Origin of the sequence: Pseudoduganella plicata, from assembly GCF_004421005.1 — a bacterium.
Lineage (GTDB): Bacteria > Pseudomonadota > Gammaproteobacteria > Burkholderiales > Burkholderiaceae_D > Rugamonas > Rugamonas plicata.
Genome location: NZ_CP038026.1, coordinates 230,687 through 346,029 on the forward strand (window position 1 = coordinate 230,687; position 115,343 = coordinate 346,029).

The 115,343-nt window shown below is 67.5% G+C and carries 90 protein-coding genes, 1 tRNA gene, 1 pseudogene and 1 riboswitch (2 of these 93 running past the window's edge); of the genes and pseudogenes, 52 read left to right on the plus strand and 40 right to left on the minus strand.

All coding sequences use genetic code 11. The annotated features are described in order from the left end of the window. Nucleotides 1–1,143, plus strand: partial view of an enterobactin transporter EntS gene (entS, locus tag E1742_RS00990; protein WP_134382920.1) — the 3' portion only. The gene continues 114 nt to the left of window position 1, outside the view; 1,143 of the gene's 1,257 nt are visible here — the last part of the coding sequence; the start codon falls outside the window, past its left edge; its stop codon occupies nt 1,141–1,143. 14 nt (nt 1,144–1,157) lie between these two features. On the opposite strand, the gene E1742_RS00995 is transcribed toward entS, so the two are convergent. From E1742_RS00995 to E1742_RS26015, 4 genes are all read right to left on the minus strand, one after another. Continuing rightward, nucleotides 1,158–2,069: a DUF72 domain-containing protein gene (locus E1742_RS00995; protein WP_134382922.1), complete on the minus strand. Its 912-nt coding sequence runs from the start codon at nt 2,067–2,069 to the stop codon at nt 1,158–1,160. A 108-nt stretch (nt 2,070–2,177) separates the two neighbouring features. Next, nucleotides 2,178–4,451 carry a sugar nucleotide-binding protein gene (locus tag E1742_RS01000; protein WP_229466410.1) on the minus strand — a complete coding sequence of 758 codons (2,274 nt, stop codon included), beginning with the start codon at nt 4,449–4,451 and terminating at the stop codon, nt 2,178–2,180. 114 nt (nt 4,452–4,565) lie between these two features. Further along, nucleotides 4,566–4,916, minus strand: a complete 351-nt coding sequence (locus E1742_RS01005; protein ID WP_134382924.1) for a hypothetical protein — start codon at nt 4,914–4,916, stop codon at nt 4,566–4,568. A 313-nt stretch (nt 4,917–5,229) separates the two neighbouring features. Then, entirely contained in the window at nt 5,230–5,370 is a 141-nt protein-coding gene (locus tag E1742_RS26015) for a hypothetical protein (RefSeq protein WP_166793375.1), read from the minus strand. Nucleotides 5,371–5,757: 387 nt separating this feature from the next. Between E1742_RS26015 and E1742_RS01010 the strand changes: the two genes are divergently transcribed. From E1742_RS01010 to E1742_RS01020, 3 genes are all read left to right on the plus strand, one after another. After that, nucleotides 5,758–8,037 (plus strand): TonB-dependent receptor, encoded by a 2,280-nt coding sequence (locus E1742_RS01010; RefSeq protein ID WP_134382926.1) that lies wholly within the window; start codon nt 5,758–5,760, stop codon nt 8,035–8,037. 230 nt (nt 8,038–8,267) lie between these two features. Next, the gene (locus tag E1742_RS01015; RefSeq protein ID WP_134382928.1) at nt 8,268–8,516 is read left to right on the plus strand and encodes a hypothetical protein; all 249 of its coding nucleotides are present in this window, start codon (nt 8,268–8,270) and stop codon (nt 8,514–8,516) included. A gap of 45 nt (nt 8,517–8,561) precedes the next feature. Then, nucleotides 8,562–8,936, plus strand: a complete 375-nt coding sequence (locus E1742_RS01020) for a helix-turn-helix domain-containing protein (RefSeq protein ID WP_229466411.1) — start codon at nt 8,562–8,564, stop codon at nt 8,934–8,936. 88 nt (nt 8,937–9,024) lie between these two features. Here E1742_RS01020 and E1742_RS01025 read toward each other — a convergent pair whose 3' ends face one another. Both E1742_RS01025 and E1742_RS01030 read right to left on the minus strand, forming a co-directional pair. Continuing rightward, nucleotides 9,025–10,602, minus strand: a complete 1,578-nt coding sequence (locus E1742_RS01025; RefSeq protein ID WP_134382930.1) for an MHYT domain-containing protein — start codon at nt 10,600–10,602, stop codon at nt 9,025–9,027. Nucleotides 10,603–10,710: 108 nt separating this feature from the next. Beyond that, nucleotides 10,711–14,619, minus strand: coding sequence for a CHASE domain-containing protein (locus E1742_RS01030; protein ID WP_166793376.1), 3,909 nt, complete (start codon nt 14,617–14,619; stop codon nt 10,711–10,713). A gap of 238 nt (nt 14,620–14,857) precedes the next feature. Here E1742_RS01030 and E1742_RS01035 point away from each other — a divergent pair, with 238 nt between their 5' ends. Then, complete coding sequence (locus E1742_RS01035; protein ID WP_166793377.1) at nt 14,858–15,688, plus strand: cyanophycinase; 831 nt, start codon at nt 14,858–14,860, stop codon at nt 15,686–15,688. A 119-nt stretch (nt 15,689–15,807) separates the two neighbouring features. On the opposite strand, the gene E1742_RS01040 is transcribed toward E1742_RS01035, so the two are convergent. Further along, nucleotides 15,808–16,464 (minus strand): zinc ribbon domain-containing protein, encoded by a 657-nt coding sequence (locus tag E1742_RS01040; RefSeq protein WP_134382936.1) that lies wholly within the window; start codon nt 16,462–16,464, stop codon nt 15,808–15,810. Between the two features lie 120 nt (nt 16,465–16,584). On the opposite strand from E1742_RS01040, the gene E1742_RS01045 reads away from it, so the two are divergent. The 8 genes from E1742_RS01045 to E1742_RS01080 all read left to right on the plus strand — a co-directional run bounded on the left by E1742_RS01045 (nt 16,585) and on the right by E1742_RS01080 (nt 25,900). Then, entirely contained in the window at nt 16,585–16,797 is a 213-nt protein-coding gene (locus tag E1742_RS01045) for a DUF7661 family protein (protein WP_134382938.1), read from the plus strand. 183 nt (nt 16,798–16,980) lie between these two features. Next, complete coding sequence (locus tag E1742_RS01050; RefSeq protein ID WP_134382940.1) at nt 16,981–19,863, plus strand: TonB-dependent receptor; 2,883 nt, start codon at nt 16,981–16,983, stop codon at nt 19,861–19,863. Nucleotides 19,864–20,076: 213 nt separating this feature from the next. Further along, on the plus strand, nt 20,077–20,415 hold the full coding sequence (locus E1742_RS01055) for a hypothetical protein (protein ID WP_229466412.1): 339 nt from the start codon (nt 20,077–20,079) through the stop codon (nt 20,413–20,415). A gap of 176 nt (nt 20,416–20,591) precedes the next feature. After that, nucleotides 20,592–20,936, plus strand: coding sequence for a hypothetical protein (locus tag E1742_RS01060; protein WP_134382942.1), 345 nt, complete (start codon nt 20,592–20,594; stop codon nt 20,934–20,936). Between the two features lie 12 nt (nt 20,937–20,948). Continuing rightward, on the plus strand, nt 20,949–21,704 hold the full coding sequence (locus E1742_RS01065) for an ABC transporter ATP-binding protein (RefSeq protein ID WP_134382944.1): 756 nt from the start codon (nt 20,949–20,951) through the stop codon (nt 21,702–21,704). Further along, complete coding sequence (locus E1742_RS01070; RefSeq protein WP_134382946.1) at nt 21,701–23,173, plus strand: DUF3526 domain-containing protein; 1,473 nt, start codon at nt 21,701–21,703, stop codon at nt 23,171–23,173. The genes E1742_RS01065 and E1742_RS01070 overlap by 4 nt, the downstream gene beginning before the upstream one ends. A 14-nt stretch (nt 23,174–23,187) precedes the next feature. Next, nucleotides 23,188–24,546 (plus strand): DUF3526 domain-containing protein, encoded by a 1,359-nt coding sequence (locus E1742_RS01075; protein WP_134382948.1) that lies wholly within the window; start codon nt 23,188–23,190, stop codon nt 24,544–24,546. Between the two features lie 142 nt (nt 24,547–24,688). Beyond that, nucleotides 24,689–25,900 carry an ISL3 family transposase gene (locus E1742_RS01080; protein WP_134382950.1) on the plus strand — a complete coding sequence of 404 codons (1,212 nt, stop codon included), beginning with the start codon at nt 24,689–24,691 and terminating at the stop codon, nt 25,898–25,900. A 53-nt stretch (nt 25,901–25,953) separates the two neighbouring features. Here E1742_RS01080 and E1742_RS26020 read toward each other — a convergent pair whose 3' ends face one another. The 4 genes from E1742_RS26020 to E1742_RS01095 form a co-directional block, all read right to left on the minus strand. Beyond that, nucleotides 25,954–26,106, minus strand: coding sequence for a hypothetical protein (locus E1742_RS26020; protein ID WP_166793378.1), 153 nt, complete (start codon nt 26,104–26,106; stop codon nt 25,954–25,956). Nucleotides 26,107–26,492: 386 nt separating this feature from the next. Beyond that, nucleotides 26,493–28,829 (minus strand): chitinase C-terminal domain-containing protein, encoded by a 2,337-nt coding sequence (locus E1742_RS01085; protein ID WP_276528544.1) that lies wholly within the window; start codon nt 28,827–28,829, stop codon nt 26,493–26,495. Nucleotides 28,830–28,845: 16 nt separating this feature from the next. Continuing rightward, on the minus strand, nt 28,846–29,871 hold the full coding sequence (locus tag E1742_RS01090; RefSeq protein ID WP_134382952.1) for a cupin-like domain-containing protein: 1,026 nt from the start codon (nt 29,869–29,871) through the stop codon (nt 28,846–28,848). 99 nt (nt 29,872–29,970) lie between these two features. Next, entirely contained in the window at nt 29,971–31,578 is a 1,608-nt protein-coding gene (locus E1742_RS01095; protein WP_134382954.1) for a glycosyl hydrolase family 18 protein, read from the minus strand. A gap of 566 nt (nt 31,579–32,144) precedes the next feature. Between E1742_RS01095 and E1742_RS01100 the strand changes: the two genes are divergently transcribed. Together E1742_RS01100 and E1742_RS26540 are read left to right on the plus strand one after the other, a co-directional pair. Then, nucleotides 32,145–33,605: a calcium-binding protein gene (locus tag E1742_RS01100; RefSeq protein WP_134382956.1), complete on the plus strand. Its 1,461-nt coding sequence runs from the start codon at nt 32,145–32,147 to the stop codon at nt 33,603–33,605. Beyond that, on the plus strand, nt 33,524–34,864 hold the full coding sequence (locus E1742_RS26540; protein WP_371860247.1) for a calcium-binding protein: 1,341 nt from the start codon (nt 33,524–33,526) through the stop codon (nt 34,862–34,864). Before E1742_RS01100 ends, E1742_RS26540 begins: the two co-directional genes overlap by 82 nt. A 12-nt stretch (nt 34,865–34,876) precedes the next feature. Here E1742_RS26540 and E1742_RS01110 read toward each other — a convergent pair whose 3' ends face one another. Beyond that, complete coding sequence (locus E1742_RS01110; RefSeq protein ID WP_134382960.1) at nt 34,877–35,248, minus strand: DUF4406 domain-containing protein; 372 nt, start codon at nt 35,246–35,248, stop codon at nt 34,877–34,879. 269 nt (nt 35,249–35,517) lie between these two features. Further along, entirely contained in the window at nt 35,518–38,571 is a 3,054-nt protein-coding gene (locus tag E1742_RS01115; protein WP_134387906.1) for a TonB-dependent receptor, read from the minus strand. 545 nt (nt 38,572–39,116) lie between these two features. Here E1742_RS01115 and E1742_RS01120 point away from each other — a divergent pair. The 3 genes from E1742_RS01120 (at nt 39,117) to E1742_RS01130 (ending at nt 43,940) form a co-directional block, all read left to right on the plus strand. Next, nucleotides 39,117–40,352: an ROK family transcriptional regulator gene (locus tag E1742_RS01120; protein WP_134382962.1), complete on the plus strand. Its 1,236-nt coding sequence runs from the start codon at nt 39,117–39,119 to the stop codon at nt 40,350–40,352. Between the two features lie 114 nt (nt 40,353–40,466). Beyond that, nucleotides 40,467–41,591: an endo-1,4-beta-xylanase gene (locus E1742_RS01125; RefSeq protein WP_134382964.1), complete on the plus strand. Its 1,125-nt coding sequence runs from the start codon at nt 40,467–40,469 to the stop codon at nt 41,589–41,591. A 150-nt stretch (nt 41,592–41,741) separates the two neighbouring features. Beyond that, complete coding sequence (locus tag E1742_RS01130; protein WP_134382966.1) at nt 41,742–43,940, plus strand: endonuclease; 2,199 nt, start codon at nt 41,742–41,744, stop codon at nt 43,938–43,940. Here the strand turns inward: E1742_RS01130 and E1742_RS01135 are convergent. Continuing rightward, nucleotides 43,918–44,121, minus strand: coding sequence for a hypothetical protein (locus E1742_RS01135; RefSeq protein ID WP_134382968.1), 204 nt, complete (start codon nt 44,119–44,121; stop codon nt 43,918–43,920). The two genes, E1742_RS01130 and E1742_RS01135, sit on opposite strands and share 23 nt — an antisense overlap. A gap of 167 nt (nt 44,122–44,288) precedes the next feature. Here E1742_RS01135 and E1742_RS01140 point away from each other — a divergent pair, with 167 nt between their 5' ends. Further along, complete coding sequence (locus E1742_RS01140; RefSeq protein ID WP_189569258.1) at nt 44,289–44,897, plus strand: histidine phosphatase family protein; 609 nt, start codon at nt 44,289–44,291, stop codon at nt 44,895–44,897. Between the two features lie 13 nt (nt 44,898–44,910). Here the strand turns inward: E1742_RS01140 and E1742_RS01145 are convergent, their stop codons facing one another. The 7 genes from E1742_RS01145 to E1742_RS01175 all read right to left on the minus strand — a co-directional run bounded on the left by E1742_RS01145 (nt 44,911) and on the right by E1742_RS01175 (nt 54,806). Then, nucleotides 44,911–47,280: a bifunctional diguanylate cyclase/phosphodiesterase gene (locus E1742_RS01145; protein WP_166793379.1), complete on the minus strand. Its 2,370-nt coding sequence runs from the start codon at nt 47,278–47,280 to the stop codon at nt 44,911–44,913. A gap of 225 nt (nt 47,281–47,505) precedes the next feature. Continuing rightward, on the minus strand, nt 47,506–49,053 hold the full coding sequence (locus tag E1742_RS01150) for a GGDEF domain-containing protein (protein WP_134382972.1): 1,548 nt from the start codon (nt 49,051–49,053) through the stop codon (nt 47,506–47,508). 114 nt (nt 49,054–49,167) lie between these two features. After that, nucleotides 49,168–49,497, minus strand: a complete 330-nt coding sequence (locus E1742_RS01155; protein ID WP_134382974.1) for a hypothetical protein — start codon at nt 49,495–49,497, stop codon at nt 49,168–49,170. A 17-nt stretch (nt 49,498–49,514) separates the two neighbouring features. Next, entirely contained in the window at nt 49,515–52,307 is a 2,793-nt protein-coding gene (locus E1742_RS01160) for a response regulator (RefSeq protein WP_166793380.1), read from the minus strand. A gap of 95 nt (nt 52,308–52,402) precedes the next feature. Further along, the gene (locus E1742_RS01165; RefSeq protein ID WP_134382978.1) at nt 52,403–53,563 is read right to left on the minus strand and encodes an acyl-CoA dehydrogenase family protein; all 1,161 of its coding nucleotides are present in this window, start codon (nt 53,561–53,563) and stop codon (nt 52,403–52,405) included. A gap of 72 nt (nt 53,564–53,635) precedes the next feature. Continuing rightward, nucleotides 53,636–54,163, minus strand: coding sequence for a hypothetical protein (locus E1742_RS01170; RefSeq protein WP_134382980.1), 528 nt, complete (start codon nt 54,161–54,163; stop codon nt 53,636–53,638). A 289-nt stretch (nt 54,164–54,452) separates the two neighbouring features. Then, nucleotides 54,453–54,806, minus strand: coding sequence for a hypothetical protein (locus tag E1742_RS01175; protein ID WP_134382982.1), 354 nt, complete (start codon nt 54,804–54,806; stop codon nt 54,453–54,455). A gap of 762 nt (nt 54,807–55,568) precedes the next feature. Here E1742_RS01175 and E1742_RS01180 point away from each other — a divergent pair. The 3 genes from E1742_RS01180 to E1742_RS01190 all read left to right on the plus strand — a co-directional run bounded on the left by E1742_RS01180 (nt 55,569) and on the right by E1742_RS01190 (nt 59,953). Next, on the plus strand, nt 55,569–57,086 hold the full coding sequence (locus tag E1742_RS01180) for an ATPase domain-containing protein (RefSeq protein ID WP_134382984.1): 1,518 nt from the start codon (nt 55,569–55,571) through the stop codon (nt 57,084–57,086). After that, nucleotides 57,073–58,767, plus strand: a complete 1,695-nt coding sequence (locus E1742_RS01185) for a response regulator (RefSeq protein WP_134382986.1) — start codon at nt 57,073–57,075, stop codon at nt 58,765–58,767. The genes E1742_RS01180 and E1742_RS01185 overlap by 14 nt, the downstream gene beginning before the upstream one ends. Before the next feature lie 115 nt (nt 58,768–58,882). Further along, nucleotides 58,883–59,953 (plus strand): ankyrin repeat domain-containing protein, encoded by a 1,071-nt coding sequence (locus E1742_RS01190; RefSeq protein WP_134382988.1) that lies wholly within the window; start codon nt 58,883–58,885, stop codon nt 59,951–59,953. A gap of 111 nt (nt 59,954–60,064) precedes the next feature. Here the strand turns inward: E1742_RS01190 and E1742_RS01195 are convergent, their stop codons facing one another. Continuing rightward, entirely contained in the window at nt 60,065–60,379 is a 315-nt protein-coding gene (locus E1742_RS01195) for a Dabb family protein (protein ID WP_134382990.1), read from the minus strand. Between the two features lie 73 nt (nt 60,380–60,452). Then, nucleotides 60,453–60,539 (minus strand) — tRNA-Leu (locus tag E1742_RS01200). A gap of 183 nt (nt 60,540–60,722) precedes the next feature. Here E1742_RS01200 and E1742_RS01205 point away from each other — a divergent pair. The 3 genes from E1742_RS01205 (at nt 60,723) to E1742_RS01215 (ending at nt 65,471) form a co-directional block, all read left to right on the plus strand. After that, nucleotides 60,723–61,571, plus strand: coding sequence for a hypothetical protein (locus E1742_RS01205; protein WP_134382992.1), 849 nt, complete (start codon nt 60,723–60,725; stop codon nt 61,569–61,571). A 51-nt stretch (nt 61,572–61,622) separates the two neighbouring features. Further along, the gene (locus tag E1742_RS01210) at nt 61,623–63,842 is read left to right on the plus strand and encodes a penicillin acylase family protein (protein ID WP_134382994.1); all 2,220 of its coding nucleotides are present in this window, start codon (nt 61,623–61,625) and stop codon (nt 63,840–63,842) included. A gap of 111 nt (nt 63,843–63,953) precedes the next feature. After that, on the plus strand, nt 63,954–65,471 hold the full coding sequence (locus E1742_RS01215; protein ID WP_134382996.1) for a hypothetical protein: 1,518 nt from the start codon (nt 63,954–63,956) through the stop codon (nt 65,469–65,471). 112 nt (nt 65,472–65,583) lie between these two features. Here E1742_RS01215 and E1742_RS01220 read toward each other — a convergent pair whose 3' ends face one another. Together E1742_RS01220 and E1742_RS01225 are read right to left on the minus strand one after the other, a co-directional pair. Next, nucleotides 65,584–66,759, minus strand: a complete 1,176-nt coding sequence (locus E1742_RS01220) for a trans-sulfuration enzyme family protein (protein WP_134382998.1) — start codon at nt 66,757–66,759, stop codon at nt 65,584–65,586. Then, nucleotides 66,759–68,144, minus strand: a complete 1,386-nt coding sequence (locus tag E1742_RS01225) for a pyridoxal-phosphate dependent enzyme (protein ID WP_134383000.1) — start codon at nt 68,142–68,144, stop codon at nt 66,759–66,761. The genes E1742_RS01220 and E1742_RS01225 overlap by 1 nt, the downstream gene beginning before the upstream one ends. A gap of 226 nt (nt 68,145–68,370) precedes the next feature. Here E1742_RS01225 and E1742_RS01230 point away from each other — a divergent pair, with 226 nt between their 5' ends. Next, the gene (locus E1742_RS01230) at nt 68,371–68,919 is read left to right on the plus strand and encodes a thymidine kinase (RefSeq protein WP_134383002.1); all 549 of its coding nucleotides are present in this window, start codon (nt 68,371–68,373) and stop codon (nt 68,917–68,919) included. 60 nt (nt 68,920–68,979) lie between these two features. Here E1742_RS01230 and E1742_RS01235 read toward each other — a convergent pair whose 3' ends face one another. Next, nucleotides 68,980–70,950 carry a DUF4214 domain-containing protein gene (locus tag E1742_RS01235; protein WP_166793381.1) on the minus strand — a complete coding sequence of 657 codons (1,971 nt, stop codon included), beginning with the start codon at nt 70,948–70,950 and terminating at the stop codon, nt 68,980–68,982. Nucleotides 70,951–71,257: 307 nt separating this feature from the next. Between E1742_RS01235 and E1742_RS01240 the strand changes: the two genes are divergently transcribed. The 5 genes from E1742_RS01240 (at nt 71,258) to E1742_RS01260 (ending at nt 78,622) form a co-directional block, all read left to right on the plus strand. Beyond that, nucleotides 71,258–73,501 (plus strand): carboxy terminal-processing peptidase, encoded by a 2,244-nt coding sequence (locus tag E1742_RS01240; protein WP_134383006.1) that lies wholly within the window; start codon nt 71,258–71,260, stop codon nt 73,499–73,501. A 453-nt stretch (nt 73,502–73,954) separates the two neighbouring features. Continuing rightward, nucleotides 73,955–74,563: a (2Fe-2S)-binding protein gene (locus E1742_RS01245; protein WP_134383008.1), complete on the plus strand. Its 609-nt coding sequence runs from the start codon at nt 73,955–73,957 to the stop codon at nt 74,561–74,563. After that, nucleotides 74,560–75,570, plus strand: a complete 1,011-nt coding sequence (locus tag E1742_RS01250; RefSeq protein ID WP_134383010.1) for an FAD binding domain-containing protein — start codon at nt 74,560–74,562, stop codon at nt 75,568–75,570. Before E1742_RS01245 ends, E1742_RS01250 begins: the two co-directional genes overlap by 4 nt. Next, nucleotides 75,567–77,792, plus strand: coding sequence for a xanthine dehydrogenase family protein molybdopterin-binding subunit (locus E1742_RS01255; protein WP_134383012.1), 2,226 nt, complete (start codon nt 75,567–75,569; stop codon nt 77,790–77,792). The genes E1742_RS01250 and E1742_RS01255 overlap by 4 nt, the downstream gene beginning before the upstream one ends. Next, a complete protein-coding gene (locus E1742_RS01260; RefSeq protein WP_166793382.1) occupies nt 77,789–78,622 on the plus strand; it encodes an aldo/keto reductase in 834 nt (277 codons plus the stop codon). Before E1742_RS01255 ends, E1742_RS01260 begins: the two co-directional genes overlap by 4 nt. 58 nt (nt 78,623–78,680) lie before the next feature. On the opposite strand, the gene E1742_RS01265 is transcribed toward E1742_RS01260, so the two are convergent. Further along, nucleotides 78,681–80,261, minus strand: a complete 1,581-nt coding sequence (locus E1742_RS01265; protein ID WP_134383014.1) for a catalase — start codon at nt 80,259–80,261, stop codon at nt 78,681–78,683. Nucleotides 80,262–80,484: 223 nt separating this feature from the next. Here E1742_RS01265 and E1742_RS01270 point away from each other — a divergent pair, with 223 nt between their 5' ends. Together E1742_RS01270 and E1742_RS01275 are read left to right on the plus strand one after the other, a co-directional pair. Then, nucleotides 80,485–81,204 (plus strand): PEP-CTERM sorting domain-containing protein, encoded by a 720-nt coding sequence (locus E1742_RS01270; RefSeq protein ID WP_229466413.1) that lies wholly within the window; start codon nt 80,485–80,487, stop codon nt 81,202–81,204. Between the two features lie 56 nt (nt 81,205–81,260). Further along, nucleotides 81,261–83,480, plus strand: coding sequence for an NHL repeat-containing protein (locus tag E1742_RS01275; RefSeq protein ID WP_134383016.1), 2,220 nt, complete (start codon nt 81,261–81,263; stop codon nt 83,478–83,480). 16 nt (nt 83,481–83,496) lie between these two features. Here the strand turns inward: E1742_RS01275 and E1742_RS01280 are convergent, their stop codons facing one another. Together E1742_RS01280 and E1742_RS01285 are read right to left on the minus strand one after the other, a co-directional pair. Then, complete coding sequence (locus E1742_RS01280; protein ID WP_134383018.1) at nt 83,497–84,435, minus strand: GIN domain-containing protein; 939 nt, start codon at nt 84,433–84,435, stop codon at nt 83,497–83,499. A gap of 108 nt (nt 84,436–84,543) precedes the next feature. Next, on the minus strand, nt 84,544–85,512 hold the full coding sequence (locus E1742_RS01285; protein ID WP_134383020.1) for a diacylglycerol/lipid kinase family protein: 969 nt from the start codon (nt 85,510–85,512) through the stop codon (nt 84,544–84,546). Between the two features lie 72 nt (nt 85,513–85,584). On the opposite strand from E1742_RS01285, the gene E1742_RS01290 reads away from it, so the two are divergent. The 19 genes and pseudogenes from E1742_RS01290 (at nt 85,585) to E1742_RS01380 (ending at nt 105,952) form a co-directional block, all read left to right on the plus strand. Then, nucleotides 85,585–85,794, plus strand: coding sequence for a hypothetical protein (locus E1742_RS01290; protein ID WP_134383022.1), 210 nt, complete (start codon nt 85,585–85,587; stop codon nt 85,792–85,794). 109 nt (nt 85,795–85,903) lie between these two features. Further along, a pseudogene (locus E1742_RS01295) lies at nt 85,904–87,093 on the plus strand (acyl-CoA dehydrogenase family protein). Between the two features lie 9 nt (nt 87,094–87,102). Then, nucleotides 87,103–88,227 (plus strand): acyl-CoA dehydrogenase family protein, encoded by a 1,125-nt coding sequence (locus E1742_RS01300; RefSeq protein WP_134383024.1) that lies wholly within the window; start codon nt 87,103–87,105, stop codon nt 88,225–88,227. Next, on the plus strand, nt 88,224–88,694 hold the full coding sequence (locus E1742_RS01305; protein WP_134383026.1) for a MaoC family dehydratase: 471 nt from the start codon (nt 88,224–88,226) through the stop codon (nt 88,692–88,694). Before E1742_RS01300 ends, E1742_RS01305 begins: the two co-directional genes overlap by 4 nt. 31 nt (nt 88,695–88,725) lie before the next feature. Further along, on the plus strand, nt 88,726–89,373 hold the full coding sequence (gene bluB / locus E1742_RS01310; RefSeq protein ID WP_134383028.1) for a 5,6-dimethylbenzimidazole synthase: 648 nt from the start codon (nt 88,726–88,728) through the stop codon (nt 89,371–89,373). A gap of 70 nt (nt 89,374–89,443) precedes the next feature. Beyond that, nucleotides 89,444–89,672: riboswitch (cobalamin riboswitch) on the plus strand. Nucleotides 89,673–89,815: 143 nt separating this feature from the next. Continuing rightward, nucleotides 89,816–90,007 carry a CbtB domain-containing protein gene (locus E1742_RS01315; protein ID WP_134383030.1) on the plus strand — a complete coding sequence of 64 codons (192 nt, stop codon included), beginning with the start codon at nt 89,816–89,818 and terminating at the stop codon, nt 90,005–90,007. Beyond that, nucleotides 89,998–90,789, plus strand: coding sequence for a CbtA family protein (locus E1742_RS01320; RefSeq protein WP_371860192.1), 792 nt, complete (start codon nt 89,998–90,000; stop codon nt 90,787–90,789). Before E1742_RS01315 ends, E1742_RS01320 begins: the two co-directional genes overlap by 10 nt. A gap of 3 nt (nt 90,790–90,792) precedes the next feature. Continuing rightward, nucleotides 90,793–91,131 carry a (2Fe-2S) ferredoxin domain-containing protein gene (locus E1742_RS01325; protein ID WP_189569264.1) on the plus strand — a complete coding sequence of 113 codons (339 nt, stop codon included), beginning with the start codon at nt 90,793–90,795 and terminating at the stop codon, nt 91,129–91,131. Beyond that, nucleotides 91,124–95,167 (plus strand): cobaltochelatase subunit CobN, encoded by a 4,044-nt coding sequence (locus tag E1742_RS01330; RefSeq protein WP_134383032.1) that lies wholly within the window; start codon nt 91,124–91,126, stop codon nt 95,165–95,167. Before E1742_RS01325 ends, E1742_RS01330 begins: the two co-directional genes overlap by 8 nt. Beyond that, entirely contained in the window at nt 95,164–97,059 is a 1,896-nt protein-coding gene (locus tag E1742_RS01335) for a putative cobaltochelatase (RefSeq protein WP_134383034.1), read from the plus strand. The genes E1742_RS01330 and E1742_RS01335 overlap by 4 nt, the downstream gene beginning before the upstream one ends. Before the next feature lie 18 nt (nt 97,060–97,077). After that, the gene (locus tag E1742_RS01340; RefSeq protein ID WP_134383036.1) at nt 97,078–97,776 is read left to right on the plus strand and encodes a cobalt-precorrin-7 (C(5))-methyltransferase; all 699 of its coding nucleotides are present in this window, start codon (nt 97,078–97,080) and stop codon (nt 97,774–97,776) included. Further along, entirely contained in the window at nt 97,773–99,344 is a 1,572-nt protein-coding gene (locus tag E1742_RS01345) for a precorrin-8X methylmutase (RefSeq protein ID WP_229466414.1), read from the plus strand. Before E1742_RS01340 ends, E1742_RS01345 begins: the two co-directional genes overlap by 4 nt. Then, nucleotides 99,331–100,461 (plus strand): cobalt-precorrin-5B (C(1))-methyltransferase CbiD, encoded by a 1,131-nt coding sequence (gene cbiD, locus E1742_RS01350; protein WP_134383038.1) that lies wholly within the window; start codon nt 99,331–99,333, stop codon nt 100,459–100,461. Before E1742_RS01345 ends, cbiD begins: the two co-directional genes overlap by 14 nt. Beyond that, nucleotides 100,458–101,210 carry a precorrin-2 C(20)-methyltransferase gene (gene cobI, locus E1742_RS01355; protein WP_134383040.1) on the plus strand — a complete coding sequence of 251 codons (753 nt, stop codon included), beginning with the start codon at nt 100,458–100,460 and terminating at the stop codon, nt 101,208–101,210. Before cbiD ends, cobI begins: the two co-directional genes overlap by 4 nt. After that, complete coding sequence (gene cobM / locus E1742_RS01360) at nt 101,207–101,983, plus strand: precorrin-4 C(11)-methyltransferase (protein WP_134383042.1); 777 nt, start codon at nt 101,207–101,209, stop codon at nt 101,981–101,983. Before cobI ends, cobM begins: the two co-directional genes overlap by 4 nt. A 2-nt stretch (nt 101,984–101,985) precedes the next feature. Then, nucleotides 101,986–102,747: a cobalamin biosynthesis protein gene (locus tag E1742_RS01365; protein ID WP_134387913.1), complete on the plus strand. Its 762-nt coding sequence runs from the start codon at nt 101,986–101,988 to the stop codon at nt 102,745–102,747. Next, on the plus strand, nt 102,744–104,282 hold the full coding sequence (gene cobJ / locus E1742_RS01370) for a precorrin-3B C(17)-methyltransferase (protein WP_134383044.1): 1,539 nt from the start codon (nt 102,744–102,746) through the stop codon (nt 104,280–104,282). Before E1742_RS01365 ends, cobJ begins: the two co-directional genes overlap by 4 nt. Beyond that, on the plus strand, nt 104,279–105,358 hold the full coding sequence (locus tag E1742_RS01375; protein ID WP_134383046.1) for a CobW family GTP-binding protein: 1,080 nt from the start codon (nt 104,279–104,281) through the stop codon (nt 105,356–105,358). The genes cobJ and E1742_RS01375 overlap by 4 nt, the downstream gene beginning before the upstream one ends. 33 nt (nt 105,359–105,391) lie before the next feature. After that, nucleotides 105,392–105,952, plus strand: coding sequence for a HupE/UreJ family protein (locus E1742_RS01380; protein ID WP_134383048.1), 561 nt, complete (start codon nt 105,392–105,394; stop codon nt 105,950–105,952). Nucleotides 105,953–106,020: 68 nt separating this feature from the next. Here E1742_RS01380 and E1742_RS01385 read toward each other — a convergent pair whose 3' ends face one another. The 11 genes from E1742_RS01385 to E1742_RS01435 all read right to left on the minus strand — a co-directional run. Then, nucleotides 106,021–107,286, minus strand: a complete 1,266-nt coding sequence (locus tag E1742_RS01385; protein WP_134383050.1) for an acyl-CoA dehydrogenase family protein — start codon at nt 107,284–107,286, stop codon at nt 106,021–106,023. Nucleotides 107,287–107,295: 9 nt separating this feature from the next. Then, the gene (locus E1742_RS01390; protein ID WP_134383052.1) at nt 107,296–108,369 is read right to left on the minus strand and encodes a phosphotransferase; all 1,074 of its coding nucleotides are present in this window, start codon (nt 108,367–108,369) and stop codon (nt 107,296–107,298) included. A gap of 147 nt (nt 108,370–108,516) precedes the next feature. Next, on the minus strand, nt 108,517–109,224 hold the full coding sequence (locus E1742_RS01395) for a histidine phosphatase family protein (RefSeq protein ID WP_229466417.1): 708 nt from the start codon (nt 109,222–109,224) through the stop codon (nt 108,517–108,519). Continuing rightward, nucleotides 109,224–109,796, minus strand: a complete 573-nt coding sequence (locus E1742_RS01400) for a prepilin-type N-terminal cleavage/methylation domain-containing protein (RefSeq protein WP_134383054.1) — start codon at nt 109,794–109,796, stop codon at nt 109,224–109,226. Before E1742_RS01400 ends, E1742_RS01395 begins: the two co-directional genes overlap by 1 nt. A 31-nt stretch (nt 109,797–109,827) precedes the next feature. Then, complete coding sequence (locus E1742_RS01405; RefSeq protein WP_229466419.1) at nt 109,828–110,568, minus strand: hypothetical protein; 741 nt, start codon at nt 110,566–110,568, stop codon at nt 109,828–109,830. Then, nucleotides 110,568–111,353: an ABC transporter permease gene (locus E1742_RS01410; RefSeq protein ID WP_134383056.1), complete on the minus strand. Its 786-nt coding sequence runs from the start codon at nt 111,351–111,353 to the stop codon at nt 110,568–110,570. The genes E1742_RS01405 and E1742_RS01410 overlap by 1 nt, the downstream gene beginning before the upstream one ends. Beyond that, entirely contained in the window at nt 111,350–112,075 is a 726-nt protein-coding gene (locus E1742_RS01415; protein WP_134383058.1) for a prepilin-type N-terminal cleavage/methylation domain-containing protein, read from the minus strand. The genes E1742_RS01410 and E1742_RS01415 overlap by 4 nt, the downstream gene beginning before the upstream one ends. 4 nt (nt 112,076–112,079) lie before the next feature. Further along, nucleotides 112,080–112,721 (minus strand): hypothetical protein, encoded by a 642-nt coding sequence (locus E1742_RS01420; protein ID WP_229466421.1) that lies wholly within the window; start codon nt 112,719–112,721, stop codon nt 112,080–112,082. A 139-nt stretch (nt 112,722–112,860) separates the two neighbouring features. Further along, on the minus strand, nt 112,861–113,346 hold the full coding sequence (locus tag E1742_RS01425; RefSeq protein WP_134383060.1) for a hypothetical protein: 486 nt from the start codon (nt 113,344–113,346) through the stop codon (nt 112,861–112,863). Next, nucleotides 113,346–114,026 carry a hypothetical protein gene (locus tag E1742_RS01430; RefSeq protein WP_134383062.1) on the minus strand — a complete coding sequence of 227 codons (681 nt, stop codon included), beginning with the start codon at nt 114,024–114,026 and terminating at the stop codon, nt 113,346–113,348. The genes E1742_RS01425 and E1742_RS01430 overlap by 1 nt, the downstream gene beginning before the upstream one ends. Further along, nucleotides 114,014–115,343 carry the 3' portion of a hypothetical protein gene (locus E1742_RS01435; protein ID WP_229466423.1) on the minus strand. Its footprint extends 260 nt past the window's final position, so the window shows 1,330 of its 1,590 coding nt (coding positions 261–1,590); its start codon lies beyond the right edge, outside the window; the stop codon is at nt 114,014–114,016. The genes E1742_RS01430 and E1742_RS01435 overlap by 13 nt, the downstream gene beginning before the upstream one ends.

Consider the following 115,343-nt stretch of genomic DNA (forward strand, 5'->3'; position numbering starts at 1 on the left):
GTGCCGATGCAGATCCACGCGCTGACGGGCGATCCGCTCAAGGTCGGTACGGCAATGGCCGTCGAAGGCGCCGGCATGTTCATCGGCCTGCTGCTGGGCGGCGTGCTGGCCGATCGGTGGGACCGGCGCCGGCTGATTCTGGCGGCGCGCTTCATCTGCGGCCTGGGATTCCTGGGCCTGGCCGCCAACGCCTGGCTGCCCGAGCCATCGCTGCCTGCGATCTACGTGCTGGCGGCCTGGGACGGCTTTTTCGGCGCGCTGGGCGTTACGGCGCTGATGGCCTGCATGCCCGTCATCGTCGGGCGCGAAAACCTGATGCAGGCGCGCGCCATCAGCATGGTGACGATGCGCCTGGCCACCGTGATCTCGCCCGCCATCGGCGGCGCGCTGATCGCGCTGGCCGGTGTCGGGTGGTGCTACCTGATTGCCGCCCTCGGCACGGGCCTGACGCTGCTTCCGCTGCTGCGGCTGCCCGCGATGCTGCCGCACGGTGGCGACGACGAGCATCCGCTGCGCGCACTGGCGCAGGGTTTCCGCTTCCTCGTCACGAATGCGGTGGTGGCGGGAACCGCGGTGGCCGGTACCATCGTCACCCTGGCCACTGCCGTGCGGGTGCTGTTCCCCGCGCTGGCGGAGTCGCAGTCCGGCGTGTCGGAGGCGGTGGCCGCGGGACTCATGTATTCGGCGGTGCCGCTGGGCGCCACCTTGGGTGCCCTGGTCAGCGGCTGGACGGAACATCTGCGCCGCCCGGGCCGCGCCATGATGCTGGCCGGCGTGGGTGCCTGTGCCTGCGTCATGCTGCTGGGGCTTGCGCCGGGACTGCCGGCGTCGCTCGTGCTGCTGGTGGGGTTCGGTTATCTCGTCTCGGTGGCGTCGCTGCTGCAGTATGCGCTGGTGCAGGGGCATACGCCCGACCACTACCTGGGCCGGGTCAACGGCCTGTGGACGGCGCAGGAGGCGGGCGGCGACGCGCTGGGCTCCGTCGGCATCGGCATGGTCGGCAAGTTCGCATCGGCGCTGACCGGGGTGTTCGTGTTCGGGGCGACTGCCGCGGCACTCGGGCTGCTCATGCTGGGACTGTGCCGGCGCCTGCGCGAGGCGCCTTTGCATGCGCCGGAGCTGATGGAGCGCGAGGCGGCGTAGCACTGCCCTGCGATTTACCCCTGCGGCCGGGGGCCGAGCGTCGTCAGGTCCTGGCCCAGTCCCAGCCGCGCCAGCAGGGCGCGCGCATCGAACGGCGCGTGCACCTTGATGTCGTTGTCGAAGTAGCAGAAGATGTCGCGGCTGGCGCGCTTGGGCGCGGCGACCGACGAGATCAGCTTCGCGTCGACCGGCTGGCCGCCCTTGCTCCAGGCGGCGATTTTCGCACTCCAGCGATCCAGCGCTTCGTCCGTGTAGCCGCTGGCGTACAGTTCTTTCTCGCCGTGCAGCCGCAGGTACATGAAGTCCGCCGTCACGTCCTCGTAGTCGGGCCACTTGCCGGCCGTGTCGGCCACGACGAGCGCCACCTTGTACTTGCGCAGCAGCGTGACGAAGCGTTTGTCGTTGAAGCTTTCGTGACGGATTTCCATGGCGTGGCGTACCTTGCGCTTCGCGTCGATCTCCAGCGCCGCGCGGCCATTCATGCGCGGCTCGTGCCGGCGCGCCATCTCCAGCGCGGCCTCGGTATCGTGCGGCAGCAGGCTGAGAAAGTGTTCGACCAGCGCCGCGTCGAACTGGAAGTTGGGCGGGAACTGCCACAGGAAGGGGCCGAGTTTTTCGCGCAGGTTCAACACGCCCGAAGCGAATACATTGGCCAGCGGCTTTTCCGGCTCGCGCAGGCGCTTCGTATGCGTGATGAAGCGGTTGCCCTTGTGGCTGAAAACGAAGCCCTCGGGCGTGGCGTCGTACCATTCCTGGTAGCTTTTGGGCCGCTGCAGCGAGTAAAAGGAGCCGTTGATTTCAATGGTGGGCAGGGCGCGCGACGCATATTCCAGTTCGCGTGCCTGGGCCAGGTCGTCGGGATAGAACACGCCGCGCCACGGTTCGTAGCGCCAGCCGGAGATGCCGATGCGGATGTCGGAAGCCATGGCGCTAGTATAGGCAAGCCCGGCCGTAGTAGGCGCACGGCAGGCCGGAAAAAGCCGTGTGACGGGCACCTGGCAGGTGGCCGTCCCATGAAGATTACAACCCGTGCGTCACACGCGCAAGCTGCTGCGGCGCTCCTCCACACCCTCCGGCAACGCCTGCCGTTGCACGGTCACGGTGCGGGCGTAGCGCTGCAACGCGTCCTCCAGCGACGGCAGCAGTGCACCCCGTCCGGTGCCCAGCAGCGCGGGCGACTGGTGATTCGGCTCGCGCACTTCGCGCAGGCCACCGGCGTCGATGTCGAGCAGCGCGGCCGTCCGGCTGACCAGCGCGGCAGCGTCCATCGTGCCCTTGCTGGTCAGGTGCCAGATGCCCCGTTCGCCGTCGATGGCCAGGTCGAGGCAGACGTTGACCAGGTCGGGCAGGTACGTCAGGGTCAGCGGCCGCTCGCCGTCCAGCGCCACTGTGCGGCCTTCGGCCAGGTCGTTCAGGCTGCGCGCCAGCAGGTGCTCTTCGTCCCATGGACTGAAGAAGCCGCTGCTGCGCACGATCAGCGCACCCGGGTGGGCCAGCAGCACGCGCTGCTCCGCCTGCACCTTGTGGCGGCCGAACGACGTGCGTGGCGAGACCGGGTCGCTTTCGCTGTAGGCCCGTTCCAGCTGGCCGTCGAACACTTCGGCGCTGGAGAACATCAGGTATTGTATGTCGTGCTTGAGCGCCGCCAGTGCCAGCACCGTGGCGCCCAGGCAGTTCTCGCGATAGCATTGTTCGAGTTCCGTGTCGCCGTCCTCGGCACCGCCCACGCGCGGCGGCGAGCCGGCGGCGTTGACGATGGCCCACGGCCGGTATTTTCGGATCGCCGCTTCCACGGCAGCCGGATCGGTGACGTCCATCTCGGCGCGGCTCGTCACGCGGCACGGAATATTGCGCGCTTCGCACAGCCGCGCGAACACGGTGCCCAGCGCGCCGCTGGCGCCGGCGATCAGGATCGGCTGCACCTGGCCCCGCACCTTGTCCTTGGCCTGCTGCCGTTCGGCCAGCGAGGCGGGAATGCTGCTGGTGGCGACAGGCGGGCAGAGGAAACGGCCTGGCCGGTGCCACCAGCCGGCACCTTGCAGCACGGGATGCGGCAGTGGGCCGCCGGTTGCCAGCGCGCGCATCATTTTCGCGAGCGCGGTGGGGCGGGGTTCGGGGCCGCGCACGTCGAACGGGCCCGGTTCGTAGTAGCCGTTGCAGGCAGTGACGAGGCAGTTCCAGTCGTACGAGCCAAGCAGCGCCCAGACGGTGACGGCACGCACGTCGGCGCCGCTGGCGCGCGCCGCCTGAGCGGCCTTCCATACTTCCAGCAGCCAGCGAAGCTGGTCTTCGCGATTGGCGTCGATGTGCGCCTCGGTGATGGCGACGGGCAGGCGATAGCGCTCCCATACTTCCATCAGCAACGGCTCGATGCCGGGGGTCGGGTTGGCAAGCACACGGGCCGTTTCGATATCGGCGTGGGGGATGCCGCGGTAGGTGTGCACACGGTTGTCCGGGTAGCGCTCGACCCTGTGATCGAGCCAGCGCTCGCTGGTGATGTAGTAATTGACGCCGATGACGTCCGGCGGGCACGGGTTATCGCGGAACCACATCAGCTCCTCGGGGCTGGCGCCGGAGTCGAGCAGGTAGTTCCACAGGGCGTGCATTGGTTCGACCTTGCCGCACAACAGATCCCAGGAGAGCCAGCGGCGCTCATTGAAGAATTCGACGATCTCGCCCATCTCCGGCGTGCCGTAGGTGCGACTCAGGTCGTCGGTCTGTACCAGCTTCGCCTCCGGATTGACGGCGCGGATGGCACGCATCGACAGCACCACGGCGCGGCACTGGTTGATCAGCGCGCGCACGAACGTGCTTTCGTCGGAGCCGTGCGGATACCATACGCCGGCCAGGCCCGAGAAGCGCGCCGTCGTCAAGGGTTCATTGACCGGCGTGTAATACGTCAGCCACGGATAGCGCTGCGCCACGGCGCCGGCATAGGCGGCCAGCTTCTCGGGGAAGTCGGTGGCGATGAGACTAGTGTGCGCGGGGCCGCTGCCATGGTGGATCAGGCCGGCGATGGGTTCCACGCCCAGTTCGCGCAGTCGCGGCAGGCGTGCGTCCGCCCAGCTCCAGTCGGCATCCTCGATGGCATCGGGCGCGGTGCACTCCCACAGGACCGGATAGCGGATGGCGGTGATGCCCAGTGAGGCAAAGCGGTCGATGTCTTCCAGGCGGTCCCGGTGGCCGTTGCGGTCCATCTGGCTGAAATAGGTGTCAGTCACCCGGTTGATCGTGCATTCGAGACCGCCCCACAGTTCCAGCGCGGTGTTGATGGTCTCGGATACCTCGGTACGGTTCTGTTCTGTCATGCCTGCACTCCTGTAATGATCGCGGTTCAAGCTTAGCGGCCCGACCCGCTGTTCCGTATAGGTCTGGACCTACATGGGTGTCGGACAAGCCGCCGTTGTCATGGCAGGTATGTCCTATCGGGTGACGGCACGCGTGGCTGCCACCGGCACGCGAGGCGCATCGTTACTGGCTTTGCGGGCCGAAAGGGCCAGCCGCATACGCCGGCGGCGGTCGCCCAGGACGCGCTGGAGTTCGGCCACGGCGATGCCGCTGGCATCCTGGATGCGCAACAGCAGCGAGCCGCTGACGGGCAGTACGCGCTGGCGCAGATGGGCCAACAGGGGCGGGGCGATCTGCAGCGCTTTCGCCAGCGCCTTGTCGCTGTGCAGTTGCAGGCGCTGGCGTACCGTGTCGAACAGGCGCGCCGGATCGTACGAGGATTGGTCGATATCGGTCATCTGCGAGGGATGGATGGTTGCAGTCATCTTAATAGCCTGTCCTTGTATTGAAGGGCAGAAGTTTGCCACCTGATGAGTTAGACCGGTGTAGGACGATGTCCAATGTGCCGGTCGGACCTTGCCGGGCTGAGCTCGGTTCGTGACTGGTGGCGGGGCACGGCGGCCAGCGCATTGCCGGCGCGCGACTGTACGAAGGCATACGGGCGGGCGTTCACCGGCACCTCTTGATTGCGCGGCCGGGCCGGTGGGCGCATCGACACCGCGCCGTGCCGGCATGCAGCGGCCGCCGCGGTGCGGCAGCGTTATCGCCTCTACCCGCAATCCCGGTTATCCGCCCGACTCACCCAGCCGGCCTTCGAGCATCGACTGCAGACGTGTACTGCGCCAACTCTGCTTTCGTCTCCTCGACCTGGCCACCGGACAGCCTGGCAAGCCAGGGAGCGAACAGCGCTTTGCCGGCGATGAATGCCTGCGCGTCCATTTCTCCCTCCGTCGCTACTACGGGGGTATGACAAATGTCGAGTCAGGAAGTTCCTTGTGACCGGGGCACAGCGCCTCTTCAATCAATGTCGCCTTGACTTCCCTTCTGCTGCTTATGACGCTCCTTCAACGTTGTCCATGGGGCCATCCTGGCAGCGTTCGGTTCGCCGCGGCGCCCGATACTGTCGGGTTGTGCCGACATTGTCCAACGGTTCGATAGACGGAGAGCAACTGTCATGTCATAATACGAATGATTCGCATTATGACTCGCATCTCGATCGTGTCGATGCGGCATATTTCCCGACGGCCGGGCCCAATTCCCGCGAAGCGTCGGTGCCAGCCATGGGCCGTACCAGCGCATGCCAGCCACAACCAGAATGGATACAGAATGACCAACCCGTATATCAAGACCGTGAAACACCCGGCTGCGCTGGCACTCGCCGCGCTGGCGATGCCGCTGGCGCTGCATGCGCAGACCACCGACGAAAAGCTGCCGGAAGTGCGCGTCGAAGGACGCGCCACCAGCGATTTCCAGGTGCGCAGCTCCGCTTCCGACAAGTTCACCGCGCCGCTGCTGGATACGCCCAAGTCCGTGACCGTGGTGCCGGCCGCCGTGATCGCGCAGTCGGGCGCCACGTCGCTGACGGACGCATTGCGCACGGTTCCCGGCATCACCATCGGTGCAGGCGAGGGCGGCAATCCGGTGGGCGATAACCTCTTCATCCGCGGCTACAACGCCCAGACCGACACCTACGTCGATGGCATCCGCGACACAGGTTCCGCCTCGCGCGAGATCTTCGCGCTGGAGCAGGTGGAAGTGGTCAAGGGTCCGAACTCGGCATATGGCGGCCGTTCGTCGGCGGGCGGCGGCGTCAACCTGGTCAGCAAGACTGCCAAGGCGGAAAACTTCAATAACGCGACGGTCGGTCTCGGCAGCGCCAAATACCGTCGCGTGACGGCCGACCTGAACCGCACGATCGGCGACAACGCGGCCGTACGCCTGAACGTAATGGGCCACGACGCGCACGTCGCCGGGCGCAACGAAATCAACGGCGACCGCTGGGGCATCGCGCCGACCGTGACGTTCGGCCTGACGGGCCCGACCAAGGTGGCGCTGAGCTACTACCACATGGAGTCGAGCGAGCTCCCGGACACGGGCATTCCGTTCAACAACCCGTTCAGCACGGGCCCGAACGTGGCGAAAAACGGCAATGGCACGCCCATCGACGTGGCCCGCGACACGTTCTACGGTCTGGTCAACCGCGATTTCCGCGACACGCAGACCGACATCGGCACCGTCGACGTCAAGCATGATTTCGGCAACGGCCTGACGTTCCGAAACGTCATGCGCTACGGGCGCAACACCAACGATTACGTGTGGACGCAGCCGGATGACTCGAAGGGCAACGTCCTGCTGTACGGCACCGTCTGGCGCCGCGCCAACACCCGCGTGACGGAGACGGAATCGCTGGCCAACACGTCCAGCCTGACCGGCACGCGCGAGTTCGGCGGCATCAAGCATTCGTTCACGGCCGGCCTGGAGTTCGGCCGCGAAGAGACGGACCGCAGCAGTTACATCTTCACGCCGGGCACGAATAACCCGCTGACGAAAACGTTCACGTGCCCTACCTCCGGCATCGAGACGCTGTACAACTGCGCCCCGCTGGTCAATCCGAACGCCAACGACCCTTGGGAGTACACCCGTTCCGTGTCGCCGGCGCGCACCAACGTGCAGACCAACACGCGTTCTGCCTACCTCTTCGACACGCTGGAATTCTCGCCGCAGTGGCTGCTGAACCTGGGCGTGCGCTGGGACGATTTCCGCTCCGTACTGGACGTGCCGCAGTACACACTGGGCGGCGCCACGCCGACGCCGGCGCAGCATGCGGAAGTGAACAGCACGTTCGCGAACTACCAGGCCGGCCTGGTCTACAAGCCGTCCGTCAACAGCAGCGTCTACGTGTCGTACGGCACGTCGTCCACGCCGCCGGGCAATGACGGCGGCGACGGCTCCGACGGCCTGACGACGGTCATCCGCAACCTGAAACCGCAGGACAGCAAGAACTTCGAGCTGGGCACCAAGTGGGAAGTACTGGCACGCCGCCTGTCGGTCAGCGCCGCGCTGTTCAAGAGCGAAATGAACAACGCCCGCGTGACAGCACCGGACGGCACCACGCAGAACGTCGGCAAGAAGTCCGTCAAGGGCGTCGAGCTGGGCGTGTCGGGCAATATCACGCCAAACTGGCTGGTCTTCGGCGGCTACACGTGGCTGGACGGTCGCCTGGACGACAACGGCTACGTCAACACGGCCGCCAGCGGCGCGCCGGCGCAATGGGAACCGTCGCCATACAACGGCAACGTCTTCCCGACCACGCCGAAGAACAGCGCTTCGCTGTGGACGGCCTACACGGTGCTGCCGGGCGTTACCGTCGGCGGCGGCGTGAACTACGTGTCGAAGGTCTACGCCAACATCAACAACACGAAATACGCGCCGGGCTACACGCGCTTCGACGCGATGGCCAGCTACGAGGTGAACAAGAACGTCACCCTGCAGCTGAACGTGCAGAACCTGACGGACAAGCTGTACTTCGACAAGGTCAGCTCGCCGCACTACGCCGGCGTGGCCCCGGGCCGCAGCGCCATGCTGACGGCTTCTTTCAAGTTCTGATGTGAACCGTTACAAGCTGTGAGTTGACGCCGCCTTCGGGCGGCGTTTTTTTTGCCCTGCTGCCGGGGCCGGCACCTTTCGGGGAGAACGGCCTTGAAGAGCCAGCCCTGCCGAGTGCCCCCATCAGCCGCGTTCGGACACCCCAACGGCATGCATTCCGACAAAACGCCGGCTCGCATGCCGATGCAGCTCCCATCCGCAAAGGAGTCCAATGGATGTGGAGACCAGACATGGAAAACGAAACGTTGACGGGCGCGGAGCCCCATTACACGCTTGGGCTGCGGCAGGTCGAGATCGACGCAGTGCTGGACGCGTGCGACCTTGTGGGCCGCGTGCTCCAGGCCGCCCCGGAAAATAATGCGCGCGCAGCGGCGCGGCTGTTGGCCGAGGCCTCGCGGACGGAACACCGCGATGCGCCGCTGACGCGCTCCATCCTGGTCCAGGTGGCACGCGCGCTGCAACGGCGCGCGCTGCAGTAGGCCCGCCTGCATAACATCATATGGTGTGAACAAGGGGAGGTAGCGATGGACTACGAAGCGAACGACGGCCTGCAACAAGGTGGACAGGACGAACAGGGCGGGGAGTACAGCCCCGGCCGGCTGCTGGATACGCTGGCGGCCAAACTGAATGCACGCAACGATGCGGCGCTGGCACGGGCGATCGAAGTCGCCCCTGCCATTGTCAGCAAGATCCGGCACGGCCGGCTGCCGGTGGGGGCGTCGATCCTGCTGCGCATGCACGAGGCGTCCGGTATCGGCATCCGCGAACTGCGCGATCTGATGGGCGACCGGCGCGGGCGTCACCGAATGAGCCCGACCGAGTTCCGTCCGGGCGGCCAGCCCCCGGCGCCGCAGGCGCATCAACCGCGCCAGGCTTCGGGTACGTCCAACGAAGGCTGACGGGCAGCGCCCCGCAAGACCGCCCCGCGCCCACGGCGCCGGGCGGCTTTCGCGCGTCCGGCGCCGGCGTCCGCTGCGCCGGCTGCGATCAGCCGCCGCAGCCCGCGTGGCGGTCCTGCTGCGCCGGCGGCATCCGATGCTGCCCCGCCGTCGACACGTACAGAGGCAGCCGCACGGTAAAGGCGGCGCCCCGGCCCGGGCCGGCGCTTTCGGCGCCGATGGCGCCGCCCTGCAGTTCCACCAGCTGACGCGCGATCGACAGGCCCAGGCCCAGCCCGCCGTGCTGCCGCGTTGTCGACGTGTCGCTCTGGCGGAAGCGGTCGAACACGTGCGGCAGGAAGTCCGGATCGATGCCTACGCCCGTGTCGGCCACGCGGATAGCCACGCCCTCGGCGGTGCGACTCAGGGTAACGACGACATGCCCGCCTGGCGGCGTGAACTTGATCGCGTTGGCCAGCACATTGCCCATGACCTGCTGCATCCTGGCCGAGTCGGCCCAGACGGGGCCCGCGCTGCGGTCCAGCTGTGTCGTCAGTTCGACCCTGCCGGCCAGCGCGACAGGGCGGATGGCTTCCACGGCCGCAGCCACGAACTCGCCCGGCCACGCCCGGCCCGCCATCACCTGCACTTCGCCGGCGGCAATGGCACTCATGTCCAGCAGTTCATCGATCATGCGGGCCTGGGCCCGCGCATTGCGCTCGATGGCAGCCAGGCCGCGCTGCAGCGCGATGGCCTCTTTCGGGCTTTGCTGCTGCAGCAACTGCGACCAGCCCAGCACGGAATTGAGCGGCGTACGCAGCTCGTGCGACAGCGTCGACAGGAACTGGTCCTTCTGTTCGTTCAGGATGGACAGCGCCATGCGTGCTTCGTGTTCGTTGACGTATTGCGTGCGCCGCTCTTCGGCTGTGGCGATGGACGCGGCCAGAATGTGGGTGCGGGCCTCCAGCCGGGCGTCATAGACGGAGACGATCAGAGCGATCGTGAGGATGCCGGCCGTTGCCAGCGTGACGAACATGGCCAGCGTCGTATAGTCGACGCCCGAGCTGGCCGCGCGGCATACGCTGCCGATCGGGAAGTGCGCGGCGGCCATGCCCGTGTAGTGCATGCCGGCGATGGCCAAGCCCATGACGACGGCGGCCGCGCCCTGGATCAGGCTGGCCTTCGGCGTATGCTGGCGCAGCCGGTAGGCGATCCACAATGCGCCCGCCGCCGCCGCGATGGCGATCAGCACGGAAGCGCTGAACGCCACCGGTTCGTATTCGATACCGGGCTCGAAGCGCATTGCCGCCATGCCCGTATAGTGCATGCCGTTGATACCCAGGCCGAGGAGCAACGCGCTGGCGGCCAGCCGGCCGCCGTCCACGGTACGGTGCCGCAGCTGCCACAGCGCCAGGCCCGATACGCCGATGGGCAGAAGCAGCGACAGCAGCGTGATGCCCACGTCATACCCGAGCGGGATCTGCAGCCGGAACGCGAGCATGCCGATGAAGTGCATGGCCCAGATGCCGGTGCCCATGGCGACGGCCCCGCCGGCCGTCCACATCATCGCCGCGGTGCCATGCGTGCTGCGAACGCGGTCGGCCAGACTCAGGCTGGTGTAGGACGCAAAAATGGCGACGAAGATGGAGACAACGACAAGTATGGGATCGTAATAACCGTTGTACATGATCTACTCTGGACATCGAAACAGGCAGGATCCACTATACCGGACTGTACCGTGGGAAGGCGCAATTTGGCGAACCGAGTTCACAAAAATGCGCAATTGCAACACCAATTAAACCGCAGGCAAGGCCCGACCGCGCCAGTGCAGCACTGTCGCCACCATCGATTCTTCTTCGACGGGCTTGGCGATGAAATCGTTCATGCCCGCCTCGGTGCACGCGGCCCGTTCGCCTTCCGTCACGCCGGCCGTCATGGCGATGATGGGCACCGCCAGGCCCAGCGTATCGCGCACAATGCGCGCCGCCTGCAGGCCGTCCAGTTCCGGCATCTGCACGTCCATCAGCACAACGGCATAGCGCCCAGGGTCGCGCCGCAGCGCATCGACGGCGGCGCGGCCATTGTCCGCGACCGTCACCTCCGCGCCAGCATAGCGCAGCATCGTCACGGCGACCGTCTGGTTGATCGGGTTGTCCTCGGCCAGCAGCACGTGCATGCCGGCCATCGGTGTCGGCACCGCTGCCATGGTATCGGCCGGTGCCGTATGGCCGCTCAGCTGGGCGATCGCGGCGTGCAACGTGGCGCGGGTAGCCGGCGCATGCACCAGTGCGTATGCGAACGCCTGGGCGGCACCCAGCGGCGTTGCGGCAAAGCCGGCACTGATCTGGATCACCGCGAAGCCGGCGGGCAGCCGCGCCTTGCGCGGCGTCAGCAGGGCCAGTGGCGTGGTGCCCTGGCTGCCGGGGCCGACGAGCGCGAGGCGGTGCGGCAGCGGGCCGGTGCCGCCAAGCGTGACCCTGGCCTGGTCGAAATCGTTGACGGGGTGCAGGCGCCAGCCCCAGCGTGCCGTCGCGTTGGCAAGCACGGCAGCCACTTCCTCGCCGGATTCGAACAGCAGCACGTCGATGTCGACCCATGGCGGCGCCAGGCGGTAGCGGTCGGTCGCATCGGGAACGGGCGCCACCGGCACCGTCAGGACGAACGTGCTGCCGTGTCCCGGCGCGCTCGTCACGTCGATGCGGCCATCCATGCGCTCGGCCAGCCCGCGCGCGATGGTCAGGCCCAGGCCGGTGCCGCCGAAGCGCCGGCTCGTCGAGGCATCGGCCTGCACGAACGGCGAGAACAGGCGTTGTTGCTGCGCCGGGTCCATGCCGATGCCCGTGTCGCTCACCTCCACCCGCAGCAGCAAGCGGCCGTCCGCTGCCAGGCCACCGGCACGGAATGCGCAGTTCACGCTGCCCCGCTCCGTGAACTTGAGCGCGTTGCCGATCAGGTTCGTCAGAATCTGTTCCAGCCGCAGCGGATCGACGACCACCTCGTCCGGCAGCGCCGGATCGACGTCCACGACCAGCCGCAGCCGGCCGCCGCCGCTGACGGCCATCAGCGCAGCCGCCGTCTGCGCCACCGCCTCAAGCGGCGTGGGCACGGGACTGAGCTCGATCCGGCCCGCTTCGATCCGCGAAAAATCCAGCACGTCGTTCAGCACCGCCAGCAACGTCTGGCCGGAGCTGCGGATCATGTTGACAAAATTGAGCTGCTCGTTGTCCAGGCGCGTGCGGCTCAGCAAGGTCGCCAGTCCCAGCACGGCATTCATCGGCGTGCGCAGTTCATGGCTCATGTTGGCGACAAAGCTGGACTTGGCCTGGCTGGCGCTTTCGGCGTGCTCCTTGGCGCGCCGCATCTGTTCGCCGGCGGCCTCCGCCTCCGTCACGTCGCGTACGATGAACGCGTAGCCGGTGGGAGTGCCGTCCGCGTCCGGCCGTACGGCCGATAGCTGCATTTCGCCCAGGAACGTGCTGCCATCCTTGCGCACGAACGTGCGCAGGCCTGCGCTGGTACCCGTGCTGGCGGCATGCGCCAGCGCGACGGCGCCGCCGCCGGCGTCGTGCCAGACGGGCAGCGGCCGGCCCGCCGTTTCCTCGTCGCTGTAGCCGAACAGGTTGGCCGCGCCTTCGTTCCATGCTTCCACGTTGCCGGCGCCGTCCAGGAAGATGATGGCGTGGCTGCGCACGCTGGCGGTAAACAGACGCAGGCGCGCCTCGGAGCGCTCCACGGCGCGGCCCTGTTCCTGCACCTCCTGCGTCATGTCGCGCGCCAGGCGCAGCGCGCGTTGGCGGGTCGTCGCCAGGCTCTTGATCACCTCGAATACCAGCACGCTGATCAGCGTGCCCAGGGCCAGGATGATCAGGCTGTTGTGGCGGTCGATCGCCGTTTCGAACGCTTCCGTCGCCGTCAGCTCGATCGTCCAGTAGCGGCCCGTCTCGTCGATGGCCACCGCTTGCGACAGGGCCAGCGGATGGGCATAGCGGCCGGCGCGCGGCCTGTCCGCGTCGTTGCGGAAGATTTCGCGGCCCGGTACCTTGGGTCCGTCCCAGATGCGCAGTGTAAACGGCGCGTCGCGGCTGATCATGCTGGCGACCATGTCGCCGAGCCGGAACGGACTGAAGACGAAGCCGCGCAGCGCGGCCATGCGCTGTGCCGGCGTCGCATGGGGGGCGCCACGGGCGTACACGGGTTCGTACATCAGGAAGCCCAGCTGCCTGGCGTTGCCGATCTCCTGCACCAGGACCACCGTGCCAGTGCTGCCGATGCGCTCCAGCCGCGCCGCCGCCGCCATCGTGGCGCGCCGGTTCGGCTCCGAATACATATTGAAACCCATTGCCCGGTCGTTGCGCACGCCGTGCGGCTCGATAAAGGTAATGACGGCGCAATGCGCGTTGCCGATGGACGGCCAGATGCGAAAGGCCGGCCAGTGATCCTGCTGCGCCTGTTCGAATGCCGCCGCGTCTCCGGCCGCCACCCAGCTGGCGAAGCCCAGTCCCTGTATGCCGGGAAAGGCCGTCTCGATATCGAAGCTGCTGGCAAAGCTGTGCCATTCGGCGGCGGTGACGTTGTCCGAGGCGTCGAACAACGCCTTGCCGGCCCGCAGCAGCCGGCGGTAATTGGTCAGGCGGTAATCGATCTGGCGCCATGCCGCATCGGCCACGGCCTCGAACTGATCGTGGATGCGCCGTTCGGTGGTGCGTGCCGCCGCGTGCCACGCACCGACCGTCACCGTCAGGCACAGCGCCAGCATCAGCACGGGCCAGCGGCTGCGGGCCGGCGCAACGGCCGGCGTGCGGTGCCCCGCGCTGGTATTGGTCAGCACCATCCCGGTAACGGCAACGATGGCGAGATACAGGTCCATGCCCAGCAGCGAATGCAGCTGGCTGCGCGTGACGAACGGACTGGCGCCGCCCAGCGTCGTCAGCACGGCGCCGGCGGCGACGATGGCGACTGCCGTCGTCGTGACGCCGGCCCCCAGGCGCACGGCAGCCCACATCACGGGTGCCAGCAGCAGGAAGGCGGAGGCGAACTGCAGGCTGTCCTCCTGCCAGTCGAGGTGGAACACGGTCGCAGCCAGCGCGGCGGTCACGGCCAGCACGGCGGCTGTCTCGGCGGCGTGCCGGCGCAGCCGGCGCCGCTCGGCGGGATCGGCCCAGGCGCAGATCAGCGGTGTCACCACCAGCATTGCCGTGACGCTGCCCAGCCACCACACCAGCGCCGCGGCACCCCGTTCGGCAACAGGCAGCGCGCCGCTGGACGTCAGCGCCAGCGTTCCCACCGCCGCGTCCAGCGCCGCGCAGATGGCGGCGGTCGCCAGGTAGCCGTGCACCACCGCCCCGCTGTCGCGCGCGACGGTCACGTGCAGGGCGCTGATGACGCGCTGGGCCAGCAGCAGTACGGCGACATTGCTGGTTCCGATCAGCACCGCGACCCCGGCGCGCGCGCCGTTCAGGCCATCCTCGGCGCCCATCAGGTACAGGTTGAACAGCACGTTGGCCAGCCAGACAGCCGGGGCCACCGCGCGACCCTGGATCAGCAGCGCGGCCAGCGCCACACCGGCCGGCAGCCACATCGGGCTGCCATTGGCGCGGGGAATGGCGAGCGCCAGGCACAGCGCGGCCGCCCCGAGGCAGGCGGCCAGGCAGAGCAGGTTGGCCCCGACGGTGGCGGCGGGGGCAGGGCGGCTTCGGGTAAGCATGGGACGCGTCGGTTCCAGTTCTGTCGATGGAAACATCATGCCCGAGTCGGCCGGAACGCGACGCCATCGTGCGGATGCGTCGAACCGGTAATGTTTACTTGCATAATTACCGGAAGTATCTCCGCGTAGGCGGGCGCTGACAGCGCGGCAAGGGGTGCGCTCATGGCGCAGCGGGAGAGCAGCCCAGATACTCGGTTGCCAACACTGGAAGTGCTTAGAGGCGTACAAAGGAGAAACATTGACTCGACCTGCCAAGCGCGGTCCGCTGCTCATCGTCGGCGGCACCGAAGCACCCTGCGAAGGGTCGGACATACTGGGCCGCTTCGTCGAGCTGGCGGGCGGCCCGGACGCGCCGATCGCCGTCCTGACCGCCGCCAGCACGATCCCGCAACAGGTCTGGCGCGACTACCGTGCCGGTTTCGAGAAGGCCGGCGCACGGCACTGTGTCCATGTCCGGGTCGACGACCGCGCGAACGCGGCGGACGAGACGACCGTGGCGGCCGTGGGCGCGGCCCGCGGCATCTTCATTTCCGGCGGAGATCAGAAGCGGCTGATGGCCCATGTCGGCGGCACCCCGCTGCACGAGGCACTGCGGACGGCGGTGCTGGAGCGGGGCGCCTGCCTGGCCGGCACCAGCGCCGGCGCGTCGGCCCTGGGCGTGCACATGGTCACCGACGGCCGCGCCGAATTCAGCCCGGAAAAGGGCGCCGTCGGCATGGCCGCGGGACTTGGCGTGGTTCCCCACTGCGTGCTGGACCAGCATTTTTCGCAGCGTCACCGCATCAACCGGCTGCTGACGCTCGTCGCGGCCGACCCCGGGCTGACGGGAATCGGCATCGACGAAGACACGGGCCTGCTGCTGGCGCCCGACGGGGCCGTGGAAGTCATCGGCGCCGGCGCCGTGACGATCGTGGACGGCCGCCACATGCAGTCGAACCTGGCCGAAATCGACGAGGGCGGCATGCCGACCATGCTGGACGTGCGCGTGCACGTGCTGCAGTCCGGCACCACCTACGAGACGCTGCCCCCGGTGCTGATGCCTGTTCTGCAACCCATCTTCCCGCGTTAGAAGGCGCTGCAGCAGCAGGCCGGGATCCCGGTACCGGCAGGGAGCGTCGTGCCCAGGGGCCGATGGGGTCATCACCGGCACCTGCCGACCGGTCTCGGCGTGCCTGTCCCGGATTCGTTCTAGCCCTGCCGCTCGCCGCACTCGGTACAGAATTTCGTCCCCGGTTCCAGGCTCGTCGAACAGCTGCGGCACTGGATCTGCTGCGCCATCTTGAAGCCGCACTCGGGGCAGAACTTGGCGCCGTGCGTCTCGGCGCGGCAGTGCGGACAGACCAGCTGCATCTCCTGGCGCACGTCGTGGCGCACGCCACGCGAGCGGCCCTCATCGTGCGCGACCTCGGAAGCGCTCTGCACCTCGCCCTGGGCGCGCGAGCGCGTGATCGCCACCCTGACGTTCGGCGCGCAGTTGAAGCACAGGCCCCGTTCCGAGTCGAAGCAGGTACCGCAGACGTAATCGTGGCACGCACTGCAGCGGTTGAAGTGCTGCTTGCCTTCCGCGATGGCGTCCTTGAATGCCCCGTCGCGGGCCGAGTGCCAGCCGGCCTCGGCCAGCCCGTTCAGCACCGAGCTGGCATTGCCCAGCAGGCCGACGAAGATGCCGCCCCCCTTCGACAGCCAGCCCGATGCCTGCGCACTGCGGTAAGGCTTGAACGTGGTGCGCCAGCGGTCGCTGCAGCGCTCGCAGTAAAACTCGAACTGGAAGCCCGCATCGACGCCGGAAGAATTGCTCAGGTCGGTGTAGTTATTGGAAAACTTGTAGGCAGAATCGTCCGACATGTGGCGAGCCCCGGGTCAGAATGTAAAGCGCCCGATTATAGCGAAATGACAACGACATGTGGTTGCCATACGGTTGCGTGTAGTACATTTGCAGCATGTTCTTTTCCTGGGGAGCATGCGATGATCCTGCGCTTTTCCGTATTCGGCACGCCCATCGGCGTTGAGCGGCGCAACGGCGTCTGGCTGGCGTGGCACCCTGGCACCGATGGCAAGCGACGGCCGTGCGAGTTCATCATCCCGGCTGACGTCGAGGAAGCCGAACTGGTCCAGTACCTGGGCGACCTGTTCCATGAAGACGCACGATCCGGCCACGACGACGTCGTCGCACGCTGATCCGCCTTCAATAACGTTGCAAAAAGCACACAGCGCGGCTGGCAAATGCCGCCTTTGCGCGTCAATCCCGTGCTCAACGGCTCAACCCGATGAGTGATTGCCCCTTCCGCGTCCCGGCACAAACGTCCCGTCCTAAGATCGGATCGCTCAGGAGACGAGCATCCCTATCGAGAAGGATGAGGCATGAAAAACAGCAAACAAGCATGGGTGAAACAGGCGCTGCCGGCAGCGGTCGCGCTGGCGCTGGCGGGCGTGGCGGCGGCACAGGACGGGGCGGCGGCGAAGGCGAACGATCCCAGCGTTGTCGTCGTGACGGGCTTCCGCGCCAGCCTGAACAGCGCTCTGAACACGAAAAGGAATTCGGACGGCATCGTCGACGTCATCAAGGCCGAAGACATCGCGAAGTTCCCCGACGCGAACCTGGCCGAGTCGCTGCAGCGCGTGCCCGGCGTGGCGCTGGCGCGCGGCGACGGCGGCGAGGGCAAGCAGATCACCGTGCGCGGCCTGAACGCCGGCTTTACGCGCGTGCGCATCAACGGCATCGAGGGCGTCGCGGCCACGGGTTCGTCCGACATCAACGGCAGTACCAACCGCTCGCGCGGCTTCGACTTTTCCGTCTTCGCCTCCGAATTGTTCAACAGCCTGGAAGTGCGCAAGACCTCCCAGGCGGACGTGGAGGAGGGCTCGCTGGGCGCAACCGTCGACCTGCGCACGGCGCGCCCGTTCGACTTCAAGGGCCGCACTTTCAGCCTGGGCGCGCAGGAGTTCCACAACACGCTGACGGACAAGACGCAGCCGCGCATGACGGCGCTGCTGTCGGACCGGTGGGAAACGGCCTACGGCAAATTCGGCGCGCTGATCTCCGGCGCTTACGCCAGACGGCGCGCGACGGAAGAGGGCTACGAAGGCGCCGAACTGCTGTCGGCCAGCGCCGACGGCGGCTTCTGCTCGCCGCTGGGTGCAAGCGTGCAGAACCCCGCCAGCAATGCCGTCAAAGGGATCGATGCCGCCAGCTGCGGCTTCGGCGTACCGCGCAGCGGCACGGGCGCGGCCTGGAGCGACGTGATGGGGCGCCTCGACACCTATGGCGGCACCATCGCTGCGCCAGCGGGCGGCTCGGGCGCCTACCACCCGCGCATCCCGCGTTACCGCCGCTCGCAGACCGATTACGAGCGCACCGGGATCACGAGCGCGTTCCAGTGGCGCCCCAGCCCCGCGACGGACGTCAACCTGGATCTCATGTATGGCAAGTTCTCCAACAAGCGCTACGACAACTACATCTCCGCCATCTCCTTCGGCCGTACGCTGGCGCAGGCCAACGGCAAGCCGCAGACGTCCATCGTCGACGCCCACTTCGACGAGAACGGCAGCTGGGACTACGGCAAATTCAATGGCGTCGACATCCGCACCGAAGGGCTGATGGACGTCTATACGACGAACTTCAGACAGCACGTGCTCTCGGGCGGCCACAAGTTCAGCGACCGCCTGAAGGTGAACTTCCTGCACGGGACGTCCGATTCCGAGCTCGATGAGCCGATGCGCGCCACCGTGCAACTGGACGCGCCAAACGTGAACGGCTTCGAGTTCGACTTCCGCAACAACCGCAACGTGCCGCGGCTGAACTTCGGCATCGACGTGGCCAATCCGGACAACTTCACGTTCGCGCCGCAGGAAGCCGACGGCACCCTGCACGGCCAGTTCGTCGGCCGCTACCTGAACACGCGCAACAAGCTCAAGACCACGGAACTCAATGGCAGCTGGGAAGTGAACGATCGCCTGACGGTAAAGGCGGGCGCATCGCGGCGCACCAACACGTGGGACAACCACGAGATCGGCTCGGGCGGCAACGGCCTGCCGCTGCCAGCCGGTGTCACGCTGGCCAGCCTGACGCGCCAGATTGGCGGCTTCGGCTCGGGGCTTGGCGGCGCCGGCGTGCCCTCGTCGTGGGCCGCCGTGGACCTGGACAAGCTGCGCGCCGTCTACGACATCGAATGTCACTGTTCCGCCGTGCCGGGCTCCGAGTACAACGTCCTAGGACAATCGACCCGCCGGGTGGAGGAGAAGATCGACGCGCTGTTCGGCATGGTCGACTTCAACTACGACCTGGCCGGCATCGTGTGGCGCGGCAATGTGGGCGTGCGCGGCGCCGAGACGGAAGCGACGTCGATGGCGCTGATCAATGCGGCCGGCGCCATGGTGCCGAACGTCGTCACGAAAAAATATCGCGACTGGCTCCCCGCGCTGAACCTGACGGCGCAGCTGCCGCGCGACGTGTTCCTGCGCTTCTCGGCCGGCAAGACGCTGTCGCGGCCCGAGTACGTGGACCTGGCGCCATCGGCCACCGTGGCCCCGTTCGCCCAGACGGTCACGATCGGCAATGCGGAGCTGGACCCGATCCGGGCGAAGACGTATGACCTGCAGGCCGAGTGGTACTACGACAGGAACGCGATGGTGTCCGTGGGCGTGTTCCGCAAGGAGATCGACTCGTTCATCCAGACCGTCTCGGAGCGCGCCGTGTATTCGTCGCTGGGCCTGCCCGATGCGCTGCTGCTCAGTGGCGGCTGCTCGCTGACGGGCACGCCGGGATGCCCGACGCTGCCGTCGACCAACGTCGTCGTCAGCCGCAAGGTCAATACGCCAGGCGGGCCGCTGAACGGGCTGGAATTGAACCTGCAGGCGCCGTTCAATTTCCTGCCGGGGAAATGGAGCAACTTCGGCCTGCTGGCGAACTACACCTACGTCAAGTCGAAGATCACCTACATCACGCGCGTGGACAACCCGACGACAGCAGCGAACGAGCAGCTGACGGTGACGGACAACTTCACGGGCCTGTCGCCGCGCGCGGCCAACCTCACCTTGTATTACGAGGATCCGAAGTTCAGCGCGCGCGTGTCCGCAGCGCACCGCTCCAGCTATCTGCTGGCCGTGCTGGGCGACGTGCTGGGGCACGACAACACGACGGTCGACGCCTCGACCAACGTCGACTTTTCGCTGTCGTACAACCTGAGCCCGCAACTGCGCGTCAGCTTCGAGGGCCAGAACGTGACGGACGAGCCGCTGCGCTAAGGGCGCGACACGGGGCGCAACGACACGCTGCTGTACGTGCATTCGGGACGTTCGTTCGTGCTGGGGCTGAACTACAAGTTCTGACGCCGTCCCGACCTGGGCTTTGCCGGGGACCGGCACCCGATATGCCAGTCCCCGGGCATTGCCACTAACGGTTGGTTTTACGGCCCACCCGGTGCTATACTCCCCAGCGATACAACCCCGACACCGGCAATGCACGTCACCACCGAACAATCCACCGCCAAAGCCCGCCAGCTGCCACGCGCCTTCCGCGCGCTGGTCTGGCTGTGCATGGCCGTGTTTACGGTCGGTGTGCTGCTGTCGTCGCTGCACCATCACGACCTGGCCGACGTCAAGACCGATTGCGTCAGCTGCCACGTTGCCGGCAACCTGCTGGCCGATCTGCCGCCCGTCAATCCTGTGCTGATGGCGGTCCTGCTGGCCGTGGCCTACGTGCTGGCCCGGCTGCCCGTTTACTGCTTTACTCCTGCTCCAAGTTATCTCATTCCGGCGCGCCAGGCGCCACCCGCCGTCTTCCCTCAATTTCGCTGATCTGCGCCGCCACGCGCGGCCTGCCTGCGCCTGATGCCGCGTCGCTGAGCATCGCCTTTGCGCGCTGGCCGGAACTGGCTCGTCCCTTTCAACGTCACCATCACGCCCCGGCGCGCGCACGCACGTTCTCCTGTCGAGAGGCGGCGCAACGCGCATGCCAACCAGAATAAAGCATCATGAGATTCAATCCGCCCGTTACTGTTGCCAGTGCATTGCTGGCAGCCCCCACCGCGCCCGCATGGGCCGGGGATGCATCGGTCGATGTCGTCGAAGTCGTCGACCGGCGTGCCGCCGGCGCCTGCCACGCCAATGAAGCCGCCGGGGCAAAGACCGATCTGCCGCTGCGCGAGCTGCGGCAGGCCGTGCGCGTCATGTCGCGCCAGAACACTTTCGGCGGCAGGCTGTCGCTCGACATCGACAGCGCTTTCAACCGCACTTTCTACACCAGTTCCTGCCAGTCCAACCGGGTGGCGCCCGGCGCGCGCCGAAGCGCCGTGCCGGGACTGCAGGCCAAATTCTAAAAGGAGCAAATCATGACAAATATACTTGATACCGGCGTCAATACCAGCGCGCTCGAAGTGAGCGACGTTACCGTGCGCTATAAAAGCGCTGCCGTGCTGCAGGGCCTGTCCCTGCGGGTGCGGCGCGGCGAAATCTACGCGCTGCTGGGCGGGAACGGTGCAGGCAAATCGACCACCATCAATGCATTGCTCGGCTTCGTCCCGTTGGCGTCGGGCCGTGTGCGGGTGTGCGGCATCGATGTCGCCGCCGACGTGCTGGCGGCACGCGCCGCGCTGGCCTACGTGCCGGAAAACGTGGCACTGTACGAACACCTGTCGGCGCTGGAAAACCTCGAGTACTTCCTGCGCCTGGCCGGCAACGGCGGCGCGCCGGATCGCGCCGCCATCGAGGCGGCGCTGACGACGGTTGGCCTGGCGTCCGAGGCGTGGCCGCGCCGGCTGGCCGGCTATTCCAAGGGCATGCGCCAGAAAGTGGCCATCGCGCTGGCGCTGGCGCGCGCCGTGCCGGTGCTGCTGCTGGACGAGCCGACGACGGGCCTGGACCCGCAGGCCACCAGCGAATTCAACCGCATGCTGCAGGATCTGCGCTCGCAGGGCGTAACCGTGTTCATGGTCACGCACGACCTGCTGGGCGCGGCCGAAGTGGCGGACCGCATCGGCTTCCTGGACGCGGGACGCATTGTCCAGGAGCTGGCCGCCGACGGTCCGGGGCGCTTCGACGTGAAAGCGCTGTATGCGCGCTACGCCGGCACGCGGAGGGCGGCATGAGCGCGACGTTTCAGCCGGCGCTGCGCCAACGCGGCGATTTTCTGCGGGTGGCCTGGGCCGTCTGCCGCGAGGAGTGGCGCGCCCTGCGGCGCAGCGCCGTCGCCGTCACGGCCGGCACGCTGCTGCTGGTGCTGACGGTAGCGGCCACGCTGGTCAGCTGGGAGAGCATGCGCGCCGTCGAGGCGGAGCGCGCCCATCTGCAGCACGAAGCGGACGAGCAATGGAACTCCCAGCCGGACCGGCATCCGCACCGCGTGGTCCACTACGGCCACTATATCTTTCGTCCGCTCAGCCCCCTGGCGTTCTTCGACTTCGGCGTCGACCCGTACACGGGCCACACGCTGTTCCTGGAAGGGCACCGCCAGAACAGCGCCAACTTCAGCGATGCGGGCCAGTCGTCCGTACTGCTGCGCTTCGGCCAGCTGACGCCGGCGTTTGTGGTGCAGACGTTGACGCCGCTCGTCATCGTCTTCCTGGCGTTCGGCAGCGTGGCCAGGGAACGGGAGCGCGGGCAGGTGCGCCTGCTGATTGCGCAGGGCCTGCCGGGCAGCGCGCTGCTGGCGGGGAAGCTGGCCAGCCATGCCGCCGTCGCGCTGCTGCTGGTCGCTCCCGCGCTGGCGGCGCTGGCGCTGATCGGCATTGCCGACCCGTCGGTGCGGCCGCACGCGGCGTGGATGGCGGGCGGTTATGTCGTCTACGTCGTCGTCTGGGCGCTCGCCGCCGTGCTGGTGTCGGCCGCGACGCCGCGCGCCCGCGATGCGCTGCTGGTGCTGGTCGGCGCCTGGATCGTCACGGTGATCCTGCTGCCGCGCGTGATGCCGGACGTGGCGACGGCGCAGGTGCCGCGGCCCACGCGCATCGAGACCGAGGTGGCGATCCACAAGGAGCTGGCGGCCTTCGGCGACAGCCATAACCCGGACGATCCGCACTACAAGGAGTTTCGCCGCAAGGTGCTGGCCAAATATGGCGTCAGCCGCATCGAGGATCTGCCGGTCAACTACGGTGGCCTGGTGATCGAGGAGGGCGAGCGGCTCACGAGCGCACTGTTCGTGCGCCATATGCACGAGGAGTTTGAACGCCAGCAGGAGCAGGCGGCCATTGTCGCGGCCGCGCAGTTTGTCAGCCCCGTGCTGGCGCTGCGCCGCTTGTCGAACGCGCTGGCCGGGACCGACCGCGCCAGCCACGAGCGCTTCCTGCTGGAGGGCGAAGCCTACCGCTACCGCATGGTGCAGGCGCTCAATGCCCTGCATGTCAACGAAGTGCGCTACCAGAACGACCGCGACCAGCGCATCAGCAAGTCGTTCTTCCAGCGCCTGCCGCGTTTCGTCCATGAGCCGGTCGGCCTGCCGACGGTCGTCGAACAGCACGTGCGGCCTGCGCTGGCCGTGTTCGCCCTGTGGCTGGCGCTGCTGGCCGGCGGTGCGTGGTGGCTGGCGCGCCGGCTGGAGCAGGGCGCGTCCGCTCGATAACGAAAGAGGAATCCATGAAGACATTACAACTTGAACTGCGCCTGGCGCTGCACTCGCGGCTGGCGGCCGGCGCCCTGGTCCTGCTGCTGCTCCTGGCGGCACTGGCGGTGTGGAGCGGCCTGCATGCCGTCTCGATCCAGCGCGACGCGCTGGCGCGCATCGCGGCCGTGCAGCGCGACGACGTGGACGCCGTGGCGCAGAAATACCGCGACGGCGGCGAAGCCGGTTACGCGGCCTATTCGACGCCGCATCTGACGGCCAATCCGCCGGCGCCGCTGGCCTTTGCCGCGTTCGGCCAGCGCGACGTGCAGCCGTACGCACTGCGCGTGCGGCTGCTGGGACTGCACTCGCAGCTGTACGAATCGGAATCGATCAACCCCGAGCTGGCCGCGGCCGGCCGCTTCGATTTCGCATTCGTGCTGGTGTATCTGGCTCCGCTGTTCGTCATCGCGCTGATGCACGACCTGGTGGCCGGCGAACGCGAGGCAGGGCGGCTGCGCCTCGTCAACTCGCTGCCGGCGCCGGGCGCACGGCTGTGGCGTCGCCGCATCGCGCTGCGCTTCGGTCTTGTCCTGGCGGCGCTGCTGCTGCCGTTCCTGGCCGGCGCGGTCAGTGCCGGCGCAGGACTGGCCGCGACGGCGCTCGTGGCCCTGGGCGCCGCGTTGTATCTGGCGTTCTGGTTCGGCATTGCCGCCGCGGTGGCGGCGCTGGTGCGTACGTCCGCCGCCGGCGCCGCCGTGCTGCTGGCCGTGTTTGTGGTGCTGACGCTGGTGCTGCCGACATTTGTCAATGGCGCCATCGGCCGCGCGGTGCCCGTTTCGAAAGGGGCCGAACTGTCGCTGGCGCAGCGCCAGGAAGTGCATAACGGCTGGGACCTGCCGAAGGATGAGACGATGGCGAAGTTCTTCCGCACCAATCCGGAATGGCGCGAGACGACGCCCGTGACGGGCCGCTTCCACTGGAAATGGTATTACGCGATGCACCAGGCGGGCGACGACGCGGTGGCGGGCAAGGCGGGGGACTATCGGGCGGCGCTGACGGCGCGGGAAGACTGGACCGCGCATAGCGGCTGGCTGCTCCCGTCGGTCGCCGTGCAGGTACTGCTGCACCGCCTGGCCGATACCGACCTGCAGGGGCAACTGGCCTACCAGGACCGCATCGCCGCGTTCCACACGGTGCTGCGGCGCTTCTACTACCCGTACATCTTCAACGACCGGCCGTTCGGCCCGGCGGAGTTTGCCCGCATGCCGGTCTACAGCGCCGTTGCGCCGGGTGGCGGTGTAGCGGTGCCCGCGTTGGCGGCGCTGGCCATCCTCGCGGCCGCAGGCCTGGCGGCCGGCGCCATCCGGCTGCGGCGTGTGCAGGCACTGTAGACGGGGAAAAGCGGCAAAAAAAATGGTTCTACGCGGAATACGGGGAAAGACGGGCTTGACGATCTAAGCAGGAGGTGGCGGCGGAGGTTTGAAGTTGGTAGATTGATAGTCGCCAAACAAGTCAATCTTTCAAACCACCGCCATGCTCAATGCTATGTCGTCTCTCCCGTTTTGGGAAGGCCATATTGTTCGTTCCGTCGAAGACCTTGAGGACGGGGCCCTGCTGATCATTCTCGATACGTGCCCTGCAAGCGAGCCCCAGTGCGGGGCATGTCGGCGGCCCTGCTCGCTGGTCCATGAGCGGCGCAGACGCAAGGTGCGCGACCGCGACTGCCTGGACAGACGGGTATGGCTTGATTTGCCGATCCGGCGGCTGGACTGCCATCACTGCAATGCCCGCGTCACTGAGCATATCTCGTGGCTTGACCGGCGCGCACGCATCACACATCGTGTTCGCGTGTGGGTTGAGGCCTTGGCGCAGCTACTGCCCATAGCGCATGTGGCTCGGCTGACGGGACTGCACTGGCATACCATCAAGGACATTGATCATCAGCGGCTGCAGCGCTTGCATGGCGACTTCTCGGCGAACGATGTTCGGCGCCTGGTCATGGACGAATTCGCCTTGCACAAGGGCCATCGCTATGCCACCGTCGCACTCGATGCCGAACGCATGAAAGTGCTATGGGTCGGGGAAGGCAACAGCCGGGAAGCAATACGGCCGTTCTTCGAGAAGCTAGGGCCCGAAGGCTGCCAGCGGGTTGAAGCCGTCGCGATGGATATGAATAGCGCTATGGATCTCGAGGTGCGGGCGCAATGCCCGAATGCCGAGGTGGTCTACGACTTGTTTCATGTTGTGGCGCGCTTTGGCCGGGAAGTCGTTGATCGAGTCCGGGTCGATCAGGCCAATACGCTGCGGGCAGAGCCTAAGGCCCGACAGGTCATCAAACGCAGTCGCTGGCTTTTGCTGCGTAACCGTGACAACCTCAAAAGTGAACAGGCGATCAAGCTCGAAGAACTGCTTGCTGCCAATAAGCCATTGTCAACGGTCTATCTGCTGAAGACCGAGCTGAAGGAAATCTGGTACGCGCCAACAGTCAGGGAAGGTGCCCGCCGCTGGAAATCCTGGCTGAGGCTTGCCCTGGACAGCCAGATCGCCCCCTTGATCCAATTTGCCAAACGCCTGGCTAAATACCGACGGGGCATCCTCGCTTCAGCCATCTACCCGATGAGTTCATCTACCCTCGAAGGCGTCAACAACCGCATCAAAGTGATCAAGCGTATGGCCTATGGGTTCCGCGACTCCGCGTACTTCTTCCTGAAAATCAAGGACGCGTTCCCCGGTAAAGTGCGATGAACCAAAAAAATGGGCGGCCATCGTGGCCGCCCATTTTTACGACGAGGTCACGCTTATGCCGGCGGGAAGCGGCCGTCGACGTAAGGCGCGCCCCACACTTCGAACAGGCGGCGCAGGCGCGCCTTCAGCACAGGGACAAGACGTTTCCAGGCATCGGCGATAACGATCGCGGGGGCGTCTTCGACGCGGAATGGTGTGGCGGACATGATGGACTCTCTCAATGGTTTTCTCTTGCGATGGTGGTAGTTTACGAGCGAGGGAGTTATAAGTCCAATGAGGAGTTTCGATGTCGGGTATGCTCCGTGTGAATGAGCGAAGAACCGCCGCAGATAATCTTATAGTTGATGCACGGAAACGGAATGAGCCACCCGCCAAGTTATTCGGCGCCGTGATGTCCGGTATTCCGGCGCCTGCATTACGTACCGGCGACGGATGGCGAACCCGGTGCTGCTGGGACCGGCTGCCTGACGGCGGCGGCAGCCCGGCGGATACATGCCCGTTGGAACAGGCGCCTGTCACAGGGCGCTCGCCCTGTGACACGCGCCAGTCCCGGCACATCGTCGGCCGCGGACGATGTGCCTGACGCCGTGCCTTACTTCAACGCCACCGGCAGATCCGGATACTCGTCGCTCAGCGCATACTTCACGCCGTTGACGGTAATCGTGTAGGCGGACGGACCCGTGACAGGCAGCTGGTAGTTCAGCGTCAGCGCCACCGATGCGCCCGGGGCGACCGATTGCCACGCGGGGATCGTGAAGCGCGCACGGTTGAAGTTCGCCTTGAAGCCGCCGACATTGTTCGGCCCCGTGTAGCCGGCCTTGATGACGGTCAGGCCATAGCCCGACTGGTCGCTCATATTGGCCGGCGCAGAGACGGGATAGTCGAACTCCACCACAGAGCCGCCCGGAATCGTCACGCTGCTGTGGTTCGTGACCGTCATGACCGGATTGATCGGGTAGTTGCTATCGCCCAGCTTCCATCCGCCCAGCTCGATCGACACCTTCGCGCTCGTTGCCGGCATCGGTGTCTCGGCCCGTACCGCGCCGTACGGCGAGGCCGACTTGAACGCATTGGCGATATTGGTCGTCAGCGTGTAGCCCATGAAGTATTCGCCCTTGCCGCCGTTCTTCGCCGCATCCCATGCGTAGTCGCCGGCCAGCTCCCAGATCATGATGCCGCCGATGCCGTTGGCGATGACGTACTGCGTCTTGGCCGCGATCGACTGCGCCGTTTCCGTGGACAGGAACACCTTGCGCGTGGCGTTCCAGAGCCACGGCGCCGCCATGGTGGCGCTGTAGTGGGCCGTGTAAGTGCCCGTCAGCGTCTTCTCGGTGATGCCGTAGGCGTCCAGGTAATCCGGCACGATGGCGTTCTGCAGGTTCAGTGCGTGCCACAACGGATTGCCGCCGCCCGGCACCGGCTTGCCATTGACGTCCAGGTCGTGCCAGACATTGTCGATGCCGGTCGCGCCCGTGCCGCACGTTTTCACGCCCGCACAGGCGACGGGATCGTTGACGGTCGGGCTGGTGCCCCACAGGCCATTGGTGCCGCCGGTAACGTCCTTCCAGCCGCGCGTGTAGTACGGCACGCCGATATTGATGCGTCCCGCCTGCAGCGCGCCGCGGTAGTAGCGGTAGGCCCAGTCCACGTTCAGGTAGCCGATGCCGCCGTACTGGTAGGCGTTGCCGGCTTTCAGTTCGGCGTCGTTGCCGTCGTCGAACAGGGCGGCGTTCGGGCCCACGTACTGGTTCCAGCCGCCGTGCAGGTCATACGACATCAGGCTGGCATAGTCCAGATACTTCAGGCCTGAGAGATTTTCCTCGCCGCGCAGGATCCAGCCCGAGGCAGAGCCGGCGATCGTCAGCAGGTAGTAGCGCTTGTCTGCCACCGCGGCAGTGTCGAGCTTCTGGCGCACGACCTTCAGCAGCTCGTTATAGCTCTTCATCAGCCCCGCCAGGCGCGGCTTCGAGACGCCGAAGTCGAGCGGGTTGCCGGCCTCGTTGTTCGTGGTCGGGTGTTCGTAGTCGATGTCGATGCCGTCGAAGAACGTGTACTGGCGCAGGAAGGCCACCATCGAATCGGCCAGCGTGTCGATGCCGGCCGCGTTCAGCGAGCCGTCCGCATTGGTAGTGGCTGTATAGAAGCCGCCGCTGCCGGCCCAGCCGCCGACCGACAGCATGACCTTTACGCCGGGATGCTTTTTCTTGTACTGGGCCAGCAGATTGAAGTGGCCCTTGTACGGCAGGCTCGGGTCCATTGCCGCGGCCGGATTGCCGGGCCACGTCAGGCCCGTGTCCGGGTTGTTCGCGCCCGTGCCGATGGCGACCTTGTTGGCGCTGTCGACGGTGGCGAACGCATAGTTGATGTGCGTGACCTTGTCCCACGGGATGTTGTTCACGAGGTAGGAAGGCGCGCCATTCGTGCCGGTGCGCCAGCTGGTAAAGTAGCCGACGATACGCCGCTGCAGCCCGTTGGCCAGCTTCTCGCGGCCGGCCGCATCGTAGACGGTGCAGTACGGGACATCGGGCACGGGCGACGTCAGGCCGTCCGGGCGGCACGGGACGTTCGGTACCGGCGTTGGCGTGGGTGTCGGGGTGGGCGTCGGTGTCGGGGTCGGTGTCGGGGTCGGGGTCGGCGTCGGCGTCGGCGTCGGCGTAGCGGCGTCGAGGCGCCATGGGCCCCATTGCTCGGCGCCGGGCACATTGTTCTGGGTCCACCACTGCGCGACATACGTCTTGCCCTGATACGTCACGCACGCGCCCTGCGTGTAGACGGCGCTGGCGCTCCACTCGGCGCATTCGGCGGCCACCGTGGCGCCGGCCAGCAATTGCGTGGCTTGCGGGCCGGCGTCGCCGCCCGTGCCGCCGCCGCAGCCGGCCACGGCGCCGCCCACCAGGGCAAGCAGCAGGAAGTTCGTTTTCAGGGTCATGCGTGTCTCCGTTTTCTTAGAAGTCGTGATGGGTCGGGTAATGGCTGTAGAAGTCGTTATCCCAGCGGAAGTGCGTGCTTGATACGGTGATGGAAATGTCCAGCGCCTCGACGAAATGCCACCAGCCGACAGGCAGGAACAGGATCTCGCCGGGGGCCAGTTCGCACTCGGCGACCGGCACGCCGGCCATTGCCGGGAAGCGCTGCACGTCGATGGCGCGGCCGTCCACGGGCGTGAAGCAGTGCCGTTCGTTGTACAGGCGCGGCGTCTGGCACGGCGCAATCAGGCGCACCCGTTTGCGGCCCATCACCTGCATCATGAAATTGTTGGTGAGGTCGTGGTGGAACGGCGTGACGGTGCCCGCGGGCCCCAGCCAGAAGAAGCCCTTGCGCTCGTCTGTCAGGTAATCGGGCAGGGCAGGCATCTCGTCCCACAGCTCGTCCAGTGCGGCGCGGTTGCTGCCGTCGTTATTGGCCGTCATGTAGAAATCGTTGGTGCGGCCGGCGCTGCGCACCATGTCGACGTAGGCGCCGAACGGCATGCGCGCCTTGTGGGCGATGCTGTTCATTTCGTACGCCGGATCGGCCTCGCGGCCGCGCTGCACTTCCACCTCGCGTGCGCCGAAACGGTCGGCCAGCCCGGCCAGCGTCCAGCGCCGCGCCGCGCAGTCGTCGAGCATGCCGGTGACGATGACGGGGCGGTTGACAAGGTAGTGCTCGCGCAGAAACGCGTCGCCGGACAGCCGCTCGCGCCGCGGCACGACGGTCGTCATGTCGGCGGGTGCCATCCGGTCCAGGCGGCCCTGGATGTCCAGCAGCCAGTCGCGCTTGGCCAGCCGGTTGTGCAGCCGCTGCGCGCCGTGCAGGTAAGGGCTGGCAAGGGCCGCCGCGATCTCGGCCCGGGCCACCGCAGGCGGCACGCCAGAGCCGCGGAGGATGCCGGCCAGCGTATCGGGATGGCTGCCCAGCACAAGGTTTTCCGCGATCCAGCGGCGCCAGTCGTCGTTGATGCCGATCGATTGCACCGGTGCACGTCGTTTCATGGGAGTCTCCAGATACGTGGTGGCAAAGCCCGGGGTCAGGCCCGGCATCCGGACATCTGGCGTTGCCGATGCCCGATTGCCGGACCGACCCCGGGTGGATCAGCGTCCCTTCCAGACGGCGCTGGTCAGGGCGCCGCTGGCGTCACCGTCCAGCTCCCACGAGAACGCGCCGCGCAGCCCCTGGTCGCGCACGTACTGCATTTTTGTCGCGATCACGGTCGGGTCGTCGTAGCTCCACCATTCACCCGTGGTCGTGTACAGGTACAGCTGCTTCGTTTGCGGGTGGTACCAGCGCTGGCCGGCCTTGTTGGCAAGGACCTTGTAGTCGTCGATGCCCGCTTCGTACGCGCCTGGCGCGGGACCGGTGGCCGACTGGTACAGGCCGTTGTTCGTGGCCGGCACGCCTTTCCAGCCGCGCCCGTAGAACGGCACGCCCAGCAGGATCTTGTTCTTCGGCATGCCCGCCGCGACGAGCGCCGTGATGGCGTCGTTGGCGTTGTACTTGGCGACGGCGCCGGTCGATGGATCGGCCGGATCGTGGTACAGCGCCGCGTGGAAGTTGGTCGTGCTTTCCCACCCGCCGTGGAAGTCATAGGTCATCACGTTGACCCAGTCCATGTACGGCGCGTACTTGGCCGGTTCCGTGTTGGCGATCTTGTCGGTCCCGGCGCCGATGGCCGCCGTCAGCGCATAGCGCTTGCCGTCGATGGCGCCCTGGGCGTCCAGCTGCGCGCGGAACTCCGCCATCAGCAGCGTGAAGTTCTGCTTGTCGGCCGGGTCCACCGTGTTGTAAGCCATGCCGCCGCCGCCCGGGTATTCCCAGTCGATGTCGATGCCGTCGAACACCCCCTTGGCCGCACCGGGCCCGCCGCGGCCGTCCTGCACGGGCAGGTCGCCGGCGATGAACATCTTGATGCAGGATCTGGCGAGCTGCTTGCGGCCCGCATCGGTCTTTGCCGCCGCCGAGAAATACTTCGACCAGCTCCAGCCGCCCAGCGAGATGAACACCTTCAGGTTCGGATGCTGTTGCTTCAACAGCTTGAGTTGCAGGAAGTTGCCCGACAGGGGCGCGTCCCACGGCACGGCCTGGCCGTTGACGGTGCGCGCCGGCGAGCGCTGATAGTCGGCATAGGCGTCCCCGCCGGTGCCGTCGCCCGATTCGGCGCGGGTGACCATGTCGCATTCATAGCCGCCGTTTTTCTGGTAGACGTTACCGAACGCGTAGTTGATGAACGTGAGCTGGTCGGCGATGCTGGTCTGCACGCCGTTGACGGGCGTTTTCGTCGTGTGGATGTCCGCGACCTCGTAGGCGCGGCCGTAGACGCCCCATTGGGCAAAGTAGGAGCCGATTTCGCGGCCGTTCGGGGTTGGGGTCGGCGTCGGCGTCGGCGTCGGCGTCGGAGTCGGGGTTGGCGTCGGGGTAGGCGTTCCGGCCTGCAGCTCCCACGGGCCCCACTGTTCGGCGCCCGGCACGTTATTCTGCGTCCACCACTTGGCTTTATAGACGGCCCCGTTATAACTGACGCACATGTCCTTGGTATAAACGGCGCTGCTGCTCCAGGCGGGACATTCTTCCGCCACCACTGCCGCGCCCAGCAGGCGGGTGGCCTGTGGCGACGGAGAGTCGCCACTGCCGCCGCCGCAAGCGCTCAGCATGCTGCCGACAAGGCCGGCCACCAGAGCACTTCTCGTTATTGCATGTTCCATCTTTTCCTCCATCGTCATTGGTCGCGGGTGTTCGCATATTCAGCATGTGCCTGCAAAAATTGGTAGTCAAGTGGTTTTAATATATGCCGCCGCGCTAATACCAGTTGCGTATTAGAAATCGGCTCACACGGCGCCTCGAGGCGCTTGACGGAAGGTGGACCGCGGCCCGGTGGCCCCGGCATGGGGCATGTCAGCCGATCCGGGCGCGGGTGTCTCAAATCGGACATTTTGTTATATCGTTAGTACCAGTTCGCATGAGGCCAGCAAGTGGTACGCTTGCGGTCATGCATCGGGCCGGTCTGCCGGCGCGGAAAACTGGCCGCCGCACTCATGGCAAAACGATTTGTTGTTGGAGAAACAGACCGACCATGCCACTTGCAGACAGCCGCCGGCGAGCGAATGCACCGCCCAGGCAGCCGAAAAAATAATTCCTTGATGTTTATTGATAGTGCCACGTGGAAATGGACCCACAATCGGCCATGTTTATTTATCCGCATATCCGTCTGTATCGAATGCGATTGAAACCGGCCGCGACACCGACGGGCACAGAAACGTAAAGGAAAGATATGGCATACAGCAAAAGGTTGGGCCCCGAAACCCCGTGGATCAGTATGGAACCGGACGGCAGCCCGGACGAACCGGGTATCGGCATGCGGGCGGGCATGGCGGCGCCGGGCACAACGCAGATTGTTCTGCAGGGACAAGGCAACCTGACCGTCGCGGCCTGGGGTGCGGACAAGCTGTTGTTCCCGGATACGGCGGTGCGGAACGTGTTCCTGACGCGCAGCGGCGATGATCTGTGCATCCTCTATGGAACGGACGAGGTAGTAACGGTGACGGGCCAGTTCGCCGGCGCAGGCGTGCGCGATATCGGCTTCGGCGGGGGCATCGTGCTGGCTGCCGCCGATCTCGCGCAGCTCACGCTGCAAGGGTCCGATGGCGACGACCAGGTGACGGGCCTCGCGGCGGACTGGTCGACGAACGATGCGATCTTCGGCCTGGGCGGGCGCGACGTCATCACCGACAGCGATGGCGGCATCGATTTCCTTGACGGCGGCGACGGCGACGATGAGGTCTACTATGCCGAGCTGGGGCACAGCACCGTGATGGGGGGCGCCGGCAACGATACGCTTGGCATCGCCTTCTCGGCCAATCCGGACCAGCCGGAGACGCCCGTCAACGGTAGCGCCCTGATGGTGGGCGGGAAGGGTGACGACTGGCTGCGCGGCGGCGCCGGCGACGACGTCTATCTGTTCGGCCTGGGCGATGGCAACGACAGCGTGGGCGACCTTGGCGGCACGGACCGCATCCGGTTCGGACCCGGGATCGCGCTGGCCGATGTCACCTTTACCAAGCAGGGCACGATGCTGTGGATACGTGTCCGGGATCCGGCCAGTCCGGCCGATTCAGCCGCCGCGCAGGGCATCCTCGTGGAACGCTGGTTCGGCGAGAACGTCAACCGCTGCATCGAATCGTTCGCCTTCGACGATGGCACCGTGCTCGACACGGCGCAGGTCACGACGCTGGCCAACATCATGCGCGGCACCGCGGCGCATGACTTCCTGTACACGGACGACGACATCTGGCGGGTCGAGGCGCTGGCAGGCAACGATATTGTCGATTACCTCCCTGTCGTGCCCATGTACGTCGATGCCGGCAGCGGCAACGACACCATCCTCGGTGCGCAGATCCGTGCGCAGGAGGCCACCGTCGTCGGGGCCTGGGCGACGACTCGATTACCGGGTCGGCCGGCAGGGACATCTATCTGTTCGATCGGGGCGACGGCAACGACACCATCCGGGATGCATACGGCGACCGCCTGCCCGACCGCCTGGTGTTCGGGGCAGGGGTCGCACTGGCCGATGTCGCGTTCGGGCGCGACGGCGATGACCTCACCGTCACGATCGGCGGCAGCGGCGGCGCGCCGCCGGACAGTATCCGCGCGCTGCGCTGGTTCTGGCCGGGAACGGGATTCATCGAGTGCGTGGCGTTCGCGGACGGGAGCCGGCTCACCACCGCGCAGGTGACGGAGCTGGGCAATTTCGTCATGGGCACGGACGGCAACGACAGCATCGCCCAGACCGACTACACGCGCTTCATCGACGGGCGCGGGGGGAACGATACCCTCGACGGCGGCCAGAAAGTGCCGGTGCTGCGCGGTGGAGACGGCAACGACATCGTGCGCTTCTACGCCTCGACCAACAGCACGGTCGACGGCGGCAGCGGCAACGACACGCTGAGCGGCGGCTACGGCGGGGCAAGCGGCAACGCCCAGCTGACCGGCGGCACCGGCGACGACCACCTGGTCGGCAATCCCGGCGCCACGAGTTACTTCTTCAACCGCGGCGACGGCCGCGATACCATCGTCGATACAGGCAACTCGGCCGTCATCGACCGGCTGGTCTTCGGCAGCGGTATTGTCCAGGGCGACCTGGCGTTCGGCCGCAGCGGGAACGACCTGGTGCTCACGATCGGCGGCGCGGGCATCGCGCCGCAGAGCGACCGGATCACGATCACCGACTGGTTTTATGCGGCGACAAAAACGGTCGAGCGCCTGCAGTTTGCCGACGGCTCCGTGCTGACGGCCGCGCAGGTAAGCGGCGTGGTAACGGGCACCGCGGCCGCCGACACGGTGACGGCGGCGCAGGAGCATTACCTGGTGTCCGGCCTGGCGGGCGACGACAAGCTCGCCGCGGGCACGCGCAGCGTGCTGCTGGCCGGTGGCGCCGGCAACGACACGCTGACGGGCGGCGCCGCCGCCGACTACCTGCATGGCGGCAAGGGCGACGACACCGTCACCGCGGGCGCGCGCGACATCGTCGGTTTCAACGGCGGCGACGGTGCCGACACACTGAAGGCCGCCGGCAGCGGCGCCACGCTGTCGCTGGGCGTCGGCATCGACATCGCGCAACTGACGCTGAGCCACGCGGGCGCCGACCTGGTGCTGGCGTCGGGCGGCGCCGATTCGGTGACGCTGAAGGACTGGTATGCGGCCATCCAGCCCACCCAGGGCATCGCGCGCCTGCAGACGATCGGTGCCGACGGCGCGCACCTGTACGACTTCCACGCCGTCGTGGCGGCTTTCGATGCGGCCCATGGCCCCGGCACCGGCGCGTGGGCCATCGAAGCACAACTGTCGGCGGCGGCGCAGGGCATTGCCGCCAATACGGCGCTGGGCGGTGTGCTGGCGGTCGACATGGCGGCGCATGGCGGCGTCACCATGCTGTCGCCGCTGTACGACACGATCCGTGCCGCAGCGTTCGGCCTCGACCCGCAGCTGCTGTAACGGCGCAGCGGTTCAGGCTACCGCCGGAACTTCGTCCAGACTGAACCAGCAGGGCAGGCCCAGTTCGCGGGCCAGCCGCACGTCGCCGTCGGCCCCCTGCGAAGCGCCGGGAATCCGGTACACGCCGTCGCAGCGGGCCAGCATGCGCGCCGCAACGGCATACAGGAATTCGCCAGGCGCCGCGCCGTCGGCGCACAGACCGGCCGCCTGCGCCAGCGGCAGCGCCGCCCATTCGCCAATCAGCGGCACGTGACCCTTGCGGTAGATGTCCCAGGCGGCACGCTCGAGCGCGTGCAGGTTGGCGGCGATGCGGACGGGATCGCCGTCCGTACCGCTGCGGTAGGGGCCTGCGATCAGGATGGTTTTTGGCTGTGGTGCGTGCATGGGATACCTTTCGGAGGTGGCGGTGGAAGAGCGACCGTCCGTATAATGCACGATATGTAGTGAGCCTGCACGATGTTGCACGATATTTTTTGTTCGACAGGCTGGACGATTTCGGCCGGCCCATCTCACGCACTGTTGGCGCTGCTGGGGCGGGGTCACGCCGCCGGCGCCGTCCCACGCCGTCACGCGCGTCGCCGTGCCATCGCCGGCGCGACGAGTCGGAACGGGCGCACCCGGGATGGCAAGCCCCGGGATGCGCCCGGGGTGCGTCAGAACTTGTAGCGCGCTCCGATCATGTAGCGCGGCCCGCCCTGCGTTGCGGACAGCACCATCCGCTCGTGCCGGCCATGGACGCGCTGCGTCTCGTCCGTCACGTTGATGGCTTCGAACGACAGCGCCAGCTTGGGCGTGACGTTGTAGCCGATCGACAGGTCCAGCTGGCCATACGGTTCCACGTACTGCGGATTCGACCCGGCCTGGTCGGTGACCGACGAGAGGAACTTGTCACGCCAGTTGTAGGCGGCACGGATCGACCATTTCGCATCCTCGTAGATGCCGATCAGGTTGGCCGAATCGGACAGTCCCACCAGCGCGAACTGGTTGCCCTTGCCGGCATTGTCGAATGTCAGGTCGGACTTCACATAGGTGTAGTTGGCCTGGATGCCGAAGCCGCTGTTGCCGAACATGTGCTGCACGTTGATCTCGGCGCCCTTCAGCGTGGCCGCCTTTTCGTTCACGAACGTCGTGATGTCGTAATGGACGTTCGGATCCCCCGGGATGCCGGCAATCGTGCCCGTCGCGTTGCCGGCGGCGTTGTCGGGTCCGCGCGTCACGCCCGGTTGGCCGTCGAAGTTCTTGAAGATGAAGTTGCGCAGGCAGTTGGTGTCGGTGGCGATGCAGCCGGAAGCCAGCGCCGCGTTCCAGTACCTGCCGCCCACCGGCGTCGTCACGTTCGGCGACACCTCCTCCATCACGGTCTGGCCCGCGTAGTTGTCCAGCTTCTTGTAGTACAGGCCCAGCGACACGACACTCTGGCGATCGTAATACCACTCGGCCGACAGGTCCAGGTTCTTCGACTTGACCGGTTTCAGCGCCGGGTTGCCGCGCGAGCCCGTCCCGCCGTTGACGGTGCCGGTCGGATTGATCGTCGTGCCGCCCTGGATCTGGTCGTAGCGCGGCCGGCCGATCGTGTGGCCATAGCTGGCCCGGACCTTGAAGTCCGGGCGCACGTCCATGTCCCAGTCGAGGCTAGGCAGGATGTTGTGATACTTGCCCGTCAGGGTCGTGAACTCCTTGCCGGCGAAGACAAACGGCAGCTCGTTCTGCGACACCCAGTTGACGCCGCCGACCGTCTGCGACAGGGCGGTCGACGTGACGTCCGTCTTCTCGTAACGGAAGCCCAGGCCCGTGTGCATCGGCATCGCCGTATCCCAGTCGGTATTGAACTGGAAGTAGACGGCACGGCTCTTTTCCGTCGTGCGGCGGTCGTAATCCGGGTCGGCCAGGCTGGGCGTGTACAGTGCCGGCAGCCCCGTTGCCTCGATGGCGCGCTGGCGCATCGCGGCGAAGTCGAACAGGTGGATCTGCTGGAACAGCGCCGGGTTGCCCGAGCCGCCCAGCTTGCTGAAATACTGGCCCAGCGAGTCTGCGCGCCACAGGTCCTGCGGATAGTCGGCCGGCGTCGTCGCGCCACCCCACGTGTCGCGCTGTACCTGCTGGAACGCCGAGCGGTTCTCGACATTCGTGGCCGACAGGCCGAAGTTCAGGGCCGACCGTTCGAACAGGTTCAGGCGTCCGCTGGCCTGGGCCTGGTCGATTTCCATCTTCTGGTAGCCATCCTTGAACCACGAGCCGGACACCTGCATCGGCGCCCGATGGAAGCCCGCTCCTTCGATCGACAGTACCGGCATCTCATCCGTGAAGTCGACGCGCGTGTTGCCGCGGCTGAAGCTGACGGTGGCCAGGTCGTTTTCCGAGCCGTACGGGCTGTCCTTCTTCGATACCGCGGTGGAGTGGTGCGCATCGAAGCTGAACTTCAGGTCGCGCGACACCTTCCACTGCGCATTGAAGCCGAGCGACTTGTTCTCGGACTTCGTCGCATAGTCGCCGCCGTTCATGGCGATATCCTGGTTCGCCACGTTCTCCTGGTACTGCAGCGGCGCGGCGATGGGGCCGTCGGTCCAGTTGCTGACGGACGGGCCGAAGTTGAACCAGGCGGACAACTCGTGGTACTTGGTCTGCACCTTGTTCTGCGAGTAGGTGTAGTCCAGCGTTGTCGTCAGGTCCTTGTTCGGGCGGAACTGGAAGGTCAGCTGGCCGTTGGTACGCTGGCGCTGGGTGCCGCGCATGAAGTACGAGATATTCTGCGGGACCGAATAGACGTCGGTCGGGTCCGGCCGGTTGGTGATGTCGCCGGCACCAAGGGTGCCTGGCTGCGGGATCGTTCCCCGGCCGGTTTCGTCGCCGCGGAAGGGGCCCTGCCAGCCATTCGTGATCGACGCCGTGTTGACGCCCAGGTTGCGCTCCTGGTAGCTGGCGCTGACCGCCACGCCGAACATGCCGTCGTTCCAGGTGGTGCTGTAGATGCCCGAGATCTCCGGCGTGTACGAGTGGTTGGCCTTGTCCTCCTGCGGCAGGTGGCGGTTGGACGTGTCGTACACCACCTTGGCACCGACGCTGGCCGTGTTGCCCAGGTCGAGCGGACGGCCCGTCATGATGTTGATGGTGGCGCCGATGCCGCCCGGCGGCGTGTCCGCGCGCGAGCTCTTGTACACCTGGATCTGCGAGATCGACTCCGAGGCCAGGTTGGAAAAATCGAACGCGCGGCCGGCCTGGTCGGCCAGGTTCGACGTCGGCATCTGCCGGCCGTTCAGCAGCACCATGTTCAGGTCGGGGCCGACGCCGCGCACGGTCACCTGCGCGCCTTCGCCGCGGTTGCGGTCGATCGACACGCCGGAAATACGCTGCAGCGATTCGGCCAGGTTGGTGTCGGGGAACTTGCCGATATCGTCGGCGACGATGCCGTCGACGATGCCGTCGGAATTGCGCTTCAGGTTCAGCGTCGATTGCATGCTGGCGCGGATGCCCTTGACGACGACCTTCGGCGCGTCCATGGCGTCGCCGCTTGTTTGCGGCGCCGCCGTCTGCGCGGTCGTGGCCTGCCCGGTCGTAGGCTCGCTTGCCGACGGCACGGCCAGCCCGTTCGGGCCCCCTGCGGCTTGCTGGGCATGGCCCGGTGCCGCCAGCGCCGCGCAGGCGCCGGCGACGGCCAGCGTGATCAGGCGATGGCGGGTGGTCGGATGCGGGGAAAACCCCTTTTTCATTTGTGGCACGAGTGTCTCCTCTCTGTTGCGCGAATGGCCTGCCGGCCCGGAGGGACGGCAGTGCCGCGGTGGTGCTGCATGGTGCTGGTCACCTGTCCCCGCGTGGCGTCGCTGTCGTTGTGGTCTGCGCCGGCGGGGGATCGCGTTCGCGCACCGCGCCGGCCCTGTCCCGGGTCCGTGTGCGGCGGGGCGAGTCTTCCGGACTCGCGCTGTCGAACGCCATAGCAGGAGAGTAAGAAGCTGCGATTAATTGGTCAATCGAACGAACAATTTAAATTGTTTAGTAATGATGGCGTGGCGGCGCCTGTTCAGTGCATGCCCGGGTGCGGGTTCCGAGCGCCGGGCTGCATACCGTACGTTCGGGAAATCGTTGAGAAAACGATTTCAGAGCGCGATCAACGACTTTCACCGCGCGCGTTCCTGACATTACGTAATGATTGGCTGTTGCGCGCCCCTGGGAACGTCCCGGAACGCGCACCAATTTGATCCGCCGCGGCTCCCGCCGGTGTTGCATAATCCTCACATGTCCGTTCTCCGTTCCCCACATGCCCGTCACCGGTGACCAGCAACTGCTCAAGCAGCTCAATCGCATGGCGCTGGTGCGCCAGATCAGTACCCAGCCTGGCCTGTCGCGCGCGGCGCTGGCCGACGTGCTGGGGCTGACGAAATCCACGGTCAGCCTGCTGGTGCGCGAACTGGTCGACGAAGGCTGGCTGGCCGAGAGCGAACTGCGCACGACGGGGGAGGTCGGCCGCCGCGCCACGCCGCTGCACCTCGACCCGGGCCGGCTGGCGCTGCTGGGCGCGGATGTGGGCGTGGACGAGGCGCGCGTGGTGGCAACGGATTTGCTGGGAAACGTGCTCGATTCGCTCGTGATCCCGTACGACGACGTGCCGGACGCCGCCGCCTGCATCCGCCTGGTCGCGCTTGGCCTGGTGCGCGTGGCGCGGCGGCTGGAACGCCCTGGCACGGCAGGCGGCCCGCGCCGCGTATTGGGCATCGGCATCGGGCTGCATGGCGCCGTGGACGAGGCGTCCGGCATGCTGCGGCACGCGCCGCACCTGGGCTGGCGCAATGTGGCGGTGGGCGCGCTGGTCGAGGCGCGCTTTGCCGGCACGCTGCTGGACGGGGTGCCGCTGTACATGCAGAACGAAGCGAACGTCGCCGCGCTGGCCGAGTTCGAGTTCACGCCGCAGTCGGCCACCGACCCGCTGATCTACCTGTCGATCGGCTATGGCGTGGGCGCCGGGGTCATTGTCAGCGACCGGCTGCTGACCGGCCTGCACGGCTTTGCCGGCGAGGTGGGCCACGCGATCCTGCAGGCGGACGGCCCGCTGTGCTCGTGCGGCCGGCGCGGCTGCGCCGACGCGCTGATCGGCCTGAGCGCGCTGCTGGGGGACGTGCGGCCCAGCTTCGCCGCGCTCGAAGCGCTGTTCGATCGCGTCGAGCATAGCGAGCCGGGCACGTGTGTCACGGTGGCCGCCGCCGGTCGCCAGCTCGGCGTGCTGCTCAATAACCTGTGGGCCAGTTTCGACCCCATGGCGATCGTCATCGGCGGTACCGCGCTGGGTCTGGGCGACGCGCTGATCGCGCCGGCGCGGGACGTGCTGGCGGGGTATGCGGACGCGGCGATGCTGACGGCGCCGGCCATCCGCACGTCGCATTTCGGCAGGGATGCCGTGGCCGTGGGCGGCGCGGCGCTGGCACGGCACCGCATCACGCGCCCGCTCGACGATATCGGCTACCGGGGCCAGGCACGGCAGGGCCCGGCCGCTTCGTGAAGGCCGCCCGGCCACCTCGTTGGTTTCGCTAACATCGAACGGCATGCGCGATTGGTATAACATCGTCATGACCGCACCGCATGAGTGCCGGCACCCTATAACGAGGAGACACCCATGGATACCCGCCGCCGCCACACGCTGGCGCTGCTTGCCGCCGCCGCACTGCCCGCGCCATTCGCCCACGCCGTGGAAACCGTCGACACCCTGAAGTCGGTCGCGGCCCGCAAGGGCTTGCGGGTCGGCTGCGCGCTGGCCGACACGCCGAACAGCCTCGGCAATGCCGCCTACGCGGACGTCGTCGCGCGCCAGTGCGGCGTCGTCGTCTGCGAGAACGAAACCAAATGGCAGGCGCTGCAGCCAGCGCCGGGCACGTTCCGTTTCGGCCCGGCCGACGCCATCTTCGGCTGGGCCGGGCGGATGGGGCTGCAGCGGCGCGGCCACACGCTGGTCTGGCAGCCGGCCAGATGGCTGCCGCAGTGGGTCAACGGGCATGACTTCGGCGCCCGGCCGGCACGCGAGGCCGAGCGGCTGCTGAAGACGCACATCGGCACGGTCACGCGCCACTTCGGCAGCGACGTGTACAGCTGGGACGTCGTCAACGAAGCCGTCGATCCGGCCGACGGCGCACTGCGCGCCAACGTCTTCACGCGCCACCTCGGCGCCATCGAGCAGATCGACCTGTGTTTCCGCCTGGCCCGCGAGGGCGCGCCGCACGCGCAGCTGGTGTACAACGACTACATGCGCGGCGACGCCGGCAGCGCGAAGCACCGGGCCGGCGTGCTGGAGCTGCTGGCGGCGTTGCGGCGCAAGGGCACGCCGGTCGATGCCGTCGGCCTGCAAAGCCATATCGGCTCATGGGACGACGTGCGCGACGGCCGCGACCCGCAGCGGGAATGGCGCCGCTTCCTCGACGCCGTGACGGGCATGGGCTACAAGCTGCTGATCACGGAGTTCGACGTCAACGACCGTGCGCTGCCCGGCGATATCGCCAGCCGCGACGCCGGCGTGGCTGCCCTGGCCAGGGACTACCTGGATCTCACGTTGAGCTACCCGCAGGTAACGGACTTCGTCATGTGGGGCATGGCGGACCACGTCAGCTGGCTGCGCACGTGGGACGAAGCGCCGCGCAAGGACGGCCTGACGATGCGCGGCACGCCGTTCGACGACCGGCTCGCTGCCAAGCCGCTGTTGCATGCCATCCGGGATGCGTTCCGGGCCATGCCGCCGCGTACCGCGTGACCGCCGCGCCTCTGTGCGAACCCATATGACGCACGTCCGACACAAATCAATACAGTCGGGTACATCTTGTGCTGGTTGTTTCGCCTACAATCAAACCATGGGTTGCAGGACGCTAGCGTCCTTGCATTGCGGAACATTCGGGAGCACAGCATGGATTTCACCAATATCGCCGTGGCGGCGGGAGAGCGCTGGCATCGCCGCGCCGCCGTGCGCACGCCCAACCTGGAACGGATCCGTTCCGGCAGGGCCATCGAGGCCGAGTCGCCCGAGCGGGTGCAGGCACGGCTGAGCCGCCTGGCGCAGGCGGTGCAGGCCGGCGCACCGTGCGCCACAACGGCCGGCGGCAAGGCAACACTGACGGAGTCGATCGGCCTGGAGCGCGTGCAGGGCAATCCCGATTTCCTCGACATGAATTTCGTCGAGCTGGCGCTGGCGGTGGCCCGTTTTGTCGGCCGCATCAACATCCGCTCGGCGCTGGGGCGCTCGATCGGGTACGGCACCGGCTTCATGGTGTCGCCCACGTTGCTGCTGACAAATCACCACGTGCTGGAAAGCGCGGCCGTGGCGGCCGCCAGCGAGGTCGAATTCGACTACCAGAACGACCGCTCCGGCCGGCCGTTGCCCGTGGTCGGCTTTGCGCTGGAGCCGGAACGCTTCTTCATGACCAGCGCGGAGCTGGACTTCACGCTGGTGGCCGTGGCCGGGCGTTCCGCCCGCGGCGTCGCCCTGGACCGCTATGGCTGGTCGCGGCTGATCGGCACGCAGGGCAAGGTGCTGCTGGGCGAAAGCCTGAACATCGTCCAGCATCCGCGCGGCGAAGCCAAGCAGCTGGTGCTGCGCTCCAACGAACTAGTCGACCTGTTCGACGATTACGCCCACTACGTGACCGACACGGAACCGGGCTCGTCCGGCTCGCCCGTGTTCAACGACCAGTGGGAAGTGGTGGCGTTGCATCATGCGGGCGTCCCCCGCCGCGACAGCGAAGGCCGGCTGCTGACGCGCGACGGCAGCGTATGGCGGGAAGGCATGGACCCGGACCTGATCGCGTGGGTGGCCAACGAAGGGATCCGCGTCTCCAGCCTCGTTAGATATATTGCGGCGCAGGACCTGCCGCCGGCGCAGGCAGCGCTGCGGGACGATCTGCTGAACCTGGCGCCGCCGTCTGCGCTGGACGCGGCCGTGGCGGGCGAGGGCAGCGATAGCCCGGCCATGCCGCTGGCGGCGCCAGGCGGCCATGCGCCGGTGGCGGGCGCGGGCACGGCAACGTGGACGATTCCGCTGACCGTCACGGCGCAACTGGGCCCCGTCCAGCAGGGTGTGCATCCCGTCATGCCGGGCATCGCGCCGGTCCGTATGCCAGCCATTGCCCCGGCCCTGCCGCCGGCACCGGTCATCGCACCGCCGGCCGCCGGGGCAAGTCCGGCGGTAACGCGGGCAACAGGGTCGGCAACAGCGCCGGCAACGGCGCACGCAGGCCCGCCGCCCGCCATGACGGTGGCACTGGCCGAGCTGGCGCGCGCCGCCGAGCGTCCCTATTACGATGCCAGGGCGGACAAGGCGGCCCGCGACGCCTATTACGCGCTGTTCGCGCTGCCCGACGACAAGGCCGCCGCCCACGCGGCGCTGCACGAGCTGCTGGAGCGCACCCACACGGGCCGGCCGGCCTATGCGCCCGCCAGGCATCTGTATCCCTGGGTCGAACTGCGCCATACGCGCGGCGGCGACGATATCCTCAGCATTTATTCCGGCGCCGGCATGGAGGCGAAGGCGTTGATCGAGGCGGATTTCGCCATCGACGAGCAGCGCAAGCGGATGCGCGCGGCGGTGGCGCTGCCGCGGCCCGGCACGGCCGAGGCCATGCCGCTCGACGACGACTTCCTGGAGGCGACGCTGCCGTACAACTGCGAGCACGTCGTGCCGCAATCGTGGTTCGGCAAGCGCGAGCCGATGCGGGGCGACCTGCATCACCTGTTTGCCTGCGAGATGGACTGCAACAGCTTCCGCGGCAACACCCCTTACTTCGATTTCGCCGACTTTGCCGAGGTCATCCGCAACGATTGCGGCAAACGCGAGCCGGGCAAATTCGAACCGGGCCACGGCAAGGGCCCGGTGGCCCGCGCCACGCTGTATTTCCTGCTGCGCTATCCGGGCCTGATCGACCGCACCGCCAATGAGTACCAGCCGGACCGTATCGCCATCCTGCTGGCCTGGCACGCCGCCGACCCCGTCACGGAGTACGAACGGCACCGTAATGCGGCCATTTTTGAAACGCAGGGCAACCGCAATCCGCTGATCGATTTCCCCGAATGGGCCGGGCGCATCGACTTTACGCGGGGTCTGGGGAGCTGAGCCCGGCGGCCGGACGCAGCGCCATCGCCACCCGGCTCCCGTCGTTGTTTTCGACGACCGGCTTGTTCGGCAGACGCCTGCATTCCTGCTGTCCGCCCGGAACCCGCGGTGCCGGCACCCGTTCGCGCAGTCGCTGCACGGCGGGCAGCGGGTGCGCCAGCAACGCCTGGCCGGCCGCCATGGCGACCAGCGCCTGCCGGCGCGCCGGCTGGCAGGCAGCACATGTAGTCCGGCGATGCCGCCTACGCAACGGCGCCAAAAAAACTGCGCCGCAACGGACGCAACCGGCTTACCTTATCGCCTGACGGACCGCATCGCCCCCAGCCTACATGAACAAAGGAGAACATCATGATCCCGCGACTGTTGTTGAGCCTGGCCAGCATGGCGCTGGCCCTTCCCCTGCTGGCGGCGGAGCCCGCGGCGGCCAGCGCGGACGAGCTGTGGCAGCGCCTGCAGGCCGGCGGCCACGTACTGGTCGTGCGGCATGCGGCAACGGAACCCGGACTGGGCGACCCGCCCGGATTCGTACTGGGCGACTGTGCCACCCAGCGCAACCTGTCGGCACCGGGCCGGGCCGATGCGCAGGCGCTGGGCGCGGCGGTGCGCCACCACGGCGTGCCGGTGGCGCGGGTACTGTCGAGCCGCTGGTGCCGCTGCCAGGACACGGCGCGGCTCGCCTTTGGCAGGGTCGAAGCGGTCGCCATGCTCGATTCGATGATGTACGACGGCGACGCCGCCCGCGCCCGCAAGCTGGCCGAACTGCGCCAGAGCGTGCTGGCATGGCAGGCGCCCGGCAATCTCGTGCTGGTGACGCACGACGTCAATATCCGCGCGCTGACGGGCGACCGGCTGGCGCAGGGCGAGATGCTGGTGGCAACACGGCGCCCCGACGGCACCCTGGCCGTGGTCGGTCGCCTGGGTATGCCGAAAAGCGTGGATGCCGTACAGTCGATGTAGTCGCACGGTGCCGTCACACGGCCATGCGCAACCCGCTGCAGACCATGTTGCGCAGTATGTCCCGGGGCACGGCGGGGCTGAAATAATAGCCCTGCATCTGGTCGCAGTCATGGTCGCGCAGGAACGACAGCTGTTCGCGCGTTTCGACGCCTTCGGCGATCACTTCCAGCTTCAGGTTATGGCCCAGCGCGATGATGGCGCGGGTGATGACGGCGTTGCCCTCGCCGGCGATATCGCCCAGGAAGGAGCGGTCGATCTTGATCACGTCCACGGGGAACTTCTGCAGGTAGGACAGGCTTGAATAGCCCGTCCCGAAGTCGTCGATCGACAGGCGCACGCCCAGATGTTTCAGCTGCGCCAGCGCTTCGAGCGCATCGGCGGGATTGTCCATCAGCTGGCTTTCCGTGACCTCCAGTTCCAGCGTGCTCGGATGGATGTGGAAGTGCTGCAACGTGGCGGCCAGGTGTTCGACGAACTGGCGCTGGCGTAGCTGGCGCGGCGACAGGTTGACGGAAATGACGAAGTCGGCGATGCCCAGTGCTGCCAGTACCTGCAGCGTCGTGCATGCCTGCATGATGACCCAGTCGCCCAGCGGCACGATCAGTCCCGTTTCCTCGGCGATGGGGATGAACCTGTCGGGGCCGATCAGTCCTTCGTCCGGATGGTTCCAGCGCACCAGTGCCTCGGCCCCCACGACGTGGCCCGTGCGCAAGTCCACCTTGGGCTGGTAGCCCAGTGCCAGTTCGCCGTTGCGGATGGCATTGCGCAGTCCCGCTTCCAGCAGCAGGTGCTGGCGCACGACCTCGTTCAGACCGATCGAATAGAACTGCACATTGTTCTTGCCCAGGGTCTTGGCATGGTACATCGCCGAGTCCGCCGCGCGCATGACGCGGTCGACGGTGTCGCCGTCGCGCGGGAACAGCGCCACGCCGAAGCTGGCGCCGGCGATGACTTCCTTGCCGCGCACGACGATCGGCCGGTCGAGGTTGCGGCGCAGCCGCTCCAGCAGTTCGGCGACCACCGTTTCGCCCGCCTGTTCCGTAATCAGCAGTACGAACTCGTCGCCGCCCATCCGGGCCACGGTATCGTGTTCGCGCACGCCCGCGTGCAGCCGGTTGGCGATCTCGCGCAGCACGCAGTCGCCCACGTCGTGGCCGAAGGTGTCGTTGATGTGCTTGAAATTGTCCAGGTCGACAAACGCCAGCGCGCCCGGCATGCCTTGCTGCGCGGACTCGACGGCGATCTTCAGCCGTTCCTGCAGCAGAGTCCGGTTTGCCAGTCCCGTCAGCGCGTCGTGGTGGGCCAGGTGGTGCAGCCGGCGCTCGTACTGGCGCGCCTGCGTCACGTCGTTCAGGACGGCGACGAAGTGGGTCACCTTGCCGTCGATGTTCACCACAGGATCGATCCGCAGGTCGTTCCAGAAGACTTCGCCGTTCCTGCGCGTGTTGCGCAGCACCGCATGTACGCTCTGCTTGGCCCGCAGCGCCATGCGGATGCGCTGGTGCTCGTGCATGTCGCAGCCCTCGATCCGCATGAAACGGGGATCGCGGCCCTTGATCTCGGCCAGCGAATAGCCCGTCATCTGTTCGAAGGCGGGGTTGACGTATTCGATCAGGTTCTCGCCATGCGAACAGCACGTGATCAGGATGGCGTTGACACTGGAATACATGGCCCGCTCGCTGACGCGCAGGCCCTGCTCGGTTTTCTTTCGCTCGGAAATATCCAGGCCGGTGCCGAACACGACGGGAAGGTTGCCCAGCGTGGTACGGGCGCAGTTGAACAGAAACGACGTGCGCTTGCCGTGCCTGCCTACAAGGTCCGCTTCGTGCGAGGAGCTGCCGTGTTCGAACGCCGCCAGGATCTTGTCGATGACGGGCTGGCGCTCGACGTCGTCGAAGAATTCGCTCACGTTCATCGTCGGCAGTTCCTCGCCGGTGCGCTCCAGCACGTTCTCGACCTGGCGGTTCCACAGCAGCAGGTGCCCGCTCCGGTCGACCACATAGAACAGGCAGGGCAGCGTTTCGATCAGTTCGGCAACGGGAAAGTCCTGCAGCAGCGCATAACGGGGCGGCCCTTGCCCGGGCAGGGGCAGCAGGATAACGCTGTAATTGCCGGGCGCCGTATCGAACGAGTGAGGCGCGAACGTCAGGCGCACGGACATCCGGTGCCCCCCGGCGCACAGCAACTGGCCGGTCATATCCACTTCCGCCAGCGCGGGCGCCAGCGGAGCGCCGTCGTCGAGGGCCAGCACGGCGTCCAGCTTGCGCCCGCGCATGTCATCAGGACCGTAGCCGGCCAGGTTCTCGAACGCCCGGTTCCAGCTGAGGACGGCGCCGTCCGCATCGACGACAAAGACGGCAAGGGGCAGTGGTGCAAGATTCATCCCGGCCTCCATCGCGCGGTGCCGGCGGGCCCCGATGGTCCACCCGGCTGGCGTGTTTCATCATAGTCCCATTTGCTGCCAGCCGGCGCGCACGCCGCACGGTCATTGCCCGGGGCAGCGCCACTGAAGCCTGCTCGGGATGCGCGAGCCGATAGCCCGCCTCGGCGGGACGCTCGTGGCGTTCACCGTTCCGCTGCAGTCGATGCGGCGCCACCGCATCCACCGTCACAGGGTGGAGTGCTCATCCTCCCCGGCGCAAACACGGTTGCGGCCCGTGCGCTTGGCGGTGTACAGGTGCTTGTCGGCCCGGTCGACCAGGTCGGCCACGCTATGGACGCGGTTGCCGTCCGGCGCCAGTGTGGCCACGCCGAAGCTGGCCGTAACGGTCTGCGTGGGCGAATGCTGGTGCGGGATGTGCAGCGCCTGGACGCCGGCGCGTACGCGTTCGGCCACGGCAGCGGCGCCGGCCTGGTCGGTATTGGGCATGATGATGGCGAATTCCTCGCCGCCGTAGCGGGCCGCCAGGTCGCCCGCGCGGGCGACCTGTGCCGCCAGCACCTGCGCTGTCCTTTGCAGGCATTCGTCGCCCGCCACGTGGCCGTACGTGTCGTTGAACTGCTTGAAGTAATCCAGGTCCATCAGCAGCAGCGAGATGGGCATGCCGTCGCGGTTGGCGCGCCGCAGTTCCTGTTCCAGCATTTCGTCGAAGCAGCGCCGGTTGGCCAGCTGCGTCAGCTTGTCCGTGTGGGCGATCCGGAGCAGCCCGACATTGTGCCGTTCCAGTTCTTCCGAGTAGCTGCGCAGTTGCCTGTCGAGACTGTCGCGGATAGCCATCTGGCGCACCAGCCTGACGCCAAACGTCATGAACATGATGCTGATCAGCACTGCTGCCGCGCCGATCAGCATGCTGGATCGCTGCCAGGTATGCAGGATGTCGTACTTGGTGCGCCCGACGGCGACGAGGAACGGCACTTCGGTGAGCCGGCGGAAGCTGTACAGCCGCTCCAGCCCGTCCACTTTCGCCATCAGAAACGCCGAGCCGACATTGCGCTTGCGCAGCTCCCCGTAAATATTGCCTTCTGACAGGTCAGTGCCGATCAGCTTGTCATCGAACGGGCGCCGGTAGACGACCGTGCCGTCCGCCAGCATCAGCACCACCGTGCCGTTTTCGCCGATATTGAGTTCGTCGTAGATGCGCTCGAAGAAATTGACCTGCAACGTGACGACCGCGACGCCCAGGAATGTGCCATCGCGGCCGTACACGCCATGCGAGATGGGAATGATCCACACGCCCGTCGAGCGGCTCTTGACGGGCTTGCCGATGTGGACCTCCGGGCCGGGATGCTTGCGGTGGTACTGGAAATACTCGCGGTCGGCATTATTGCCGCTGACCGCGCTGCGCAGCGACGTCGCCAGCCAGGCACCGTCCGGACCATACACGAACAGCCCGTGCAGCTCGGGGAAGGTGTCGGCCAGCTCCGCCAGGTGGCTGGCCAGGCGCCGGCGCGCCGCCGGGTCGTTGCCGTCGTGTTCGACGCGTTCGGCGATATCGGCCAGCGCCATGCTGGCCGTCTTCAAGGCCGACTCCACCTGCACCCCGACCATTCGCGCCACGTTCGAACTGGCCACTTCGGCTTGGTGGATCTGGTTCTCTCGGGTATTCCAGATGAACCACGCGGAGCAGCCGGCCAGCACCGTACAGGACAGTACCGTGGCCAGGATGACGAGGCGGATGACGGGTCGCGTACCGGGCCGCTTTCCGGGTGCAAGCAAGGTTCCGGATGCGGTCGGGCGGAGCGATTTGAGCGGCAAGTGAGGCGTCCTGTTGGGGGTTGCTACTTTGTCTTTGACAAGATTGTGCCACCAAGCAGGAACCGCCGTCGAAGTTTACCGCGCCGGCGCCCCGCGGTTGTCTCGCTGCACGGCGCCAAGCACGACAATCGGGCTGGGGCGCCAGTTGCCCGGCGCGCCCTCGGCACAGGCCCGATTGCGCAAGGGAAAGCCTTCAAATAGCTGCTCCAGCATGGCCCGGTCCTCTTCCGTGGCAGCGTCGCCGACCAGCTCGCACCAGCCGCGGAAGGCGCCCCGTGCCATGGTCCAGCAGGCGTCCGGATCGATGCCTTCCTCCGCGCGGGCCTGTGCCGCAATGGCCGAGATCGTGCGCAGCGCGCTGGCCGTGATGTCGTCATAACTGAACTGAGTGAACTGCGCTGCCATGCTGTCTCCTTGATGGGTTATGTTGCCGCTGCCAGTGCCTGACGCAGCTGGTCGATGCTGTACGGCTTGCGCAGCGCCGTGGTGGGAAACGGCAGTTGCGGCGCCTCGGCGCCCGTGACGAACACGATACGCAGCGTCGGGTGATGCATGCGCGCGTGCTGCGCCAGCGCGACGCCGGACATGCCGGGCAGGTGCACGTCCGTGAGCAGGATATCGAACGCGCCCAGGCGTTCCAGCGCGCCTTCGGCCGAGCCCGTGCCGGACGCCGCATAGCCGATCAGGTCCAGCATCTGGCACAGCAGGTCCTGCGCATCCGGATTGTCCTCGACGACCAGTACCCGTTGCGCAACGGCATCCGATCGCGCCGGTTGTTCCCGTGTGTGGCTGTCGAGAATAGCGCGGATGCGCTGCGCCAGCTCGTCGCGGCGGTACGGTTTGCTCAGCAGCTCGACACCGGCATCCAGCCTGCCGCCGTGGACAATGGCGTTCTGCGTGTAGCCGGAAGTGAACAGCACGCCAAGCCCCGGCATCCGTTCCTTTGCCCTGCGCACCAGTTCGGGGCTGCCGAGGGCGCCCGGCATGACGACGTCCGTGAACAGCAGGTCCGGACGGGCGCCTGCCTCCAGCATTTGCCAGGCGCCGGCGGCGTCGCCGGCCTGCAGCACCGTGTAGCCCAGCGTCGTCAGCTGATCGGCGACGGCCGCGCGCACGGCCGCGTCGTCCTCGACCACGAGGATCGTTTCCGTTCCGCCCGCGATCGGCCCGCGCGCGCGCTGATCGGGCGCCTCGACAAGCTGCTGCGTGCGCGGCAGGTAGAGCTTCACGGTCGTGCCGTGGCCCACTTCGCTGTACAGCTCCACGTGGCCGCCGCTTTGCTTGATGAAGCCGTACACCATCGACAGTCCCAGGCCCGTACCCTGGCCCTCCGGCTTGGTGGTAAAGAACGGCTCGAACGCGCGCGCCCGGGTTTCGGCGCTCATGCCGCTGCCCGTGTCGGAAACGGCCAGCAGCACGTAGTCCCCGCTGCCCACCTCCGCATGGGTGTGGGCGTAGCGGGCGTCGAGCCGGACGTTTTCCAGTTCGATCGTCAGGCTGCCGGCGCCCGCCATCGCGTCGCGCGCGTTGATCGCCAGGTTGAGGACGACGTTCTCCAGCTGCGCACGGTCGAGCTGGGAGGCCCACAGATCCGGCGCGATGCAGATTTCCACGGTGATCGCTTCGCCGATGGCGCGACGCAGGATTTCTTCCATCCCTTGCACCACGGCGCCGGGATCGAGCGCGCTCGGCTGCAACGGCTGCCGCCGCGCGAAGGCCAGCAGGTGGCCGGACAGGCGGGCACCCCGGTCCACGGCCGCGATGGCGCTGGCGATGCGTTGCCGCGCCGACGCGTTTCCGCTGTGCTCGCCCGACAACAACTCCAGGTTGCTGCCCACGACCTGCAGGATATTGTTGAAGTCGTGGGCGATGCCGCCCGTCAGCTTGCCGATCGCTTCCATCTTCTGTGCCTGCAGCAGCGCGGCCTGTGCCGCTTCGAGCTCGCGCGTGCGCGCTTCGATGGCGTCCTCCAGTTCCTTCTGGTATTGCTGGCGCGTGGCCTCCGCCGTCACCTGCGCCGTCACGTCGTCCGCCTGCAGGAAGATGCGGCTGCCGCCGCCCCCCCCTGGCACGGGTTGCAGCACGAGGTTCAGGAACACCGGCGCGTGGGGCTGGTCTGGCAGTGTGACGGGCACCGCCCTGGCGACAACTTCCGTGGTAGTGGCAGCGGCCTGATCGTACAGCGCCCGCAGCGGCTGGCCGCTCAGCCACGGCAGCGCCATATCGAGGGTGACGCCCGGTGCCGGGCGCACGCCGAACAGCTGGCCAAACGATGCGTTGGCCATTTCAAACGCGTGTTCCGTCCCGGCCGTGACGGCCATGACGCCCGGCGCATGTTCGAACAGGGCGCTGAGCTGGCGCAACTGGTTCTGTGCCAGCGCGACGGCGGCCCGGTTGCGCTCGCGCTCGGCCAGCAGCGCGCGCTGGTCGTCCGATGCCGGCCGCAGCGACAGCAGCACGCCCACCATTGCGTCGCCGTCGCGGATGGCGACGACGGTCACCTCGGTCGCCTCGACGTTGCCGAGGATGCGCAGGCTGACGATGGCGCGGGTCCCCGTCTCGGACATTTTGCCCAATGCCGCATCGAATTCACTGTTCCAGAACGGCAACTCGTGCGCGTAGCTGCCGGTGGCCTCGGCCGGCGCCACCCCCAGCAGTTCGGTCGCGCGGCGGTTCCAGTAGACGACCTGCGTGTTGGCATCGAGCCCGATCACCGCCTCGTGCGACTGCTCCCAGAAATTGCGCAGATAGCTTTCGGCAATGACCATGCGCCGCAGCGCGGTGCTGTCGACAGCGCGGGTGGCCAGTTGCGTGTTGACCTTGTCGAGCGTCGTGCGCAGGCGCCGCTGGGTGGCCGTGGCCTGCAGAGCCTGGGCCAGGTAGCGTGGCAACAACGGATCGCGCGGGTCGAGCACGACGGCATCACCCACCATCGGGCTGCGCCGCAGCTCGACGCGCAGGCCCTCGGGGTCGCTGGCCAGGAACACAATGCGTCCTGTCGGCCATTGCCGGCGCAGCTGGCGGGCCAGCACGGTTGGCCTGGCCACGGAGGGCGCGATGACGCAAACCCCCGGCACGTTGCCGCCGGGAGGCCAGTCGGCCGGCAGTGCCTGCGTCGCGTTGCAGTACCTGATGGCGGCCCCGGGCGGATGTCCCAGCAACGCCGTCTCGTCCGGGTGCGTACCCAGCAGCAGTAACACCGTGGGCGGGGACATGCCCGTCCGGGACATGCCCGTCCGGGACATGCCGGTCTGGGACATACCCGACGGGGAGGTGCCCGTCCGGGACATACCCGTCTGGGGCGCGCCCGTCATAACAGGGGCATTCCAAGAAGGGCGCGGCCCGTCCAGACCCGCAGCATGTCGGTCGTGGGGGACATCACATGACTGGCCCGGGCGTCGCGCAGCAACTGGGCCACGCGGCTGTTCTCGCGGTAGGCGCTGCCGCCGCAGATCGTCATGGCGTCGTTGGCCAGCGTAATGGCCGTCTCTCCCGCATCGGCCTTGCAGGCCAGGATGAAAGGAAGCGCTTCCGGGTGGCCCACGTCGCCACGTTGCGCCGCTTCCTCCACCAGTGCGCGGGTTTTCTGCAGCGCCACCCACATGGCGGCGTAGCGGGTCTGCATCGTTTCGATTTCCGCCAGCGTGCCGCCGGTATGGCTATGGCGGCGGTTGCGCAGGTGCTCACCGGCCAGGTCGACGGCGGTCTGGGCAATACCGAGGTAGGTGCCCGCCATCGCCATCAGGAAGTAGGGCGCCACCACCTCGAACACGTACCAGACCTGGTCGCCTTCCGTGCCCAGCAGGTTTTCCGCGGGGACGGCGGCATCCTGCAGCGCCAGCGTGCGCGACGAGTTGCCGCGCATGCCGAAGCCGTCCCAAGGCTGCTGCCACGCCATTCCCGGCGTGTCCGCATCGACGATGACGCAGCTGAAGTCGCCTTCGGCCATGCCATCGCTGGCCACCGTCGAGACGACGTAGGAATCGGCCCGGCCGCCGTTGGTGACGAATTGCTTGGTCCCGTTCAGCAGATAGCGCCCGTTGTCCCGCGTCATCGTCGTTTCCGGCAGGTAGAAATGGGCGCCGGTACCGCTTTCGGACAGCGCCAGGGTCGTGATGTGGCGTCCCGCGGCGATCTCGCGCAGATAGCGGTTGCGCTGGCTGTCCGTCGCCTTTGCCGCAATCACGGCGGTGCCGACGCAGTGCATACCGAAGCACAGCGCCGATGACGGGCACGCCTGGCCGATGATGGAGGTCAGGTGCAGCAGCGCGTGCAGGCCGAGCCCGTGTCCGCCCAGGGTGCCGGGCACCTGCAGGCCGAGCAGGCCCGCATCGGCAAAGGCGCGCATCGAATGCTCCGGCCAGCGGCATTCCCGGTCCACCAGCTCGGCATTCGGCAGTACGGAGTCGTCGACGATCTGCCGGGCAAGTTCGGCCAGCTGGTCGAGTTTGGGCGAGTAGAGTGTGTGCACGGTTGCTTAGCGGAATAAAAGTACAAGTATAAGTGATCGCGGCTACCGGATGATGTATTTATGGCAATCGTGCTAGGGTGCGTCGGCTGGGCGGTTCCGTAGCCGCAGCCACGCGCAGCCGTCGCGCACCGTCCACGCGGCGGCGGCAATGCCCAGCGCGCTGAGCAGCCAGCCGGCCCAGCCATACCGGGCAGGGGCGAGCTCCGTCGGCAGCGCATGCCAGTCGCCCGCCTGCTGGCCCAGCAGCACGATCAGTGCGCCCAGGTTGATGAACAGGAAGACATGCAGAATGCGTTCCGGGGTTGGCAGCGTACGCGTATCGCCTTCGATCTTGGTGTCGTACGCCGAAATCAGGACTTCGGCCGCCAGCAGCGCCGTGGGCAGCCAGGCAAAAGCCCCATGCCACGTCCACCATGCCAGCCCGAGAAAAAGGAAGGCAAACATTGCTTCGCGCACGGCGTGCAACAGCTCCTCGCGGGCGGCGCTGGACCGGTACGGCAGGCGCGCCAACAATTCGTGGTTGAGCAGCACGTCGACGCCAGCCAGCAGGCCGTGCAGAATCAGCACGGCTGTGAAAGGATTGCTGTCGAAGGGCGGCATGGGACCATTATGGGTGTCCACCGCATGCGGCCGGCACACGTTTCCTGATACTAATGTGTGCTGCCCGACGAGGGAATCCGCCAATAATTGTGGCGGGAGGCAAGAATGCAGACGAGGAACCGACGCGAGGGATCATACTGCGGCCGCACATCTGCAGCCGACGGCGCCGTGCGGCGCAAGCACGTGCGCAGCCGCACTTGCGGCGGCCATCCGCCGGCCAGCGCGAGCGCCAGCCTGGAGGTGCTTTGCCGGCTGATCCGGCGCGTGCCGCAGTAACCCGCCGCCGGTGTCATGCCGGCGGCAAACTGCCCTGCCGCGCGCGACGGCACACGGGGCCGCAACACCAGACCGGAACGCGTGCGGTAACCGGGGCGGCGGGAGCGCGGGCGCTTTGCGCTCCGTACGGCCGCGCGTGATCGAAAAGCGGGCGGCGCATGGAAACGTCATTGCGACGCCTGTCGCCCAGCCGCAACACGGCGACCAGCACGCACGGCGGCACGCCGCGCGCATGCATGAAGCGGGCAGCCCGCTGCGGCCCGTACGCGGGAATCATGGCGGTGCCGATATGGACGACTCTTGCCAGCCGGATATCGGCACGGACGCCGCGGCTGGCCGGTTTCAGTGTATCGGGATCGGATGGCATACGCTAGCCTGTGCCTGATGGTCGCGTCAGCATACGGCGCATTGATGACGGCTTGCTGACATCGGCTTGCGCCCGTTGTCGCCAGGCTGCGGCAGCGACGCCACGGATGAGCAGCCAGAGGCGGAACGCGCTTTCGCCAGTAAACGTCGGCACCAGAATCGCGTCGGCACCAGAATCGCGTCGGCACCAGAATCGGCAACGCCAGGTGCCGGCTCGCGGGACGCAGCAGCACGTACCACGCCTTCGTCAACCCCGCGGCGCAGCGGAGCGGCAGATATTGCCCGGCGACGCCTGCGCGCCACAGAAATCGCGTTGTGAGGATGTTGTGCGCCGTTGCCACGCTGTCGCCCGGTAGGATCAGGGCATTGCGGATACCGGCCTCATAGGCCCATGGCAATGATAATGGAGCACAGGACGCTTGCCCAGCGGCCCATGCCTCGATGGCGATGGCGCCCGATGCGCGGACGGTTCGGATCGGAGCTGGGATGGATGGCCCCCTGGAAAATGGTGTCCGGCGGTCCGGCGGCCGGGGCGCGTTGTAGATCAAATATCCACCGATGTGAGTGAACGTCCATATGTTGTTGCTGCGCCAGGGTCGGGCCGTTTTCGATCAGGTTGTTCTGTTCAGGACAACGGTGCTGAAGTGCAAGAAAGTTTCGTCCTATAATTCTGCTTGTCCGGGGCGCCGTAAGCGGCGCCAACCCAGCAACCGCGCGCAGGCTCGCCTTATTGCCGCTGCGCCAGCACAGTTCATGGCCCACTATGAGTTCTACTTTATCGACCAGCCGCGCCGAGCGCGCGCCCACCCGCCGCATGCCGACCGGCGTGCCGGGGCTCGACGAAATCCTGTGCGGCGGCCTGACGGCCGAGCGCGTATATCTGATTGAAGGCTCGCCCGGCACCGGGAAGACAACGCTGGGCCTGCAGTTTTTGCTCGACGGGATAGCGCGCGGCGATTCGGGCATGTACATCACCCTGTCCGAGACAGCGGACGAACTCGACGCCGTCGCGCATAGCCACGGCTGGTCGATCGACGGCATCCACGTGTTCGAACTGGCCAACGACGGCGCCCTGGACCCTGCGGTCATGCAGTCCGTGCTGCATTCGGCCGAGGTGGAACTGGGCGAGACGACGCGGGGCGTGATGGAACAGGTCAGCGCCGTCAAGCCGGCCCGGGTGGTGTTCGACAGCCTGTCGGAACTGCGCCTGCTGGCGCAGAATCCGCTGCGCTACCGCCACCAGATCCTGGCGCTGAAGCAGTTCTTCGCGGCCCGCGCCTGCACCGTCCTGCTGCTGGACGACAAGAGCAGCCAGTCCGACCAGCACCTGCACAGTATTGCCCATGGTGTCATCAGCCTGGAACAGATTGCCCAGGAGTTCGGCCGCGAGCGCCGGCGCGTGAACGTCATCAAGATGCGCGGCATCGCGTTCCGGGGCGGCTTCCATGATTACGTGCTCAACACCGGCGGCATCACGATGTTCCCCCGCCTGATCGCGGCCGAGCACGTGGAACATTTCACGCCGGTGGTGCGCTCGACGGGCTCCGCAGGCCTGGACCACCTGCTGGGCGGCGGACTGGTTGCCGGCACCAATACGCTGGTTGTCGGCCCCGCCGGCGTCGGCAAGACCACCGTCACCGTGCGCTGCATGCTGGCGGCACTGGAGCGGGGCGAGAAGGCGGCGGTTTACCTGTTCGACGAAGGACTGGGAACGTTCTATGCCCGCGCCCGCGCGCTGGGGATGGACCTGCGCAGCTATGTCGCCAGCGGCGCGCTGACGGTGCGGCACGTCGACCCGGCCGAGATGGCGCCTGGCCAGTTCGCCAGCGCCCTGCAGGACGCGGTCGAGAAGGACGACATCAGGTTCGTCGTCATCGACAGCCTGAACTCTTATCTGCAGGCAATGCCGGGCGAACAATACCTGGTGCTGCAGATGCGCGAGCTGCTCAGCTACCTGAACCTGAAAGGCGTGACGACCGCGCTGATTCTGGGCGAACACGGCATGGTGGGCGAGATCCGCCGCGACGTCGATCTCAGCTATCTGAGCGATGCCACGATCCTGCTGCGCTTTTTCGAGGCGGGCAGCGAACTGCGGCGCGCCATCACCGTCGCCAAGAGCCGGACCGAAAACCACGCGATGACGATCCATGAGATGCGGCTGCACGCCGGCGGTGTCGACGTCGGCGCGCCATTGCTGGGCTTCGAGGGCATTCTGACGGGCGTGGCGTCGTATCGCGGCAATACTACGCTGATGGATATGGGTGGCGATGGCAAGCGCTAGCCTTACGGAACGACGCATCCTCGTCCTGGCCCCGCTGGGCCGGGATGCCGAGGTCATCGCCAACGTGGTCGTCCGCAAGCGTATTGCCTGCGAGACGGTGGCCGATTTCGCCGCGCTGACGGACCGTATCGCTGCCGGTGCCGCCGCCGCCATCGTCACGGAGGAAGCGCTGCTGCGCGCCGATACCGGCCCGCTGCTGGACTGGCTGGGGCGGCAGGAGCCGTGGTCGGATTTCCCGTTCGTCGTGCTGCTGTCGCGGCGGCTGGCCCCGGGCGAAGCCACCGGCGGTCCGCTGTCGGCGCTGGGGAACGTGGTGCTGCTGGAGCGTCCGCTCAGCGCGGAAACGCTGGGCAGCGCGGCCGACTCGGCGTTGCGGGCGCGCCTGCGTCAGTACCAGGCGCGCGAAGTGCTGGCGGACCGTCAGGCTGTCTCGGCCGAACTGGCCGCGCTGAACGCGACACTGGAGGCGCGGGTGGCCGAACGGACGCTGGCGCTGGCGCAGGCGAACGACCGGCTGACGGCGGAGGTCATCGAGCGCGAGCGCGCACAGCAGGCCATGGTGCAGTACCAGAAAATGGAGTCGCTGGGCCGGCTGACGGGCGGCGTGGCGCATGACTTCAACAACCTGCTTAATGTTGTGCAGGGAACCATGGAGCTGATCCTGATGATGACGCAGGACGAATCCATCCGCGCCCGCGCACGCACGGCCAAGGCTGCCTGCGAGCGGGGCGCGCGCCTGACGGCGCAGCTGCTGGCCTTCGCACGCAACCAGACGCTGGACCTGACGCCGTTGCGCGTCGACGGCCTGTTCGAGGCCGTGCTGGGCATGGCCCGCCCGCTGCTCGGCAGGGCAATCGCGTTGCAGGTCTTCGTGGCGCCCGACGTCGCCTGCGTCGTGGCCGACACGAGCCAGATGGAAATGGCGCTGCTGAACCTGGCGATCAACGCCCGCGACGCGATGCCGGATGGCGGCACCATCACGTTCCGCGCCACCCGCGAGGCGCCGCCGGCGGGCCTGCTGCCGGCGGGGGAATACGTACGCATTGCCGTGATCGACAACGGTTCGGGCATGAGCCCGGACGTGGCGGCCAGGGTGTTCGAGCCGTTCTTCACCACGAAGGGGGTCGGCAAGGGCACCGGGCTGGGGCTGAGCCAGGTCTACGGCATGGCGCACCAGTCGGGCGGCATGGCGCAGGTGACGAGCCAGCCAGGGCAGGGCACGACGATCGAGATCTGGCTGCCCGCCGCGGCGCAGGACCCCGCAGGGGACGACACGGCGGCGCTGGCCGGCAGCGACCTGACAGGCGCCAGGGTGCTGCTGGTGGAGGACGACGACTTCGTGCGTGCCTGCATGGCGGACGCGCTGATGACGCTGGGCTGCGACGTGGCACAGGCCACCAGCGGCAGCGAAGGGCTGGCCGCCATCGAACGGTCCCGCCCGGACGTGCTGCTGACGGATTACCTGATGCCGGGCATGACGGGCGCCGAGCTGGCCCACACGGCCCGCGAGCGCTACCCGGACCTGCCCGTCGTCGTGGCGACGGGTTATGCCGACATGAGTGCCATCCAGGCCGCCGTCGGCGACGGCATGGTGTTGCGCAAGCCTTTCCAGCTGGCCGAGCTGGCCGCTGTCGTCAGGCGATCGCTGCAGCGACAGGGTGCGGATAGCGGGGGCGGTTGAAGGCCGGTGTTTCAGTTCCTTCGGGTATTCATCGGATAGGCAGAAACCTTCCCGGACGCCGTGGACCTTGTTGGATATACAATCGATCCTCAACCGTGAAACCAGACCCTGTCCCGTGGCCAAAGCAAAGAAAAAATCATTACCGAAAAACTTCGAGGAATTGCTGGATGCCGGCGACGTCGAGGCACTCAAGGCGGTTTTCGAGAGTTGCGATGTCAACGCTCGTGGCGGCTATTCGAAGCAGACCGCGTTGGCGTTCAATGAATTGCCTGACGAGCTAGTGCGCTGGCTGGTTGGGCAGGGCGCCGATATCTCGGCACTCGACAGTTATGGGCTGACGCCGTTGCATGCGCGCGCCAGTCACTGGCAGGGCAGCACCGGGATCCTGCTGGAGCTGGGAGCCGACGTGCACGCAACGGACAAGCGGGGCAATACCGCGCTGCACAAGGCGGCCGCCGTGGGGAACCTGCAAACCGCGCGAATCCTGCTGCAGCACGGTGCGCGGGTCGATGCCGTCAACGACGATCGGCTGACGCCGATGGCGTTTGCGCTGCAGCAGTGCGGCAACGTGGATATCGAGAAAACGGCAGCCATGGCGCGGTTGCTGCTGGAAGCTCATTCGAGCGCGGGACAGCGCGATCCGATCACGGATGTGATGCGGGAGTTGGTCCAGCGTATCGGAACCGAGTTCGAATTCCATCGCAGCAATTTCAATCCCGATTCGGTCGCCGCGACCAGCGCTGCGCTGAACCAGCTTTATACCTTGTTCGGCGTGGCGCCGGTGCCGCACCGCGTCGAGCACGACGGTAAGTCGCCCATCATCGCCACGGCACCCACCTGGCAAGGCAGGCACCAGCAATTATGGGAGTTGCTGGTACCGTCTGGCGGAGCCGCTGGCACCCTGCAGGGCGAAGTGATTCGTCTGTCCGGGCGTATCTTCAATGAACTCGACGGCAATGGCGGCATCAACTGGGACGCGCAGTTCAGGCAGATGGCGACGGCGCTGTTGACGTATCTCGGCTCCGGCGAGCCGTTGCCCGCCGCGTCATTGGATGAAGCGGCCGGCATCGTCGACGCGGTGAAGAAAAGATCCGGCGACACCGAACGCTTGTGCGAACTGGCGGAGCAATGGGTGGCACTCAACCCCACGCCGACTTCACTTGCCGCGCCGGCATACACGCGCTGACCTGCGAACAAGCCTGAGTACAGGACTCCCAGGTGTTGCCGGTGCCGCTCGAGACGGGTGGGCGATGTGTCCCGGCCATACACTCGTTGGGGCTGGTCCGCCGCGCGGGGATCACTGCGCCCAGTAATCGACCACCACCGCCTTTGCCAGGCAGGCTCCCAGCGTGTGCACGAATGCCTGATGCACCGGATGGTTCAGGTAAGTATCCCGATCCGGCGCGCTGGCGAACGTCAGCGTGAAGCAGTGGGTGAAGCCGTCGTTGAGATTCTCGGGGCTGACATTGGTGCCCCATTCATAGGCAACGACGCCGGGAATGGCGTCCTTCAGCTTGCCGAAATCGGTGACGATCTTGTCGACGGCGTCGGCGGGGGCGTCATCGCGGAACGAGAACAGGACAACGTGGCGCAGGGTGGTCTGGTTGGCCATGGTGTTTGATAGATGGTTATGGGACCATTATCTTAGCGCACGTCAGGGAGCCGCGCCGGAAGGGCGTTCGTGCTGGTGCCTCGAGCCGGAATCGAACCGGCACGACCTTGCGGTCAACGGATTTTAAGTCCGGTGTGTCTACCAATTTCACCATCGAGGCACAGCCCGACATTATGACATGTTCGGCGCCGTTGTTCCAGAGCGCGACGCCGGCTGTCCCGATCTCCCGACGGCACCCGTCCAGGCACCGCCCCCCCGCATTGGCCCCACAGCCCCGATTGGTGTAGCATGCTGGACGGCACGCCTCTGGCGTGCCGCTTGCTTTATCGAGGGAGTCCAAACAATGCAAATCAAGATCAACGACGTGTTGCGCGCGTACATCGAGCCGCTGACCGAAGCGGAACACGCGGCGCTGGAGCGCAGCCTGCTGGCCGAAGGCTGCCGCGACGCACTCGTACTGTGGGACGACATCCTCGTCGACGGCCATAACCGCTATGCCATCTGCCAGCAGCACGGCATCCCGTTCAAGGTCATCCAGAACACCACGTTCAAGAGCATGGAAGACGTCATGCTGTGGATGATCGACAATCACCTGGGCCGACGCAGCGTGGGCGACTTCCAGCGCGGCGTGCTGGCGCTGCGCAAGAAGGACATCCTGGCCCAGCGCGCCGAGGCGGAAGCGGCGCGGCTGAAGGCGGAGGATGCGGCAATCGCACCGCCCGAGTCGGATGCCGAGCCGGTCGCTGCCAAGGTGCGCACCTCGCGCGAGGACATCGCCCGCGCCGCGCGCCTGTCCACCAATACCATCAGCCAGATCGAGAAGATCCAGAAGACGGCCACGCCCGAGCTGGTCGAGGCCGTGCGCGCCGGTACGATATCCATCAACGCCGCCGCCACCGTCGCGACCCTGGCGCCAGAGGACCAGGTGCAAGCCGTCGCCGGTGGCAAGAAATTCCTGCAGCAGGCTGCCAAGGAGATCCGCGAGCAGCGCGCCGCTTCGCGCCCACCGAAGCCTGCCAGGCCGGCGCCGTGGGAGGACGGGGGAGAGCCGCCATCGCTGCCGTCCGAGCCGCTGACGGAAGTGGAGCACCTGCGCGCCGAGGTAGCGCAGCTGAAGGAGCGCAATGCCGCATTGCGTGCCGAGAACGCCGAGCTGCGCGAGCGCATCTCCCAGCTGGTCGATGCATCCTGAACTGACGTAACATCGCGCCGCCCGACGGCGGCGCCAACGCAAGGAGCCTGTATGCCGAGAATGTCCCCCGCGCTGGCGCTGTGCGCCGTCCTGTCCGTTGCCGTGCCCGCGGTTGCTCCCGTCCATGCCGCCGATGTGGCGGTTACGCCGCTGCCGGCCGCCGAGGTGCAGCGCCTGCAGGCAGCCGCGAAGCGCGTGACCATCCTGCGCGACAAATGGGGCATCCCGCACGTCTACGGCAAGACGGATGCCGATGCCGTGTTCGGCATGCTGTATGCCCAGGCGGAGGACGACTTCAACCGCGTCGAGCGCAATTTCATCACGGCGCTGGGTCGCACTGCCGAGGTGGACGGCGAAAAGGCGCTGTACGAGGACCTGCGCATGAAGCTGTTCATCCGCCCGGATGAGCTGCAGGCCCAGTACAAGGCCAGTCCCGCATGGCTGAAGAAGCTGATGGTGGCGTGGGCCGACGGCCTGAACTGGTATCTGCACACGCACCCGGACGTCAAGCCGGCGCTGCTGACGCATTTCGAGCCGTGGATGGCGCTCAGCTTCTCCGAAGGCAGTATCGGCGGCGATATCGAGGAGATCGACGTGAAGCAGCTGCAGCGCTTCTACGAGAACCTGCCCCAGATGGCCGACGAGGGTGAACGCCGGCGTGTCGCCGCGATGCGCGAGCCGGGTGGTTCGAACGGCTTTGCCATCGCCCCGAGCCTGTCGAGGAGCGGCCGGGCGCTGCTGATGATCAACCCGCACACGTCGTTCTACTTCCGTCCCGAGATCCACGTCAGCAGCGAGCAGGGGCTGAATGCCTACGGCGCCGTCACGTGGGGGCAGTTCTTCGTCTACCAGGGGTTCAACGACCGCCTGGGCTGGATGCACACGTCCGGCGGCGGCGACGTCATCGACGAATTCGTCGAGACGGTCACGGAACGGGACGGCAAATATTATTACCGCTACGGCGCCGAAGAGCGGCCCGTGCGCGCCGTCCGGATCCGGCTGCCGTATCGCACGGGCCTGGGCATGGCCGAGAAGACCGTGACGGCTTACTTCACCCATCACGGCCCCGTGGTGCGCCGCGAAGGCGGCAAGTGGGTGTCGGTGGCGCTGATGAACGACCCGCTGAAAGCCCTGCAGCAGTCGTTCCTGCGCACCAAGGCGCGCAACTACAAGGCGTTCTGGCAGGCGATGGAACTGCGCACGAATTCGTCGAACAACACCGTGTATGCGGATGCGGACGGCAACATCGCCTACTTCCACGGTAACTTCATCCCCGTGCGCGATCCGCGCTTCGACTACACGCAGCCGGTGGACGGCAGCGATCCGGCCACCGACTGGAAGGGGCTGCATGCGGTGAAGGAGACGATCCACCTGTTCAATCCGAAAAACGGCTGGATCCAGAATACGAACAACTGGCCGTTCTCGGCCGCGGGCGAGTCCAGTCCGCGCGCGCAGGACTATCCGGCCTATATGTCGATGAATCCGGAGAACGCGCGCGGCATCCATGCCGTGCGCGTGCTCAAGGACAAGAAGGACTTCACGCTCGACAGCCTGATCGCCAGCGCCTACGACAGCCAGCTGACGGCGTTCGAACCGCTGCTGCCGCTGCTGCTGCGCGCCTACGACGATGCGCCGGCAGGCGACGTGCGCAAGGCGCGCCTGACGGAACAGATCACCTTGCTGCGCGACTGGGACATGCGCTATGCGCTCAAGTCGGTGCCGACGTCGCTGGCGATTTACTGGCTGCAGCACCTGGTCAAGGTGCACGGCCCGGCCGCGCAGGAGCAGCACATCCCCGTACTCGACTACCTGGCCACGCAGGTGACGCCGCGCCAGCGGCTGGAAGCCCTCGTGCAGGCATCGAACCGGCTGGAAAACGACTTCGGCACGTGGAAGACGCCGTGGGGCGACATCAACCGTTTCCAACGGCTGACGGGCGACATCAAGCAGCCGTTCGACGACAGCAAGCCCAGCATCCCGGTGCCGTACGCGTCGGGCAACTGGGGCTCGCTGGCTGCGTTCGGCATGACGTCGCCGCAAACGACGCGGCGCATCTATGGCGAACGGGGCAACAGTTTCGTCGCCGCGGTCGAGTTCGGTCCGCGCATCCGCGCGAAAAGCATCCTGGCCGGCGGCCAGAGCGGCAATCCGGCCTCGCCGCACTTCATGGACCAGGCCGAGATGTACGCGCGCGGCGAGTTCAAGGACGTGCTGTTCTACAAGGATGACGTGCTGAAGAATCTCGAGCGGCAGTACCGTCCGGGAGAATAGGGCACCGCCGTTGCGGCCGCGCAAATCGGCTGGCAATTCGCTATCCGTCCAGGTGGCGCGGGCGCACAATGATTGCATGCGCATGCAATCGCAGCGTGCCGAGGGAGGGCGATGGCGGACGAAACGACTGGCAACGGTGCCGGCGGGCCGGATCAGGGTGATCGCGGTGCGTCATCCGGCCCTGCATCGGCGGACCGCGGTCCTGTCACGGACCCGTTCAGTTCCGAGCTGCACAAGCTCGAGGAATTCATTTTCGCGCGCGAGCTGTACGAGGTATTCCTGCTGCTCGACCATATTTCCGGCCGCTGGGACAAGGGCCTGCGCAGCAATGACCCGAAGTGCCCGTCGATTGTTGAAACGGTTTGCAAGATCGCCCTTGGCTCCGCGACGAATAGTGACGAGCGGCTCCAGCGCGCCGTCGATACCATGTACGCGAAGGACACGCTGAACGCCATTGCGAGGCCTGCCACGGGCTTGTCGGTGGCATTCACGGTGCTGGTAATTGGCGAGGACGATCGCCGCAAGCCCCCGGGGCGCATGCGGCGGCTGTGCCGCAAGTTGTTCCATCGCGCTGCGCCGTCCGCCCCGCCAGACACGCAATCGCGCCGAAGTACGGACGGCATGCTGTGGGACAAGCCGACCCGGGTCACGCTCGCGCGGTATGCCTATCCGGGCCTGATCGGCGTGGCGGTCGCGTTCAACCGCCGCATGGTGTGGCTGGTGGTGGTGCTGGTAGCGGCACTGATGCTGACCTGCATGCTGTCGTGGCACGTTTCCGCCGGCAATGTGATCCTGCAGCACCTGGACGACGTACGGGCCCGGGTGGTGGCCGTGCGCAAGGACATCAGTGCGGCCGAGCTCAAATATGCCGCCGACCAGCGCCTGCGCGGCACCGATGCCGAGGGCCGTGCGGCGCTGGCGCCGGCAGCGGAGGCGATCCGCTTTTGTTCGTTGCTGGATAAAGCGGGCAAGCCCTTCTACCGCACTACCGAGGAATACCAGCTGTGCGACCTTCAAGCGCAACTGCGCGACGAACGTCGCGCGGCATGGCGGAACCTGCGCCAATGGCTGGAACCATGGAAGGCGCTCTACGACAAGCCGGGCGAAATCGCCCAATGGTTCAGCCACCTCATGCCGGATTTCCTGCACGTGCCGTCCGCGGTTGCGCCGAGTCCGGCCGAAACGCGCGTGCAAACCGGGTCGCGGGGGGAAGACGTGCGCCGCCGCGGGTCCGAGGACAAGGCGCGGATTGTGGTGCTCGTGATCGGCACGTCCGTGCTGCCGCTGGCCTATGGGGTGCTGGGCGCCGGTGCGGCCGTCGTGCGGCGGCTATGGGAGCGGATGCGCGAGAGTCTCCTGTCGCCCCGCGATTCGACGCTCGCTTGGCTGCAGCTGGCGCTGGGCGGCACGATCGGCGCGTGCATCGCGCTGTTCATCAACCCGTCCGGCCCCGCGCCCGCCGAAGAGCACGGCCTGCTGGGCAGCTGGGCACTGAGCGGTTCGGCATTGTCGTTTATTGCCGGCTTCGGCGTGGAAGGGGTGTTCCGCGCGCTGGAGGCGTTCGTGCACCGGGTTTTCGGCATACACGAACAGCAGCCGAGACCCCCGGGGCAGGGTGGTACCGGGTGATGCCCGGGTGACGGCCGGGTTCACCAGGCGTTGGCAGAGAACCGGGGTCAGTCCCCTGGCAAAGGCAACGGCAAGCGCGCTGGCCGACACTTACCGGGGACAGACCCCTGGTCTAGATCGCCGCCAGCGCGTGCTGCAGGTCGCGCCGCAGGTCATCGATGTGCTCGATGCCGACGGACAGCCGGATCAGCCCGTCGCCGATACCCAGCTGCGCGCGCTGCGCCGGCGGGATTGTCGCGTGCGTCATCAGGGCCGGGTGCTCGATCAGGCTTTCCACGCCGCCCAGGCTTTCGGCCAGTGCGAACACTTCGCAGCGTTCCAGGAAGCGGCGGGCGCCGGCCAGGTCCGTGTCCAGGTCGATGGAAATGATGCCGCCGAAGCCGTGCATCTGCTGGCGCGCCAGCGCATGCTGCGGGTGCGATGCCAGGCCGGGGTAATACACCTTGCGCACCTTGGGCTCGCACTCGAGCCACTGCGCCAGCTCCAGTGCGCTGGCGCAATGACGCTCCATGCGGATCGCCAGCGTTTTCACGCCGCGCAGCGCGAGGAAACTGTCGAACGGACCCAGGATGGCACCAACGGAATTCTGCAGGAACCCCAGCTGCTCGCGCCAGCGGGCCTGGCGCTCCTCGCCACCCACGACGGCGATGCCGCCGATGATATCCGAGTGGCCGTTCAGGTACTTCGTGGCCGAGTGGACGACGATGTCGAAGCCCAGCTCCAGCGGGCGTTGCACGATGGGGCTGGCGAACGTGTTGTCGGCCACGGCCAGGATGCCGCGCTGGCGGCAGATCAGCGCGATGGTGCGCAGGTCGGCCAGCTTCAGCATCGGGTTGGTGGGCGTCTCGATCCACACCATTTTCGTTTCCGGCCGCAGCGCCGCCAGCAGGTTCTCCGGGTTCGTCAGGTCGGCGTAGCTGAACTGGTGGCCGGCGCTGCGCCGGCGCACGCGCTCGAACAGGCGGTAGGTGCCGCCGTACATGTCGTCGCCGGCCACGATGTGCGAACCCGCGTCCAGCAGTTCCAGCACGGTGGAAATCGCCGCCAGGCCGGAGGCGAACGCGTAACCCTGCGCGCCGCCTTCCAGGTCGGCCACGCAGCGCTCCAGCGCCCAGCGGGTGGGATTGTGCGAGCGGCCGTAATCGAGGCCCTTGTGGACGCCGGGGCTTTCCTGGACAAAGGTCGAGGTGGCATAGATCGGCGGCATGATGGCGCCGGTCGACGGGTCGGGCGACTGGCCCGCGTGAATGACGCGGGTGGCGAGGTGATTGAATTTGGTGTCTGACATCAGCTGAGTGTCCTGCGCAGGTGGTTGAGAAGGTCGAAGCGGGTGATGAGTCCATAAAACGTGCTGCCGTCGGCCACGACGGCCGTCAGGCCGCGGTCCAGCGTGCTGCGCAGCGCCGGCACGCCCGCCGTCGGCGGCAGCGTTTCCAGCCGCGACGTCATGGTCGCGCCGACCAGGCTGGCGAAGTGGTCCGGCTGGTTTTCCACTTTCAGCAGCAGGTCCGATTCGTCGATGATGCCGACCAGGCGGCCCGCCTCGATGACGGGCAGTTGCGCCAGGTCGGCCGAGCGCATCCGGTTGAATGCGACCAGCAACGTATCCGTGGGGGCCACGCTGACGACTTCGCCGGCATCGTGGCGGCGGCCGATCAGGTCGCGCAGGTCGCCCGTGCGGGCGCGCTGGATCAGGCCCTGGTCGATCATCCAGCCGTCGTTGTAGACCTTCGACAGATAGCGCGTGCCGGTGTCGCAGACAAACGTGGCCACTCTTTTTGGCGTGCCCTGTTCGCGGCAGTATTTCAGCGCGGCGGCCAGCAGGGTGCCGGTGGACGAGCCGCCCAGGATGCCTTCGGCGCGCAGCAGGGCGCGCGCGCTGTCGAAGCTTTCCTGGTCCGTGATCGTGTACGCATGACGCACGCTCGAGAAATCCGCGATCGACGGAATGAAATCCTCGCCGATGCCCTCGACGGCCCACGAGCCGCTGGTGTCGGCAACCTTGCCCGTGTTGACGTATTCCGTCAGGATCGAGCCCTTCGGATCGGCCAGCACGAACGCCAGGTCGGGGTTGGCGCGGGCGAAGTAGCGCGTCAGCCCGGATAATGTGCCGGACGAGCCCACGCCGACGACGATCGCGTCGAGGTCATGGCCGGACTGTTCCCACAGCTCCGGTCCCGTCGTCGTCTCGTGCGCCAGCGGGTTGGCGGGATTGTTGAACTGGTCCGCGAAAAACGCGCCGGGCAGGTCGGCGGCGATGCGGGCCGCCACGTCCTGGTAATACTCCGGGTGGCCCTTGCCGACGTCGGAGCGGGTGATGTGGATCTCGGCGCCCAAGGCTTTGAGGTGCAGCACTTTTTCGGTGGCCATCTTGTCGGGCACGACAAGGATGACGCGATAGCCCTTGATACGCCCGACCAGGGCCAGGCCCAGGCCGGTATTGCCGGCCGTGGCTTCGACGATGACGCCGCCGGGTTTCAGGCGGCCGTCGCGTTCCGCGGTTTCGATGATGGACAGGCCGATCCGGTCCTTGATCGAACCGCCGGGATTCTGCGATTCCAGTTTCAGGAACAATTGGCAGGGGCCCGTGTCGAGCCGGGTCACTTCGACCAGCGGCGTGTTGCCGATCAGGCCGAACAGGGCTGCTGGGGCGGCGGGGGTGGTGCTTTGCATACAGTCTCCTTGGGTGGACGGGACGGGGCGATTGTGTCGCCGCGGCCGAAGCGCGCATTGTCGGATGGACATCGCTGCGCCTGAAGGAATGTTTTCGTACTTGAATATGCCAAAAGCGATGTTGCCATAACAGTATGCACCGGAATTCCGGCACATGCCACCGGGCCCGGCGCCGCCGTTTTATAATGCGCGGTCCCTCCCATTCAACACGAACCATCGAACCGCAGTGGCAAAACTCTATTTCCGTTATTCCGCGATGAACGCGGGCAAGTCGACCGCGATGCTGCAGGTCGCGCACAATTATGAAGAGCAGGGCCAGCAGGTGCGCCTGTTCACGGCCGCCATCGACGACCGCTTCGGCGTCGGCAAGATCACCTCGCGCCTGGGCCTGCAGCGCGACGTCGGGACGTTCGACGCCGACACCGATTTCCTCGCGCTGGAGCGCGTCGCTTGCGTGCTGGTGGACGAAGCCCAGTTCCTGTCGGTGACGCAGGTGCAGCAATTGCACCAGCTGGCGCAGGTGCAGGGCGTGCCGGTGATCTGCTACGGCTTGCGCACGGACTTCCGCGGCGAGCCGTTCCCCGGCTCCATTTACCTGCTGGCGCTGGCGGACGATATCGAGGAACTGAAGAATATCTGCTCGTGCGGCAAGAAGGCGACGATGAACGTGCGGGTGGACGAGGCGGGACGCCGCATCCGCGAGGGTGAGCAGATCAGTATCGGCGGGAACGAGCGCTACCGGCAGGCTTGCGGGCGCTGTTTCTACACCACGTGATGTGAGCCCTGTCGGGCGGTCCGCATCGCGTCCCGCCCGACAGGGCTGTGCGCCGGTGCTTCAGCCGTACGGCGTGTAGACGATGCCGTTGCCGATCAGGCTGGCCACCTGGGCCTGGTTTTCCGGGCTTTCGCTGAAGGTGCTCAAGACATTGGCGCGGGATGCGCCCGCGTCCAGCGTGCCGACGTGGAAGGCGAAGCCGCCGGCGTCGCCTTCCCGGTGCAGCACGTTGTGATACAGCGTGCTGACGAATTCCGCGTTGCTCTGGACGCCGTAGCGTTCGACGAATTCCTTGCTCTGCAGGAAGTTCTGCGCGACGTCGTCCAGGCTCAGGCCTTTCTGCTGCTGCGACAACCAGTAGCCCAGGCCGCCCTTGTCCGGCGCGCGGTCGAAGGCGGCCTGGTACAGGCGCCAGGCCTGACCCAGCTGGCCCTTTTGCGACAGGGCGACAACGTCGTCGCTCATCGTAAACATGACGCGTTCGATGCCTTCCGCCCGGGTTGTCGCGCCCCAGCCGCCGATATCGTACACATCGTCCGCCACGCGGGCGATCGTGTAATCCTCCAGCCAGCCCTGGAGGACGGCGCTGTCGTTGTCGCCGGACCCGACCAGCGGACCGGGCCGGCTGACCGCATGGCCGCCGTCGGCTGTGCTGTCGAGGACGAGGGAGGTGCTGGCGTTAAGCGCATTGCCCGCCAGGTCGGTAATGCCCACCAGCTTCAGCGTATAGGTGCCGGCCAGCATGTTATGCAGCGGATGGTACGTCACTGCGCCACCCTGTGCGGTAACGGACGGCTGGAACAGCCACACCGCGCTGGAGATGTTGCCGCCGGCGTCGTAGAATTCGATCCTGCCTTCGTCCGTCTTGAGCGCTTCGCTGAACGTCAGCGTCAGGTCGCCATCGACGGTACCCGAGACCGTGCGCAGGGTCGGCGGGGTGGCGTCCGTGGCCGGTGGCGGCGTGGTTGCGCTGGCAGTCGTCATCGTGACGTGATAGGGCAGCGGTGCGGCCAGCGGCGAACCCTCGCGCGCTTCGACGCCGATATAGATCGTGCCGCTCGACCACGCTTTTACCTGCAGGACCATGGTCGTGCCGTCCAGGTAGGCGTCCGCCTGGGGGTTGCTCTCGACCGATGCGCGCCACAGCTTGACGTCGGATGGCAGCACGCCGCTGTCCGCGGCAAGGCGGATCGTGTACGTGGTGCCGGCGGTGGCGGCGAAGCGGAAGTATTCTTCGTCGCCCGCATAGTCGAGGCGCGCGTGGGCCATGCCGCCCGGCGCGAGCTGCTGTGCCGCGGTAAAGCTGTCGGCATAATCGTCCGGCGGCAGCGTCACGACATTGCCCGTCATGGCCACGTGATACTTCACTGGAGCGGCCACCGCGACGTCCGGGGCTGTGTCGACCATGACGTAGTAGTCCTGCGTCTCGGCCGCCTTCAGTGTCATGACCGCCGCACCATTTTCTGTCGAGTAAGAGATGTCGGCCCAGCCATAAGAGCCGGTAATCTTTAGCGCCGCATCTGTCGGCAGCACGCCGCCGTCGGCCGTCAGCCTGATCTTGTAGGTCGACCCTTTCACCGCGGCGACGCGGAAATACTCCTCGTCGCCGCGGTAGTCGATCTGGGCGCCGACGCTGGTGCCGACGGCAAGCGGGATCGCCGCACGAATATCGTTCAGGTAGTCGTCGGCCAGCCGGCGCACGCCGACGGTATAGTCGACCGCATGGGCGTTCTTGACGTAGAGGTAGAACTGGTCGTCGTCCACCCAGCTGTACGGGGTGGTCAGGACATTCGTGTTCAGGTAGCCGGGCGCATTCGTATACATGATGTACGGGATGCCGCCCCTGCCATAGACATAGATGCCAGGCTCGCTGCCGTCGGCGGCCGTGGCCGTGAACGCATAAGCTGCCCCGGCCTTCAGGTCGAGGCGAAACCAGTCCGCGTCCGTTTCCGAGTCGATGTGGCCCGTCACGCTGCCGTTGACCGGAAGGAAGCCGCTTGTACTGGCATCGTCTGCGTAATCGTCCGCCATCTTTGCACCTGTGGTCATCAAACCGGGCAGTATACACCGCCCGGTTGTGTCCAAATGTCACGATTATTCACACGCAGCAATAATGCGACACCAAAGTTTACGCAATTTGATGTCCCCGCGGCATCGATGCGTGCCGCGTTTAATCCGTGCTTAAGCGTGCGCCCCGACACTCTTTACCTGTCCGGACCGGGCACGGTTCCTCCCGTGCGTTTCTTCTGTAGAATAGGTCCGGCACTGTGTCGCGACGGGCTGGTCTCGGGCCGGAACCGTCGGCAGATCGTTATTTTAGTTTTTCCGGAGTACGCCGATGAAGAAGCAAATGCTGTTGGCCGCGATGTCGCTGGCAATCCTGTCCGCTTATGCGGGCGCCGCCCCTACCGACAAGGCGGCCGACGTGCCGTTGAAGCCGGCTGCCCAGCAGACCCAGGCCGCCGTCTGGGCGTCGCGCGTGCTGTCGCGCTATCACTACAAGGCCACGCCGCTGGACGATGCGATGTCGGAGAAGATCTTCGACCGCTACTTCAAGTCGCTGGATGCGGAAAAGCTGTTCTTCGTGCAGGCCGACCTGGACAAGTACGCCGATGCGAAACAGAAGCTCGACGACGCCATCGTCGGCGAAAACCTGCAGCTGCCGTTCAATATCTACAACCTCTACCAGCAGCGCTTTGCCGAGCGCATCGCCTATGCCCGCGAGCTGCTGAAGAGCAAACCCGACTTCACCCTGGACGAGAGCTACCAGTACGACCGCGAGAAGGCCGAGTGGCCGAAGGACGAGACGGAAGTGAAGGACCTGTGGCGCAAGCGCGTCAAGAACGACTGGCTGCGCCTGAAGCTGGCCGGCAAGGACGACAAGGCCATCCGCGACATGCTGGACAAGCGCTATGCCAATTACATGAGCCGTTCGCGCAAGCTGAACAATGAGGATGTGTTCCAGATCTTCATGAACGCCTACGCCATGTCGATCGAGCCGCACACCAATTACCTGGGCCCGCGCGCTTCGGAGCAGTTCGACATCCAGATGCGCCTGTCGCTGGAAGGCATCGGCGCCGTGCTGCAGACGCGGGAGGACTACACCGTCATCCGCGAAGTGGTGGCGGGCAGCCCGGCGGGCATGTCCGGCAAGATCAAGGTGGGCGACCGCATCATGGGCGTCGGCCAGGGCAGCACCGGCCCGTTCACGGACGTGCTGGGCTGGCGCATCGACGACGTCGTCGCGCTGATCCGTGGGCCGAAGGATTCGACGGTGCGGCTGCAGATGCTGCCGGCCGATGCGGGTCCGGACGGCAAGCCTGTGACCATCGCGCTGGTGCGCAAGAAGATCAGCATGGAAGAGCAGTCGGCCAAGAAAACCATCATGGAAGTGCGCGACGGCACCGTCAAGCGTCGCGTCGGCGTGATCTCGCTGCCGACGTTCTACATGGACTTCGAGGCGCGCCGGAAGGGCGAGAAGGACTTCAAGAGCGCAACGCGCGACGTGGCCCGCCTGCTTGCCGAGCTGAAAAAGGAAAAGGTCGACAACGTGCTGATCGACCTGCGCAACAACGGCGGCGGCTCGCTGACGGAGGCGGTCGAACTGACGGGCCTGTTCATCGACCGCGGCCCCGTCGTGCAGCAGCGCAGCGCGGAAGGCAAGGTCGAGGTCGAGAACGACACCGTTCCGGGCCTGGCGTGGGACGGCCCCGTGGGCGTGCTGATCAACCGCGGTTCCGCGTCGGCGTCGGAGATCTTCGCCGCCGCCATGCAGGATTACGGCCGCGGCATCATCATCGGCGAGCCGAGCTTCGGCAAGGGCACCGTGCAGACGCTGATCAACCTGGACCGCTTCGGCCAGGGCGACAAGGCGCGCCTGGGCGAACTGAAGATGACGATTGCGCAATTCTTCCGTATCAATGGCGGCACCACGCAGCTGCGTGGCGTGACACCGGACATCAAGCTGCCGACGATTGCCGACGCCGAGAATTTCGGCGAGTCGAGCTATGACAACGCGCTGCCGTACACGGTGATCAAGCCGGCCGTCTACATTCCCGCCGGCGAGGTCAAGGACATCGTGCCGCTGCTGGAAAAGAAGCACCAGGCCCGCGTGGCGAAGGACAAGGACTTCCAGTACCTGGTGGACGACATCAATTACGTCAAGAAGCAGCGCAAGGAAAACATGATCTCGCTGAACGAGACGGCGCGCCGCAAGGAACGCGACCAGCAGGAAGCGCGCGCCAAGCTGCGCGAAGCCCGCCTGGCCGCCGCGCCGTCCCCGGACGATCCGATCCTCGTGCCCGATCCGAAGGAAGGCCTGAAGCAGGCGGTCTCGCCCAAGCCGGCCAGTGCCAAGGCGGCCAGGCAGGCGGCGGCGGTGAAGGGGGCCAGCCGGACCGACGACGGCCTGCAGGGTGACGAGCGCTCGCTGGCGGCGGAACTGGAAGCGGAGAAAGCGGCCAAGAACGCCAAGGACGTGCTGCTCAACGAAGCGGTGCACATCCTGGCCGACGAAGTGGGCCTGCTGAAGACCGACACACGCCTGGCTTCGCGCGTGCTGCCGTACACGTCGGACCGTTAATCAGTCGACATTCATCGCGCCAGTATGGGCGACCCGATCAGCACTTGGAGGACCACCCGGTCCTCCTTTTTTTTCGGGGTCAGGGCCGGCGTCCGGACACGGGCCCAGCCTCCGGGGGGCTGGATTAGTCCGAATGTCGGGCCTGATACCGTGTTATGCGTAAGAACGATATCTAGTATCACTACAATAAACTGGCGGATTTTGTCGCGGCGCAGCATACTGCACCTGTCTCCTCTATTCTCCTCCAAGGAAATAGATTCAGCCCGCCGGTCTCCGGTGGGCTTTTTTTTTGCCCGCTACGGGCGCCGCAGGCGAAGGCGTGCGAGGTGCTGCGTTTCCGCCGGCCCTGGCGCCGCGAATTCCGGCAATTGTTCATGGTTCAACCGTGCGCAGGCTTCGTTGTCACCCCGCTAAGATAGCTGCTCCGATGTAGTCGAGTTTCAAGGGGGCACCATGCAGGACCAGCCAACCGGGCAGCCGCCCGAGGAAGCCATTTCACGCCGCGAGTTTCTCGCTTTTGCCGGCGCGAGCACCGCGACCAGCGGGGCAGCCGGATCTGGACAAAATAACGGCACGCCCGTCAAGCCGCTGGGCCCGGCCGGGGTCCCTATTGTCGTCAACGGTGTCGAGCAGAAGATGGACGTGGACGTACGCACGACGCTGCTGGACTACCTGCGCGACCACCTGCACCTGACGGGCACGAAAAAGGGCTGCGACCACGGCCAGTGCGGCGCCTGCACGGTGCACGTCAACGGCCAGCGCATCAATGCCTGCCTGACGCTTGCGCTGGCGCATGAGGGCGACGAAGTCACGACCATCGAAGGCCTGGGTGCGCCCGGGCGGCTGCACCCGATGCAGGCGGCCTTTGTCGAGCATGACGGTTTCCAGTGCGGCTACTGTACGGCCGGGCAGATCATGTCCGCCACGGCGTTGCTGAACGAGCCCTGCGGGCCGAACGACGCCGACGTGCGCGAATGCATGAGCGGCAACCTGTGCCGCTGCGGGGCCTACTCGCACATCGTCGCGGCCATCCAGCAGGTACGGAAAGGCGGTAACGAATGAAGACGTTCGCACTGCAACGCGCCGGCGCCGTCGAGCAGGCGGTTGCCATGGCCGCCCGTTCGCCGACGGCCCAGCAGGGCGCCACCGTGCGCTTCCTGGCCGGCGGTACGACCTTGCTCGACCTGATGAAGCTGAGCGTCGAACAGCCTGACGAAGTGATCCAGCTGCGCCGGCTCGGCCTGGACGGCATCGACATGCTGCCCGACGGCGGCGTGCGCATCGGCGCACTCGTCACCAATTCCACGCTGGCGCACCATCCGGACATCGTCGCGCGCTGGCCCGTGCTGAGCGAGGCGCTGCTGTCCGGTGCCTCCGTCCAGCTGCGCAATATGGCGACGACGGGCGGCAACCTGCTGCAGCGCACCCGCTGCGTCTATTTCCGCGACACGGCGATGGCCTGCAACAAGCGGGTGCCCGGCAGCGGCTGTTCCGCGCTGGGCGGCTACCACCGCAATCTGGCCGTGCTGGGCACCAGCGAACACTGCATCGCCAGCAATGCATCCGACATGAACGTCGCGCTGATGGCGCTCGATGCCACCATCCACGTGACGGGCCGCGACGGCGTGTGGGCCATCCCCATCGGCGAGTTTTTCCTGCTGCCGGGTGCCACGCCGCATCTGGAGACGGTGCTGGCGCCGGGTGACCTGATCACGCACGTGACCTTGCCGCCCCTGCCCGCCGGCAGCCGTTCCACGTACCTGAAACTGCGCGACCGCGCGTCGTACGAATTCGCGCTGGCATCAAGCGCGGTGGTGCTGACGCCCGGCGATGGCGGTGTCCGGCGCGTCGCCATCGCCCTCGGCGGCGTGGGCACGATACCGTGGCGTGCGCCGGAAGCCGAGGCAGTACTGAACGGGCAAAAGGCAAGCATGGAAAACTTCCAGGCCGCGGCCGTGGCGGCAGTGCGCAATGCGCGCGGCCATGGCGAGAACGACTTCAAGATCGAACTGGCGCGGCGCTGCCTCGTGCATGCGCTGCAAACCGTCAGCAAGGGAGACCCGGCATGAGCGCCGACATCATCGGCACGCCGCTGCCGCGCATCGACGGCCCCAGGAAAGTCAGCGGCCATGCCCACTACACGGCCGACCGTCATTTCCCCGGCATGCTGGTGGGCGTGCCCGTCTGCGCCACGATCGGGCGGGGCCACGTCGAGGCGATCGACAGCGCCGCCGCAGCCTCCATGCCCGGCGTGCACGCCATTTATACGCACGAAAACTTCGGCTCGCTGCGCCGCCTGCCGGACGACAGCAAGCTGCGCATCGACGAACGCCGCCCGCCGTTGCAGGACAACGAAGTGCGCTACTACGGCCAGTACGTAGCGCTGGTCCTGGCCGACACGTTCGAGCGGGCCAGCGCGGCCGCCGCCGCGGTCAATGTTGCCTATGCGCCGGCGACGGCGGACGTGTCGCCGATCCGCGCACCGGACGAGCCGCCGGAGCCGGACACGGAACGGGGCGACCCTGATGCCGCGTTCGGCCACGCCCCCGTGCAGGTGGACGAGTGGTACGGCACGCCACCGGAGACGCACAACCCGATCGAGCTGCACGCCTCCGTGGCCCACTGGCAGGGCGGCGCGCTGACGTTGTACGAGACGACACAGGCCATCGTCAACCACCGTGCCGTCGTGGCGACCATGCTGGGCGTACCGCTGGCACAGGTGCGCGTGATCACGGAGTACCTGGGCGGCGGCTTCGGCGGCAAGCTGTGGCCGTGGCACCATTCGCTGCTGGCCGCGCAGGCCGGGCGGCTGGCCGGGCACCCCGTCAAGCTGGTGATCTCGCGCCAGATGATGTTCCGTAATGTGGGCCACCGTGCCGAAACGCGCCAGCGCGTGCGCCTGGCTGCGCAGCCGGATGGCAAGCTGGTCTCGCTGCGGCACGACTACCTGTGGCACATCGCGCGCGGCGAGGAAAACGAAGAGAACTGTGGCGAGGCGACAGGCTACCTGTACAGCACACCGCACCTGCGCGTGGCGGGCGGCCCCAGCGCGCGCGACGTCGGCCCGAACACGTCGATGCGCGGACCCGGTGCCGTGCCGGGCCTGTTCGCGCTGGAGTCGGCGATGGACGAACTGGCGGTCCGCCTGCGGATGGACCCAGTCGCGCTGCGCCTGGCCAATGAGCCGGGACACGATGAAATGGAGGACGTGCCGTTCTCGTCGCGCCACCTGCGCGAATGCCTGCACCTGGGTGCCGCGAAATTCGGCTGGGCGCGCCGCAACCCGGCCGTCGGTTCGATGCGCGAAGGCGACACGATTCTCGGCTGGGGCATGGCAGCGGCCAGCTGGATGGCCAAGCGCCGTCCGGCCGAAGTAAAGGTGCTGTTGCGGGAAGATGGCGGCGTGACGGTGCAATGCGCTACGCAGGACATCGGCACCGGCACGTATACGGTGCTGGCACAGATGGCCGCGCGCGCGACCGGCGTACATGTCGATCGCGTCACCGTGGAGATCGGCGACACGGCGCTGCCGCCCGGCCCCTGGTCGGGCGGCTCGATGGCCACCGCTTCGTTGATCCCGGCGGTGGAGGCGGCCGCGCGCGACGCCGTCCGCCAACTGCTCGGGCGCGCCGCCGCGGCGGGCGAGTCGCCTTTCGCCGGCACGGCGCCGGCCCTGCTGGCGTTCGCCGGCGGTGCCGTGACGCGGGCGGACGGCAGCGGCGCCGTGCCGTTCGGCGACCTGCTGCGGCGCATCGGCGCGGCGAGTATCGTCGGCAATGGCGACTCGCCGGCCAGTTCCGAGGACGCGCACGCGAAGGACGTCTCGATCCATTCGTATGGCTGCCATTTCGTCGAGGTTGCCTGGCAGCCGGCCATCGCCCGGCTGGCGGTGCGCCGCGTGGTAACCGTTATCGACGCCGGCACCATCGTCAATCCGCAGATGGGGCGCAACCAGATCGAGGGCGCCGTCCACATGGGTGTGGGCATGGCGCTGTTCGAGGAAACCTACTACGACCGCCGCAGCGGCGCGCCCGTCAACAGCAACCTGGCCGATTATGTGCTGGTCACGCATGCCGACGCGCCGCAGGTCGACGTCACGTTCCTGGCGCATCCCGACAAGGCGCTGAACGAGTACGGCGCGCGCGGCATCGGCGAGATCGGCCTGGCCGGCGTGGCGCCCGCCATCGCGGCGGCCGTCTATCATGCCACCGGCGTGCGCGTGCGCGACCTGCCCATCAAACTGGAAGACCTGCTGGCGGCTCAGCCGGATACGGAGGGAAACTCACCATGACCGACATGGCATCGCCGATGATTGAAATGAACGACGGCCACCGCATCCCGCAGCTGGGACTGGGCGTGTGGCAGGACGACGACGCCCAGGCGGCGGCCTGCGTGCGCTGCGCGCTGCAGGAGGGCTACCGGCTGATCGACACGGCGTCCGCCTACGGCAACGAGGCAGGCGTGGGGCAGGGCGTGCGCGAGTCCGGCCTGCCCCGGTCCGACGTGTTCGTCACCACCAAGATCTGGAACGATGCGCAGGGCTACCAGGAAGCGCAGGATGCGCTGCACGCCAGCCTGGAACGCCTGGGCCTCGATTACGTCGACCTGCTGCTGATCCACTGGCCGATTCCAAGCCTGGACAAATACGTCGAGACGTGGCGCGCGCTCATCCATCTGCGCGAGCAGGGGCTGGCGCGTTCGATTGGCGTGTCGAACTTCCGTGGCGACGAGCTGCAGCGGCTGTTCCTTGAAACGCACCAGCTGCCGGCCGTGAACCAGATCGAGCTGCATCCATGGCTGCAGCAGGGCGAGCTGCGCACGGCCAACGGCGTGCTGGGCGTGCGCACGCAGGCCTGGAGTCCGCTGGGGCAGGGCAAAGCCCTCACCGATCCGGACATCGGCCGGCTGGCCGCCAAACATGGCCGCGAACCGGCGCAGATCATCCTGCGCTGGCACGTGCAGCAGGGCGTGCTGGTGATCCCGAAGTCGTCCAACCCGGACCGCATCCGCAGCAATGCCCGGATCTTCGATTTCGCGCTGGACGACGAGGACATGAGCGCGCTGGCACAGCTCGACCGCGGCGAGCGGGTGGGGCCGGATCCGGATACCTTCGGAGCGTAAATATACCGGCGACAGGCATCTCAGGGCATTTCCACCCTGAGATGCCTGCCCTCAGCTTTTACTCAAGCGCCTGATGCGGCGCCGCCCGTCCAGGCAGCGGCGCCAGCGCCTTGGCCTTTTCCAGGTCGATCCCGGCCGCCTCGGCCACGCGCCGGCCGTAGTCCTCGTCGCAATGCCAGAAGTGCCAGACCATGCGCAGCGCAATCTGTTCGGGGCACTGGCGCATGTCGTCGCCCAGGTTGCTGATCAGTTCATCGCGTTCCCACGGCTCGAACGTGCGGTAACGGTCGCCGGCCTGGCGGTAATCGTCCAGCGTGCGCGATGTCTGGTAGCGCCCCAGGCGTCCTTCCACCCATTGCTCGTATTCCTTGGCCGGCCGCGGCGCCTCGCGCAGGCCGCCAAGGCCGCTCGGCTCGTAGTTGATATGCTTGTTGGCGCCCCCGTCGTCGACGTGGTACGTCATCTGGCCGTCGCGCTGATTGGTGTGGGCCCGGGCAGCCTCCTGCGGCGCGTTGATCGGCAGCTGCAGGTAGTTCGGGCCCACGCGGTACCGCTGCGTGTCCGAGTACGACAGCGTGCGCCCCTGCAGCATCTTGTCGTCCGAGAAGTCGATGCCGTCCACCAGCACGCCCGTGCCGAAGGCCGACTGCTCCGTCTCGGCAAAGAAATTGTCAGGATTCCTGTTCAGCACCATGCGGCCGACGGGCAGCAGCGGGAAGCGGTCTTCGGGCCAGCGCTTGGTATCGTCCAGCGGATCGAAATCGAGCTCGGGATGGTCGTCGTCGCTCATGATCTGCACGCAGAATTCCCATTCCGGATAGTCGCCCCGTTCGATGGCGTCGTACAGGTCCTTGGTCGCATGCCCGACGTCCCTGGCCTGGATCTCGGCAGCCTGCGCCGCCGTCAGGTTGCGCACGCCCTGTTTCGGTTGCCAGTGGAACTTGACCAGGTGGGCCACGCCCTCGTCGTTCACGAGTTTGTACGTATTCACGCCCGAACCTTCCATCTCGCGGTAGTTGGCGGGAATGCCCCACGGGCTCTTGACCCAGGTGACCATGTGCAGCGCTTCCGGCGACTGCGAGACGAAATCGTAGAAGCGCCACGGCTCCTGGCGGTTCGTCACCGGGTCCGGCTTGAAGGCGTGGATCATGTCGGGGAACTTGACGGCGTCACGGATGAAGAAGACTTTCAGGTTGTTGCCCACCAGGTCCCAGTTGCCGTCCACGGTCTTCAGTTTGACGGCGAAGCCGCGCGGGTCGCGCGCCGTTTCCGGGGAATCCTTGGCGCCGATGACGGTGGAAAAGCGCACGAACACGGGCGTCTGCACGCCCGTTTCATTGAGCACGCGGGCGCGCGTGTACTTGCTGGCCGGATCGATGCCGATCTTGCCGTAGGCTTCGAAATAGCCATGCGCGCCGGCGCCGCGCGCATGCACGACGCGTTCCGGTATGCGCTCGCGGTCGAAGTGCGAGATCTTTTCGATGAAGTGGTAATTCTCCAGCGTGGCCGGGCCACGCTCGCCCACGGAGCGCAGCGACTGGTTGTCCCGGACGGGGTGGCCCTGGCGGGTCGTCAGGATCGGGCGTGCCGTGTCGTCGTTGTCCGGTCGTTCATTCTGCTGTTGCGGCTTGTCGCTCATATTGCGGTCCTCTCGGAATTCGATGTCGGGAGTGCGCCGCGGGCGCGGCGCGCGTCGGACGATTCTACCGTCGGCACGGACAAGGCGGCGTCCGCGAGGACATCCGGCGCCACGCGGCCCGTTACAAAAAGACCCGCCGTGGTGACAATTTGATGAAAGATTTGTGCGTGCCGGTCACATAGAATTCGTGCTTCCTTGTTATTGTTTTGATATGGAGCAAACCATGCGTCTGACGTTGACCCGTACCGCCATCGCGGCGGCGCTGCTGTGCACCTCCCTGGCCCACGCGGCCGTCCCCACCATCGAGACCACTGCCTTCACGCTGCAGGGCCGGCCCGGCGAGGACTATGCCGGCGCCAGTCTGATCTCCGAAACGGCGGGAACCGTGCGCATCGCATTGACCGGGATGGCCGCGGAGCTGGGCGCGCACGGCGTCGACTCGGGCGGCCAGCCCAACGCGATCGGCTACGCGACGTGGGCCAACAGCTACGATATCGCCGTCAACGCCGGCTACCGCGTGACCGGCATCACGTTGCAGGCCACGCTGAACGGCGCGCTGGCGGAAGGGCAGGGCGACACGCCCGGCCTGGCCGAGAACTTCCTGCGCATGAGCTTTGCCGTCGGCCCGGCCACGTACGGTCCCGCATACGTACAGAACTTCACGGGCTACACGGAACTTGCGGTGGATGGCGACAACCTGTCGCTGACGGACCCGTTCGCGCTGCGCCTGGACGCCTACGTCAACAACTACGCCGAGAGCGCGCTGTACTACGATCCCGTCAGCGGCAACATCTACTGGAACGGCTCCAGCGCCGATATCGGCCTGGGCGACGTGACGCTGACCTTCAACGTGGCCGCCGTGCCCGAGCCGGGGACGTGGGCCATGCTGGCTGCAGGCCTGGGCGCACTGGCGCTGACGGCTCGGCGCCGCCGACCCGCCTGACGTCACGGGGGCGTTCTGCTAAGCTTGCGGTTCATGCAACTTCCCGACGGGCGCAAGTGAATCGTAAGCTCATCATCGGAGCGCTGGCGGGTGCCGGCGTTCTCGCGGCAGGGACCGCGCTGCTGGCCACCTGGCGCGCGGCGCCTGCCGACACCGCCACGGCCACCGCCACGGCCGTGCTGACCCCGCGGCAGGACCATACCCAACGGTTCTGGACCGCAAGGGTGACGCCGCTGGCGGGCACCGGCGGCGCCGGCTTTGCGGACGGGCCCGCGCTTGCCGCCCGCTTCAGCGATCCGTTCGGCGTGGCCGTCGATCCGCGCGGCACCGTCTACATCGCCGACGGCGGCGAGAACAACCGCATCCGCCGCATCGCCCCGGACGGCACTGTCACCACCCTTGCCGGCAGTACGGAAGGCTTGCGCGATGGCCGCGGCGCGGCGGCGGCATTTCATACGCCGTCCGCGCTGGCGCGCGACCACCTGGGCAACCTCTACGTGGCCGACACCGGCAACCATGCCGTTCGCCGCATCGCGCCGGACGGCACGGTGACGACGGTGGCCGGCAACGGCCAGCCGGGCGACGCCGACGGCAAGGGCGCCGCGGCCCGCTTCAATGGCCCGGTCGGCGTGGCGGTGGACGATGCCGGTGTCGTCTACGTTGCCGACTCGTACAACGACCGCATCCGCCGCATCGCGCCCGATGGCACCGTCACCACCGTGGCGGGCGGGGCGCGGCCCGGCGACGCCGATGGCGTCGGCGCCGCCGCGCGCTTCGACACGCCGTGCGGCATTGCCGTCACGCGCGATGGCACGCTGTTCGTGGCCGATACGGGCAACGAGGCGATACGCCGCATCGGCACCGACGGCACCGTCACGACGGTGGCCGTGCCGCCCGAGGGCGAACGCCGGCCGGCGCTGCGCAGGCCCGTGGCGGTTGCCGCCACCCGCGACGGCTGGCTGTACATCGCGTCGGCCAACGGCCGCATCCTGCAACTGGCACCGGACGGCGAATACCGTCCGCTGGGCGATGCCGACCAGAAGATCGAGCCGGGCTACGGCAGCGACGGCAGCGTGCAGCTGTACGCCCCGCGCGGCCTGGCAGTGCAGGCCGACGGCAGCGTCATCGCGGCCGAGGGGCTGGGATTGCGCGTGGTGCGGCTGACGGCAGCGGGTGGCAAGCCGGCCGCTGCGACCGTGACCGCCGCCAGTGCCGCCGTCGTGACCGCGCCGGCACCGAAGCCGCAGCGGATGCCGTGGCCCGTGTTGCCGCAGGACGCGCCGCACGAGGTGGTGGGGCTGATGGGCGAAGTGCGCGGCAATTTCGATGGCGAGAGCCGCGACCATTTCCATATGGGGCTGGACGTGCGGGCCGACGTTGGCGACGCCGTGGTCGCCATCGCGCCGGCCAAGATTGCGGACCCCTACGCCAACTGGGGGTATGGCACGCTGTCCGAAGGCATGGCCGTGGGCACGCTGTCGTATATCCACATGAAGGTGGGGCGCGACCGGCGCGATGCGCCGCTGGGCGGTCGCTTTCGCGTGCTGCTGAACGAACGGGGCAAGCCGGAGCGTGTGCGGGTGCCGCGCGGCACCCGCTTCGCCGTCGGCGACCGCCTCGGCACGATCAACGCGATGGCGCACGTGCACCTGGATTACTACCCCGGCGGCAGCGTCGAGAATCCGCTCGGCCTGCCGTTCGTCGGCCTGCGCGACACCGTGGCGCCGCGCATCCAGAGCGTCGTGCTGCTGGCCGACGGCGGCAAGCGGCTGCCGGGGCAGCGGGGCGAGCCGAGGAAGAAAAAAGGAAAGAAGGAGAAAGAGGTAAAAGAGGCTACGCCGACGGGCGCCGTCAGGGTGCCGCGCAGCCTGGGCAAGGTGGACATCGTCGTCGATGCCTACGACCAGATGGATGGCAACCTGGCACGCCGCCGCCTCGGCCTGTATCGGCTGGGCTACCAGTTGCTGCGTGAGGATGGCAGCGCCGTTCCCGGCTACGAGCGGCCGCGCATCACGCAGACGTACGACCGCATGCCGCGCAACCAGGAGGCCGTCAAGGTCGTCTATGCGCCCAGCAGCGGCATCACGGTCTACGGCAGTGCCGCCACCCGTTTTGCCTACGCGCTGCACAACACGCTGGCGAACGGCCGCGTCACGCCCGGCGCCTGGGACGTGTCGTCCATCGCGCCGGGCCGTTACACCCTGCGCATTTTCGCGGCCGACTATGCCGGCAACGTGGCGACGGAGGGGCGCGACCTGGCGATCGCGGTGGAGTGACGCGTTGAACTGAACCTCAGCGCACGAACGTCGTGCGCTTGCCCAGCACACCGCGCTCGGCCGGGTCGCCATACACGGTGATCCGGCCGGATCCGTTGGTCTGCGTCTGCACGCGGTTGGAGACGGCGATGTCGATGCTGCCGGAGCCGTTCGTGGCCAGATCGGCGCGCTCGCTGCGCAGGCCGGCCAGGTGTGCGTCGCCGGAACCGTGCACCGACACGTCCGCGGCACGCACGTCGCCCCGTGCCGTCAGCTCGCCCGAGCCGTACACGCCGGCGCGCAGTTCGTCGCCGCGCACCGCCCCCAGGCTGATGCGGCCGGACCCGTTCATCGTCACGCGCGTGCTGCCCGCTTCCAGCGCGTCGGCCAGCAGGCTGCCTGAGCCGCTGTTGACGGCGTCAAGGCGCGCGACGCGGCCGCGCAGTTCGATCCGGCCGGAGCCGCGCTGCACGACATGGAACGTGTCGTTCGCCAGGCCGCCCACGTAGGTACTGGCATAGCCGGATGTTTCCAGCTTCTCCAGCCGCGGCAAGGTGTAACGGATCCTTACGGGCTGCGTGGCCACCGCCTCGCTGTCGCTCCAGATGCGCAGCGCACCTGCGCGCACATCCGTGTGCAGGTGCGGCAGCAGGTTGGCGTCCCCTTCCACCGTCAGGCCGGGCGTGCCGCCCACCTGCACGTCCACCTGCATGTCGAGCCGGCGGCGGCCTTCCACTTCCAGCGCGGTGAGTCCCGTCACGGGGCGCGTTTCGATGGCGATGCGGCCGTCGCCCTTGATGGCCGTGCTGTCGGACGACCAGGAGCCGCCGGGAACGACGATGACGCAGCCCGTCAGCAGCGTCGCGCTGCCGATGGCGGCGGCGCACAGCACGCGGGCAAGCGTGTCGGAACAGGAAAGCGTGAAAGCGGTACGCTGGCGCATGGAGATCCCCTTGTCGTTATTGGATGCGTCCATGGTAGCGGGGAAGGTGCCCGGCGGATGCAGCGGCGCGACGGACGGCCGGATTCGCGGGACGGACGGCGTCTGCGGGGAATGAAGCGCGTTGTGGTCAACGGCCGGAGGTCAGCCCGGCACCGCGTCGTCCGGTCCCGGCACGAGCAGCAGCAGCTTGCCCTCCAGCGCCTCGAACTGCAGCGGCGTCGTCAGATGGAGCACTTCGCCATCGACCGCCGCCTTCAGCCGGCGCCGCCCGTACAGCGGCGTGCGTACCGTCATGCGGCGGAAGCCGAAGGCCACCAGGTCGTCCGTGTCCGCGAGCTTGCCCAGCGCCCCGCGCAGCATCAGCAGCAGCATGCGCAGCTTGCCCACGGGCTTGGGCGCCAGGGCGGACAGTTCGCCGTCGGCCACGTCCGGCGTGACGCCTGTCAGTCCCACCTGCTCCATCTGCAGGCGGTTGTTGCCGACGAAAAGCGTCGAGGTGCGCAGGTGCAGCGATTTGCCTTCCGCCTCCAGCGACAGCCGCAGGCGCCGGTGCGGCAGTACCAGCGTCTTCAGCGCGGACAGGGCGGCCACGAAACGGCTGCGGCCATACTGCTGCTTGTCGTGCTCGCGTTCCTCCAGCAGTTTCGGATACAGGCCGATGCTGGCATTGACCAGGAAGATGCGGCCATTGACGGTACCGATCTGCACGGGGCGGATCGACGCGCGCAGCAGCGCGTGCACGGCATCGGTCAGGTGCTGCGGGATGCCGTGCGTGCGGCCGAAGTAGTTGAACGTCCCCTGTGGCAGGGCGCCGAACGGACAGCCATGCTCGACGGCCTGACGCGCCACGGCGTTGATGGTGCCGTCGCCGCCTGCCGCCACCACGATGCCGCCTTCGTCGCGCGCGCGCGCCGCCAGGGCGCGGGCCTGCTCGTCGATGCCTTCCGGGTCCTCGAGCAGCTCCAGGTGAAAGCGCCGGCCGGCCGCTTGCAGCACGTCCTCGATGGCTGCGCGCCGCTCGTCCGTTTCGGCCGCGCCGGAGCCGGCGTTGAGCAGGATGAAGAGCGGTGCATCGGAAGCGGGCGTCGGTGCGGATGTGGTGGCTGGCATGATAGCAATTTAATAAGTAGGCATGCACTGTACCACTGCCGGGGCCGATGGGGCGCGACGGTTGGATACGGGGTGAAAATGGCCAGCCCTGGGCTGGACCGTCTCTATGACAACTCGCTGGCGCGCCACGCGCTGGGCTGGCAGCCGCGCCACGATTTCCACAGCGTGACCGTGCGCCTGGCCCAGCTGCCCGAGGATGCCGACATCCGCGGCCCGCCGGCCCGGATCATCGGCAGCAAGGGCTGTCACGACGCCGCCGTCGGCCGCTATCCGTTCGTCTGATACATCGGTTGAGATTCATTCGTGCGGACGCGTTCACACGGCCGGAAACTGGGGTAGAATCGTTTGGAACGATCGTGCTTTTTCAAGGCGACGCAACCATGGAGACGATATGGACCTGAACTATTGCGCCGAGGACGTGGCGTTCCGCGACACCGTGCGAGCCTTCCTCGATGCGAACCTGCCCCCGAACTGCAGGACAAGGTGCGCCGCCACCTGCGCCTGTCGAAGGACGACTTCGTGCGCTGGCACAAGATCGTCGCCGCCCAGGGCTGGGCCGCGCCGGCCTGGCCTGTCGAATACGGCGGGCCAGGCTGGAACGCCACGCAGCGCCATATCTGGGAAGAGGAGTGCGCCCGCGCCGGCACGCCGCCGATCCTGCCGTTCGGCGTGAATATGGTCGCTCCCGTCATCATGGCGTTCGGAAGCGACGCGCAGAAGGCCCATCACCTGCCGCGCATCCTGAACTGCGACGACTGGTGGTGCCAGGGCTATTCGGAGCCTGGCGCCGGTTCCGATCTGGCGTCGCTGAAGACGACGGCGGTACGCGAAGGCAACCATTACATCGTCAACGGCCAGAAGACGTGGACCACGCTGGCCCAGCATGCCGACATGATCTTCTGCCTGGTGCGCACGGACAGTACGGTGCGCAAGCAGGAAGGCATCTCGTTCCTGCTGATCGACATGAAGACGCCCGGCATCACGGTACGGCCCATCGTCATGCTGGACGAGGACCACGAGGTCAATGAGGTCTTCTTCGACAATGTGCGCGTGCCCGTCGATAACCTGATCGGCAAGGAAAACAAGGGCTGGACGTATGCCAAGTACCTGCTGGGTCACGAGCGCACCGGCATCGCCGCCGTGGGCCGCTCCAAGCGCGAACTGGGTTTCCTGAAGGCGCTGGCGCTGCGCCAGCAGAAGGGCGGGCGGCCGCTGTTGCAGGACCCCCTGTTTGCCGCGAAGGTGGCGAACGTGGAAATCGAACTGATGGCGCTGGAGGTGACGGTGCTGCGCACCATCGCGCAGGAACACCAGGGCCCCGGCCCGCAGGCTTCGGTGCTGAAGGTCAAGGGCACGGAAATCCAGCAGGCGCTGACGGAACTGATGATCGAGGCGGCCGGTCCTGGCGCGTTGCCGTTCGACCCGGCCTATCTGGACGGCGAGACGGAACACGCCGCGGGCGGCGACGACGATGCCGCGCCGCTGGCGGCCTATTACTTCAACTACCGCAAGACATCGATCTACGGCGGTTCCAACGAAATCCAGAAGAACATCATCACCCAGATGATCCTGGGCCTGTAAGGAGTCAGCATGGACTTTGCATACAAGGAAGAGCAGCAGCAGTTCGCGGACGCGCTGCGCCGCTGGATCGAGCGCGACTACAGTTTCGAGACGCGCCGCCGCATCGTGCACTCCGATGCGGGCACGTCGCCCGATGCATGGGCGACGCTCGTCGACCTGGGCATGACGGCCCTGCCGGTGCCGGAAGCGCAGGGCGGCTTTGACGGCACGGCCGTCGACATGCTGGTCGTGATGCAGGAGCTGGGCCGCGGCCTCGTGGTGGAACCTTACTTCGCCACCGTGCTCGGTGCGCGTTTCCTGCGCCTCGCCGGCGGCCAGGAGGACATGCTGGCGCGGGTGGCGACGGGCGAACTGAAACTGGCATGCGCTCTGACGGAACACGATTCGCGCCATGATCTGGCGGCCATCGGGGCCGTCGGCACGGGCGGCGCGGACAACGCGGCTGTCAGCGGTGTCAAGACGGTCGTGCTGCATGGCGGGCAGGCCGATGCTTTCATCGTCTCGGCCCGCGCGGGCGAGGGCATGGGTAACGGCGTTGCCCTGTACGTCGTCGATGCCGATACGTCCGGTGTCGTCGTGCGCGACTACCGCACCATCGACGGCCTGCGGGCGGCCACCGTCACGTTCGATCACGCGCCCGCCACGCCGCTGGGCGCGCCGGGGCAGGGCTGGGCGATCCTGGAGGCGGCGACCGACTATGGCGCCGCGCTGCTGTGCGCCGAGGCCATCGGCGTGATGGACGCGCTGTTTGCGGCCACGCTGGACTACCTGAAGACGCGCCAGCAGTTCGGCGCGCCGATCGGCAAGTTCCAGGCGCTGCAGCATCGCATGGCCGACATGTTCATCCACCTGGAGCAGGCCCGTTCGATGGCGATGCTGGCGGCCGCGAAGGTGGACTCAGGCGATGCCGAGGAGCGCCGCCGCGTCGTTTCCGCCGCCAAGGCGCGTGTCGGCCAGGCGGCGAAGTTCGTCGGCCAGCAGGCCGTGCAACTGCACGGCGGCATGGGCGTGACGGACGAGCTGCCGGCCGCCCACCTGTTCAAGCGCCTGACCACCATCGGCCTGACGCTGGGCGACGTGGACCACCACCTCGAGCGCTTTATCGCCCAGCCGGGCTTTGCCGAGGCAGCATGACGGCGCCGCGCCTGCTGGACACGCCCGAGGCCCTGCAAGGGGCCGTGGGCCAGGAGGTGGCGGTATCGCGCTGGTTCGACATCGACCAGCGTCGCATCGCAGCGTTTGCCGACGTCACGGACGATCATCAATGGATCCATCTCGACGCCGAGCGGGCAAGAACGGAGTCGCCCTACGGCGGCACGGTAGCGCACGGCTTCCTCACCCTGTCGCTGCTGCCGGCAATGCTGGCCAGCTGCGTGTCGCTGGGGGAAGCGCGGCTGACGGTCAACTATGGCGTCAACAAGGTGCGCTTCCCGGCCGCCGTGCCGTCGGGAAGCCGCCTCCGCGGCCGCTTCGGCATCGCCGCCGTCGAGCCGCTGGCCGATTGCGTGCAGGTCGTGTGGCACGTGACGATGGAGAGCGAAGATAACGAAGGGCGCGGCAAGCCCGTCTGCGTGGCAGAGTTCGTGATGCGGCGCTACTGACGCGGCGCGCGGGCGTGGGTACAATGCGGCGATGCACAATCCAAACGCCTATCCACCCGACCAGATCGAAGCCGTCTATCGCGCCATCCGCGAGCGCCGCGACGTGCGCCACTTCGTGCCCGGTCCGATCGGGCAGGACCAGCTGGCCCGTTTCATCGCCGCAGCCCACAATGGTCCTTCGGTGGGCCTGATGCAGCCGTGGCGCTTCCTGCGCATCACCGATCCCGCGCTGCGCCGCGCGATCCACGCCGAGGTGGATGCGGAGCGCCTGCGCACGGCCGCCGCGCTGGGCGAGCGTTCCGGTGAATTCATGCGCCTGAAGGTGGAAGGCATCCTGACCTGCGGCGAAGTGCTCGTCGTCGGTCTGATCGACCGGCGCGAGGACTATGTCTTTGGCCGGCGCACGATGCCGGAAATGGACCTGGCGTCGGCCGCGTGCGCGATCCAGAACTTCTGGCTGGCAGCGCGGGCGGAAGGCATCGGCGTGGGCTGGGTGTCGCTGTTCGAGCCGGAGCGGCTGCGCGAGCTGTGCGCGATGCCCCCGGGAAGCCAGCCGATCGCCGTGCTGTGCGTCGGCCATGTGGCCGAGTTCTATCCGGCGCCGATGCTGGAGATGGAGGGGTGGGATGCGCGGCACGCGCTGGCCGACATCGTGTTCGAGAACCGGTGGGGCGGGTAGTCCGAAGGTCCCTGACCTGGCAGGTGCCCGCGCCAAAGCTTGCAAATGCATGCGAGCGCACCTATACTGCGCCGGTAGTTTAGCTTCCGGTATCCGCACACCCTCGTGTCCGGATTTAATTGGGAAGTCGGTGCGCCGTCCTGCCAGGGCGGCAATGCCGACGCTGCCCCCGCAACGGTAAGCGAGTCGAAGGTGCCGCAATCGGCCACTATGCTGTCATGCATGGGAAGGCGCGGCGCCAGGCGGTCATGCCGACGCCACTCGCGAGTCCGGAAACCAGCCCGAAGCAGTACAGCGCGTTTGTATTGCGGAGGGCGATACGGATGAGGAACTGCATCGGCCGCATGAATCCTTGCCCCGCCGGCGTCCAGCGTCTCTTCCGCACCATCCTCCCCAGTCCAGGCAAAACCAAGGTAACACCGACCTGCATCCGGAGGCTCCCATGTCCGCACCAAACGTCCCTACGTCCCATATCGGCACCGCGCCGCGTACGCTCAAGGATACGCTGCTGCCCGCGCTCGCGGCCGCCGGCCTAGGCATCGTGCTGTTGTTCGGCGCCGGCTTTGCGCCGATGGAAGCACTGCACAACGCGGCGCACGACAGCCGCCACTCGGCGGGCTTCCCGTGCCACTGAGCCCTGCGCTGCCAACGCGGCGCCCCGGCATCTTCAGCCGCATCGTCGCCACAGGGGCCGCCGCCGGCATCGTGGCCGGGCTGCTGCTGACGGGCGTGCAGCATCTGCAGGTGACGGAAATCATCCGCACCGCGGAGACGTACGAGGTCGCGGCCGAAGCGAAGCCCGTCGCCGCGCACACGCACACGCACACGCACGAGCAGGCGCACGAGCACGAGCACGCGCACGAAGATGCGCACAAAGATGGGCACAAAGATGGGCACAAGCACGGCGGCTGGCAGCCGGAGCCCGGCTTCGAGCGTACCGCGTTCACGGCGCTGGCCGATGTCAGCATGGCGGTCGGCTACGCGCTGCTCCTGTCGGCCGTGCTGACCTTGCGCGGCAAGGACAGCAACTGGCGCCAGGGGCTGCTCTGGGGTGCGGCCGGCTACGCCGTCTTCTTTATCGCACCATCGCTGGGGCTGCCGCCGGAACTGCCCGGCACGCAGGCGGCGCCCGTGGTGGCGCGGCAGGCGTGGTGGCTGTGCGCCGCCGGTGGCATGGCTGCGGCGCTGGCGCTGCTGGTGTGGGGCCGTCACTGGTCGCTGAAGGTGCTTGCCGTCGTGCTGCTGGCCGTGCCGCACCTGGTCGGTGCGCCGCAACCCGCCGTCCATGGCGGTGTCGCGCCGCCCGAGCTGGCGCGCGCATTTATCGTCGCCTCCGCGCTGGCCAATGCAGCCTTCTGGCTGGCGCTGGGCGCGTTGACGGGTCACTTCCACCATCGCTTCAACGGCGCTCGCTGACCGATGCGCGCTCATGACCGGCACGTGTTCATGTGCGTCGGCCCCCGCTGCACGCCCGGCGAAGGCCGGGCGCAGGCGGTGTTCGAGCATATGGGGGCATTGATCGACGCGCGTCCCGAGCTGGCGGTCAAACGCACGCGCACGCATTGCATGGTCGCGTGCAAGTTCAGCGGCCCGGTGCTGGTCGTGTATCCGGAAGGTGTCTGGTATCAGCGCGTGGACGAAGCGGCGGCGGCGCGCATCGTCGAAGAGCATCTCGTGGGCGGTCGCGAAGTGGTGGACCTGATCTTCCACCGCCTGGGCGAGGGCGATACCTGCGCACCGGAGCCAAAGAATGAATGATATCGCGCGTCTCGCACTGCTGACGCATGCCTCGAACGACCTCGCCGTGTTGCACCAGGCGTGCGCGCAACTGCCGGTGGGTTTCGGTCCGGTGGCCGGCGTCAACCTGCAAGAACAGGACGCGGCCGGACTGCTGGACGGCGCCCTGCGCGCCGCCCGCGTCATTGTCGTGCGCGTGCTGGGCCGCCTGGGCGGCGTGGCCGGCTTCGGCGAGCTGGTGGAAAAGGCGCGCCGGCAGGGCCGGCATCTGATCGTTGTCAGCGGCACCGGCGAACCCGATCCCGAGCTGGCCGCCGTGTCCACCGTGCCGGCGCACGTGCTGCAGATGGCGCTCGCGTACTTCCATGCGGGCGGCAGCGCCAATCTGGCGCAATTGCTGCGCTACCTGTCCGATCACCTGCTGCTGACGGGTTACGGCTTCGAGCCCGCCCAGCCGCTGCCGGAGCACGGCATTTATCATCCCGACCTGCCGTCCTGCGCCGCGTTGCCCGACTGGCTGGCTTTGCGCGACATTTCCCGGCCCAGCGTTGGCATCGTGTTCTACCGCGCCCACTGGATGAGCGGGAACACGCGCTTTGTCGACGCGCTGCTGGCGGCGCTGGAAGCATGCGGCATGGACGTGCTGCCCGTGTTCACGTCGTCGCTGCGGGCCGGCGAAGGCGTGCCGGAAGCGCTGCGCTACTTCATTGCCGCACAAGTCGATGTGCTGATCAACACCACGTCGTTTGCCATGGGCGAGATCACGCCGGGCGGCACCACGCCGGCCGGCTGGTCCGTCGGCGTGCTGGAAAAGCTGGACGTTCCCGTGCTGCAGGCCATCACGAGCGGCATGACCCTGCCGCAGTGGGAAGCCTCCACGCGCGGCCTGAATCCCCTCGATACGGCAATGAACGTCGTGCTGCCCGAATTCGACGGCCGCATCATCACCGTGCCGCTGTCGTTCAAGGAAGGCGCGGCCGGGTTGCCCGGCGAGGCAGTCGAATACGCGCCGCTGGCCGATCGCGCCGCCCGCATTGCCGGCGTGGCCGCCCGTTATGCGCGCCTGCGCCGCGTGCCCAATGCGGACAAGCGCGTCGCCTTCATGTTTACCAATTCCAGCAGCAAGGCCGCGCAGATCGGCAACGCCGTCGGGCTGGACGCGCCGGCATCGCTGATGCGCATCCTGGCCGGGATGGTCGATGCGGGCTATGCCATCGGCGACCTGCCGGCGGACGGCACGACCCTGATCCACGACCTGGTGGCGCGCTGCTCGTACGACAATCTGTATGTGACGGCGCAGCAGCTGGCCGGCGCCGCCGGCAGGGTCCCGGCGGCGCGCTATGCCGAGTGGTTCGCCGAGCTGCCGCAGTCGCTGCAGGACAGGATGACGGCGCAATGGGGGCCGCCGCCGGGCGAAGCGTATGTCCACGACGGCCACCTGGCGCTGGCAGGCATCGACCTGGGCAACGCGTTCGTGGCGCTGCAGCCGCCGCGCGGCTACGGCATGGACCCGGACGCGATCTATCACCAGCCCGACCTGCCGCCGACGCATCATTACTACGCGCTGTACCGCTGGCTGCGCGACGAATGGCGCGCCGATGCCATCGTCCACGTCGGCAAGCACGGCACGATGGAGTGGCTGCCCGGGAAAGGTGTCGGCCTGTCGGAAGCGTGCTTCCCGGACGCCCTGCTGGGCGACCTGCCGCTGTTCTACCCGTTCATCATCAACGATCCGGGCGAAGGCTCGCAGGCCAAGCGGCGCGCCCACGCCGTGGTCGTCGACCACCTGACGCCGCCGATGACGACGGCCGACACCTACGGTGCACTGGCCCAGCTGACGCAGCTGGTGGACGAGTACTACCAGGTTGAAGTGCTGGACCCGGCCAAGCTGCCGCTGTTGCAGCAGCAGATCTGGGACCTCGTGAAGCAGACCAACCTGGACGCCGACATGCGGGCCCGGCTGCTGCACCACGATCACGACCATGAACACGGTCATGGCCATCACCATCACGACCATGATCACCACCACGGTCATGATCACGAGCACGAGCACGACCATGGCCTGCCGGAAGCGCTGGCGGCGATGGGCGGCTCGGACGTCGCGCACCTGATCGAGGACCTGGACGGCTACCTGTGCGAACTGGGTTCCGCGCAGATCCGCGACGGCCTGCACATCCTGGGCCGCTGCCCGGACGACGCCCAGATGCCGGACATGCTGGTCTCGCTGACCCGCCTGCCGAACCTGGACGTGCCCGGCCTGCAGGCGGCGGTGGCCGGCCTGTTCGGGCTGACGGTCGACATGCTGCTGACGACGCCCGGCGCCGACGGCCAGCGCATCAATGCAGCGCCAAGCCTGGCGCGGCTTGCGGGCCGCGCCGTGGTATCGCGCGCCAACGCGCTCGATGCGGTGGAGATCCTGTGCAGCCGCCTGTTTGTCGAACTGGGTGCGGCCGGCTATGCGCCGGCCGCCATCGACGCGGTGCTGGACCGCGTGTTCGGCACGCTTGACGACGATGCGGCGCGACGCCTGCAGCCGGCCGCGCGCAGCCGCGCCAGCGTCGTCACGCAACTGGGCCGCCCGCGCCCGAAAACGGCGGCGCCGGCGCCGGCGCCACGCGCCACCGTTGCTGGTCCCGCGCGTTTCGACGCGATCCGCCAGGTACTGGACTTCGCCTGCCGCGAGCTGGTGCCGAAATTGCGTCTCGCCAGCGACGAGATCGACAATCTGCTGGCCGGTCTGGCCGGGCGCTACGTGCCGGCCGGTCCGAGCGGCTCCCCTACACGGGGCATGGCCCACATTCTGCCGACAGGCAGGAATTTTTACTCCGTCGACCCGCGCAGCGTGCCGTCGCAATCGGCCTGGCGCGTCGGCCAGCAACTCGCGCGCGAAGTGCTGGAACGCTATCAGCGCGAGACGGGTGGCTGGCCGGAAAGCGTCGCCATCAGCATCTGGGGCACCAGCGCGATGCGTACGCACGGCGACGACGTGGCGCAGATCCTGGCCCTGCTGGGTGTGCGGCCCGTCTGGCGGCACGAAAGCCGGCAGGTGTGCGGCATCGAGATCGTTCCGCTGGCGGAGCTGAAACGGCCCCGCATCGACGTCACCACGCGCATCAGCGGCTTTTTCCGCGACGCGTTCCCGCAGCTGATCGACCTGATCGACGACGCTGTCCAGCAGGTGATCGCGCTGGACGAGCCGCCGACGGACAATTTCGTGCGCAAGCATTACCTGGCGGAGCTGGCGGAAGCGATCGGCAGCGGCATCGACGAAGGCGAAGCCGCGCGCCGCGCCGGCTACCGCATCTTCGGCGCCAAGCCGGGCAGCTACGGCGCCGGCATCCTGCCGCTGGTCCAGCATCGCAACTGGGAAGGCGACAGCGACTTCGCCGAGGCCTATGTCAACTGGGGCGGCTACGCCTATGCGCGCGGCACGCAGGGCGGTGATGAGCGGGCGGCGTTCCGTACGCGTCTGGCCGGCGTGCAGATCGCGCTGCACAACCAGGACAACCGCGAACACGACATCTTCGACAGCGACGACTACCTGCAGTTCCACGGCGGGATGATCGCGACGATCCGCGCGCTGTCGGGCCAGCAGCCGCGCCATTACTTCGGCGACAGCCATGATCCGTCGCGCGCGCAGGTGCGCGACCTGAAGGAAGAGACGCTGCGGGTGTTCCGTTCGCGCGTCGTCAATCCGAAGTGGCTGGCCAGCATCCAGCGTCACGGTTACAAGGGCGGGCTGGAACTGACGGCCACCGTCGATTACCTGTTCGGCTACGACGCCACGGCCGGCGTGATGGACGACTGGATGTACGAGTGCGTGGCGCAGACGTATGCGTTCGATGCCGACATGGCGCGCTTCCTGCGAGAAGCCAATCCATGGGCGCAGAACGCGATTGCCGAACGCCTGCTGGAAGCGGCGGGGCGCGGCATGTGGGCGGCGCCGGATCCGGCCACGCTGGAACGGCTGCGCGAACTGTATCTGCAAAGCGAAGCCTTGCTGGAAGAACGCGGCGAGACGGCACGCAGCGGTCAATCGAATGAGTCAATAAGATGAGCACAATCTTCCCGTTCAGCGCCATTGTCGGCCAGGCGCAGTTGCGCACGGCGCTGATGCTGTGCGCCGTCGATCCCTCCATCGGCGGGGTGCTGATCCGCGGCGACAAGGGCACGGCCAAGAGCACGGCCGCGCGCGCGCTGGCTGCCGTGCTGCCGCCCGTCGCCCGTGTGCCCGGTTGCGCCTTCAATTGCGCGCCCGACCACCGCGCCGAGCCCTGCGACATATGCCGCGACGGCACCCCGCAGGCATCCGACGTGCCGTTTGTTACCCTGCCGCTGGGCGCGACCGAAGACCGCGTGCTGGGCAGCCTGGATATCGCCAGCGCGCTCCAGGGCGGCGCGCGCGCATTCCAGCCCGGGCTGCTGGCTTCGGCCCACCGGGGGCTGCTGTACATCGATGAAGTCAACCTGCTGGCCGACCACCTGGTGGACGTGCTGCTGGATGTGGCCGCGATGGGCGTCAACAGCGTGCAGCGCGAAGGGCTGTCGATTTCCCATCCCGCCCGCTTCACGCTGGTGGGCACGATGAACCTGGAAGAGGGCGACCTGCGGCCGCAACTGCTGGACCGTTTCGGCCTGATGGTGGAAGTCGCGGCCCCGCGCGACAAGGCCGAGCGCGCCGAAGTGGTGCGCCGCCGGATCGGCTTCGAAGCGGATCCGGCAGGATTCGCGGCAAAGTGGCACGACGAACAGGAGGCGTTGCGCGCGCGGCTGGCGGCGGCGCAGCGGCTGCTGCCGGACGTGCGCCTGGACGACGCGATGCTGGACCTGATCAGCCACCTGTGCTGCGAGTTCGACGTGGCCAGCCTGCGCGCGGACATCGTGCTGCACAAGACGTCGCGCGCGCTGGCGGCGCTGGATGGCCGGCAGGAAGTGACGCCGGCAGACCTGCGCACCGCGGCGCAACTGGTGCTGCCGCACCGGCGCCGCCGCAAGCCGTTCGAGCAGCCGGGCCTGGACCAGGACCGGCTGGACGACCTGCTGCGGCAGGCAGCGCAGCCACCGCAGCGCGCCGAAGGCGGCGACGGCGACGCACAGGACGAAAACGATGGCGACGCGGGGGCCGGTCACGAAGAGGAACAGGTCTTCGCTGCCGCCGCCAGCGGCCAGGCGCCGCGGATCGATGTCGCTGCCGGCGCGGCATATGGCGCGGCCGGGCGCCGCAGCGCGGCAGCCCAGGCGCCGCGCGGCCAGGCGGTGCGCGCGGTACCGGACGAGCAGCCGACCAGCATCGCCATCGGCGCCACGTTGCGCAGCGCCGCCCTGCGTGGCGGCGACCTGCGGGTGACGCGGGCCGACCTGCACCAGCAGGTACGGGCCGGCACCAGCGCGAACCTGATCCTGTTTGTCGTCGATGCTTCCGGCTCGATGGCCGCGCAAAGCCGCATGGCCGCGCTGAAGGGGGCCGTGCTGGACCTGTTGACGGATGCCTACCAGCGGCGCGACCATGTGGCCGTGGTTGCATTCCGCGGCCAGGGAGCGGAGCTGCTGCTGGCGCCCACGCGCAGCGTCGATCTGGCCGAGCAGGGCCTGCGAGAACTGCCGACGGGTGGACGCACGCCGCTGCCGCATGCGCTGCAACTGGTACTGGAAACGCTGCAGCGCACGGATGCGGCCGCGCTGCCGCCGTTGCTGGTGCTGTTGACGGACGGCCGTGCCAACGTGGCGCTGGCGGAAGGCGGCGACCCATGGCGCGAGGCGTTGGCATTGGCCGAACAACTGGCGGCGCGGCGCGTGCCGGCCCTGGTGATCGACACGGAAAACGGCTACCTGCGGCTGGGCCGCGCGGCGCAACTGGCGACCGCGCTGGGCGCCGACTGCCTGACACTGGAAGAGCTGTCGGCCGACAGCCTGGCGCTGACAGTGCGCACGCGCCTGGCCGGCGCATGAACAAACAATGGAGTTGAAATGATCGTATGTATCGGCGCGGGACCCGGCGACACGGGCTACCTGACCCAGCGCGGCGCGGAACTGATCCGCAATGCCGACGTCGTCGCGGGCTTTGATGCCGTACTCGATGTCGTACGCGACCTGATTCCCGCCGGGGCGCAGGTGATCGGCATGGGTTATCGCGACCAGGTGGCACAGCTGGACAAGGTGGCGCTCGAACACCATGCCGGCAAGCGCTGCGTCGTCGTCTTCATGGGCGACATCCACTTTAGCGGCTTCCAGTACCTGGAGCGGGTCGAGCGGGCCTGCGGCCATCCCGTCGAATCGCTGCCGGGGATATCGTCCGCGCAGATCCTCGCGTCGCGCGCGCGGGTGTGCTTCGACGAGACGACGTTCGTCACGTTCCACCGGCGCGGCGACCTGACACCCTTCAAGCGCCACCTCGTGCATGTACTGCAGGATGGCCGCAACGCCATCGTCATCCCGTGCCCGTGGGACGAGGCGCGTTCGTTCATGCCGTGGCATATCGCCGCGTGGCTGATGGAGCAGGGTATCCCCGCCGACCATCCGACGGAAGTGTGGGAAAACCTGACGCGCGGCGAAGCGGAGTGGCACGGCACGCTGGCCGAATGCGCCGAGCATCGCTGCTCGGACATGAGCATCATGCTGATCCGCACGCTGGCGCCGATGGCCAGCCAGATCGAGCCGGCGCCATGAGCACGACGGGCATCGCGATGGGCATTGTCGTTGCGGGTCACGGCAGCCGCGATCCGGACGCCGTGCGCGAGTTCGAGGCGCTGGTGGCGCTGGTGCGCCAGCGCGCGCCCGACGATATCGTCACGCACGGCTACCTGGAATTCGCCAGCCCGACCATCGCCGAGGCGGCCGCCGCCAACGTCGAACGCGGTGCGCGGCAGGTGGCGCTGGTCCCGGGCGTGCTGCTTGCAGCGCGGCACGCAAAGAACGACATGCCCGCCGAGATGCAGGCATTGGCGCGCGACTTCCCCGATGTGGACTTCCATTTCGGCGCGCCGATGAGCCTTGATCCGAAGCTGCTGCAACTTGCGCAGGAGCGGATCGTGGAGGCGGAGGCGATGTCCCCGGAGACCGTGCGCCGCTCGGAGACCTGCCTGGTGGTCGTCGGACGGGGCACGACCGACCCGGATGCGAACGGCGAAGTGGCCAAGCTGGCGCGCATGCTGGAGGAAGGAATGGGCTTCGGCGCAGTGATGGTCTGCTATTCGGGCACGGCGCAGCCGCTGGTGGCGGACGGGCTGCGCCGCGCCGCGCGATTGGGTTACCGGCGGCTGGTCGTGCTGCCATTTTTCCTGTTCGACGGCGTGCTGGTCAAAAGGATCTACAACGCGGCGGACGAGCTGGCGCAGCGCGAACCGGGTGTCGAGGTGCTGAAGGCGAGATATTTCGGCGTGCATCCGCTGGTGGCGGACGTCATGATCGACCGCGCCCGTGAAGCGATCGAGGGCCGCGCCGCGATGAACTGCTCGCTGTGCAAATATCGCGTGCAGATCGTCGGCTTCGAGCAGCAGGTGGGCGAACCGCAGCGGGCCCACCATGTGGCCGTGCGCGGCCTGCTGGCGCGCGAGGGAGAGGCTAAGCCCGAGGCGGGGCCGTTGTACAAGACGTACGTGCCGCACCCGATCGAAGCGGAGAGCTTCCAGATCATCGCGGCGGGACGGGACTGGTCGGGCTTCCCGTCGGACCAGCTGACGGTGCTGCAGCGCATCGTCCACACGTCCGGCGACTTCAACGCGGTCGACGATTTCTACTTTTCCCCGGGCGCCATCGACAGCGGCATCCGCGCGTTGCTGCGCTGCCGCCGTATCGTGACGGACGTGACGATGGTCCAGACGGGCCTGAAGCGCGAGCTGCTGGAGCAGCTTGGCATCGACACGTGGTGCGGCGTGCACGATCGCGAAACGCACCTGATGTCGGGCCAGTACGGCATTACGCGCTCGGCCGCCGGCATCCGCCGCGCCTGGGAGAAGTTCGGCAACGACGTGATCGTCGCCATCGGCGACGCGCCCACGGCGATTGCCGAAGCGGTCCGCCTGATCCGCGAGCATGGCTGGCGTCCGCAGCTGGTGGTCGGGCTGCCGGTGGGTTTCGTCGGCACGCGCGAAACCAAGGAGCTGTTGCGCCGCAGCCTGCAGGTGCCGCGCATCACCAACAGCGGCACGCGGGGCGGCTCGCCATGGGCCGCCAGCGTCGTCAACGGCCTCATGATCGACGCGCTGAACGGGCTGGCGGCGGGTGGCACCGGCTGACCGACAGCCCCTCGACCTGTCGGTCCTGGCGCTGAACGGTTTGCGGCGTGGCCGTACCACGGGCACCTGTGCCACGGCTGCCGTGAAGGCGGCGCTGTACCTGCTGCTATGGGGCGAAGTCAAAGGGGCGGTGGACGTCAGCCTGCCCGACGGCGTGCATTACCTGACGGTGCCGGTGGCCGGCGTCATGCGCCAGGGCGACGCGGTGCGCGCCGAGGTGCTGAAGGACGGCGGCGACGATCCTGACAGCACGCATGGCGCCACGATCTTTGCCGAAGTCGCGCGCAACGACGCCGGTATAGTGCGTTTTTTCGCCGGGCGCGGCGTCGGCACTGCCACGGCGCCCGGCCTGCGCGTGGCGGTGGGCGAGCCGGCCATCAATCCCGTGCCGCGCCAGATGATGCGCGCGGCGGTGGCGGAAGTGGCCGACGACGGCGGGCAAGGCTTCGACCTGACGATCGGCTGCGAGAACGGCGAAGCCATCGCCGCGAAGACGTTCAATCCGCGCCTGGGCATCGTGGGCGGGATTTCGATACTCGGCACGTCCGGCATCGTCGAGCCCATGTCGCTGGCAACGTGGATCGCGTCGATCGAGGTGTACGTCCGGGTGGCGCTGGCGGGCGGCGCCGCGCGGGCAGCCTACCTGCCCGGCAAGATCGGCCGCGATTACGCGCGCGACGTGCTGGCGCTGCCCGAGGCGCGCACCGTGCAGATCGCGAATTTTCTCGGCGACGCGCTGGACTTCACGGAGCGCGCGTTGCGCGAGGAAGGACGCAAGCTGGATGAACTGTGGCTGGCCGGGCATCCGGGCAAACTCGCCAAGGTGCTGGACGGCTACTGGGACACGCACTCCGGCAAAAGCCGGATGGCGATGGGTGGTGTCGCGCGCGTCGCGGCGGAAATGGGATATGCACCGGAGATGGTGCGACAGATTGGAATGGCCAATACGGTGGAAGCGGCAATGGAAATACTGAAGCAGGAGCCCGGCGCGGAAGCGTTCTGGCGCGAGGTGGAATACCGCATCGGCCGGCTGGCGCACGCGCGCGTGCCGTCCGTGTCCCGGCTGGAAGTGCGGCTGTTCGACCTGGCCGGCAATCTGCTGGGAGGGCGGCAATGACGGGCACGTTCTGGGGCATCGGCACCGGGCCCGGTCCGGCCGGCTACCTGCCCGTGGCGGCGCTGGACGCGTTGCGTGCCGCGGACCTGATCTACGCGCCGCGGGCGCGCGGCGTGGCCGATTCCGTCGCGCTGCAATGCCTGGCCGGCACCGGCTTCGTGCCGGACCGGGCGAAGCTGCGCGAGATCGAATTCAATATGGACCCGGACCGCACGGTCCTGAACGAACATTACGCCCGACTGGCGGACGCGATCGCCGCCGAACTGCGTGCCGGGCGCAACGTTGCGTACCTGACGATCGGCGACTCGATGACCTATTCCACGTACGGCTACGTGCTGGCGGCGCTGCGCGAACGCATCCCCGACCTGCCGCAGCGCACGTTCCCGGGAGTGACGAGTTACGCGGCGGCCGCCTCGGCGCTGGCCTGGCCGCTGGGCGAAGGCAAGGAAAGGGTGCTGATCCTGCCTTGCCCGGAGACGCCGGAACAACTGCGCCACGAGATCGAGACGCACGACATCGTCGTACTGATGAAGGTCGGCACCCGCCTGCCGTGGGTACTCGACCTGCTGCGCGACATGGACATCGCGCAGCACTGCGCCTTTGCGCGCCGCATCGGCCTGCCTGGCGAGTTGCTTTGCACGGACGTGGGAACCCTGGTCGCGGACGATGCGATGGGCTACCTGGCCACGCTGCTGGTGCGGCGCAACCCGCGCAGCCAGCGCGCACTCAACCCTGAAGGAACGACATGAAGGTCTATTTCATCGGTGCCGGTCCCGGCGCAGCCGACCTGATCACGCTGCGCGGCGCACGGCTGCTGGGCAGCGTGCGCATGGTGCTGTATGCGGGCTCCCTTGTACCCGTCGAGATGCTGGAACACTGCCAGCCCGGCACGGAGCTGATCGACACGGCCCAGCTGGACCTGGAACAGCAGCAGGCCTGCTACCTGCGCGCACGCGACGCGGACATGGACGTGGTGCGGCTGCACTCGGGCGATCCTGCCATCTACGGCGCCACGGCCGAACAGATGCGGCGTCTCGATGCGCTGGGCATCGCCTACGAGATCGTGCCCGGCGTGTCGTCGTTCACGGCGGCGGCAGCGGCCATCGGCGCGGAACTGACAAAACCGGAGGTGTCGCAGAGCGTCATCCTGACGCGCGTCAGCGGCCGTGCGTCCGCCGTGCCGGAGCTGGAGTCAATTGCCCGGCTGGCCGAGCACCGTGCCACGATGTGCATTTTCCTGTCCGGTCCGCACCTGAAGAAGATCGTCACCGACCTGCTGCTGCACTATCCGCCGGAAACGCCCGTCAGCCTGGTGTACCGGGCCAGCTGGCCGGAACAGCGCACCTATCAGGGCACGCTGGGCACCGTGCTGGAGGAAACCAAACGCGGTGCGTGGAACCTGACGACGATGATGCTGGTCGGCGCGGCGCTGGACCGCGGCATCGCCGCAGAATCGAGCCTGTATTCGAAGGACTTCACGCACCTGTTCCGCGTCGTGAAGAAGGCAAAGGACGCTGCGTGACGATGGATCCCGGCATCTGGCTGGTGCGCGAGGACGGCGAGCCGCTGGCGCACCGGCTTCAGAAAGCACTGGGCGGCACGATTCACCGGCCCTGGCTGGACGCCGCCATGTCGCAGAAGGAGCAGTTCGCGGCGGGTTGGCGCTTGCACGCCCGCTGGATCGTCATCGGTGCCACCGGCATCGCCGTGCGCTTCCTGGCTGGCCTGCCGGCGGACAAGCACAGCGACCCTGCGGTCGTCGTGCTGGACGAGGCGGGCCGCCACGCCATCGCGCTGCTGGGCGGCCATGAGGGCGGCGGCAATGCGCTGGCCTATGCAGTGGCCAACGCGGTTGGCGCGGCGCCCGTGGTCACGACCGCGACGGAAGCTTTGAAGCCGCTGACGTTGGGTATCGGCTGCCGCAAGGGCGTGCCGCCGGAGCGCATCGAAGCGGCCGTGCTGCACGCGCTGGCGCAGGCGGATCTGCAGCTGGACGCCGTGCGCGAAGTCGCCACGGTCGACCTGAAAGGGGAGGAGCCCGGACTGCTGGGGTTCTGCGCCCGCCACGCGCTGCCGCTGCGCGTGCTGTCGCGCGCCACGCTGGCGGCGCGGCCATGGGTGAGCCGCCCGTCGGACTGGGTGCGGCAGAACGTGGGGCTCGACGGCGTCTGCGAGCCTGCGGCCCTTGTCGCCAGCCCGCGCGGTACGCTGGTGGTGCCGAAAACAAGCCTGGACGGCGTGGCGGTTGCCGTCGTCATGGATCACAACGAATGGAACATAGCATGAATGGTGTATTAAACCTGGTCTCGGTGGGACCGGGCTTCGAGGATCTGATCGCGCCGCGCGCCATCGCTGCGCTGCGGGGCAGCGATGTGATCGTTGCCTATGAACTGTACCTGCGCTGGATCACGCCCCATATCGCGGGCAAGGAGATCCACTCGCCGCCGCTGACGCAGGAACGCGAACGCGCGTTGCTGGCGATCGAGCATGCGCGCGCCGGCCGCAGCGTTGCGCTGGTGTCCAGTGGCGACATCGGCATCTACGCAATGGCCGCGCTGGCGTTCGAGGAGATGCGCGACGACGATACGTACGAAGTCAATGTCGTGCCGGGCATCAGCGCAGCCAATGCGTGCGCGTCGCTGCTGGGCTCTCCGCTGTCGCACGATTTTGCGACCCTGAGCCTGTCGGACCTGCTGTGCCCGTGGGAGTGGATCGAACACCGCGCCCGCCATATCGCCCAGGCCGATCTGGCGTGCGTGATGTACAACGTGCAGAGCGCGAGCCGGCAAGAAGGCGTGTACCGCGTGCTGCAGCTGATGCTGGAATCGAAGGCACCGGGCACCCTGTGCGGCGTGGTGCGCAATGCCTACCGGCCCGGCCAGCAGGTGGAAATCCACCGCCTCGACGAGCTGCCGGGGCTGAAGTTCGACATGCTGACATCCATCGTGGTCGGCAACCGGTTCACGGCCAGGAAGCGCAACTATATATATACGCCGCGCGGCTACAACGACTGGACGCAGCCCGCTGCCGGCGCGCCGGAACAGGAGCTGCCGGAGGACGCCGTCTGGGTCTTCTCCGGTACCAGCGACGGCAATGCGCTGGCGGCGCAACTGGCGACAGCTGCGACGGTGGTCGTCTCGGCCGCCAGCGACCATGGCGGCGCCATTGCGCGCCAGGACTGTCCGGGCGCCACCGTGTGGGCGGGACGGCAAGGCGTCGAGGCGCGCCGGCAGGTGCTCGCCGGCCGCCGCGCGCGGCTGCTGGTGGATGCGACGCACCCGTTTGCCAGTGCGATGTCGGAACAGCTGATTGGCCTGTCGCGCGAACTGAACATCCCGTACCTGCGTTACGAACGCCCGTCCGGCTATACGCCGGGTGACGGTACGCTGTGCGCAACGATGGAAGAAGCGGCGCAGTGCGCCGTCGCGCGCGGCCAGCGCATCTTCCTGGCGACGGGCTCGAAGGACATCGCCGCGTTCGTGCGCGCACCCGGTGGGCAGGAGCGCCAGTGGTTCGTGCGCCAGACCGCCGACCCCGCGCTGATCGAACGGGCGCTGGCCCATGGCATCCCGCGAGAACGCGTCTGCGCCATGCAGGGACCGTTTTCAAAAGAATTCAATATGGCGCTGTGGCGCGACTGGGGCATCGACTGCGTCGTAACAAAAGACTCGGGCGACGCAGGCGGCTACGCGGCCAAGGTCGAGGCGGCGCGCGCGTTGGGCATCGAGCTGATCGTCGTCGCGCGGCCGGCGCTGGACTATCCCGCTACCGTGCGCGACGGCGCCGGGGTGATGGCGTGGCTGGCGGAGAGGGGCGCATGAAGCAGCCGATCCCCGTCACCATCGTGACCGGCTTTCTCGGCGCGGGCAAGACGACGCTGCTGCGCAGCCTGATCGAACGGCGCCAGACGCGCCGGCTGGCATTGCTGATCAACGAGTTCGGCGAAGTGGCCGTGGACGGCGCGCTGGTGCGCGACGCCGCGGCCGGCGATGAGCACGTCCACATCGAGGATTTCGCCCACGGCCTGATCGCCTACGGCGACGACGAACGGTTCGTGCCTGCCATGCAGGCCATTGCCGCGCGCCGTGCCCACGTGGATCACGTGCTGATCGAAACGTCCGGCCTGGCGTTGCCGACGGCGGCGATGGCGCTGCTGCAAAGCGCCGCCCTGGCCGACGATTTCATCCTTGATGCCACGCTGGCGGTTGTCGACACGCCGCTGCTGCTGGCGGACGAATTCGACGGCGGCGCGACGGGCACGATGTTCGACCAGCAGCTGGCCGCGGCCGACGTGGTGGTACTGAACAAGATCTGCGGGTTGGACGAAGAGGCGTTGCTGCGGGCCGAGACACGCGTGCGCGAGCGCGCCCCCAATGTGCGCTTCCTCGAGCTGGCGTTCGACGCGCGGCTCGACATCCGCCTCGCGCTGGGACTGCGGCTGCACCAGCCGACGCGCACGGAACACATGCACTTCACACCGACGATGCCCGACCCGGGCGCGACGCCGCTGGCCGCGCAGTATCGCCTGAACGGACACGCCCATTCCGGCCTGGGGGCGCACAGCCACGGCCTGAGCACGCACAAGCACTTCCACGAGCAGGACCCGGGCTGGATGTCGTTCGTGCTGCGTACCGACGCGCCCCAGAATGGGGAGCGCCTGCATGCGGCCCTTGTCGCCGTGGCGCGCGCGGAACCGCTGCTGCGCTGCAAGGGCTACGTGCGTCTGGCGGACGAGGACGCGGCCGTGCTGGTGCAGGGCGTGCGGGCGCGGGTGGCGCTGTCGCCGGGCGCGCAGGCGGCGCCGGCCCGGTCCTTGCTAGTCTTTATCGGTTATCACCTGAGCCGCGCCCGCGTGGCCGCGCTGCTCGCAACCCATACCGGCAGCGCGTGGCGCTGACGGGGTCATCATCTCAATCACAAGGAGCATCTCATGAAAGTTCATTATTCGACCGCCCTGGCCGCATTGCTGTACAGCCGCGCCGCGCTGGCGCACCCCGGCCATGACCACGGCGCGCTGGCCGGCCTGCTGCACCCGTTGACGGGCCTCGATCACGTGCTGGCCATGCTGGCCGTCGGCCTGTGGGGCGCGCAGCTGGGCGGACGCGCGCAGTGGCTCCTGCCGGCGGGCTTCGTGGCATGCCTGGCCTTGGGCGGGGCATTGGGGATGGCCGGCATGGCGCTGCCGATGGTGGAGGCGGGCATCCTGGCCTCGGTGCTGTTGCTGGGAGCACTGATCGGCTTTGCCGTGCGGCTGCCGCTGCTGCCGTCGCTGGCGATCGTTGGCGTGTTCGCGTTGTTCCATGGCTTCGCGCACGGCATCGAGATGCCGGTTGCGGGCAATGGCGCGCTGTATGCACTGGGCTTCGTGGCTGCCAGCGCCGCGCTGCACTGTGCCGGTCTCCTGCTGGGCCGCTTCGCGCTGCCGCAGGGCTGGCTGCGCGCCAGCGGCGCAGCGATTTCGCTGGCGGGCGCCTGGCTGGCGTTTGCTTGATCGATTATATTCGGGGACTGGCTCCTCGCGGGCCGAAGGGCCCGTGAGGTGCCAGTCTCCGGTACGCATCAGTCGCCGGCTGGTGTCAGCCGGCCGGGTTCAGGCTGATACTTCCCCAGCTCGATCTTGGCGATGGCGTTGCGATGGACTTCATCCGGCCCATCGGCCAGCCGCAACGTGCGGTTGGCGGCCCACTGGTAAGCCAGCGGGAATTCGCCCGACACGCCGGCCGCGCCATGCGCCTGGATAGCCCAGTCCAGCACCTGCTGCGCCACGTTCGGTGCCAGCACCTTGATCATTGCGATCTCCGCCTGCGCGACCTTGTTGCCGACGGTGTCCATCATGTACGCGGCCTTGAGCGTGAGGAGACGCGCCGTGTCGATCTGGATGCGGGCTTGCGCGATGCGTTCACGCCAGACACCTTGCTCCGACAGCCGCTTGCCGAACGCCACTCGCTCGTTCAGGCGACGGCACATCAGCTCCAGCGCCCGTTCGGCCACGCCGATGGCGCGCATGCAGTGATGGATGCGGCCCGGCCCGAGGCGGCCCTGGGCGATTTCGAAGCCGCGGCCTTCGCCCAGCAGCAGGTTCTGCGCCGGCACCCGCACGTTCTCGAACAGGATCTCGCAGTGGCCGTGCGGCGCGTCGTCGTAGCCGAACACGGGCAGCGGGCGGACGATGGTGATGCCCGGCGCGTCGCTCGGCACGAGGATCATCGACTGCTGCTGGTGGCGCGCGGCCTCGGGGTCCGTCTTGCCCATCACGATGAACAGCTTGCAGCGCGGGTCGCCGGCCCCGGAGATCCACCATTTGTGGCCATTGATGACGTAGTCGTCGCCGGCACCGCTCCGATGATGTTCAATGCGCGTGGCGATATTGGTTGCATCCGACGACGCGACCGCGGGTTCCGTCATCGCGAACGCGGAGCGGATCTCTCCCCGCAGCAGCGGTTCCAGCCAGCGGCGCTTGTGCTCCTCGCTGCCGTAGCGCTCCAGCGTTTCCATATTGCCCGTGTCCGGCGCAGCGCAGTTGAACACTTCCGGCGCCCACGGTACCCGGCCCATGATCTCGCACAGCGGCGCGTAGTCCAGGTTCGACAGGCCTTCCGGCGCGCGCGGGGAGCGGGGCAGGAACAGGTTCCACAGGCCCTGGTCGCGCGCCAGCGGCTTGAGGCGTTCGATCAGCTGCGTCGGCACCCAGCGGTTGCCGTGCGCGCGGCCGTTCTCGTCCACTTCCTCGTGGAAGGCGTTTTCGTTCGGGTAGATATGCTCGTCCATGAAGGCGACGAGCTTTTCCTGCAATGCCTTGCAACGGTCCGAATAGTCGAAGTCCATGCTGTCTCCTCAAGCGATACGTTTGCCCTGGGCATAAGCCCAGCCCAGTTCGGCCATCGGCCGCGCCATCCTGCCCGATTCCAGTGCCTGCGCGCTGGCCGCGGTACCGTCCACGTAGCGCTTCATGATGCCCTGCATGATGCTGGCAAGGCGGAACATGTTGAATGCCAGGTAGAACCCGAAGTCCTTCAGTTCGATCGTGCGGCCGGTGCGCTGCGCATAGCGTTCGATGTACTCCTGCTGCGACGGAATGCCCAGCGCCGCCAGGTCCAGCCCCGCGATGCCGCGAAACTGGCCCGGTTCGATGTGCCAGCTCATGCAGTGATAACTGAAGTCGGCGAACGGATGCCCCAATGTCGACAGCTCCCAGTCCAGTACCGCCAGGATGCACGGCTCGGTGGGGTGGAAGATCATGTTGTCGAGACGGTAGTCGCCGTGCACGATGGACGTCTCGTCGCCGGGCGGGATGTGCGCCGGCAGCCAGGCGATCAGGGCATCCATCGCTTCGATCGTCTCCGTCTGCGAGGCCACGTACTGCTTGCTCCAGCGCTCGATCTGGCGGGCGAAGTAATTCCCCGGCTTGCCGTAGCCGGCCAGCCCGATGGCGGCATAGTCGATCGTGTGCAGCTGGGCGATGACGCGATTCTGTTCGTCGTAGATGGCGGCGCGTTCGCCTGGGGTCATGCCGGGCAGCGACTGATCCCACAGCACGCGGCCTTCGATGAACTCCATCACGTAGAACGCGCGCCCGATCACGCTCTCGTCCAGGCACAGCGCATACTGGCGCGGCGCCGGGAAGCCGGCCCGGTTCAACGCGTCCATGACCTTGTATTCGCGGTCGATGGCGTGAGCGGACGGCAGCAGCTTCGTGGCCGGCGCGGGCTTGGTGCGCAGGACATAGCGCGCATCGCCGATCGCCAGCCTGAACGTGGGGTTCGACTGGCCGCCCTTGAACTGCTCGGCGATCAGTTCGCCGCTGGCAGGATAGCCGTCAACGTGCGTGCGCAACCATGCGTCCAGCGCGGCCGTGTCGAACCGATGGCGTTCCGACACGGGCTTGGTGCCCATGAATTCCTCGAACATGGTGTCTCCTGTTCATTGTTGTCAGAGGATTCTAGCGGTATTTTCAACGGATTGCGAACGAACGTACTTTTATTTTTCGCGGGACAGCCATCTGTTTCCGGCAGCCGCCGGCAAACCGTGTCTGTCCTCGACATTATGTAGAGCGCCTTACTGGACCGGCCTGAACTTCAGATACTGCTCCAACAGCTGCTCCATCGTGGTACTGCGCGTATCCGGATGCAGCGGTGCAGGCGGCGCGTAATTGGAGAAGCGCACTACCCAGTCGTTCGGCGCCGCCCCCACGTCGAGGGCATTGATGCAGCCGGGCGCCTGCGCCAGGTTGCCGAGGAAGAGCCGCTGGCCTGTCAGCGCGTACGACAGGATGGCACGATTGACGCCGCCGTGCAGCACCAGCAGCACCGTATCCCAGCCCGGATCGGCGCGCAGCCGGTCCAGCGCCGGGAAGACGCGGTCCATCAGCTCCGCCACCGATTCGCCGCCCAGGAAGCGCTTGTGCTCCGCCACGACGCCGTCGAACGCCCCCGTGAAGGCATCGTGCAGCGCGTCGTCGGGGATGGCGGACAGCTTGCCGCCGCGGATTTCGACCAACTCGGGCCACACCTCGACGTCGATCGATTGCCCCGTTTGGGCCAGCACCCGCTGCGCCGTCTCGACGGTTCGCGGCAGGCCGGAGACGATGACGCGGTCGAAGCGCAGTCCCTGCGCGGCGAACGCGGCGCCGGCGGCACTGGCCTGGGCCCGTCCCGTTTCGTTCAGCGGCACGGTTTCCGGCAGCACGGGTTTGCCCGCCGCGTCGAAATACGTCACGCTGCCGTGGCGCATCAGGTAGATGCGGCGGCGCGCCGAAGGGGCCATCAGAAGAACACCGCCGTGCGCACGACGATCGTGCCGTTGTTCGTGTACGGCCCCGTGGCGCGTACGCCGCCGCTGTCCGGCTTGCCGTCATCCAGTTTCGCGTCCAGCTGTTCGGAGAACGTGTCGGGCAGGTTATCGAGCCGGATCCCATTGCCGCCCCGGTTGCCCACCACGTCGTTGTAGATGTAGACGGCGCCGCCCTGGGCGCTCGTCATGAAGTCCGTGGTGCCGTTGAAGGAGCCTGTAATGAAGCCCCCCAGCGCCAGGTGCTGCGGCGCCAGCTGGTACTCGGCGATCTGGCCGTCGCCGTTGCCGTTGCCGCTGGCGCCCGGCACGTGCGACGTGGCCTGCGCATCGTCCCCCGGCAGCGCGCGGAACTTGTCCTGGTAGGCGTTGACGGCCGCCTGCAGCGACGTCGATTGCTGGATGACGTTTTTCACCTTGGCGTTGTCGATCAGGCTCTGGCCTTTCAGTACCCCTCCCAGCAGCAGTCCGATGATCACCAGGACGATGGCGATTTCGACAAGGGTGAAGCCGGCCTGGCGGTGCGAGCGGGCGGTGGATGGCAGCATGGGTGTACTCCTGGTTGCAGATAGCGACATCTTACAAGCCCGGCGGCGATTGCGCAGCAGGTTCCGTGCGGCGCGCTTCGCCCTTCATCCTGTCCGGCATCCCTTCCAGCCTGCCTTCCAGGAAACGCAGCTCGTTCGGGTCCGTGACCGCGCCGCTGCCGAGCAGCGCGCCGATGAGGGCGCGCGCGGCTTCGTGCTCGTCCATCTCTTCCAGCACGAAAGCTTCCATCTGGCGCGCCCAGGCCGGGGCATCCGGCGCGCGCAGGCGCAGCTCGCGCGCATAGCGCCGGGCCAGCGGCAGATCGTGCAGCCGGTGCCGCGCGATCAGCGCGGCCTGCGCCATCCACGGCCAGCGCCGCGCCGGGTCGGCGGCGAAATGGCGCTCGACAAAATCGAGCATCGTGCGCACGCGCTCCGGATCCGGCACGGCCGCGTAAACCTCGCTGGCGGCGGCCAGTGGCGCGCGGGCGCGTGGATCGAGCGCCAGGATCCGCTCCAGCCACGCCACCACGCGGCCGTAGTCGAGCGCGCGCAGCGACAGCGCGGCACCGGCCTGGCCGTCATGCGCCGCAAGCGCCAGCATCGACAGCCGGGCCAGCGCCTCCGGCTCGCCCAGGCTGGCCAGGCGCAGCACGGCCAGCGGCGGCGCCGGGGGGAGGGCCGAGGCGAACGGCGCGGGTGCGGGCCGCAACGCGTGCCACGATACCTGCGCGGCGAGCGCCGCCGCCAGGGACAGAAGGACAGCACGGGGAACGGCGCGGGTCGATGCCATCAGAACCGCCGCCGGTGCAGGTCGACCAGGCAGGCGGCCGTCAGCAGTGTCAGGAAGATCGCCGTCTGCGCCAGCACTGCGCCGAGATCCGCCGCAGTGCCGGTCCCGTACAGCAGCCACTCGGCGCGGGCGAAACCGTCCAGCCCTGGCAGCAGGAATGCGATCATGTCCGCCGCCGCGCCGATAAAACGCTGGCCGGCGTCGGGCGTCCGTTGCGTCGCGTCGTGCGCCAACCATTGCAGCACGGCGGCGCTGCGTGCCAGCAGGTAGAAGCCGCCGGTGGCGCACAGTGCCGGCGCCGCATGGCCAAGCCCCAGCGCGCAAAAGGCCGCAAAGACGGCGACGATCCACAGCTCGCACAACAGGCCCGTCGTCCACAGCACCGCCTGCGCAGGCGCGGCAAGGGCACACGTCAGCAGGCCGGCGGGCAGCGCCGCCAGCATCGCCAGCAGCGCAAAGCCTGCCAGGCGGCCCAGCAGCCATGCGCCGCGGCCGGCCGGCAGGGCCAGCAGCATTTCGGCCTGCTTGTCGTGAGCCTCGCGCACGATGCTGGCAACGACATAGACGGCCACGATGGCGGCGCAGGCAAAACGCAGCAGAGCCGCCAGCAGCGCGGCCTGCGTTTCGCGCGTCTCCGTCAGGGCCAGCGCGCCCAGGAACGCGGACAGCGCGAAGCCGCCCGCCGCCAGCGTAACCAGCAGCCACGCGAGGCGCCCGCGCAGTGCTTCGCGCAGCGTGTCGACGGCGACCATGGCGCCGATTCGCAGGCCCGGCGATACCGTCATGGCAGCCGCTGCGCCGCGATCATCCGGTTGAACAGGATGTTCGGCGACAGCCAGACAACCAGGTCGTCGTACGCGCCGCCTGGCGCGCCCGGGTTGTCTGCGCCGTCACGGCTGATGAAGGCGTTGCCGGGACTGGCGATATTGGTTTTCTCGTCGATGTTGCCGCTGCCGGCATCGGCGGCGCGCACGCCAAGTTCGCTGAAGCCGCCATAGCCATTGCGGCCCGCGGACAGGATGACGGCCGGGATGTCGTTCGGCGCCGTGGCGGCCACCAGGTTGCCGCCGGCATCGCGCGTGGCGACGGTGATGTCGCGCGGCGTATTCAGGCGGAAGCGCGCATCGCTGTCGGCGAATTCCGGCGTCACGCTGTAGACGTACAGGTGCCCCCAGCTGTCCAGCTTGGGCATGCCCAGGGTGGCCCAGGGCAGGAAGCCGATGCGGCGCTCGTTGGTGCAGCGTTCGCCGGCGCGGTCTTCCAGGCCGTTCGCGGCCGAGATGGCGGGGCAGGGCAGATAGCCGTTGCGGATGGCGAAACCCGTCAGTGCCTCGCGCGCCTCCGCCATCGCCTTGCGCGTGTCGGCCACGCGGCGCTGTTCCATCTGGGTCGACAAGGGCGTGATCAGGCCGCCGATCAGCAGGCCGACGACGACCAGCACGATCGCCACCTCGACCAGCGTGAAGCCGCCGCTTGCGCTTGCGTTTGAGCTTGAGTTTCGCGTCATCGTGTCACGGCAGCGTGCGCGCCGCCGTCATCCTTTCGTACAGTGTGGCCAGCGGCAGGGCCACCAGCAGGTCGTCGAACTGGCCGCCCGGTGCACGCGGGTCGACGGTGGCCGGCCTTTGGTGGAACACCGTGGTGGCGCTGTCGTTGTCGATTTCGTCGAGATTGTTCGCCGCGCCGTTGGCCTGGGGCAGGCCGGCCACGCTGGTGCCGAGATTGGCGCGGCCCTGCGAATACACGACGGCGGGGGCGCACGGCGCCGACTGCACGCACGGCTCCTGACCCACCAGGTAGCGCGGCGCGCCGCTGCCGTCGCGCGTCAGCACCTGCTTCGTCCCGATTGCCGACATGCGCTGGATCGGCGCGCGCGTGTACAGCGGGGTCACGCTGTAGCGCAGCCGCTTGCCCCAGCTGTCCTCGCCGGATACGCCCAGCGTGACCCAGGGCAGGAAGCCGCTGCAGGCAGCTTCGTCCGCGCACGGCTCGTCGCTTTCGCGGCCGTCCGTCGCCGAGATGGCGGGACGCGGCAGGCGCCCGTGCAATGCCGCATAGCCGATCAGCGCGTCCGTGGCCTGCGTCAGCCGCGCCAGGGTGCGCGCCTCACGCAGCCGTTCGACATCGGTGCGACCGAAGGCTCCGATCAGCACTGCGGCAAATCCGATGCTGGCGACCGCCAGCAGCAGGAGGAGGGCTGCCCCACGCTGGCTGCGTGGGTAAGCAAATGCCCCACGCCGGCCGCGCGGGCACGCAAGGCCCTGGCGCTGGCCACACGGCCAGCCGGATCCGCTAGCGTGACTGCTGCGCATCCAGCACCGTCCCGCTGTTGGGATCGTAGCTCTGTCCCGGTTTGAGCAGCACGCGCCGCCCGCCCACGTCCACGGGCACGCGGACGGCAGTGCTGCCCCGCACCATCGTGTCGCGCGCTTCGTTGTCGACCCAGATCGTGGCCCGGCCGTCGTGCCGGCGGACCACGCCATTCAGGCGCACGGGCGCCGCCGGCGGTGGCGGCGCTGGCGCGGGGGTGGCTTCTCCCGGCTGGCCCGGCATGCCGCCGACCGACGCGCCGGCCGCCGGGCCGGGCTGGCCGGGCATGGCTGCCGTACCCGCCGGTTGGGCGGCCATCGTACTGCGCTGCTGGTCGAGCGCCATGCGTTCGCCAGGCGTCGTAAACAGCCGTCCCAGCGTGGTAAACGTCGTCTGCGCCGCGGCCGGCTGCAGCAGCGCAGGGCCCGCGCAGAAGCAGGCAATAGCAAGGGCAAGGAAGCGGCGCATCAGATACCGCCCTGATGCCGCGGCGCGGCCGGTGTCGTCAGCGTCAGCCAGTTCAGCGTGCAGTCGGCAGTCAGTGCCGGCGCCAGCGCGGTATTGCCCGCAGTGGTGGCGCGCTTGATGCTGCAGTCCTGTACGGTGAACACGCCGCGCTGGCGCAGGTCGACGAGGAAGTTGATCAGATCGAGCTCGTGCAGCAGGTCCATGTGGACCTGCATGCGGCTGCCGCGCAGCTGGTATTCGCCCGTCGCCACGGGGCCGGTCAGCTTGTACGTCTGCTGCGGCTCGATCTGGTATGTCAGCGGCAGCAGCTTGCGTCCCTCCTGGATCTGGCGGATCGCCTCGACCCAGTCGAGGCGATTCTCGGTGCCGACGAAACCGCGCCGGCGCAGTTCGACGTACAGCGGCTGGTAGGTGCGGATGTCCTGCTTCTCCGCTTCCACGTGCACGAAACGCTGGCGCTCGGCATCGCGTGCGCCCTGCGCCTGCAGCTCATGCTGGCGTGCCCCGTACAGCTTCCAGTAACTGGTGACGACGGCCCCGATGGTGACGATGGCCGTCACCGCGAAGGTGATGGCGGCGGGCCGGATCAGCGCGAAGTAGCGCACCCAGTAGGGCAGAGGCACGCGGGCGCCGGCTCGGGCGGCCGGGGTGGCGGGGGCGGCAGGGCTCATGGCGTCCATACGAGATCGAGAGTGAATCTGGTGCGGTCCTCGCCGCTGTTGGCGACGCCCACGCTGCCGCTCAGTTTCACGTTGGAGCGGATGTCGAACGGCAGCTGGGCAATTTCCACCGTCATGTGCGGCGTGCGCGCCAGCTGCTGGGCAAAGGCGTTCATGCTTTCCAGGACATTGCGGTAGTTGTCCTGCCCGGCCAGCACCTCGGCCTGCAGCCGCAGCGTCTGTGGTGGCGCCTTGGGAATGCCGAGCGCCAGCGACGACACGGGCGCAGCCAGCGTCGGCGATCCGGACATCGTGCCCGGCACCGTCCCCGTGGCGGCCTCGGTCGGCGCGCCCGGGACCGTGGCGCGCCATTCCAGCTGCGTCAGGCGGATCTGCGGCGAGCGTTCCAGCACCTCGCTGACCGTCGCCAGCATGTGCAAAGGCCACGGACCCTGCTGGGCCACCATGCGGTCGATCTGAACGGCCGCCTTCATGTTGGCGGTTCTGGCGACGGCCGGCGGCATGCTCGACATGCTGTTACGATAGGCCGCCAGGTAATGTGCCCGTTCCGATTGCAGGCCGCTGGCGTTGCCCTGGGCGATGCTGTAGCCGACCAGGTTGGCCACCGTCCAGGCCAGGCACATCGTCGCCAGCACGGCGCTGGACGCGTACAGCGACAGCCGCATGCGCCACAGCCGGTAGAACGTGTCCTTGCCGTCGAGCGGGTAATGGCTGTCCGGTGTGGTGCGGCCCAGCACATGCAGCAGCAGTTCGTCGGCCAGCACGGGTGCGTGCGCCACGTTCAACGCGCGCGCAGCCGTGCCGATGTCGAGCACACGGTACGTCGTGGTCGGGCCGTCCTCGCAGCGCTGCGCCAGTTCGTCCACCGCGTCCGCCGGCACCAGCACCGTCACGTGCAGCATGTCGTCCCGTTCCAGCAAGCGCACGCTGGTCAGGAACAGCTGCGTCCTGCGCGTCTCCGGCGCGATCGTATCGGCCACGTCGCCATCCTCGCCCGGCTGGACGAGCCGCGAGAATTTCAGCTCGCCGCCCTGCAGGTAGGTCTGGCGCAGGCCGCCCGACTGCAGGGTCACGAGCAGTTGGTGGTGCGGGCGCGGCGCATCGCCGCCGCGCTCATCGATGTGTTCCAGCAGCGCGCACGACAGCAGCGTGGCCGAGTAGATGCCCGCCAGCGGCGTCTGCACCAGCGTCATCGCATCCACCCAGGGCGCCAGGATGGCCGGATTGGTCAGCGCCGTGAACAGTACGATGTCGTCGCGCCGGCCCGCCTCGGCGCGGCCCTGCACGATCGCCGCGCGGTAGCCCGTGTCGCGGTAT

Excerpts from the sequence above, each read along its gene's own strand:
- E1742_RS01410 (WP_134383056.1), bottom strand. The coding sequence starts at position 111,353 with ATGACGGTATCGCCGGGCCTGCGAATCGGCGCCATGGTCGCCGTCGAC.
- E1742_RS01010 (WP_134382926.1), top strand. The coding sequence starts at position 5,758 with ATGACCAACCCGTATATCAAGACCGTGAAACACCCGGCTGCGCTGGCA.
- E1742_RS01045 (WP_134382938.1), top strand. The coding sequence starts at position 16,585 with ATGATCCTGCGCTTTTCCGTATTCGGCACGCCCATCGGCGTTGAGCGG.
- E1742_RS01175 (WP_134382982.1), bottom strand. The coding sequence starts at position 54,806 with ATGCCATCCGATCCCGATACACTGAAACCGGCCAGCCGCGGCGTCCGT.
- E1742_RS01145 (WP_166793379.1), bottom strand. The coding sequence starts at position 47,280 with ATGAATCTTGCACCACTGCCCCTTGCCGTCTTTGTCGTCGATGCGGAC.
- E1742_RS01100 (WP_134382956.1), top strand. The coding sequence starts at position 32,145 with ATGGCATACAGCAAAAGGTTGGGCCCCGAAACCCCGTGGATCAGTATG.
- E1742_RS01115 (WP_134387906.1), bottom strand. The coding sequence starts at position 38,571 with ATGAAAAAGGGGTTTTCCCCGCATCCGACCACCCGCCATCGCCTGATC.
- E1742_RS01265 (WP_134383014.1), bottom strand. The coding sequence starts at position 80,261 with ATGAGCGACAAGCCGCAACAGCAGAATGAACGACCGGACAACGACGAC.
- E1742_RS01095 (WP_134382954.1), bottom strand. The coding sequence starts at position 31,578 with ATGGAACATGCAATAACGAGAAGTGCTCTGGTGGCCGGCCTTGTCGGC.
- E1742_RS01055 (WP_229466412.1), top strand. The coding sequence starts at position 20,077 with ATGCACGTCACCACCGAACAATCCACCGCCAAAGCCCGCCAGCTGCCA.
- E1742_RS01050 (WP_134382940.1), top strand. The coding sequence starts at position 16,981 with ATGAAAAACAGCAAACAAGCATGGGTGAAACAGGCGCTGCCGGCAGCG.
- E1742_RS01070 (WP_134382946.1), top strand. The coding sequence starts at position 21,701 with ATGAGCGCGACGTTTCAGCCGGCGCTGCGCCAACGCGGCGATTTTCTG.
- cobJ (WP_134383044.1), top strand. The coding sequence starts at position 102,744 with ATGAATGGTGTATTAAACCTGGTCTCGGTGGGACCGGGCTTCGAGGAT.
- E1742_RS01365 (WP_134387913.1), top strand. The coding sequence starts at position 101,986 with ATGGATCCCGGCATCTGGCTGGTGCGCGAGGACGGCGAGCCGCTGGCG.
- E1742_RS01130 (WP_134382966.1), top strand. The coding sequence starts at position 41,742 with ATGGATTTCACCAATATCGCCGTGGCGGCGGGAGAGCGCTGGCATCGC.
- E1742_RS01120 (WP_134382962.1), top strand. The coding sequence starts at position 39,117 with ATGCCCGTCACCGGTGACCAGCAACTGCTCAAGCAGCTCAATCGCATG.
- E1742_RS01315 (WP_134383030.1), top strand. The coding sequence starts at position 89,816 with ATGTCCGCACCAAACGTCCCTACGTCCCATATCGGCACCGCGCCGCGT.
- E1742_RS01345 (WP_229466414.1), top strand. The coding sequence starts at position 97,773 with ATGAGCACGACGGGCATCGCGATGGGCATTGTCGTTGCGGGTCACGGC.
- E1742_RS01220 (WP_134382998.1), bottom strand. The coding sequence starts at position 66,759 with ATGTCAGACACCAAATTCAATCACCTCGCCACCCGCGTCATTCACGCG.
- E1742_RS01170 (WP_134382980.1), bottom strand. The coding sequence starts at position 54,163 with ATGCCGCCCTTCGACAGCAATCCTTTCACAGCCGTGCTGATTCTGCAC.
- E1742_RS26015 (WP_166793375.1), bottom strand. The coding sequence starts at position 5,370 with ATGGACGCGCAGGCATTCATCGCCGGCAAAGCGCTGTTCGCTCCCTGG.
- E1742_RS01255 (WP_134383012.1), top strand. The coding sequence starts at position 75,567 with ATGAGCGCCGACATCATCGGCACGCCGCTGCCGCGCATCGACGGCCCC.
- E1742_RS01090 (WP_134382952.1), bottom strand. The coding sequence starts at position 29,871 with ATGAAACGACGTGCACCGGTGCAATCGATCGGCATCAACGACGACTGG.
- E1742_RS01185 (WP_134382986.1), top strand. The coding sequence starts at position 57,073 with ATGGCAAGCGCTAGCCTTACGGAACGACGCATCCTCGTCCTGGCCCCG.
- bluB (WP_134383028.1), top strand. The coding sequence starts at position 88,726 with ATGCACAATCCAAACGCCTATCCACCCGACCAGATCGAAGCCGTCTAT.
- E1742_RS01075 (WP_134382948.1), top strand. The coding sequence starts at position 23,188 with ATGAAGACATTACAACTTGAACTGCGCCTGGCGCTGCACTCGCGGCTG.
- E1742_RS01180 (WP_134382984.1), top strand. The coding sequence starts at position 55,569 with ATGAGTTCTACTTTATCGACCAGCCGCGCCGAGCGCGCGCCCACCCGC.
- E1742_RS01430 (WP_134383062.1), bottom strand. The coding sequence starts at position 114,026 with ATGGACGCCATGAGCCCTGCCGCCCCCGCCACCCCGGCCGCCCGAGCC.
- E1742_RS01005 (WP_134382924.1), bottom strand. The coding sequence starts at position 4,916 with ATGACTGCAACCATCCATCCCTCGCAGATGACCGATATCGACCAATCC.
- E1742_RS01280 (WP_134383018.1), bottom strand. The coding sequence starts at position 84,435 with ATGGACGCATCCAATAACGACAAGGGGATCTCCATGCGCCAGCGTACC.
- E1742_RS01155 (WP_134382974.1), bottom strand. The coding sequence starts at position 49,497 with ATGGCAGCGCAGTTCACTCAGTTCAGTTATGACGACATCACGGCCAGC.
- E1742_RS01020 (WP_229466411.1), top strand. The coding sequence starts at position 8,562 with ATGGACTACGAAGCGAACGACGGCCTGCAACAAGGTGGACAGGACGAA.
- E1742_RS00995 (WP_134382922.1), bottom strand. The coding sequence starts at position 2,069 with ATGGCTTCCGACATCCGCATCGGCATCTCCGGCTGGCGCTACGAACCG.
- E1742_RS01330 (WP_134383032.1), top strand. The coding sequence starts at position 91,124 with ATGAATGATATCGCGCGTCTCGCACTGCTGACGCATGCCTCGAACGAC.
- E1742_RS01300 (WP_134383024.1), top strand. The coding sequence starts at position 87,103 with ATGGACTTTGCATACAAGGAAGAGCAGCAGCAGTTCGCGGACGCGCTG.
- E1742_RS01030 (WP_166793376.1), bottom strand. The coding sequence starts at position 14,619 with ATGCTTACCCGAAGCCGCCCTGCCCCCGCCGCCACCGTCGGGGCCAAC.
- E1742_RS01140 (WP_189569258.1), top strand. The coding sequence starts at position 44,289 with ATGATCCCGCGACTGTTGTTGAGCCTGGCCAGCATGGCGCTGGCCCTT.
- E1742_RS01245 (WP_134383008.1), top strand. The coding sequence starts at position 73,955 with ATGCAGGACCAGCCAACCGGGCAGCCGCCCGAGGAAGCCATTTCACGC.
- E1742_RS01080 (WP_134382950.1), top strand. The coding sequence starts at position 24,689 with ATGCTCAATGCTATGTCGTCTCTCCCGTTTTGGGAAGGCCATATTGTT.
- E1742_RS01225 (WP_134383000.1), bottom strand. The coding sequence starts at position 68,144 with ATGCAAAGCACCACCCCCGCCGCCCCAGCAGCCCTGTTCGGCCTGATC.
- E1742_RS01210 (WP_134382994.1), top strand. The coding sequence starts at position 61,623 with ATGCCGAGAATGTCCCCCGCGCTGGCGCTGTGCGCCGTCCTGTCCGTT.
- E1742_RS01215 (WP_134382996.1), top strand. The coding sequence starts at position 63,954 with ATGGCGGACGAAACGACTGGCAACGGTGCCGGCGGGCCGGATCAGGGT.
- E1742_RS01195 (WP_134382990.1), bottom strand. The coding sequence starts at position 60,379 with ATGGCCAACCAGACCACCCTGCGCCACGTTGTCCTGTTCTCGTTCCGC.
- E1742_RS01040 (WP_134382936.1), bottom strand. The coding sequence starts at position 16,464 with ATGTCGGACGATTCTGCCTACAAGTTTTCCAATAACTACACCGACCTG.
- E1742_RS01380 (WP_134383048.1), top strand. The coding sequence starts at position 105,392 with ATGAAAGTTCATTATTCGACCGCCCTGGCCGCATTGCTGTACAGCCGC.
- E1742_RS01390 (WP_134383052.1), bottom strand. The coding sequence starts at position 108,369 with ATGTTCGAGGAATTCATGGGCACCAAGCCCGTGTCGGAACGCCATCGG.
- E1742_RS01425 (WP_134383060.1), bottom strand. The coding sequence starts at position 113,346 with ATGCGCCGCTTCCTTGCCCTTGCTATTGCCTGCTTCTGCGCGGGCCCT.
- cobM (WP_134383042.1), top strand. The coding sequence starts at position 101,207 with ATGAAGGTCTATTTCATCGGTGCCGGTCCCGGCGCAGCCGACCTGATC.
- E1742_RS01065 (WP_134382944.1), top strand. The coding sequence starts at position 20,949 with ATGACAAATATACTTGATACCGGCGTCAATACCAGCGCGCTCGAAGTG.
- E1742_RS01135 (WP_134382968.1), bottom strand. The coding sequence starts at position 44,121 with ATGGCGGCCGGCCAGGCGTTGCTGGCGCACCCGCTGCCCGCCGTGCAG.
- E1742_RS01125 (WP_134382964.1), top strand. The coding sequence starts at position 40,467 with ATGGATACCCGCCGCCGCCACACGCTGGCGCTGCTTGCCGCCGCCGCA.
- E1742_RS01085 (WP_276528544.1), bottom strand. The coding sequence starts at position 28,829 with ATGACCCTGAAAACGAACTTCCTGCTGCTTGCCCTGGTGGGCGGCGCC.
- E1742_RS01395 (WP_229466417.1), bottom strand. The coding sequence starts at position 109,224 with ATGGCCCCTTCGGCGCGCCGCCGCATCTACCTGATGCGCCACGGCAGC.
- E1742_RS01000 (WP_229466410.1), bottom strand. The coding sequence starts at position 4,451 with ATGACAGAACAGAACCGTACCGAGGTATCCGAGACCATCAACACCGCG.
- E1742_RS01060 (WP_134382942.1), top strand. The coding sequence starts at position 20,592 with ATGAGATTCAATCCGCCCGTTACTGTTGCCAGTGCATTGCTGGCAGCC.
- E1742_RS01260 (WP_166793382.1), top strand. The coding sequence starts at position 77,789 with ATGACCGACATGGCATCGCCGATGATTGAAATGAACGACGGCCACCGC.
- E1742_RS01375 (WP_134383046.1), top strand. The coding sequence starts at position 104,279 with ATGAAGCAGCCGATCCCCGTCACCATCGTGACCGGCTTTCTCGGCGCG.
- E1742_RS01340 (WP_134383036.1), top strand. The coding sequence starts at position 97,078 with ATGATCGTATGTATCGGCGCGGGACCCGGCGACACGGGCTACCTGACC.
- E1742_RS01240 (WP_134383006.1), top strand. The coding sequence starts at position 71,258 with ATGAAGAAGCAAATGCTGTTGGCCGCGATGTCGCTGGCAATCCTGTCC.
- E1742_RS01015 (WP_134382928.1), top strand. The coding sequence starts at position 8,268 with ATGGAAAACGAAACGTTGACGGGCGCGGAGCCCCATTACACGCTTGGG.
- E1742_RS01250 (WP_134383010.1), top strand. The coding sequence starts at position 74,560 with ATGAAGACGTTCGCACTGCAACGCGCCGGCGCCGTCGAGCAGGCGGTT.
- cobI (WP_134383040.1), top strand. The coding sequence starts at position 100,458 with ATGACGGGCACGTTCTGGGGCATCGGCACCGGGCCCGGTCCGGCCGGC.
- E1742_RS01285 (WP_134383020.1), bottom strand. The coding sequence starts at position 85,512 with ATGCCAGCCACCACATCCGCACCGACGCCCGCTTCCGATGCACCGCTC.
- E1742_RS01325 (WP_189569264.1), top strand. The coding sequence starts at position 90,793 with ATGCGCGCTCATGACCGGCACGTGTTCATGTGCGTCGGCCCCCGCTGC.
- E1742_RS01160 (WP_166793380.1), bottom strand. The coding sequence starts at position 52,307 with ATGTCCCCGCCCACGGTGTTACTGCTGCTGGGTACGCACCCGGACGAG.
- E1742_RS01415 (WP_134383058.1), bottom strand. The coding sequence starts at position 112,075 with ATGACGCGAAACTCAAGCTCAAACGCAAGCGCAAGCGGCGGCTTCACG.
- E1742_RS01405 (WP_229466419.1), bottom strand. The coding sequence starts at position 110,568 with ATGGCATCGACCCGCGCCGTTCCCCGTGCTGTCCTTCTGTCCCTGGCG.
- E1742_RS26020 (WP_166793378.1), bottom strand. The coding sequence starts at position 26,106 with ATGTCCGCCACACCATTCCGCGTCGAAGACGCCCCCGCGATCGTTATC.
- E1742_RS01305 (WP_134383026.1), top strand. The coding sequence starts at position 88,224 with ATGACGGCGCCGCGCCTGCTGGACACGCCCGAGGCCCTGCAAGGGGCC.
- E1742_RS01335 (WP_134383034.1), top strand. The coding sequence starts at position 95,164 with ATGAGCACAATCTTCCCGTTCAGCGCCATTGTCGGCCAGGCGCAGTTG.
- E1742_RS01385 (WP_134383050.1), bottom strand. The coding sequence starts at position 107,286 with ATGGACTTCGACTATTCGGACCGTTGCAAGGCATTGCAGGAAAAGCTC.
- E1742_RS01270 (WP_229466413.1), top strand. The coding sequence starts at position 80,485 with ATGCGTCTGACGTTGACCCGTACCGCCATCGCGGCGGCGCTGCTGTGC.
- E1742_RS01235 (WP_166793381.1), bottom strand. The coding sequence starts at position 70,950 with ATGGCGGACGATTACGCAGACGATGCCAGTACAAGCGGCTTCCTTCCG.
- E1742_RS01400 (WP_134383054.1), bottom strand. The coding sequence starts at position 109,796 with ATGCTGCCATCCACCGCCCGCTCGCACCGCCAGGCCGGCTTCACCCTT.
- E1742_RS01025 (WP_134382930.1), bottom strand. The coding sequence starts at position 10,602 with ATGTACAACGGTTATTACGATCCCATACTTGTCGTTGTCTCCATCTTC.
- E1742_RS01110 (WP_134382960.1), bottom strand. The coding sequence starts at position 35,248 with ATGCACGCACCACAGCCAAAAACCATCCTGATCGCAGGCCCCTACCGC.
- E1742_RS01205 (WP_134382992.1), top strand. The coding sequence starts at position 60,723 with ATGCAAATCAAGATCAACGACGTGTTGCGCGCGTACATCGAGCCGCTG.